This window comes from Actinoplanes sp. NPDC023936 (assembly GCF_040639325.1).
GTDB lineage: Bacteria > Actinomycetota > Actinomycetes > Mycobacteriales > Micromonosporaceae > Actinoplanes.
In genome coordinates this window covers 401,141-489,517 of the sequence record NZ_JBEZZR010000002.1, presented here as the reverse complement: position 1 = coordinate 489,517, position 88,377 = coordinate 401,141, and the positions used below count along the sequence as shown (strand labels likewise).

Genomic DNA, 88,377 nt, shown 5'->3' with positions numbered 1-88,377 from the left:
CCCGGGTGGACTGCTCGCCACGGGCGTGCTGGTAGTAGGCGGACCGGGAGACCTTCAACAGCTCGCACGCACGCTTGACGTTGTGCTTGCCGGCCTGCTCCGCCTCGATGAACGGGTACACGTTCACCGGGTCTCCCTGGCGAAGAAAGCCGTAGCTCGCTTGAGGATGTCGACGTCCTGCTGCAGCCGCCGGTTCTCCCGCCGCAGCTCGGCCAGCTCGGCCTGCTCATCGGAGGTCAGCCCGTCCGATCGCGTGCCGGCGTCGAGTTCGGCCTGCTTGACCCAGGACCGCACCGCGGTCTCGGTCAGATCGAAATCCCGCGCGACCTGCCCAATCGTGCGGTCATCACGCTGACACAACTCGACGATCTCAGCCTTGAACTCCGGCGTGAACGCCCGCCGCGGCCTCGACCGCTTCTTTCCCACGCTCTCCATAATGCTGGACATCCTCCCGGAGACCCCAGGTCCCCTGATCTTGGATGTCCGTCAAAACGGGGCAGGCTCGGGGTGGCTGGGCCGTAGCGGACGCAGGTCATGCGCTGTGGGGACATGTCTGAGCTACGGCTGGGGTGGCTCGGCCGTAGCACGCGCAGGTTATGCGCGGCGGTGAGCTGTCTGAGCTACGGCTCGGGTGGGCGGGCCGTAGTTGAGGCATGTGATCACGCGGCGGTGAGCTGTCTGCGCTACGGCTCGGGTGGCTGGGCCGTAGTTGAGGCATGTGATCAAGGCCGGTTGAGCGGTGTGGGCTACGGCCCGCGCCGAGGTCCGGCGCGGGCCGCTGTTCGGTGCGCTCGTCAGGCGGTGGTGGTGCCGCTCGCTGAGCCGGCGCTGGGCGTGGCCGGTGAGGGCAGGTCGTTGGCCGGTGAGGTCAGGTCGTAGACGGTGGTGCTGCCCACCGTCTTCGCTGTGAAGTTGGCGGCCACCCACTCGCTGATCTGCGAGCTGTAGTCGCTGCCGCCGTTGCCACCGCCCCGGCTGAAACCGCCGCCGCCGATGAAGTAGTGGATCTTGCCCTCGGACACGTACTGCTGGAACTGCTCCAGCGTGGGCGACGGGTCGGTGCCGTTGAAACCGCCGACCGCCATCACCGGTTTCTCGGTCGCCAACTGGTAGCCGGAGGCGCTCTGCGAGCCGATCGCCGCGGCCACCCAGGTGTACTGGTCGGCGTTCTCCTCGAGCAGCGCCTTCATCTCGTCGCTGACCTCGGCGGCGTCGAGGAGGCCGCCCATGCCGCCGCCCCCGCGCATGCCGCCGCCGGTCCGCCCGCCACCGTCCTGGGTCCCGCCGTTCCGCCCGCCGAGGCCGCCACCGGGAACACCGCCGTTCTGGGTGCCACCCTGCGTGCCGCCGCCCTGGGCGCCGCCCGGGACTCCGGCCCCACCGGGGAGTCCACCCTGGGCCGCGCCACCGGGGAGTCCACCCTGGCCCGCGCCGCCGGGGAATCCACCCTGACCGCCACCGGGGAAACCGCCACCCCCACGGTTGAACCGACCGCGACCACCCCCCGGCCCGCCACCGATCCCGCCGGAGACGGCCGGCCCGGCGGACGGGATGGAACCGGTGTGCGGCTCGGACGCGGTCTGCACCGCGTACGCCGCCGGTCCGGCCAGTCCGGCGACGGCCGCGACCGTCGCGGCCACCAGGGCCAGACGCTGGGCGAGCCGGAACGAGGCGACCACCGCGACCGCCGCCACCAGGCCCACGATCAGGACCGGCAGGCGCAGCCAGGGAAGGAAGTCGGCGCTGCGCGTCAGCAGCGTGTACGACCACCAGGCCGTCACCGCGACAGCCGCACCCAGCGTGAGCGCCGCGAAGATGTTGCGCCGCCGCTGGAAGAGCAGCGTGGCGCCCATCGCCACCACCGCGCCGGCCGCCGGTGCCAGCGCGACCGTGTAGTACGCGTGGAAGATGCCCTGCATGAGGCTGAACACCAGCCCGGTAATGAGCAGCCAGCCGCCCCAGACGATCAGCCCGGCCCGCTGCAGGTCGGTGCGAGCCCGGCGGGCCGTGATCACCAGGCCGGCGAGCAGGACGATCAGCGCGGCGGGCAGCAACCAGGAGATCTGGCCGCCCTGCGCGCTCTCGAAGAGCCGGCCGAGCCCGCTGGCGCCCCACATGCCGCCGCCGTTGCCACCTCCGCCGCCTCCGCCCCCGACGCTGCCGGTCTCGTCGCCGTTGAGCCGGCCGAGGCCGTTGTAGCCGAGGGTGAGTTCGAGGATGCTGTTGTTCTGCGAGCCGCCGATGTAGGGCCGCATCGACGCCGGGACGAGTTCGACGACGGCGATGTACCAGCCGGCCGACACGACCAGCGCGACGAGCGCGAGCACCAGCTGGACCAGGCGTTTGCCGAGCTTCGGCGGACCGGCGATCAGGTACGCGAGACCGAACGCCGGCACCACGAGCAGGGCCTGGAGCATCTTGGCGAGGAAGCCGAAGCCGACGAAGACACCGGTCAGCACGATCCACTTGGTGGAGCCGGTCTCGACGGCCCGCAGTGTCGCGTACGCGCCGGCGACCATCAGCAGGACGAGCAGCGCGTCCGGGTTGTTGAACCGGAACATCAGCACGGCTACCGGCGTGAGTGCCGAGACGGCGCCGGCGAGCAGACCGGCGGCCGGCCCGTACGCCCGGCGCACCGTGGCGTAGAGCAGTCCGGTGGTGGCGACGCCGAGCAGCGCCTGCGGGACGAGGATGCTCCACGAGCTCAGCCCGAAGATCCGTACCGAAATCGCCATGATCCACAAAGCGGCCGGCGTCTTGTCGACCGTGATCGCGTTCGCCGCGTCGGACGAGCCGTAGAAGAACGCCTTCCAGCTCTCCGATCCGGCCTGGACCGCGGCGGAGTAGAACGCGTTGCCCCAGCCGGACGCGCCGAGCCCCCAGATGTAGAGGACAGCGGTCAGCAGCAGGAGGGTGATCAGCGAGGGACGGATCCAGGCGGCGTCATCGCGGCCCAGGAGAAGACGGCTCGCACCGGTGCGATCACGTGGTGGAGCCGGCTCCGCGAGAACGGGAGCCGGCTCCTCAACAGCAGGCGGCGGCAACGTCGAGGTCATTCGGGTACTCCCCGGGGAGAGCTGGCGGATTCGTACCCGATGAACGATTGACGGATGTTCTGTCGCGCCCTTGTGTCGTTGCTGTGTGAAGCCTGAGAGTCCTAAGCAGAGAGCCGGCGCTTCGCGGATGCCGCGGCCAGCCGCTCCAGCACCGCCACGGTGGCGTCCCAGCCCATGCACGCGTCGGTGACCGACTGCCCGTACTTGAGGGAATCGCCCAGATCCTGGCGTCCCGGCTCGATGAAGCTCTCCAGCATCACGCCGCTGATCGCCGTCTGACCGGCCTCCATCTGCGCGGCGATGTCCTCGGCAACGAGCGGCTGGCGCAGGTGGTCCTTGTTGCTGTTGCCGTGCGAGCAGTCGATGACGAGACGCTCCGGCAGGCCGGCCTTGCGGAGCAGCTCGACCGAGGCCGCGACGTCCGCCGCGCTGTAGTTCGGCTTGCCGCCTCCGCCGCGCAGCACCAGGTGGCAGTCCGGGTTGCCGGTGGTGTGCAGGATCGCCGGGGTGCCGGAGTAGTCGATGCCGGGGAAGACGTGCTGCGCGGCAGCGGCCTGGATCGCGTCGACAGCGGTGGAGACGCTGCCGTCGGGGCGGTTCTTCATGCCGATCGGCATGGACAGCCCGGAGGAGAGCTGGCGGTGCACCTGCGACTCGACGGTACGCGCGCCGATCGCGCCCCAGGCCACGGTGTCCGCGATGTACTGCGGGGTGATCGGGTCGAGGAACTCCACGGCGACCGGCAGGCCCCGGCCGACGACCTCGAGCAGCAGCTTGCGGGCGACCCGCAGACCGGTGCCGACGTCGCCGCTGCCGTCCAGCGCCGGGTCCATGATCAGACCCTTCCAGCCGACCGTGGAGCGCGGCTTCTCGAAGTACACCCGCATCACGATCAGCAGGTCCTCGCTGAGACGCTCGGCTTCCTTGCGCAGCAGGTCGGCGTACTCGCCGGCGGCGATCGGGTCGTGCACCGAACACGGGCCGACCACGACCAGCAGCCGCTGATCTCGGCCGTTCAGCACGTCTTCGACCTGTTTGCGGCCTTCCAGCACGGTGTCGTGCAGCTCGGACGTGAGCGGCAGCTCGTGGTGCAGCAACGCCGGGCTCATCAGCGGTACGACCTTTTCGATGCGCTGGTCGCGGACTCGCTGCACCTCAGGGGCGGTCATGACTTCTCTCTTTCCTCGGCCGGCGTCGCCCGAGGCGAGAGCCGGCTTGCTTGACGCAAACAAAAAGGCAGCGACGTCGTGTCGCTGCCTCAGCCGGCTCTGGCGGGTGTCTCAGGTCATGCGGTCATGGCCGAGGCACCGGCTTGAGCCGGCCTCGTAAACCAATAGAACGACCACGTCTGAGACACGCCCGCCAGCATAGCCCTCTCATCGCACCGGGTGCAGCTCCTGCGGTTGTTGTTCAGCTGTTGGGACGACCGGTGGTGGGCCGAGTGGCAGCATCACGGTGAAGACGGTCTGCCCGGGCCCGCTCTGCACGCCGACCTTGCCGTGGTGCGAGGTGACCACCGCGTGCACGATCGACAGGCCGAGGCCGGTGCTGCCGGCGGCGCGCGAGCGGGAGCTGTCGCCACGGGTGAACCGCTCGAAGATCCGCGGTACGAGTTCCGGCTTGATGCCCGGACCGTTGTCGATCACCTGGAGCACGGCGGCGTTCGGCACCGCGCCCACCTTGACCGTCACGGTGGTGCCCTCCGGTGTGTGTGTCCGCGCGTTGGCGAGCAGGTTCGCCAGCACCTGGTGCAGGCGCGCCCCGTCGCCGATCACCGTGACCGGCTCCTCCGGCAGATCGAGCTGCCAGTAGTGGCGCGGCCCGGCGGCGTGCGCGTCGCTCGTCGCGTCGACGGCCAGCATGGTGAGGTCGACCGGGTCCTGGGCGAGCGGCCGGCCGGCGTCGAGCCGGGCGAGCAGCAGCAGGTCCTCGACGAGCGCGGTCATCCGCTTGGCCTCGGACTCGACCCGGGTCAGCACGTGCGCGATCTCGTCCGGGATCACCTGGCGGCTGCGGCGGCTGAGCTCGGCGTACCCGCGGATCGCGGCGAGCGGGGTGCGCAGCTCGTGGCTGGCGTCGGCGACGAACTGCCGCACCTGCATCTCGCTGGCGTGCCGCGCCTCCAGGGCGTTGCCGACGTGGTCGAGCATCCGGTTCAGGGCCGCGCCGACCTGCCCCACCTCGGTGCGGGGATCGGTGTCCTGCTCGGGCACTCGCTGCGCGAGTTGCACCTCGCCGCGGTCCAGCCTGAGCTCGGAGACGCGCGTCGCGGTCGCTGCCACACGATCAAGAGGCTTGAGGGTACGGCGGACGATGAGCGCCCCACCCCACCCGGCGATCAGCAGCGACCCGAGGACGACGCATCCGGTGAACATCGCGACGGTGACCAGGGTGTGGTTGACGTCGGCCAGCGGCAGCGCGGTGACCTGCATGACGGAGTCGTCGATGCGAAGTGTGGTGACCATGACGCGGTACTCGGCGGACTCGCCGTCGACGTCGATCGTGACGTCGCTCTTCCCGCCGTCCACCGGCAGCGTGCTCAGCGTCGCCAGGGCCGAGGAGGACAGGTCGTCGAAGCCGTTCTGGCCTCGCGAGCCGGAGGTGGTGGCCTCCTCGTATCGGACGATTCCGCCATGGCGGTAGGTCGTGGACCCGTCGGCGCCGATGTCGAAATACAGAATGATCGACTCTTGTTGCGCGGTGTCCGGGGGCGCCGCGATGATCTTGTCGATGTTGATGAGGAAGTCGACGGGCGGCCGGCTGCCGTCGCCGGGGCCGCGGTTCTGGCCGCCTTCGAAACCGGCCATCTTCTTGGCCTCGTCGAGCTTCTCGTCGAGTTGGCTGTAGAGAGACTTCTGCAGGTAGATCTCGGCGGTGCTGCCGACGACCAGGCCCAGGACCGCGAGCAGCCCGATCATGATGGCGACCAGCCGGGTGCGTAGCGGCCAGCCCGCGGGGCTGCGCCAGCGGGCGGGACGGGGCCGGGTGGCGGCGGACATGTCAGTCGGCCGGCTTGAGCACGTAACCGGCGCCGCGCATGGTGTGGATCATCGGGGCGCGGCCGGCGTCGATCTTCTTGCGCAGGTAGGAGATGTAGAGCTCCACGACGTTGGCCTGCCCGCCGAAGTCGTAGTTCCACACCCGGTCCAGGATCTGCGGCTTGCTGAGCACCCGGCGCGGGTTGCGCATCAGGTAGCGCAGCAGCTCGAACTCGGTCGCGGTCAGCGTGATCAGGTCACCGCCGCGGCGCACCTCGTGCGAGTCCTCGTCCAGCGTGAGGTCGCCGACGACCAGCTGCGATTCGGTACGCATCGGCGCGTGCCCCATCCGCCGCATCAGGCCGCGCAGCCGGGCCACGACCTCCTCCAGGCTGAACGGCTTGGTGACGTAGTCGTCGCCGCCGGCGGTCAGACCGGTGATCCGGTCCTCCACCGAGTCCTTGGCGGTCAGGAACAGCACCGGGACCTCGGGGGTCTCGCCGCGCAGCCGGCGCAGCACCTCCAGGCCGTCGATGTCCGGCAGCATCATGTCCAGGATGACGGCGTCGGGCCGGAAGTCCCGGGCGGTGCGTACGGCGGTCATGCCGTCGCCCGCGCTCCTGACCTCCCAGCCCTCGTAACGCAGCGCCATCGAGAGCAACTCGGCGAGAGTCGGCTCGTCGTCGACCACGAGGACGCGGACCGGGGTCCCGTCGGGCCGCCGGAGGTCGGTGCTGGAGTCTGCGTTCGCCATCGTCATGCCCCTACTGTGCTGGGCGACGCTCTGCGCCGGCTTTTCGTTTCCTGTGTAGCAGCTGTGCGGTGCGGACACGGTTCGGTCACGCATAAGGCACAGCGCCCCTACACCAGATGTCGTCACAGTCTTCGGCAGGGCGGCGCGCGGCGATGAGGCGCCGGCGGTTGCATGACGGTGTTTTCTCCAAGCGATGATCGCCAGCCGGCGACATCACGGTTACCGTCGGGGAAGGAACACTCGCTGGTGGCCCGTTGTTGTGTGAGCGTTGGCTGAATTCCGGCCACGCAAGCGGTGGGGAGCGTGACGTGAATCTTCTCGAGGAGTACCGCAGGGCAACCTTCTTCTTCGAGTCCGGCGATCCGCTCGGCGCGTCGAAGCTGCTCGAGCCGATAGTCGAGGCCGAGCCGCACAACGCAGCGGTCCGCCAGCTCCTGGCCCGGGCCTACTTCAACTCGGCCCAGCTGAACGGCGCGGAGACGCAGCTGCGGGCGCTGATCGACCACGATCCGTCCGACCACTACGCGCATCACGTGCTCGGCCGGACCCTGGAGCGGGCCGGTCGTTTCCGGGAGGCGCTGCCGCACCTGCGCCTGGCCGCGGCCATGAAGGCACAGCCCGACTATCAGGACGCGCTGCGCCGGGTCGAGACCTGGCTCGGCAAGAACGACGCCGCGTAGGGTTTCCGATCGTGAAGCTGAAGCTGGATCTGCACGACATCTTCAACAGGGGGCACGAGATCGACCGTGCCCTGCGGGGAATCATCGACGAGGCGATTCAGAAGAAGGCCTCGTCGGTCGAGATCATCCCGGGGAAGGGAAGCGGAGCGCTGAAGAAGAAGGTGCTCCGCTTCCTCGACCAGAAGGAGATCAAGCAGCTCTACCACCGGGTGGAGAAGGACGGCGACAACTGGGGACGGCTTTTCGTGCATTTCCGGCACGACGCGCCAACCGGTCGCCGCGGGCGCGGTCGGTGACCCGTACCCCTCACCGGGTGTCGGTGTCCTGCGACTCGGGGAGAGACCCGGCCCGCGCAGGGTATCGATCAGGTGGTCGTGAACCTTCTCGTTCGCCGGGCTGCCGGCCGGGTGCGGCGTCGCCGCGATCCGCCGCACCTGTTCGAAGGCGCGCTCCGCGCTGAAGTCACCGGCCGGGGCGGACGCCGGCCGGGCGGCCGGCGGTGTGATCGACCGGATCGCGAAGAGCCCGGCCAGAGCCAGGACGGCCGGCACCGCCGCGGCCGCGATCGGCCGGCTCGCCGGCCGGATGAGAGCGAGGCCACGCATGGCTCGCATCTAAGCGGCCGAGGTCACTGCCGGGTACCCCGAAGATCCATTGGCGCGTGCAATAGCGTGGTCCGGGTGACTACTCCGCTCGACCCGGCCGCTGTGATCGCGGAATTCATCGACGCGGTGGCGCCGTACAACCCGCAGCCGGACGCCGCGCCCGTCGCCGTCATCGGTGTGCGTACCGCGCTCGGCGAGGACGTCTTCACGCTGAGTGATCATGTGGTTCGCGCGCTGTGCAAGGCGCTGGTGTCCTATCGCGACCCGGAGGACCGTGGCTCGTGCTCCGGCTGTGGCGGCCGGCACCTCGACGAGAACCTGCACTGCCGGGACTGCGGGCAGCTGCACGGCATCCTCGGCCAGGTCATCGCCGAACACGCCCGGCGGGTCGCGGCCGAGAACGACGGCTCACAATGAGCGCAGGTCACGAGGTGATGACCGGAGTTGTGGTCCCGCCCCGAGTGGTACACGATTTGCGAGTCATCTGCGCGTCGAGTGGGGAATCGGAATGACGGAGCGGTCGCTCGCGCCCTCGCGGTACGCGGCGAACCAGCTGGAACGGTTGCGGATCCTGCTCGTCGAGGACGACGAGGGCGACGCCTTTCTCGTTCGTGAGCTGCTCGAGGAGGCGGAGGCGCCGTTCGAGCTGACCGTCGCCAGCACCCTGCGTGAGGCGCGGGAGCGGCTGGTCGGCGTGGAGTGCGTGCTGCTCGACCTGGGCCTGCCGGACGCCGAGGGCATCGACGGGCTGCGCAAGCTGCTCGCGGTCGCCGGCACCGCCGCGGTCTGCGTGCTCACCGGGCGCTCGGACGAGCACCTCGGCGTGCAGGCGGTCGCCGAGGGCGCCCAGGACTACCTGGTCAAGGGCCAGGTCGACGGGGTGTTGCTGATCCGCTCGCTGCGGTACGCGGTCGAGCGCAAGCGCGCCGACGAGAACGCCCGCCGGCTGCGCGAGGTGGAGCTGCTGCAGGCCGAGTCGGCCCGCCTGGAACGGGGTCTGCTGCCGCAGCCGCTGATGCAGACGTCCGAGGTGTCGGTGGAGACGTTCTACCGCTCCGGCCGGGCGCTGGGCCTGCTCGGCGGTGACTTCTTCGACGTGGTGCAGGTCGGCGAGGACCGGCTGCACGTGATCGTCGGCGACGTCTGCGGGCACGGCGTCGACGAGGCCGCGCTCGGCGTCGAGCTCCGGGTGGCCTGGCGGGCTCTGGTGCTCGCCGGCGTGCCCGAGGACCAGGTGCTGCCCTCGCTGGAGCAGGTGCTGATGAGCGAGCGGCGGGCCCGTGAGGTGTTCGCCACGGTGGCCGCCGCGGTCATCGACCTGCCGGCCAATCGGGCGTGGGTCCGGCTGGCCGGCCACCCGCCACCCGTCGTGCTCTCCGGTGGGCGGGCCCACCCGGTCGCCGCGCGTACCGGAATCGTGCTCGGGGTACGTCCCACGCCTACACCCGTGACGGAGTTGGAGTTCACCGACCATGACTGGTCACTGCTGATGTACACGGACGGACTCATCGAGGGGCACACCGGCGTGGGTAACGAGCGGCTCGACGTCGACGGGCTCTGCAAGCTGCTGGACGAGCCGGAGGCCCGGGGAGTGTCGCTCACCGGGCTTCCGTCGTGGCTGGTGGCCCGCGCCGACCAGGCCAACGGCGGACCGCTCACCGACGACGTCGCGATGCTGATGATCTCCCGGGGTGGTGGACGGTGAACCTGTTCAGGGCGAGCAGCTGGACGCTGCGCCAGCGGATCATCGCGCTCTGCATCGCTGTCGGTGTGGTGCTCGGCGGTCTCGGCGTGCTCGCGGCGATCACCGCGGCCGCGAACAACCGGCAGGTCGACGACGTGCTGAACCGGGCCAGCCCGATGCGGGCGGCCGGCGAGACGCTGAACACGGCGCTTGTCGACCAGGAGACCGGCGTCCGTGGGTTCGCGATCACCGGTGAACAGCGCAGCCTTCAGCCGTACGAGGTGGGCCTCGCCGACCAGCAGCGGCAGATCGCCCGGATCGAGTCCCTGCTCAAGCCGGACGACGACGACATCCGCAACTCGCTCGCGATGGTCAAGGCGCGTGCCGACACCTGGCGGACCGACGTGGCCGACCCGATCATCCGGACCGTGCGGGAGCAGGGCCCGGAAGCGGCGCAGGAGATAGTCGAGGCCTCCGACACCGCGGACTTCGACGCGGTGCGCGCGGCGGTCGCCGACATGCAGGCGCACATCCAGGTGCTGCGGACGATCTCGGCGGACGCGGCCCGTGACTCCAGCCGCACGCTCGTCGCGATCGAGATAGCCGCCGCGGTGATCATCGTGCTGACCGGCGCGTTCCTGCTCTATCTGCTGGACCGGGTGGTGACCCGGCCGGTCACCGACCTGGCCGACCAGGTGCGTCAGGTGGCGGCCGGCGACTACGACCGGCACATCGAGATCAAGCGGGGCTCCTCGGACCTGGCGGCGCTCGCCGACGACATCGATCGGATGCGCCAGCAGATCGCCAGCGAGCTGACCGAGGTGCGCGACGCCCGCAGTCACGTCGAGTGGGTGAACCAGCAGCTCAAGACGCAGACCGACGAGCTCACCCGATCGAACCGGGACCTGGAGCAGTTCGCCTACGTCGCCTCGCACGACCTGCAGGAGCCGCTGCGCAAGGTGGCCAGCTTCTGCCAGCTCCTGCAGCGGCGGTACGCCGGGCAGATGGACGAGCGCGCCGACCAGTACATCGCGTTCGCGGTGGACGGCGCCCAGCGCATGCAGCGACTGATCAACGACCTGCTGGCGTTCTCCCGGATCGGCCGGCTCACCGCCGGGTTCACCGAGGTCGACCTGAACAAGGTGCTCTCCGACGTGAAGTCGCAGCTGGACGCGCGGGCCGGTGAGGAAGCCGAGATCACCTGGACGCCGATGCCCACTGTGGAGGGCGAGGAACCGCTGCTCACCACGCTGTTCATGAACCTGATCGGCAACTCGCTGAAGTTCCGCCGGCCGGACGTCCCGCCGGTCGTGCGGATCACGGTGGAACGCGACGGCGGGGAGTGGCAGGTCAACGTCCGGGACAACGGCATCGGCATCGAGGCCGAGTTCGCCGACAAGGTGTTCGTGATCTTCCAGCGGCTGCACTCGCGGGACGCGTACGAGGGCACCGGCATCGGACTCGCGATCGTCAAGAAGATCGTCGAATACCATGGCGGGCGGATCTGGCTGGACGTCGACGTGCCGGAGGGGGCGTCGATTCACTTCACCCTGCCGGTGCTGCCCGGCACCGAGGACCCGCAGGAGCAGGCCGGCACGCGAGAGGTGGTGGGAGCATGACCGACGCCCGAGAGAGTGGCACCCCGATCGAGGTGCTGCTCGTCGAGGACGATCCCGGCGACGTCCTGATGACCCAGGAAGCGTTCGAGGAGCACAAGGTCCGCAACCGCCTCACCGTGGTCCAGGACGGCTCGGAGGCGCTCTCCTACCTGCGTCGCGAGGGCCAGTACGCGGGAGCGGTCCGCCCGGACCTGATCCTGCTCGACCTGAACCTGCCGAAGCGGGACGGCCGCGAGGTGCTCGAGGAGATCAAGAAGGACGACGAGCTGGGCCGGATCCCGGTCGTCGTGCTGACCACCTCCTCCGCCGACGAGGACATCCTGCGCAGCTACCAGCTGCACGCGAACGCGTACGTCACCAAGCCGGTGGACTTCGAGCGGTTCATCGCGGTGATCCGGCAGATCGACGAGTTCTTCGTCAGCGTCGTGAAGTTGCCGCCACGTGCTTGATCAGGTCGCCGAACTCATCCGCGAGGTCGCACACACGATCGTCCTGCCGCGCTGGAAGCACCTGGCCGAGGGCGAGGTGTCCCAGAAGGCGCCGGGTGACCTGGTCACCATCGCCGACCAGGAGTCCGAGCGGGCGCTGACCCGGGGACTGACCGCGCTGCTGCCCGGTTCCCTGGTGGTCGGCGAGGAAGCTGTCGCCGCCGATCCCGCGGTCCGGGACCGGCTCGGCTCGGACGGCGCCGTGTGGATCGTCGACCCGGTCGACGGGACGAACAACTTCGCCGCCGGCAAGACGCCGTTCTGCGTGATGGTCGCGCTGGTCCGCGACGGGGAGCCGCAGGCCGCCTGGATCCTCGACGTGGTCGGCGATCACCTGACGGTGGCCGAGGCGGGCTCCGGCGCGTACCGCGACGGCGTCCGGGTGAAGACGCGCACCGACGATCCGGGCGCGGCCGCGCTGCACGGCGTGATCTCGCACAAGTACTTCCCGGACGACCTGCGGGACTCGGTCCGGACGAACGCCGCCGGCTTGGGCGGGCACACCCCGGGACGGCACTGCGCGGGGTACGAGTACCCGGCCGTCGCCACCGACGAGCAGCAGTTCGCGATGTTCTGGCGGATCCTGCCCTGGGACCACGTGCCCGGCTCGCTGATCGTGCGCGAGGCCGGCGGCACGGTGCGGCACTGGGACGGCTCGGACTACCGGCCGACGAACCGCCGGCGCGGGCTGCTGGTCGCCGCGAACGACGAGATCTTCCAGACCGTCCACGGCACCCTCTTCCCGGACGGTCCGCCCGAGGTGCCGGAAGGCTAGGGTTCGCCTCGTGACGTCGTACCTTGATCGGCTCTTCGGTCTGAGCGGGCGCACCGCGGTCGTGACCGGCGGCAGTTCCGGGATCGGCAGAGAGATCGCCCTGGCTCTCGGCCGTTCCGGCGCGCGCGTGGTGCTGGTGGCGCGGCGCGCGGCGCCGATGGCCGAGGTGGTCGCCGAGCTGCGCGCGCACGGCGCGGAAGCCGGCGCGATCTCCGCGGATCTCTCGGTGCGCGAGGCGGTCAAGGCCGCCTCTTCGCAGATCATCGACGGGTACGGGGAACCGGACATCCTGGTCAACTCGGCAGCCGTGAACCTGCGGCCGCCGATGTCCTCGCTGACCGAGGACGTCTGGGATCTGACCCTCGAGGCGAACCTCACCGCGCCGTTCCTGCTCGGCCAGGCGTTCGGGCCGGCGATGGCCGAGCGCGGCTGGGGACGGATCATCAACGTGGTCTCGCAGCAGGCGTTCCGTGCCTACGGCAACAGCGGCGCCTACGGAGCCGCGAAAGCCGGCCTGGTCGGGCTGACCCGCTCGCAGGCCGAGGCGTGGTCGCGCCAAGGCGTCTGCTGCAACGCGATCGCGCCCGGTGTGGTGCACACGCCCCTCACCGAAGAGGTGTTCTCGGATCCCACGAAAGTGTCCGCCCATGCCGCCCGCAGCATGATCGGGCGCAACGGTCTGCCGGCGGATTTCGCCGGATGTGCCGTTTTCCTGGCAAGCGATGCTGGTCAGGCGGTCACCGGTCAGACACTCTTCGTCGACGGTGGATATTCGGCCACCTGATCGATCTCTCTTACTCCAGGTCCGGCACGGTAGAGTACCGGCGCTCACGACTTGGAGGTCATCTGTGGCGGCCAGACTCCCGCGCCGGTGCACTGCCCTGTTGGCTCTGCTCGTCGCCGCCGTCGCGGCGATCCTGGTGTTGCCGGCGTCCCCGGCCGCCGCCGACCCGGACGACGAGGGCGGCAGCAAGAAACTGCGCACCGCCCTGGAGACCGCCGCCAAGGGGTACGACCAGGCGAAGACCAAGCTCGCCAACTCCAAGAAGCGCCAGAAGCAGCTCACCGAGGGGCTCAAGAAGTCCGAGGCGACCGCGAAGGCGCTGACCGACCAGGTCAGCGAGGTGGCGAACCGGTCGTACCAGATGGGCCGGATCAGCACCGTCACGATGCTGCTGAACAGCACCTCGCCGGACGGCTTCATGGAACGGGCGCAGAGCCTCGACATGCTCGCCCAGCTCGACAGCGGCACGCTCGCCCAGTACCAGGAGGAGATCGCGACGGCGAAACGCGCCAAGGTCGCGCTGGACACCGAGGTCAAGGAGCAGAAGAAGCAGGTCACGCTGATGGCCCGCAAGAAGAAGGAGGCCGAGCTGGCGCTCGCCGAGGTCGGTGGCGGGGCGGCCGGCGGGTTCGTCGCCGCCAACTCCCCGGCGGCCCAGCCGGCGCCGCGCAACTCCGACGGCTCGTGGCCCAAGGAGTCCTGCACGGTCAAGGACCCGACCTCGGGCGGGTGCATCACGCCGCGCACGCTGCACGCGTACCAGGAGTCCCGCGCCGACGGGTTCAAGCGGTACACGGTCTGCTACAGCGCCCGGGCGTCCGGCGAACACCCGAAGGGCCGGGCCTGCGACTTCTCCGCGGCCGCGAGCGGCTTCCAGAACGTGGCGGCCAGTGGCGGGGACAAGAGCTACGGTGACCGGCTGGCCGCGTACTACGTGAAGAACGCGAGCAAGCTCGGCGTGATGTACGTGATCTGGTACCGGCAGATCTGGATGCCGAGCACCGGCTGGCGCGCGTACAGCGCGAGCGGCGGACCGGCCGCGGTGCACACCAACCACGTGCACCTGAGCATGCTCTGAGGTTTTCTTCGAGCCGGTTGTGCCAGGATTCGAAAGTGCGGCGTCAGCGTTCCGATGAGGTACGGGCCGTGACCCGTGACCGCAGACTGGAGCCGTATGGACCACCACCGGTGGATGAGCCGCGCCGTCGACCTGGCGCACCGCTGCCCCCGCTCGGAGACCGCGTTCGCGGTCGGGGCGGTCATCGTCGACGAGTCCGGCCGGGAGATCTCCTCGGGGTACTCCCGGGACGACGACCCGCGGGTGCACGCCGAGGAGTCGGCGCTGCTCAAGGCCGCCGGTGACGCGCGCCTGCGTGCCGCCACCATCTACAGCACGCTGGAGCCGTGCTCGGAGCGGGCCAGCCGGCCGCACGCCACCTGCACCAGCCTGATCATCGCGGCCGGGATCCCGCGCGTGGTGATCGCCTGGCGGGAGCCGGATGTCTTCGTGCACTGCGAGGGCGTGGCGCTGCTGCGCGCCGCCGGCATCGAGGTGCTGGAGCTCCCCTCCTTCGCCCCCGGCGCGCAGCAGCCGAACCTCCACCTGGCCGCCCTCCGCTAGCGAACTGGTTTCCCCGCGATCTTGGCGATTTCCCACTGGGACGGTGCGGCGGAAATCGCCAAGATCGAGGGGGATGGGTAGCATCCGCGCGGTGGAGAACCCGCCGCGCGCCCTGCCCTCGGCCCTCGCCTCGGCCCTCGCTTTTGGATCCAGTGGGGCCGTGCTGGTCCTGGAGATCGTCGCGCTTCGCCTCGTCGGGCCGTACGTCGGCGTCACCCTCCAGGTGAGCAGCTCGGTGATCGGTGTCGCGCTCGCCGCGATCGCCTACGGCGCCTGGCTCGGCGGCCGGCTCGCCGACCGGTACGACCCGCGTGCCCTGCTCGCACCGGCCCTGATCCTCGGCGCCATCGGCACCGCGCTCACCCTGCCGCTGGTCCGCTGGGGCGGTGAGCTGCTCCGCGGCGGCGCCGCCCCGGCCGTGCTGATGCTCGCCGCGCTGGCGATCTTCCTGCCCGCGTTCGTGCTCTCCACGATCGCGCCCATGGTGGTGAAACTTCAGCTCGGCGACCTGCGGCAGGCCGGCAGCGTGGTCGGGCGGCTCTCCAGCATCGGCACCCTCGGCGCGATCACCGCGACCCTGGTGACCGGGTTCGTCTTCGTGGCCGCCATGCCGAGCAGCGCGATCGTGCTCAGCCTCGCCGTGCTGCTCGCCGTCAGCGGCCTGGTCCTCGGCTGGTGGCTGCGGCGGGACATGCCCGGGTCGCCCCGGGTCCGTGCCGCCCTCGCGGCCGTCGGCCTGGTCGGCGCCGGGCTCGGGGCCACCTCGCCGACACCGTGCGACCTGGAGACCGCCTACCACTGTGCGCGGGTCGACGCGGATCCGGCCCGGGACGGCGGGCGGACGCTGATCCTCAACTCGGCGCGGCACTCCTACGTCGACCTGAACGACCCGCGGTACCTCGAATTCGAGTACGTCCAGTGGATCGGCGCGGTCCTCGACGGGCTGCGGCCCGGGCCCGTGGAGGCCCTGCACATCGGGGGCGGGGGATTCACCGTACCCAATTATCTGCGGACCACCAGGCCCGGCAGCGACCAGCTCGTGCTGGAGCTCGACGGTGGCCTGGTCGATCTCGACAAGCAGAAGCTCGGCCTCGTCACCGGGCCCGACCTGCGGGTTCAGGTGGGAGATGCGCGGGTCGGGGTGGCCGGGCAGGCGAGCTCGTCGTATGACTTCGTCGTCGGGGACGCTTTCGGTCATCTGGTGGTGCCGTGGCATCTGGCGACCCGGGAGATGGCCGTCGACGTGGCGCGCGTGCTGCGGGACGGTGGGATCTACGCGCAGAACGTCATCGACTACCCGCCGAACCGTTTCATCCGTGCCGAGGTGGCGACGGTGGCGGCGGCGTTCCCGCATGTCGCGTTGATCGCCCCGCCGGAGGCGATCGCGGGTGGGCAGGGGTCGAACTTCGTGATCCTGGCGTCGAAGAGCCCGCTGCCGCTGGAAACGGTGCGAACCGGCCTGTCCGGGGTGAAACAGCCAGTGACACTGCTGTCCGGGAAGGAACTGGATGACTTCGTCGCGGACGCCCGCGTCCTGACCGACGACTACGCCCCGGTGGACCAGTTGCTGGCCGGCTGATACCCACCCCCTCGTCCCCTCCCACTCGCCGCTCTTCCGCGATCTTGGCGATCTGCTCAATGGCGGCAACTCGCCAAGATCGCCCCCGTGGAGTTCGGCGGGAGGCGGCGGGCCGGAAATGGGGCGGTTGGTGGGTTTAGGGACGGGTTTTCGGGTGCGGGTCCGGAGGGCTCGCTGCTCGGGCGAGAATCGGCGCATGGCGCGAACGGAGCGAAACGGTCAGGGCGGATCGCTCCGTATCGCCGGGCGATACCGGCTCGTCGAGAAGCTCGGCACCGGTGGGATGTCGGTGGTCTGGCGTGGCTACGACGAGACGCTCGGGCGCGACGTCGCCGTGAAGGTCCTCTCGCCGCAGCTGGCCGAGGACCGTACCTTCCGGGATCGGCTGCGGCAGGAGGCGTTCGCCGCCGCCCGGCTCTGCCATCCGCACATCACCGGCATCCACGACTTCGGTGAGGCGCGGTTCTCCGACGAGCTGACCGTCCCGTTCGTGGTGATGGAGCTGAACGACGGGGAGTCGCTCGGGGCCCGGATCGCACGGCAGGGCTCGCTGCCCTGGCGGGAGGCCGTGATCATCGCGGTCGAGGTGGCGTCGGCGCTGGCCACCGCGCATGCCCGGGGCGTCGTGCACCGCGACGTCACGCCGGCGAACGTGATGCTCACCGGCGCCGGCGCGAAGGTGGTCGACTTCGGGATCTCCGCGGTCGTCGGGCAGCGGGACGCCGCCCCGGACGGCAGCCTGCTCGGCACGCCCGCGTACCTGGCGCCGGAACGGCTCGGCGGCGCGTCCGTCTCGCCCGCCACCGACGTGTACGCGCTCGGCCTGCTGCTCTACCGCGCGCTCACCGGCCGGATGCCGTGGCCCGCCGAGAACACCGCCGAGGCCCTCCGTGCCCACCTGTACTCCGACCCGGCGCCGCTGCCCGACGTGCCCGGGATGCCGGCCGCGGTGGCCGCCATGTGCCTCCGCTGCCTCGCCAAGGATCCGGCCGGCCGGCCCGGCGCGGCCGATGTGGCCCGGGCCCTCGCCGCGGCGGTCGGGGTGCGGCCGATCATCCCGCCGTTGCGGAGCGGCGAACGCCCGACCGTCCCGGCCGCCCGAGCCGTCGTGCCGATGCCGGCGACCCAGAGATTCCCCTGCCCTGCCCCGCAGGGATCCCCGGCCCGCGACGGCGAGCAACCCTCGGCGCCGGCCGGCAAACGGTCCTGGGGGCTGCCACGCCGGGACGCGGCCCAGGTGATGAAGCTGCGCCTGCGTGCCGGCCTGAAGATCGGTGCGGCGCTGCGGATCCGCCACGTGCGCCCGCTGGGCGGTGGTCTCTTCCTGGGCGGCCTCTTCCCGGGTGGCCGGAATTTCACCGCCCCCTTCGGCCGGCTGCGCGACACCGCCGATCGCCGGCGCAACCGGATGTCCGCGATCGCCGCGTTCGCCACGGTGCTGCTGCTCGGCTCGTCCGCGCTCAGCTGGTCGGCCCGCGAGGAGGCGGGCGAGACCGGCGCGACGCACACCGCCGCGGCGGGCTCGGCCGACGCGGCCGTCGGCAGCCTGGGCACCGCGAGCACCCCGCGCGGGCGGTGCGCGGTGACCTACGAGGTACGGCGCGACTCCGGCACCGACTTCGTGGCGCGGCTGACAGTGATGACGACTGCCGCGGCGAACGCCCGCTGGCGGGTGGAGTTCCGTTACCCCGGCACGCAGCGACTGGCACCGGCCTCGAAGGCGATCAGCCAGCAGGGCCGGCACGTCGCGGTGAGCGGCAAGGGACGATCGAAATCGGTCCTGCTGCACGGCGGATATCGCGACCGGAACCCGTTGCCGTTGTCCTTCTCGGTGGACGGCCTGCCGTGCCGCGCGGAGGTGCTGGGCAGCACCGGCCCGGGCGCCGTCAACAACAACTCGGTGCGGGCGGCGACCGGCGAGGAACCCCCGGCCAAGGTGGGGAAGCGCAAGCGTGTGCCGCCGCGCCGGGCCGGTGGGCAGCCCGATGGGGTACGCGAACCAGCCGTGCCGCAGACACCGCAGCGCGATCCGGCGCCCATCCCGAAGCGCGGCGCCGGCTTCTCGCTGGCGATGTGAGCACGCCGGCTCAAAACCGGTCGATAGGCTCGGACCATGACACGACTCGCAGTGGTCACCGGCGGTGGGACCGGCATCGGGAAGGCGACGGCGGGGATGCTCGCCGGCGAGGGTTTCGACGTCATCATCGTCGGGCGGCGCGCCGAGGTGCTCGCCGACGCGGTGAAGTGGATCGGCCCGCAGGCGAGCGCGGTGACCGCGGACGTCTCCGACCCGGCCCAGGTGGCGAGGGTCGTCGAGGCGGTCGGCGACCGGGACCTGGACGTGCTGGTGAACAACGCCGGGGCGTACGTCGCGCACGACGAGAGCACCCTGGAGGGGGTCGCCGAGCGCTGGCGGGCCAACCTCGACTCGAACGTGCTGACAGCGGTCCTGACCACCACGGCGCTGCTGCCGAGGCTGCGCCGCCCCGGCGGCAAAATCATCCTGACCAGTTCGATCGCGGCTCAGCGCGGCGGCGGCGGGCCGTACTCCGCAGCCAAGGCCGCACTGCACGGGTACGCGCTGGATCTCGCCACGAGTCTCGGCCAGGACGGGATCACCGCCAACGTGATCTCACCGGGATACGTCACGGACAGCGAGTTCTTCCTCGGCCGGATGACCCCGGAGGGACATCAGGCGCGGATCGACGCCACCCTGGTCAAGCGGGCCGGTGTGCCGGGCGACATCGCCGAGGCGGTGCGCTGGCTGGTCGGCCCGGGCGGCGGCTTCGTCACCGGGCAGATCATCAACGTGAACGGCGGGTCGGTGCTGGGCCGTTAGCCGGGCTGGTTGACCTCGCATCGCAGGGCCTGCCACCGCTCGTCGATCGCCACCTGGTCGCAGGCTCGCAGGTCGTAGTCGGCGACGATGGGCGAGAGGTCCAGGTCGGTGGAGTTCCCCGTCGGGTACGCGATCCAGAACGCCCCGGGCTTATCCAGATCCGCCCGATGCTCGGCCAGCTGCTCCCGCGCACCCGCCGCGTCCTCCACGAAGAGCACGGCGGTGCCGGCGGTGGCGAGCACGCCCGTCTCGCGGACGCCCTCGGGCATCGGGGTGAGCAGCGGCAGCCGGGACGGCTCGTTGAGCCAGACAGTCGAGTTCGACTTGATCATCAGCTTCTCGGCGATCGTCGTGGTCATGCGTCGAGACTTTCACCCCGGCCGCCGCGCTTCGCCACTTTCGGCGAAGCGGCCACCGTGCCGGTTAGGAGGGGTCACCGTGCCGGCCCCGGAGCGGAACCGTGCCGTCCACCGCCGGACGACCGTTCGAAGATCGACACGCCGGAAAATCTCTGACGAAAATCTGCGCAACTCAATACGCGAAGCCGCCACGGCCATCACGGACGGTAAGCAAGCCATGTCTAGAGTGTCGCTTAATCGCCAAATGCCCCATTGGCCCGTTAGGCCGGGATCGGACGTCGGAATTCCGGACCGGCGGTCGGTGAGGAATCCGGCCGACAATGGTGGTCGTGGCGGATCTGTCATAAACAACGCGCAGTGCGTCGGGGCCATCGCCATTCGGCACGCCGGATCGCAATGTAAATGGAAAGGGAATGCTCACAGTGAGTCTTTCTTGTTCCTTTGCTGTCGCCGTCCGGCATCCTCCGGAGAGTCTGATCGGCGGCACGATCGGATGATTCAAGTGATCTAATTGACCGGCCCGGACCCGGTCGCTGTGTAGATCAATTCTGATAGCCATTGTCGACGACTCGAAACCGTACGATCATTCCGTTTGGGAATCTCCTGGTGAAGGGCTTCGATCTGCGTTCTCGGTGGCGTGCCGGAGAGGTTCGCCGGTGCTGATCCGGGTTGCCGGAGAAGTCTTATCTCTCGCTTAACAGTGGTAACGATCTCGATGGCCCCGGGCGGTGGCGGGTAAGGTGGCGCCCGTGGGCGACGAAAGTGGTCCTGCCCGATGTTGTGTTCGGTTGGTCCCGGGCCACTTCGGCTGAGCAATATCAGGAAGCGGCTATGGTGGCGGTCTTCCTGGACGGTTGAGGGGCCGGTGTGCGATCAAGCGCGCACCTGGCCCCTCAATCCTTTTCCCGGCACCCTTTCCATGGAGACTCGTAAGATCTACGAGCCTGCCCACCGACCCGTTGTGTGCAACTTTCACGTTTCGCGGGCCTGTGGATCGTCCGGTCGGCGCCGAATTCCGGGTTGGTGCACCGGTGCGGGTGAGTGCAGAATGTGTATCCGGCGGTGCGGACTTGTCCACCATCAAGCCCGTTATCGCATATCTGATCTTCGGCTCGGGACCACCCAGACCAGCGCAATGAAGGGTTGGCAAGAATGTCGCCGTCCGCAAGTAATAGCGTTTCGGAGAAGCACTGTCCGGTCACTGTCGGTGATCGGGGCGTCCGGTGACCCGGTATCGTGACGACGCCGACGACGTGGGCAAGACGTTCCACTACGCGCCGGCCCCACGCCGCGGAGATCCCTACGCCGCCGGCCGTCACCGGGAGTCCGAGCCGGCCCCGATCGGCCAGCCCGGCGCGATGATCGGCGCCTCCGACCTGGTCCACGACCGGGAGTTCGCCCGGATGCGGGCGCGGTTCGTCGACGGCACGAGCGCCTGGACCGAGCTCGTCGACCAGCTCAACATCGCCCACCTGAGCGGCGGCAAGCCTTCGCTGGCCGTGCTGGCCGCGCGGGTGCGGTACAGCAAGGCCACGCTCAGCAAGGTCCTGGGCGGCAAGATGATGCCCTCCTGGAAACTGGTCGAGCTGCTCGGGGAGGCGCTGCGCGTTCCGTCCGAGGTGGTCGTGAACGAGTGGTTCCGGCTCTGGACGGCCGCGGAGATGCACCGGGCCAAGCGGTGGGGCGCGATCCGGGGCACGGCGAAGGTCCCGGCCCCCGGCGGGAGGGCGAAGCCGGACGGCACCGACACGGTGACCGGGACCGCGACCAGCCCGGCCGCCGCGATCGAGGACCCGGACGGCTACACCTGCCTGCGCTGTGGCAGCTGGGTGGTGGACACCACGGTCCACACCGACTGGCACATGCGCATGGAGCCGGCCGAGCCTGAGCCGCCGGCCGAACCGATCACCGGCGCGGCCATCGCGGAACGGGAGATCCGCCTGCTGCGCGCCGCGCTGGGCCAGGACGACGCCCCGCCCGACCCATCGGGCGGTCCTGGACGACGCCCCGCCTGACCCACCGGGCGGTCCTGGACGACGCCCTGCCTGACCCAGGGCCAGGACGACGCCCCGCCTGACCCGCCGGGCGGGCCTGGCCGGCCCGGCCGGCACAGACCCCCGGCGGGAAGCTGTGGATAACGGCCCGGCCTGTGGATGACGGCGGCCGCACCCCGCCGGGCTGATAGACATGCCGGGTGACTGATACGACGCAGGACCGAGCCGCTGTCCGTGAGCGCGCCGAAGCCGTGTTGCGCCGCCTCGCCGGGGACCACGCGGTTCTCCGCGAGGACCAGTGGCGCGCCATCGAGGCGCTCACCGTCGACCGCCGGCGGGTGCTCTGCGTGCAGCGCACCGGCTGGGGCAAGTCGGCGGTCTACTTCGTGGCGACGGCCCTGCTGCGAGCGGACGCCCGGACCGGTCCCACGGTGATCGTCTCGCCGCTGCTGGCGCTGATGCGCAACCAGGTGGAGGCCGCCGCCCGGGCCGGGATCCGGGCGCGGACCATCAACTCGGCGAACCTGGACGAGTGGTCGCTGATCGAGGCCGAGGTGCGGGCCGGCGAGGTCGACGTGCTGCTGATCAGCCCGGAGCGCCTCAACAACCCGGACTTCCGGGACAACGTGCTCCCCGGCCTCGCGTCCAGCACCGGCCTGCTCGTGGTGGACGAGGCGCACTGCGTCTCGGACTGGGGGCACGACTTCCGCCCCGACTACCGGCGGCTGCGGACGTTCCTGGCCGGGCTCCCCTCGCACACCCCGGTGCTGGCCACCACGGCGACCGCGAACGCGCGGGTCACCGCGGACGTCGCCGACCAGCTCGGCGAGGGCGACACGCTGGTGCTGCGCGGCCCGCTGGACCGTGACTCGCTGCGGCTCGCCGTGCTGCGGCTCGACGACCCGGCACACCGGCTGGCGTGGCTCGCCGACCATCTGGACCGGCTGCCGGGTTCCGGGATCGTCTACACGCTGACGGTGGCGGCGGCCACCGAGACCGCCGAGTTCCTCCGGTCGCGGGGGTTCGCGGTGGCGTCGTACACCGGGCAGGTCGAGGACACCGAGCGCCGCGCCGCCGAGCAGGACCTGCTGGACAACAAGATCAAGGCGCTGATCGCGACGTCCGCGCTCGGGATGGGCTTCGACAAGCCGGACCTCGGTTTCGTGGTGCACCTCGGCGCTCCGCCCTCGCCGATCGCCTACTACCAGCAGGTCGGCCGGGCCGGCCGAGCCGTCGAGCACGCCGAGGTGGTGCTGCTGCCGGGGCGGGAGGACGCGGCCATCTGGCGGTACTTCGCGTCGCTCGCCTTCCCGCCGGAGGACCAGGTGCGCTCGGTGCTGGCCCAGCTCTCCGCTGATCGGCCGCTCTCCACGCAGGCCCTCGAACCCCTCGTCGACCTGCGCCGCACCCGCCTGGAACTGATGCTCAAGGTCCTCGATGTGGACGGCGCGGTCCGTCGCACGCGCGGCGGCTGGCTCGCCACCGGCGAACCGTGGACCTACGACACCGTGCGACTGCGCCGGGTCGCCGAGGCGCGAGCCGCCGAGCAACAAACCATGATCGGGTACGCGGACACGCCCGACTGCCGGATGGAGTTCCTCCGCCGCTGCCTGGACGACCCGGAAGCCGTACCGTGCGGGCGCTGTGACAACTGTGCCGGACCCCTCTTCGACGCCGAGATCTCGTCGGCGTCGGTGGCCGCGGCGGACGCGTTCCTGGGCCGCCCCGGCGTGGTGATCGCGCCGAAGAAGATGTGGCCCACCGGCCTGGCCGCCGTCGGCGTCAGCCTGAAGGGCAAGATCCCGCCGTCCGAGCAGATCGAGCCGGGCCGGTCCGTCGGCCGCCTCTCCGATCTGGGCTGGGGCGGCCGGCTGCGCTCGGTGGTGAGCCCGGAGTCCGCGGACGCCCCGATCCCGGACGATCTCGCCGCCGCGGTGGTCGAGGTGCTCAAGACCTGGGCGCACGGCGAGGACGCCTGGCGGCAGCGCCCGGCGGCCGTCGTCGCGGTCGGCTCACAGCGTCGTCCACAACTTGTCCACAGCCTCGCCGAGCACATCGCGACGGTGGGGCGGCTGCCCTTCCTCGGCGTCCTGACCTCGGACGTGGCGGGGGAGACCTCCGCGCGGGGCAACAGCGCCCAGAGGGTACGGGCGTTGCACGACGCCTTCGCCGTTCCGGCCGACGTGTCCGCCGCCCTGGCCGGCGTGACCGGCCCGATCCTGCTCGTCGACGACCTGGTCGACTCCGGCTGGACGATGACCCTGGCCGGCCGCGCCCTACGCCGGGCGGGAGCCGACGCCGTTCTCCCGCTGTCCCTGGCCATCGCGGGGTGACTGGCCGTCGCGGGGTGACCGGCCATCGCCGGTTGACTGGCCGTCGCCCGCTGCGAGACCCAGGATCGCGTTGCGGGTGGGGCGGCGGTCGATCTCCATGAAGCGGTGCGCGCCGGCGAGCTGTTCGAAGCCCGACCGGCGGTACACCTCGTGCGCGTCCCGGGTGGCGAGCAGGAACCGCAGGATGCCCCGCTCGGTGAGACTCTCCAGGATGCTGTCGACGAGCCAGGTGCCGAGTCCGTGACCGCGGTGGGCCGGGTCGATGAAGACGTCGCAGATCCAGGCGAACGTCGCGCCGTCGGTCACCGCGCGGGCGAACCCGACCTGCTCGTCCCCGAGGAAGATCGAGTAGGGCAGCGACCCCTCGATCGAGCGGACGACGATGTCGCGTTCCCGGCCGGCGGCCCAGTACGACTCCTCGGAGAGCCACCGATGCACCCGGCCGAGGTCGACGCGTTCCCGGTCCTCGGTGAGGACGTACTGCCCGTGCTTGCGATCCGTCACGGGCGGCAATCTACCTATCCGCCGGAATTCGCGGCCGGCGGATTCCTGATCGCTGGGAACCCCGGGCGGACCGGGGACGACCAATTCACGGCGGCCGGGAGGCTGATACGGGTGGGGGGTATAGTCGGTATGTCCGTTGGGACGCGAGTCCAGGGAGGGGTTCGATCATGGCGGTGACCAGCACGTACCAGGTGACGGGCATGACCTGCGCGCACTGCGTCCAGGCCGTGACCAAGGAGATCTCGGCGCTGTCCGGGGTCGCCGGCGTCCAGGTCGACCTGACCTCCGGCACGGTGACCGTGACCAGCGACACGCCGCTCTCCGGCGACGCCGTTCGCGAGGCGGTCGACGAGGCCGGCTACGAGCTCGCGGATGCCTGACCCGGCCGCCGCGGCGCACCCGGCCCCCGAGCCACGCACCGGCGCCGACGACGCCCCGGCCGCGGCCGGCCCCGCCGTGCCCGAAACGGCGGGAACCGAGCGGACCGACGAGCCGCCGGTTCTGGGCTCCGCCGCGACGGCTCCCGCGATCCCGCCGAACGCCGGGTTCCGCCTGGCCGCCTTCGGCGCGCTGCTGATCGTCGTGCTCTTCGCCGGATACGGTCTGGGCCGCCTCAACAACGGCACCACCGCCACCCCGGCCCCGGCCTCGACCGGCGCCGCCCCGGCGGCCTCCTCGACGGTCGTGGACGAGAGCCAGCCGCACACCCACGGCGTGAGCGTCCCGGTGCCCGGCGCCAACGCGGCCGGCGCGGCAGTCGGCGGCCTGTCGCTCAGCTCCGGCGGACTGACCCTGACCCCGGTGACGACCACGTTCCCGGCCGGCCGCGCGCAGAGACTCGAGTTCACCATCCACGGGCCCGGCGGCGCGCCGGTCACCACGTACGCCGTGGTGCACGACAAGCCGCTGCACCTCATCGTGATCCGCCGCGACCTCACCGGCTTCCAGCACCTGCACCCGGCGATGGCGCCGGACGGCACCTGGAGCATCGACCTCACCCTCGCCGAGCCGGGCAGTTACCGCATGATCGCCGACTTCACGGCGCTCGTCGGCGGCACGCAGATCGCGACCACGCTGGGCAGCGACCTGACGGTCGCCGGGAACTACACGCCGGAGACGTTGCCCGATCCGGCGCGGGCCGCGACCACCCAGGGCTTCCAGGTGGGGTACGAGGGAGCGCCCGGCACCGAGTCCACCCAGCCGCTGCTGATGACCGTCAAGGACCCCGCCGGCAAGCCGGTGACGGTCGAGCCCTACCTGGGGGCGTTCGGCCACCTGGTCGTCCTGCGGGAGAACGACCTTGCCTACGTCCACGTGCACCCGGAGAGCCGGCTCATCGACGGCAAGGTCAAGTTCTGGCTGTCCGCGCCCAGCCCCGGCACCTACCGGATGTTCTTCGACTTCCAGGTCGCCGGGAAGGTCTCCACGGCGGCCTGGACCGTCGTGGTGAGCTAGGGCAGTTCGGCGGCGAGCATTTTCTCCAGCGCGGGCGTCACGCCCCACTGACCGGTCAGCGCGGAGTACTCCGCCTGCTGGTCGGCGGTCGGCGCGGCGCCCGTGCGGCGGGACCGGAGCAGCAGGTTCCGCGGGGTGTGCGCCGAGTCGACGAACTCCACCACGTCCACCCGGTACCCGTTGAGCCGCAGCAGGGCGGCGCGCAGCGAATCCGTCAGCACGTCGGCGAACCTCTCCCGGAGGATGGCGTGACGTGTCGTTTCCCCGTACGGGAAAGGGGTCTTGAGGGTCTTCAGTTGCGCGGCGATGTCGTGGTGGCAGCAGGGCGCCGCGAGGACCCACTTCGCCTCCCAGCGCACCGCCCGGGCCAGCGCCTGATCGGTGGCCGTGTCACAGGCGTGCAGCGCGAGAACCAGGTCCGGCGCGAACGGCAGCTGCGCGTCCTCGATCGTGCCGGCCACGAAGCTGACCTCGCTCGCGCAGCCCAGGCGCTCCGCGACGGCCGTGTTGCGCACCCGCTGGTCCTCGCGGACGTCGACACCCACCACCTCGACCCGCGCGCCACGCATGTGCAGGTAACGGTAGGCGGCGAAGGTCAGGTACGCGTTGCCGCAGCCCAGGTCGACCACCCGCAACGGCTGCGGCAGCTCGTCGGGGAGCGTGGCGGCCAGCGCGCGCAGGAACGCGTCGATCTGGCGGCGTTTCGCGGCGTTGCCCCCGATCACGTCGAAGAGCGGGTCACCCGGGTCGAGCAGCCACTGTTTCTCCCGGTCGTGAGCCTGCTCGGCGGGCTTGGCAGCGGCCGCGGCGGCCGCGGCGGCCCGGTGGACCTGGGCGTCGCCCTTCTTGGTCACCCGCACCTGGACGGTGGCCGTCTCGGTCTCCACGTGCCAGTTGCCGAACGGCTCGGCGAGCAGCTCGTCGAAGGCGGCGGCCGCCTCGGCGCCGGGCGCGACATTGCGGGTGAACGGACGGGCGCCGTCGTCGGTGACGATCTGCAGTCGCTGCCCGGACTTGAGCGTGACCGGCCGCACCTGCGCCCGTGTGACCGACGGCACATGGCCGCGGCGCCGGCCGGCCGCGACGGCCCGGGTCAGGCCCGGGGCGAGCAACAACTCCCGGACCTCGGCAAGTACTTGATCGAGCGGCTCTGGCATGTCTTCCATTCTGCCCACGGCCCGAGGGGCTGTGGATCTCGCGCGGCACGGTTAGGTTGATCAGCGGGCAAGGAGGTGTCGTTGATCGTCGGCCTGCTCTCCGACCGCTTGCGGGAGGTCACCCGGGAAGGGCGCGCCGTCGCGCAGCGGAGTCGGTTCGTCGACGGGCTCGCCACCGGGCGGCTGCCACTCGCCGCCTACGCGGAACTGGCCGCGCAGCACTGGTTCGTCTACGAGACGCTGGAGCTGGCCGCCGCCGCGATGACCGACGATCCGGTCGCCCGGCACTTCGTCTACCCGGAGCTGTTCCGGATCCCGGCGCTCGAAGCCGACCTGCGATTCCTGTTCGGCGCGCGCTGGCAGAGCCGGATCTCCGCGCTGCCGGCCACGACCACGTACTGCACCCGGATCCGGTCCGCCGCGTTCGACCATGCCACCGGGTACGTGGCGCATCACTGCACGCGGTACCTCGGTGACCTGTCCGGCGGGCAGTGGCTCGGGCAGCGGCTCGTCGAGGCGTACCGGCTGGACCGGCAGGGGTATCGGTTCTTCGTCTTCGAGGGCGTCGACCCGCCGCTGTTCCGGGCTCGGTACCGCGACCAGCTCAACGCCGTGCCCTGGTCACGCGGGGAGCGCAACGCCTTCCTCGACGAGGTGGCTGCGGCGTACCGGCTCAACATCGGGCTGCTCGGCGAGCTCGAGGAACGCTGGCGCTGAGCCGCACGGGACCATCCGTGGTCCCGTGCTTCTCACCATCGGCGATCAGGCCTCGGCGGCCTCGGTCGTCTCGGCGCGGGTGCGACGCCGACGGCGGCGCGGCGCTGCCGCCTCGCCCTCGGTGGCCTCCGCCGTCGCCTCCGCGGGAACCGCGACGACGGGCGCCTCGGCAACGGGTGCGGCGGATGCCTCGGCAGCAGGTGCCTCGGCAGCGGGCGCCTCGGCGGCGGTGCCGTCCGAGAACGCCACGGGAGCCGTGGCGGGCGTGCGGCGCCGCCGGGTCCGGGCACGCGGGGCGGCGGGCGCCTCCTCGGCGGCCGGTGCGTCCTCGGTCACCGGGGTGGCTTCTGTCACTGCGGTGGCTTCGGTCACCGGGGCGGCCGGCGTGGCCGTACCCTCGGCGTCCTCGGTCACCCGGCGGCGGCGCCGCTCGCGCTTGGGCCGCTCGGTCGTCTCAGCCTCGGAGCCGGAGTTGTCGGAGCGGGCGTTGTCGGACGGCCCGGTGGAGCCGCCGCGGGACCGGCCGCCGCGTCCGCGATCACGATCGCGGTCCCGGCCGCGCCCGCCCGGACGGCGGCTGGCGGTGCCCAGGTCCTCCTCGACCTCGGCCGACAGCCCGACGCGGCTGCGGTCGGCGGTCGGCAGGGTGCCCGAGACCTCGGCCGGGATGTCCAGGTCGGCGTAGAGCGCCGGGCTGGTGTGGTAGGTCTCCGGCGGCTGCGGCATGCCCAAGCCGAGCGACTTGTCGATCAGCACCCAGCGGGGCATGTCCTCCCAGTCCACGAACGTGATCGCGACACCGGTGGCGCCCGCCCGGCCGGTGCGGCCGATGCGGTGGGTGTAGGTCTCCGGGTCTTCCGGGCAGTCGTAGTTGATCACGTGGGTGACGCCCGACACGTCGAGGCCACGGGCGGCGACGTCGGTCGCGACCAGCACGTCGATCTTGCCGCTGCGGAACGCCCGCAGCGCCCGCTCCCGGGCGCCCTGGCCCAGGTCGCCGTGCACCGCCGCGACGGCGAAGCCACGGAAATCGAGGTCTTCGGCGACCCGGTCGGCGGCCCGCTTGGTGCGCGTGAAGATCATCGTGAGACCACGACCGCGGGCCTGCAGGATGCGGGCCACCATCTCCAGCTTGTTCATCGGGTGCGTGCGGTAGACGACCTGCTTGGTCAGCGGCGAGGCCGCGCTCTCCGCGGTGTGGCCGGCGTGGATCGTCACCGGGTTGCGCAGGAACCGGCGGGACAGCGCGACGATCGGGTCCGGCATGGTGGCCGAGAAGAGCATCGTCTGACGCTGGTCGGGCAGCATCGCGAGGATCTTCTCGACGTCCTCGAGGAAGCCGAGGTCGAGCATCCGGTCCGCCTCGTCCAGGACGAGCGCGCGGACCGAGCTGAGCTTCAGCTGCTTCTGCTTGGACAGGTCGAGCAGGCGGCCGGGCGTGCCGACCAGGATCTCGACGCCCTTCTTCAGGGCGTCCACCTGCGGTTCGTACGCCACGCCGCCGTAGATCGGCAGGACGCGGACGCCGCGGGTGCTGCCCGCCGCCGCGAGGTCGCGGGCGACCTGCAGGCCGAGCTCGCGGGTGGGCACGACGATCAGGGCCTGCGGCTTGCCGTCGGCGCCCTCCGACGGCGCGGTGACGCGCTCGAGCAGGGGCAGGCCGAAGCCGAGGGTCTTGCCGGTGCCGGTGGGCGCCTGGCCGATCAGGTCGGTGCCGCGCAGCGCGATGGGCAGCGCGTACTCCTGGATGGCGAACGCGTGGGTGATGCCCGCCTTGGACAGCGCCTCGACAGTCTCGGCGCGAACGCCCAGCTCGGCGAAGGTGGGGCTGTCCGGACGGACCGGTGCACGGCTGGTGACGGGTACTAGAGCTTGCTCATTGTCGGTCATGAAGTTTTACGGGTGCCCTCTCGTGGTGCGCCCGTCGAAGTCTGGGGCGCGGTCTTGTTTGGCGCGGGCCACACGCGGGTGTTGCGGGCCGCACGCGCGATCGCCGTGCTTCGCGGGCCCGGTTTGAACCGGACCCGGGGTCGATTTGACAAATCGACGAGGACGGCGACGGCGCAAGTCTACCCGACCTGGGGCCGGACGCACCCGAGAGCAAGTTACGGGAGGGAACCCTGCGATCAGGGCGCCCTCCCGTTGTATAGCTATGTGTCGATTAGCGCGTCGTGAAGCCGAACGGGCGGTGCGACGCCTCGGCGATCTCCACGTAGGCCACCTTGGCGACCGGGATGATCACCTTGCGGCCCTTCTCGTCCGTCAGCGTCAGCACGCCGTCCTTGGCCAGCGCCTCGGACACCGCCTGCTCGACCTCCGCCGGGGTCTGCGCGCTCTCCAGCACAAGCTCACGCGGCGAATGTTGCACGCCGATCTTGACCTCCACGGAGCCCTCCTCTGTCAACGTTCTCCGCTGATGAGGCTATCCGATTTCCGGCGGCGTTCCGGCTGATGAACCTCCCTGGAGCGGGAAGCTGGCGATCCCGCGCCAGATCAGCGCTGCTACGAGCGCTTCGGCTTCAGCTTTAGGCGTACGCCGGCCGTTGGCGAGCCAGAACTGCGCGGCCTGTCCGGCCGCTCCGGCCAGGCCGGACGCCAGAAGCTCGGCCTGATCCGGGCGGAGCCCGGTATCCGAGATGATGGTGTCGGTCACAGCCGCGATGCAGCCCTGCTCGACCCGCTCGACCCGCTGGCGCACCTGCGGGTCGTTGCGCAGATCCGACTCGAAGACCAGCCGGAACGCCTCACTCTCGTGATCCATGAAGTCGAAGTACGCGCGGACCGCGCCTTTGACGCGTTCCTTGTTGTCGGGAGTGGCCAGCATGGCGCTCCGCACCTTGGCGATTATCGCGTCGCAGTGCGTGTCCAGCAGGGCCAGGTAGAGCTCCAGCTTGCCGGGGAAGTGCTGGTAGAGAACGGGCTTGGAAACCCCCGCACGCTCCGCGATGTCGTCCATCGCCGCGGCGTGGTAGCCGTGCGCGACGAAGACCTGCTGCGCCGCGGCCAGCAGCTGCTTGCGGCGCGCGGAACGTGGCAGGCGGGTCGGTCGGGCGGTCTGTGCCCCGCCGGACGCAGCGGTCATTTCTTCAACCTCCAGGGGGTCGGTCCCCGCGGTTCGTCGTCGTGGATTGCCCGGATCGGCGCTTGTCGCGGTCGTGCGGGCAATTGTCGCGACGCTGCAACTTATCGCCACTGCAACCACACGGTAGCCTCAGCAGGGGCGAGCGAGGAGCACGCGGTGGATGAAACAGGGCATTCGGGAGACACCGGGGCCGCAGGGAGCGGTAACGGTGCCGACTCGCGTGACCGCAGTCGAGTGAACGGGTGGGCGAACGCCGACAGTCCGTGGTCGAACGCGGGCGCGGCAGTGGAGCAGGAGACGGACGTGCCGCCGTGGCGTCGCCCGTCGGATGGACGCCCGTTCGGGCGTCAGTCGTTCCCGTCGTCAGCCGTTCCGGCCCAGAACCAGGTGGAGAATCCCCCTTCCGTGACAGCCGACCCGCCCGCGCCGTGGCCCGGTGAGCGCAGCCGCCTCGCCGAGATCCTCGGCCACCGCCGCACGCCCGCCACCCCGACGCCGGTCAGCCCGACGCCGGTCAGCCCGGCCGCCGCGCCGCGGCCGAACAGCGCACCGCCGTACCCGTACGAGGGTGATCTCGACGACTCCTACCGGGACGGTCCGCCGCCACGCGCCACCATGCCGATGACCAGGCCCGACTGGGCGCCCGCCACCGAGCCCGCGGCGGCCGCGCCGACTGCCCCGGCCACTCCGGCCCCGGCCGAGCGGTCCCGGCACGCGCTCGTCACCGACACGCTGGCGCAGGGCCTGCCCCAGATCGACCCGGCAGCCGCGGGTGACCAGCGATCGGTGGACAACCCGGCCGCGCTGGCCCGCCCGGCGTACGATTCGGCCAGCTTCCCGCGCCGCTACGACCCGGCGCCGGTCGCGTTCCCCCCAGCCACCGACCCACTCACCGACGACGCCAGCCCGTACCCCGCGCCCGGTCGTGCCGAGGAGCCGGACAGCGCGCTCGCCGCGGCCGTGACCGAGCCCAGCGGCGCGCTGCCGCAGCGGGTGCCGGCCCAGCCTGACGTCCCCCGAGTTCCGGAGCCGCCCTCCGTGGAGCCATCGGCCGAGGCGCCTGCCCTGGCGCGCATCGCGACGCATCTGCGCCGCGGTGACGTCGTGCCGGTGCAGGAGCGGCAGGAGGGCTTCGACGTCCAGGACATCCTGGCCGCCGTGCGCGGCGTGGCAGGTGTCCGCGACGCGTCGCTGCGAGCCACCCCGGCCGGCGCGCACAGCCTCCGGCTGGACCTGTCCGACGGCGCCGACCCGGCCGAGGTGAGCCGCCGCGTGGCCCGGCTGCTCCAGGACCGGATGGGCCTGGACGCGGCGATGCCCACCGACGGCCCGGCTGCCCCGATCTCCGCGCCGCCCCGCGCGGCCGCCCCGATCTCGGCGCCGCCGCGCGCGGCCGCGCCGGTGTCCGCCCCGATCGTTCCCGGTCAGGCCCGCCCGGGCCGGGCCTCGGTGCCGGCCCCGGTCTCCGCGGCGCCCGTCTCCGCCGCTCCGGCCTCCGCCCCGCCGCGTGTCACCCCCGCGCCGGTGTCGTCCCCGCCCGTCTCGGCGCCCTCGTTCTCGGCGCCGCCCGTCTCGGCGTCTCCGTTCTCGCCGGCTCCGGTTTCGGCGGCTCCCGCTCAGCGGACCCCGGCCGTCGAGCGCGCCTCGCTCGTCCCGGTCGACGCGAGCCGGCCCCGCCCGCTCGACCCGGGTGAGAGCCCCGGCCCCCGCGTGGTCATCGAGAACGTGCACGTCAACACGTTCGGCGCGGACGCCAGCGTGGAGGTCCGGCTGCGCGCCGGCGAGCGCGCCGCGTCCGGCGTGGCGACCGGTCCGGCCGTCGACGGTTACCTTCTGCGCCTCTGCGCGACGGCCACCGCCGGAGCGGTCGACGAGCTGCTCGCCACGTCCCAGCACGAGCACGGCCCGGCCCGCTGCTTCGTGGAGCACGCCGCCGCTGTCTCGTTCGGCCAGATGCAGGTGGCGGTCGTCGTGCTGCTGCTCTCCTGCGACGGCGGCTGGGTGGAACAGCTGGCCGGTTCCGCCGTGGTGACCGGTGACGAACGGCATGCCATGGTCCGCGCCACACTGGCGGCGGTCAACCGGCGCCTTGAGGCACTGTTGGCTTGATGAAAGGCGCGGTGCTGGCCGACGACAGCGCGCTGTTGTCGGCGGATGAGATCCCCTCGCCCTGGCCCGCTCGCCGGGTCACGGTCGGCGGTTCGATGCTGCACGTCCGGGACACCCCGGGGCAGCCGGGCGCCGAGCCGGCCGTCTACGTGCACGGCCTCGGCGGCTCCTCGCAGAACTTCACGGACCTGGCCGGCCTGCTCGCCCACCGTCTCGACGGGCAGGCCGTCGACCTGCCCGGCTTCGGCTACAGCGACGCGATCCCGCGCTACTCCATCCCGGCCTTCGCGGCGACGCTCATCGATTACCTGGAGCACTCCGGCCGGGGGCCGGTCCACCTGATCGGCAACTCACTGGGCGGCTCGATCTCGGTCCGGGTCGCGGCTCTGCGCCCCGACCTGGTCCGCACGCTGACGCTTGTCTCGCCGGCTATGCCGTTCCTGAATCCGCGCCGCACCGCACAGGGTCCGGTGCTGCCGCTGCTCGCCCTGCCCGGCGCCGAGCGGCTGATGGCGTGGGCGCTGACCCGGGTGACCGCCGAGCAGATGGCCGAGCAGGTCCTCGCCGCCTGCTTCGGTGACACCACCAAGGTCCATCCGCAGCGCCGTGCCGAGGCGATGGAGGAGATCCAGCTGCGCTACACGGTGGCGCACTATCCGAAGGCGTACCTGGGCACCCTCCGGGGTCTGGTGGGGAGCTTCCTCCGGGCGTACCTCCCGGGGGTGAATTCGCAGTGGCGGCTCGCCGCCCGGGTCCAGGCGCCGACGCTGGTGATCGGCGGTCTCAACGACAAGCTGGTCGATCCGCGGGTGCCGGCCCAGGTGGCGCGGGCGATTCCGGACAGCCGGCTGCTGGTGCTTCCGGGCGTGGGCCACGTCGCCCAGATGGAGGTGCCGAGGCTGGTGGCCCGGGGCATCGTGGGCCTGCTCGACGACATCCGGCAAACCGCTCCACACTGAGTTCAAACCTTTCACCCGGTCCCTGTGTGCCACACCGCAGTTGATCAACTTTCGGTGGGCCGGATCGACAGCGTGTGCCAGGGTGAAAGACCCATGATCTCTTCAACACCGCCCGCCGAGCCGCCTGCCGGGCTCTTGTCTGCCGGGCTTTCTTCTGCCGGGCCGCAGTCTGCCGGGCTTTCTTCTGCCGGGCCGTACAGCTCTGACCGCGCCGATCGGTGGCGGCAGTCCTGGCTGGTGATCCTCGCGCTCACGCTCGTCGTGCTGATCGCGGTGGTGATCGGCAACCAGGTGACCGCCGACCCGGCGCCGGTGGCGGCCTCCTCGCCGTCGCCGTCGCCGTCCGCCGCGTCGCCGCTCGATCCTGCGGCGCCGCTAGACCCCCCGTCACAGCCGCTGTCCGGCTCCGTGCCGCCGGCCGCCGCGTCGCCGGGCGCCTCCACGCCACCGCTCTTCGGCATTCCCGGCGCGCCGGTCGGGGAAGCGGCCTCGGCTTCGCCCTCGTCCGCCATTCCCTTCCCGGCGGCGGGCCTGCTGCGACTTTCCGGCAAGGTGCCCACGCACGGTTCAGGCCAATTTGTGTACGGGTCCAAGCGCAGTCCCGTCCTCGGCCACAAGGGGCAGTTGCGCCGTTTCCGGGTAGCCGTGGAGAAGGGCAGCAACGAGGACGCCGACGCCTTCGCCGCACAGGTCGAGTCGGTCCTCGGCGACAAGCGGAGCTGGATCGGCAACGGCAACCTGCGCCTGCAGATGGTCACCGGCGCCGACAAGGCCGACTTCACGGTCTACCTGGCGACCCGGGACACGGCGGGTCAGATGTGTGCCCGGGGCGGCACCAACATCAGGGTGGGCGGTGTCCCGTACACCTCCTGCCGTACCCCCGGCAAAGCGATCATCAACCTGGACCGCTGGCACTTGTCGGCGACGCCCTATCTGAACGCCGAGGTGGAGCTGGCCACCTACCGGCGTTACGTGATCAACCATGAGGTGGGGCACGAGCTCGGCCACGGTCATCAGGGTTGCCCGAAGAAGGGCGGTCCCGCCCCGGTGATGGTCCAGCAGACACTGACGCTGCGCGGCTGCGTGCCGTACGCCTGGCCTCGCCGGGACAACCGCAGCTTCGCGGGCCCCGCGATCTGACGCTGGTCCCGGCTAGCTGATGGCGGCTTGCGCATGGGCCGCAGCCCGAGCCGTGGCGGGCGGGTGCGCCACCCTCACATGGGCGGCAGCCCGAGTCGCGCCGCCCTCGCGGGGCTGTGAGCACCGGAAATGCGGGAGTTGGCGCGCCGTGTCACGGTCGGTCACCGGCGTCGGCGGAACACTGCGGCATCGCGGAAGCCTGCGGGGCCCGGGGCGTCCCGAGTTTTCCGCGAAGCGCCGCCTTTACCTCGGATTCCGGCACACGGGGTGACTAGAGCGTGCCTGAACTCCACACGTCCGGAGTAACCGCGGTGCGGGGGTGCACTCGCCATCGGCGGTTGCGCCAAAGCATGCGCCGCCGGCCTCGCTGCCCCGTTACCCCCCCAGCGGCGTCAGGCGCTTCATTGAGAAGTCGGAACCGGCGATCAACTCAAGCTGAGTGACTCGCCGACGAGCCGTGCGGCGTCGCGGCTCGTCCACCAGGCAAGGTGACCGTCCCGGATCTTCCGGACGGAAACGCGAAAGTCCTGTGACAAGCGGCGAGTCGTGGCACGCTGGCGGTTGCTATGGCAAACGCGACAAATAGCCCCGCTGAGCCCGGTGCTTCCTTCGCCGGGCGTTCCGTCGAGCGTTCCCGAGCCGAGGCCGCGCTGATGGCCGGTCTGCCACCGGTGCGGGTAGGAGCACACCGCGCCGCCGACCCGGAACCAGACGAGACAACACCGCTGCACGCCGAGGCGAACGAGGCGTTTGGTCGTAGCCGAACGCTTGCTGCCACGTCAACATCCGGCCGGGCCGTGGTGACCGCGTCTGCCGAGCCCGCACGCCGGGGCGGGAAGCATGCTGCCGAGCAGGATCCGGAAGACGAGACGACAGAAGTCGCGAATCCTTCAAAGTCGACAGCCGCGAAGTCGACCACAAAGAAATCAACTGCAGTCAACTCGTCCACCACGACGTCTGTACCCGTCAAGTCAACTCAAGCCGACCCGTCGACAGCGAACTCAACACCCGTCAAGTCAACTGCAGTCAAGACGTCGGCGGTCAAGTCAGCCCCGGTCAAACCAGCCGCCCTCAAGTCCACCGCCCTCAAGTCCACCGCCGTCAAGTCGAGTGCCGCGAAATCGGCAACCGGCAAATCAACAGCGGCTAAGTCCCTGCCGGTCAAGTCGACGGCCGTCAAGGCGTCTGCTGCGGTGAAGTCGACTCCGGTCAAGGCGCGTGCTGCGGTCAAGGCTTCTGCTGCGGTGAAGGCGTCTGCTGCCGTCAAGTCGACGGCCGTCAAGGCGTCTTCTGCTGTCAGGTCGTCCGCCGTCAAATCGACGTCGAGCCGTCCGCCTGCTGACGAGCAGCCGACCGGCAAGACGTCCAGCCGGGCCGCGCGCAAGACCACCTCGGCGACTCAACCCGAACCCACGCCGCCACCCGCGAAGAGCATGCGGCGCACGTCCACGAACAGCGTCAAGAACAGCGCGTCGAGTGCCACCGCGGAACAGGCGGTCGCGGAGCCGAAGGCGACTTCGCGAGCGAAGAAGCAAGCCGACAGCACGAAAGCCGCAAACCGAGCAGCTCTCGCGGGCCGCGGTGCCGGACCGGCCAAAGCCGTTCCGGAGAACCGGGCCACACCGGCACGCGTGCGATCCGTAGAAGCTGCACTGGAAGCCCGGTCGGGCGCTTCCACAAAGACGAACCGGTCGACCCGCGCCGCCGCGAGTACTCGTGCGCTTCCTAACCGGAAGGACGCTGTCCTATCCGAGCACGCTCAACCGGAGCACACTCCATCCGAGCGCACCGGAGCTGAGCGCACCGGACCCGAGCACACCGGACCCGAGCGCACCGAGATGACGCGGGGAATCCTGGAGCTTGCGGCCGAGCGCTTGGCCGCCTCCCGCCCCAGCCAACCCGTCATCGCCCGCGCGCCCGAAGCGCCGGCATCTCCGCCCGCGCCGGCATCGGCCACGCGGACGTCCACTCCGTCGCGGACGCCTACGTCATCGCTGAAGACCACGTCTGTGCCCACGCCGTCTCTGGAGTCCACGCCCGCCTCGCTGACGCCCGCGTCCGCTGCGATGCCGGGGGCGGCCGACTCCGCTGTCGAGGCTCGGCCGGACGCACAACCGGAACAAGCCACCAACTGGGGGCATGAGACCCAGGCGGTCGAGGAGCACTACGAGCACAGCCGACCGGCGAGGGGTCTCCCGGCAAGCCTCCGGCTCCCAGCCGAGCTGCCCGCCAATCTGTACATTCCGCCCACCCGCGAGGAGACCGCCACCCGCGAGGAGACAGGCACCCTGGCGGAGACGCCCACCCTCCAGGAGACAGCCACCGGAGCGGAGACAGCCACCCGCGCCGAGGCGTCTGTGTGGGAAGGGACGCCCATCTGGGGAGAAGCGCCAACCCACAACCACCCCGATGCGGAAACCCTGCCCGAGGCAGCGACACGCCAAGCGACCCCCACCCACGTCGAGCCGCAGCAACACGACACCCCAGAAACCCACAGCACAGCGCCGGCCCACAGCATCGCCCCGGACGACGCCTGGGCCTACCCCCCGGAAACCCACGACTCAACCCCGGAGGACACGACAGCCGAGCGCTTGTACCTATCCGACCCGGACCAGCCACACCCCGGGCACCGCCCGGCCACAGACACCGACGACTACGACCGCCACCCCCACCATGACGACCACGACGACGGCTTCCTGCCAGCCGCCTTCGCCCGCGACGCCAACCGAACCGCCGCCAACCGAACCGCCGCCAACCAAACAGCCGCCAACCAAACAGCCGCCAACCGAACCGCCGACGGCGAACCCGCCGACTACGACCCCGACCCCGACGCGACGGCTCGGTACGGCGCGCCGGACGCCGGAACGCGACGGACCATTCGCCGACGACGGCGGACGGTGCTCCTCGCGTACCTCATGGTGGTTGCCGGGGTTTTGATCGTGGGTCATGAGCTCCGCAGTCAGGACAAGCCGCTCCCGCCCGAACCGGCAGGCCTCGGCGAAGGCGCAGGCGTGCAGACCCCGGCCCCGGCACCGACGCAGGGCATCGTGCCGAACGATGTGCGGGCGCAAGCGCCGGTCGAGGAGGAGGCGGCAGGCCAAGGAGCAGGGGAGTTCCGGTACGCGAAGTCGCGCGGCCCGATGCTCGGGACCGGCGGGAAGCTGCACCGTTTCCGGGTGGCCGTGGAGAAGACCGTGGACGGCACGGCGCCGGCCGCGTTCGCCGAGATGATCGATCGGACCCTCGGTGACGAGCGGAGCTGGGTCAACGACGGGCGGTTGCGGCTGCGGCGGGTGCCGAGCGCCGGCAACGCGGACTTCACGATCTATCTGGCGTCGGCGGGCACGTCGGAGAAGATGTGCGCCACCGGCGGCCTGCACACCGATGGTTTCACCTCGTGCCGGGTCCCCGGGCAGGTGATCATCAACGTCGACAGGTGGACGGACGCGATCCCGGAGTACGCGGAGCACGTCGACGAGTACCGGCGGTACGCGATCAACCACGAGGTCGGGCACGAACTGGGCCACGGGCACGAGGCGTGTCCGGGCGAGGGGGAGAAGGCGCCGGTGATGATGCCGCAGACGTACGGCCTGAAGGGTTGCACCCGCAACGCCTGGCCCTATCTCGACGGCAAACGGTACTCGGGTGAGCCGGCCGCCTGATTATTCCGCGATCCCGCATGTCGGGCCCGTGTCCCTCGTCATGGGCGTGTTGCGTCGCGACGAGCAACAATGGTCGGCGTTCCGTAACACCGAATCCACCGAACCCCGGGGAGTGAACTGTGGCTCTGCCCCCGCTCGTCGAGCCGGCCGCTGAGCTGAGCGTCGATGAGATCCGCCGCTATTCGCGACACCTGATCATCCCCGATGTCGGGATGGACGGGCAGAAGCGGCTGAAGAACGCGAAGGTCCTCGCGGTCGGCGCGGGTGGCCTCGGCTCGCCGGCGCTGCTCTACCTGGCCGCGGCCGGCGTGGGCACGCTCGGCATCATCGACTTCGACACGGTCGACGAGTCCAACCTCCAGCGTCAGGTGATCCACGGCGTCTCCGACGTCGGCACGCCCAAGGCGGAGTCGGCGGCGCGGAGCATCGCCGAGATCAACCCGCTGGTCAACGTGGTCATTCACAACACCGCGCTGGACCGGGACAACGTCAAAGAGATCTTCAGCCAGTACGACTTGATCGTCGACGGCACCGACAACTTCGCGACGCGTTACATGGTCAACGACGCCGCGGTGCTGCTCGGCAAGCCGTACGTCTGGGGTTCGATCTATCGCTTCGACGGCCAGGCCTCGGTCTTCTGGGAGGAGCACGGTCCCTGCTACCGCTGCCTCTACCCGGAGCCGCCGCCGCCCGGCATGGTTCCGAGCTGTGCCGAGGGCGGCGTCCTCGGTGTGCTCTGCGCGTCGATCGGCTCGATCCAGGTCAACGAGGCGATCAAGCTGATCACCGGCATCGGTGAGCCGCTGGTCGGCCGCCTGATGGTCTACGACGCCCTGGAGATGGAGTACCGCAAGATCAAGGTCCGGAAGGACCCGAACTGCGTGCTCTGCGGGGAGAACCCGACGCTCACCGACCTGATGGACGACTACGAGGACTTCTGCGGCGCGGTCTCGGTCGAGGCGCAGGAGGCCACCTTCAACGCGACCATCACGGCCCGTGAGCTCAAGGACTGGCAGGACTCCGGCAAGGACATCTTCCTGGTCGACGTCCGCGAGCCGGCCGAGTGGGAGATCAACCGGATCCCCGGCGCGGTCCTGATCCCCAAGGGCGAGATCCTTTCGGGTACGGCGTTGTCGCAGTTCCCGCAGGACAAGCAGATCGTGCTGCACTGCAAGTCCGGTGTCCGCTCGGCGGAGGCGCTGGCCGCGCTGAAGGCGGCCGGTTTCAAGGACGCGGTGCACGTGCAGGGCGGCATCGTGTCCTGGGTCAACACGGTCGACCCGTCGTTGCCGGCGTACTGATGACTGTCACTCTAGGGGGTTGGCGTGGCAACTCCCTAGAGTCACTCATACCGATCGGCACAGCGAAACTCAGGAGTGGACGGTAGCGTCACCACAGTGGTCGATATAGATGCCGCTATCGGGTACGTGGTCGCACACGGTGACCCGGTCGAGCGTGCCCGCCTGTCGTACCTCCGGACCGGTCAGCCGGCGCCGGAGGACGTCGTCGACCGCATCGCGGCGGGGCAGATGCCGGAGGGTGGCTGGTCCGCATCCGCCGAGGGCGGGGTCCCGTCGATCGACGCCACCTGTTTCCGCCTGGCCGAGCTGGACGACCTGGGCAGCCTGCGCGGCCCGGTGGTCGAGCGCGCGCTGAACTGGCTGGCCGTGGCCCAGCGCGGCGACGGCACCTGGCAGGAGCACGAGTCGCTGGCCGAGCAGGCCCCGCCGTGGGCGATGCCCGGTGACCCGGAGGCGACCCTCTACCTCACGTCGGTGGCCGGTTTCTGGCTGACCGCGGCCGCGGTGGAGGCCGACCCCTATCAGACCCGCTCGCCGTACGGTGACACGCTCGCCCGCGCCGCCGGCTGGGTGGTGTCGCAGCTGAACCCGGACGGCACCTGGCCGTCGTTCCTGGCGGTCGGCTGGCACGCCGCGGGTCTGCTGCACCAGCGCCAGTTCTACTACGAGTCGGCGCGGGTGCAGCAGGTGCTCGGCGAGCGGCTTCCGGACATGGCCCCGGCGGACGTGGCGGCGATGGCGGCCGCGCTGCGCCGGGTCAATCTCGGTGACGACTGGCTGCTCCAGAGCGCCCGCAAGCGACTGGCCGAGACCCAGCGCATCGACGGTGGCTGGGACAGCAACGAGGGCCCACTCTTCGACGTCAACATCACCCTGACGGCCCTGCGAGCCTGCCGCTAACCCTCGCTGCCTCCCGCAGCCCCCGCGGAGGCCGCGATCTCCCAACGCTGCTCGTCGGCGAATCGCCAAGATCGGAAATCTGGGGGCGGGGGCGGTCAGCGGGTGTGGCCGTTGCCGGTCACCACGTACTTCGTCGACGTCAGTTCCGGCAGCCCCATCGGCCCCCGGGCGTGCAGCTTCTGCGTGCTGATGCCGATCTCCGCCCCGAACCCGAACTCCCCGCCGTCGGTGAACCGGGTCGACGCGTTGACCATCACGGCCGCCGCGTCCACCCCGGCCACGAACCGCCGGGTGGCCGTGACGGACTCGCTCACGATCGCCTCGGTGTGGCCGGTGCCGTACTGGCGGATGTGGTCCAGCGCGTCCTCCAGGGAGTCGACGACCGCCACCGAGATGTCGGCGGAGAGGTACTCGGTGCCCCAGTCCTCCTGGGTCGCGGCGATCACGTCGTCGCTGTAGCCGGCGACCCGCGCGTCACCGTGCACTGTCACGCCCTTGAGCGCGAGCTCCTCCAGCACCAGCGGCAGGAACGAGTCGGCGATCTCGGCGTGCACGAGCAGGGACTCCGCGGTGTTGCAGGTGGAGAGTCGCTGGGTCTTCGAGTTCACGGTGACCGCGAGCGCCTTCTCCAGGTCGGCGGCGGCGTCCACGTAGACGTGGCAGTTGCCCACCCCGGTCTCGATCACCGGAACCGTGGACTGCTCGACCACCGTCTTGATCAGCGAGGCGCCACCGCGCGGGATCAGCACGTCGACCAGGCCACGAGCGCGCATCAGCTCTTTCACCGAGTCGCGGGTGGTGGCGTCCAGCAGCTGGATCGCGTTGGCCGGCAGGCCCGCGTCGGTGACCGCCTTGCGCAGCACGGAGACGATCGCGGCGTTCGAGGAGAAGGCCGAGCCGGAGCCGCGCAGCAGTGCCGCGTTGCCGGATTTGAGGCAGATGCCGGCGGCGTCGGCTGTCACGTTCGGCCGCCCCTCGTAGATCATCCCGACCACGCCGAACGGCACCCGGACCTGCCGCAGCTCCAGCCCGTTCGCCAGCGTGGAGCCGCGCACCACGTCACCGATCGGGTCGGGCAGCGCGGCGAGCTGGCGCAGCCCGTCGGCCATCGCGAGGACCCGCTCCGGCGTCAGCGTCAGCCGGTCGATCATCGCCTCGCCGATGCCGTTCTCCCGGCCGTTCGCGACGTCCACGGCGTTCGCCGCGACGATGTCGTCGGTGCGCTCCACCAGGCGGTCGGCCATCAGCAGCAGCGCCCGGTCCTTCTCGGCGCGGGTCGCCGCAGCGAGATCGATGGCCGCGACCCGGGCGGCAGCCGCCTGCTCCAGCACACTCATGGCAAACTCCTCAGAAAATCAACGATGGCTACAGCAGCACCAGGTCGTCGCGGTGCACGACCTCTCGTTCATAGCCCGGACCGAGTGCCGCGGCCAACTCCGGAGTGGACCGCCCGAGCAGCGCCGGCAGCTCCACCGCGTCGTAGTTGACGAGACCGCGGGCGACGGGCGTGCCGGACCCGGCGTCGACCAGGTCGACCGGGTCGCCGGCCGCGAACGACCCGTCCACCGCGGTGATGCCGGCCGGCAGCAGCGATTTGCGGCGGGCCACGACCGCGGCGACCGCCCCGGCGTCCAGGTGCAGCCGGCCGCGCGGGGTGGTGGCGTGTGCCAGCCAGAACAGCCGGGCCGCCGGCCGGGAGGGCGCCGCCTCGAACAGCGTGCCGACATCCTCGCCGGCCAGCGCCGGGCCGGCCAGGGGCGCGGCGGTGAGCACCACCGGGATGCCGAACCCGGTGGCGATCCGGGCCGCCTCCACCTTGGTCACCATGCCGCCGGTGCCGACGCCGGAGCGCCCCGGCGTCGCGATGTCGATGCCGGACAGGTGCGACTCGTCGGCGACCAGGCCGATGCGGCGCGAGGACGGATCGGACGGGTTGCCGGTGTAGAGGGCGTCCACATCGGAGAGCAGCACCAGCAGGTCGGCGTCGGCGAGCGCGGCGACAAGCGCGGCCAGCCGGTCGTTGTCACCGAACCGGATCTCCTCGGTGGCGACGGTGTCGTTCTCGTTGACGATCGGCAGCGCGCCCAGGTCGAGCAGTTTCCGCAGGGTCCGGTACGCGTTGCGGTAGTGCGCCCGCCGGGTCACGTCGTCGACGGTGAGCAGCACCTGCCCGACGGTCAGCCCGTGCCGCGCGAAACCAGCGGTGTACCGCCCGATCAGCAGGCCCTGGCCCACCGAGGCCGCGGCCTGCTGGGTGGCGAGGTCACGCGGTCGCCGGCTCAGCTGCAGCGGGGCCAGGCCGGCGGCGATCGCGCCGCTGGAGACCAGGACCACCTCACGGCCGGCCGTGGCCAGCCCGCCGAGGACGTCGACGAGGGCGTCCATCCGCTTGTCGTCGATGCCGCCCGCCGCGGTGGTCAGCGAGGACGACCCCACCTTCACCACGATCCGGCGCGCACCGGTCACCACATCCCGCACTCGGCCCATTCTGCAAGGCGGGCCGCTGTCGATCGCGGTCAGATCCCATATGGTGGCGATTGATGACACCCGAGGAGTACGTCGAACACGTCCTGACGATGGTGGAGGCCATCCCGGAGGGGCGGGTCATGTCGTACGGCGCGATCGCCGACGCCCTGGCCGAGCGCTCCGGCCGCAACTCGCCGCGCCAGGTCGGCACGATCATGGCCCGGCACGGTGGCGGCGTGCCGTGGCATCGGGTGGTGAGCAGCAGCGGCCGGCTCCCACCGGGGCACGAGCGGGAGGCGCGCGCCCGGCTGCTGGCGGAGGGCGTGCCGATGCGCGGCGAGCGGGTCCAGATGACAAAAGCAGGGTGGATGCCCTGATGAAGAGAAGCCGGGTGGACGCCCAGATGATGGAAGCCGGGTGGACGCTCTGATGCGCAACGGTGAGCCGAGCCGGACGGCGTGGAGCGCCGCGCGCTATCGAGCCGCGCACCAGCTGATCGAGGAGGGGTCGATCTTCCGGGACCCTCTCGCCGTACGAATCCTGAATGAACCGCGAGCGGATCTCCTGGCGGACGCACCGCGGGCGGCGATGCGGCTGTTCATCGCGGCGCGGACGCGTTTCGCCGAGGACGCGATCGGGGCGGCCGTCACGCGCGGGGTGCGCGAGCTGGTGATCCTCGGCGCGGGACTGGACACGTTCGCCTACCGCAACCCGCACCCGCAGTTGCGGGTGACCGAAGTCGATCACCCGGACACGCAGGCCTGGAAGCGTGAGCGGCTGGCCGAGACCGGCATCGCGGTGCCGGGGAACGTCCGCTACGCCGGCGTGGATTTCGAGCATGAGTCACTGAACGTGGCCCTCGACGGTCCGGCGTTCTTCCTCTGGCTGGGCGTGGTGCCGTACCTGACCGGCGAGGGCTTCGCCGAGACACTCTCCTTCGTGGCTGCGGCCGAGGGCAACGAGGTGGTCTTCGACTACGCGCAGTCGCCGGAGCGGATGTCACCTGACCGCCGGGCCGCCCTGGAGGCGCGGGCCGCGCGGGTGGCCAAGCTCGGCGAACCGTGGCTGACCTACTTCGAGCCCGACGAAATCGATGCTGAGCTGCGCGGACATGGCTTCACCGCGATCGAGGACCTGGGTCCGTCGGCGCTCGCGGCGCGTTATTTCGGCCGCCCGGACGTGCCACCGCAGACGCCCGGCGGGCACGTCCTGCACGCGCGGCGTCAGACCAGGCCGGCCAGCGACGCGGCTGACCGCATCTGATACTCGAAGAACCCGCGCCGGTCGTCGTCGATCGAGTTGTTGAGCTGGCCGAACAGCTCGGCGCTGATCGCGCCGCAGAGCTGGAAGAACGCGGAGAGGGTGTCGGCGACGACGCGCGGCGGCAGGCCCGGCATGAACGAGGCCGCGATCGGCTCCAGCTCGCGTGCGAAACCTCCGCTCAGCGGTTCCCGCTCGCGGACAAGACCGTTCCGGTACGCCTCGCCGAGCGTCGCACCGAGCAGGAGCAGGACCCGGGTCGCCGGCCCGACGGTGTCCTGCGGCGCCTGGTAGCCGGGGACCGGGCTGCCGTAGATCAGCGCCCACTGGTGCGGGTTGGCGAGAGCCCAGTCCCGCATCGCGTGGCAGGCCGCGAGCCACTTCTCCAGCGGCGTCGTCCCGGCCGCGGCGGCCCGCTCGGCGGCGTCGCCGACCTCGTTGTACGCGTCGATGATCAGCGCGGTCAGCAGGTCGTCACGGCTGGCGAAGTAGCGGTACACCGCTGACGAGGCCATCTGCAGGTCACGGGCGACCCCGCGCAGTGACAGGTTCGCGCCGTCGGTGGCGAGGTGGCGGCGGGCCACCGTCTTGATCTCTTCGGTCATCTCGGCCCGAACCCGGGCCCGCAGGTTCGCGGCACTCATGGGGAGTCAGTGTGCCACAACGAGAGCAGTGCTCTTGAATTTGAGCGATACTTGTGCGACTGTCGTTCTCGACAGAGAGCAGTGCTCACAAAGGAGATCGCCATGGCACAGCACGTCGTCGTCGGTTCGGGGCCGATCGGGTCGAAGGTCGCTTCTCTCCTCGCTGACCAGGGGGAAAGCGTCAGGGTCGTCACCCGGAGCGGCCGCGGCCCGGAGCACCCGCTGATCGAGCGGGTGGCCGCCGACGCCGCCGACGCCCGCCGCCTCACCGAGCTGACCGACGGCGCCGAGATCCTCTACAACTGTGCCAATCCGAAGTACACCGAGTGGGAGAAACTCTGGTTTCCGATGAACGACGCGATGCTCGCCGCGGCGAAGGCGGCCGGCGCGGTCTACGCGATCACCGGGAATCTGTACGGTTACGGCCCCCAGCCCGGCGGCCGGATGACCGAGAACACCCCGCCCGCCGCGACCGGCCGCAAGGGCCGCATCCGTAACCGGATGTGGCAGGACGCCCTGGACAGCGGGGTGCGCACGGTCGAGGTCCGGGGCTCGGACTACGTCGGCGCCGGTACGGCCGGGATCTTCTCCACCGTCCTGCTGCCGGCCATCCGGAAGGGCCGCGCGGCCTGGGGCCCGGCGAACGTGGACCTGCCGCACACCTTCACCTACACCGGCGACATGGCCCGTGCCCTGATCACTCTCGCCCGCGACGACCGGGCGTACGGGAAGGGCTGGCACGTCCCCTCGCCCGCTCCGATCACCATCCGTCAGATGGCCGCGCGCTACTGCGAGCTCACCGGCCAGCCGCAGCTGAAGATCCACAGCCTGCCGAGATTCGTGATGCGTACGGCCGGGCTGGTCGTCCCGATCGCCCGGGAGGTGGCCGAGATGGATTACCAGTTCTACGCGCCGTTCGTGATGGACAGCTCGCTGACCGAGCGCACCTTCGGTCTGAGCGCGACCGACCTGGACGTGGCGTTGCGGGAGACCGCGGATGCCGCTGAGGAAACCGCCGCCCGGACGATGTGACGCCCGTTTAGTCCCCGATTTGAGCATTTTTCAGGACAGCACTGGCTACGTTGTGGTTGACGACCATGCCCGGGGCGACGCCCCGGGCGTCGAACCACGGGGGTGGCAGCAGTGCGAACAGCGGGGCCGGGTCGCCGGCGAAGTCTTTCCAGATGGATGGTGGGGGCGGCGGCATCAATACTCGCCGTCGCGGCGGTGGTGACCGCACTCCCGGCGGCGGCCCTGGCGGTCCAGTTGAACCAGCCCACCAACGTGCAGGTGACGCCGGGACGGCGCGCCATCTCGGTCACCTGGGACGCGCCACCGGACGACCCGGAGACCGACGAGGACGTCGTTCACCACTACATCGCGACCACGACCCCGGGCAACGTGACGTGTGTGACCGCCGACGCTTCGCGGGCCTGCACGATCCAGGGCCTGGTGGCGAACACGCAGTACACGGTCGCGGTGGTGGCCTGTCCGACCGCCGACAACTACCTGGACTGTTCGGAGCCGAGCGACAGCTCCGCGACAGTGCTGACCGGCCCCCCGGCGGTGCCGACGTCACCGGCGGCCACCTTCACCGGCAACGGCCGTGAGGTGCAGATCTCCTGGACCCAGCCGGGCATCACCACCGGGATCGAGACGTTCCGGGTGACGCCGACACCGGCCGTCTCCGGCGCCACCGGCACCTGCGTCGCGGACCTGCCGGACTCCGCCACGAGCTGCACGCTCGGGAACCTGGTGACCGGCACGTCGTACACCTTCAAGGTCGCGGCCGTGGGCGTCGGCGCCACCGGCACCACCGCGCTGAGCGCGGCCACCAACGCGATCGTGCCCGGTCCGCCGGACGCGCCGCCGGCCGCGCCGACCGTGGCCTACCAGGCGGACGACACGGTCCGGCTCACCTGGAGCGCCCCGAGCGGCGGAACCCCGGTCGGCTCGTACACGGTGACGTCGACCCCGTCCGACACGTCCGCGAACTGCACCAACGTGAGTGCGACCACCTGCGACTTCGACGGCCTCGACCCGGCCACCGAGTACACGTTCACGGTCCGGGCCAACGGCGCCGGGGCGAACGGCGGCAGCGGTCCGTCGGCCGCGACGCCGGCCTCCGCGGCGATCACCCCGGGCGCGCCCGCGGCGATGCTGAAACCGGCTGTCTCGCTGACCGGCTCGGGTCAGGTCACCGTCGACTGGGAAGCCCCCGTCGGCGCCGCCACACCGATCGACTACACGGTGGTGTCCGACCCGGCCGAGCAGGCGCCGGCCGGCTGCGACGCCACCGCCAACACGGACTGCGTCTTCGACAACCTGGATCCCGCCACGGAGTACACCTTCACGGTGGTCGCCCGTGCCTCCGGCGCGTCGTCGACGTCACCGGTCAGCGACCCGGTGATTCCGGGACCTCCGGACGCTCCGGCGAAACCGAATGTCGTGATCACCGACGTCGGCGAGGTGACGGTCACCTGGTCCGCTCCGGGCGGCGGCACGGTCGACGGATACTCGGTCTCCTCGGACCAGGGCGGACCGGTCGGTGACTGCCAGGAAATCGACGCGCTGGAGTGCGTCGTGACCGGGCTGGACGACCAGACCACGTACACGTTCACGGTGACCGCGGCGAACGCCGCCGGGCCGAACGCCTCGGACCCGAGCGACCCGGTGATCCCGGGCGCCCCGCTCGCGCCGGCCGCACCCGCCGTCGAGGCCACCGGCATCGGCGAGCTGACGCTCACCTGGAGCGCCGGTGGCGGTGGCGCGGTGACCGGCTACACGGTCGCCTCCGACCAGGGTGTCGAGATCCCGGCCGAATGCGTCGACACCCTGAACACCACCTGTGTGGTCACCGGTCTCAACGAGGACCTGGCCCACACGTTCACGGTCACCGCCACGAACGTGCTCGATTCGGCGACCTCGTCCTCCAGCTCTCCGGTGATTCCCGGACCGCCGGACGCCCCGGGCGCGCCGACCGTCACCATCGACGGCCCCGGTGCGCTCACCCTCAACTGGGCCACGCCCGGCGGCGGCCCGGTCGACACCTACACGGTCACCTCGAACGCCGCGCCGATCCCGGCGGAGTGCGACGACGACCCGGTGACCACGTGCAGCTTCACCGGGCTGAGCGAGTCGACCGCCTACACCTTCACGGTCATCGCGAACGGCGATGTCGGCGCGCCCGCGGAATCGGCGGCGACCGACCCGGTGATCGCCGGTCCGCCGGCCGAGCCGGCGAAACCGACCGTCGAGGTGACCGCCGAGGGCCAGCTCACCATCCGCTGGGCCGAGCCCGGCGGCGGCGAGGTGCTCAGCTACACGGTCAACTCGGACGACGGCATCGACCCCGGCTGTACCGCGACTCAGGCACTCGAGTGCGTGGTCAGCGGCCTCGATCCGGGCACGGAGTACGACTTCACCGTGACGGCGACGGCCGCCTGGGGCGTCTCGCCGACCTCGCCGGCCACCGACCCAGTGACGCCCGGCGCGCCGGACGTCCCGCTGCCGCCGACCGTGGAGGTCACCGGCACCGGTGCGGTCGACGTCTCCTGGCTGCGGCCGGGCGGCGGCGCGGTGACCTCGTACCTGCTGATCGCCGACCCGGTCGTGGATCTGCCCGACTCGTGCATCGACACCACGAACCTGACCTGCTCCATCACCGGCCTGGACCCGGCGACTCCGATCGCCTTCCAGATCGCGGCGGAGAACCCGGTCGACACCTCGACGTCCATCCTCAGCGCGGAGGTCATCCCCGGACCGCCGGACACCCCGGCCGCTCCGAGCGTCCTGGTGAACGGTTCCGGCTCGGTGCAGGTGAGCTGGGCGACGCCCAGCGGCGCCGAGACCACGAGCTACACGGTCGCGTCCGACCCGGCGGTGGCCGCGCCGTTCGGTTGCACGGCCACCGCCAGCACGAACTGCACCTACACCGGTCTCGACCCGGCCGTCTCCTACACGTTCACCGTGACGGCGACCGGGCCCGGTGGAGGCTCCCAGGCGTCGGCGGCCAGCCCGGCCGTGATCCCCGGCCCGCCGTCCGCGCCGGACAAACCGGCCATCGCGGTCACCAACACCGGCACCGTCCGGCTGACCTGGACCGAACCGGGCGGCGGCGAGGTCACCGACTACACAGTGCTCTCCGACCAGGGCGTGTCCGTGCCGGCCGAGTGCGTCAACGACGACGTCCTCGAGTGCACGATCATCGGGCTCGATCCGGACACCGGCGTCTCGTTCAAGGTTCAGGCGAACGGCGTGGTCAGCTTCAGCACCTCGGTGTCGAGCGACCTGATCGTGCCGGGCCCGCCCGACCGGCCGGCGGCGCCGCGGGTCAGCCTCTCCACACCCGGCTCGGCCATCGTCTCCTGGGACGCGTCAGCGGGCGGCGGCCCACTCACCGGCTACACGGTCGCCTCCAACCCGGTGGTGTCCGCACCGCTCGGATGCGTGGAGACCAGCGACCTGCAGTGCACCTACACCGGGCTCGACCCGAACACCTCGTACACCTTCACGGTCACCGCCATCGGCCCCGGTGGCGGCGACGAGTCCGACCCGAGCGACGTCGCCATCCCCGGCCCGCCGAACACGCCGGGCACCCCGGTCGTGACGCTCGACAACCCGGGCGAGGCGATCATCGACTGGGACGCCCCGATCGGCGGCGGCTCGGTCGGCGGATACACCGTGACCGCGTCCCCGGCCGCGACCACACCGGCCGCGTGCCTGGACATCACGGCCACGACGTGCGTTTTCGACGGCCTGGACCAGGAGACCGAGTACACCTTCACGGTCACCGCCACCAACGCGATCGACAGCGCCACCTCGGCGGCCAGCAACGCTGTCATTCCCGGGCCGCCGACCGCGCCCGGCCGGCCGCAGATCACCGGCGGGGCGAGCGGCTCGGTGACCCTGAGCTGGACGCCGTCCGGTGGTGGTGAGCTGACCAGCTACTCGGTGACCTCCGACCCGGCCGTCACGCCGCCGGCCGGCTGCACCGCGATCACGGCGACCACCTGCGTCTTCGACGACCTGAGCCCGTACGACGCGTACACCTTCACGGTGACCGCAACGGGACCGCTGGGTGACAGCCCGTCGCAGCCGAGCGTCTCGGTCGTGCCCGGCATGCCGGACACGCCGCACACGCCGACGGCGGTCTCGCTCACGCCCACCAGCGTGCGGGTGACCTGGGAGGCAGGCGAGGAGGGCGCGCCGGAGACCGGTTTCCGGCTCGTCTCCGATCCGCCGGTCACCATCCCGCCCGGCTGCGTGAACGCGCTGGTCTTCACCTGCGACGTCACGGGTCTGACACCGGCGACGGCGTACCGCTTCCGGGTCTATGCCGTCAACAATGCCGGTGAGAGGGTGTCGGAGTTCTCGGAAGAGATCGTCCCGGGCCGTCCCGCCGAGCCCACCCTGGTCCAGCTGGCGCCCGGCGACCGGCAGTTCGCTGTCTCCTGGACCGCGCCTCCGCAGGCCGCCGAGCGGGTCGCCTACTACCGGGCGACGACGACGCCCGAGGGCGGCACCTGCCGTACCGCCGACGCCACCGAGACCGAATGCGTGATCACCGGTCTGCAGAACCTGCGGTGGTACTCCGTCGGGGTGGTGGCCGTCGGCCTCGGCGGTACCGGCGAGTCAACGGCCGGAGAGTCCATGTTCACCCGCCCGTCGGCGGGCACGCCGAGCGCGCCGAGCGGTGTGGGCACCGTCGGCCGGGACGCGAGCGCCCGGGTCACCTGGGCCGCTCCGACGTCCGTCGGCAACGGCATCGCCTTCTTCACGGCGACCGCCACGGCGGTCACCGACCCGGCCGACACGCACTCCTGCGTCACGCCGGACACCACGGCGCTGACCTGCATCATCACCGGCCTGACGAACCTGCGGGAGTACCGGGTCACGGTGGTCAGCGTCGGCAAGGCGGCGAGCGGCAACTCGGCGCCGAGCGCGCCGGTGACAGTGATTCCGAGCTTGGCGCCGGGTGCGCCGACGGACGTCCAGGTCACGCCCGGGGCGCGGAACCTCACGGTGTCGTTCACGCCGGCCGGTGGCGTCAGCGCTACCAGCTTCACCGCCACCGCCACCGGGGGCCCGTCGCCGCTCACCTGCAACGCGGCCGCCTCGGCCACGTCGTGTGTGATCACGGGGGTGACGCCCGGCACCAACTACACGGTGACGGTCTACGCGCACGGGTCGGTCCCCGGCTCGGTCTCCATGAACAGCACACCGGTGGGACCGGTCAAGGGCCTGGTGGCGGCGGCGCCCGCGTTGCCGACCACGCTGCCGACCCCGTACGGGGCGGCGATCAGCTCGGCCGGCACGGCGCTGCGGCTGCAGGGCACCACGACGATCTCCGGTACGGGATACGCCCCGCACACCGGGATCACGGTCGGCATCTACCCGGGCGCGCACCGGCTCGCGACCACGACCAGTGACGCGTCCGGCGCGTTCTCGGTCCCGGTCACGATCACCGGGGTGACAACCGGTACCGGCCGGACCATCCTGGCGGGTGGGCAGAGCTCCACCTCGACCAGCAACAAGTGGCGCACGGTCACCGTGTCGGTCGGCGCCGCGCTGACGCCGCAGGTCAGCCTGCAGCGTTCGGCCGGCCTGCCGGTTCTGACCGGCAAGCGCGACTGACGACAACAGAAAGCCGGCCGGTGGGGGAGACCCCGCCGGCCGGCTGCGTTCCCGAGAAGAACTCCCACGTTCTAAAGAAGAATTCCCACCCCGCCCCGGCGGGGATCGCCGGCCGCACCGGCCCGCCCCACCGCGGTCACCCCGCCGAAGTAGTGGTTCAGCTCCGGCCACTCGACCACCTGCCACCCCGCGTCCGCGAGCGCGGCCAGTTCCTCGGGCGGGCAGCCGGCCTCGGCGTGCACGGTCTCCTCCACCACGTGGTACCGCGGCCGGGCGATCGCCTCGGGCACTGTCAGATCGTCGACGAGCAGGCCGAGCAGCGTGTCCACCAGGGCGGTACGGATCCGCGACGCCCCCGCCGACCCGGCCGCCACGGCCAGCCCGCCATCCGGGGCGATCACCACGAGCGGGCACATGTACGACGCCATCCGCCGCCCCGGCACCAGCTCCTCGGTGAGCAGCTCGCCCTCGCCCAGCATCGAGTTCAGGTTGATGCCGAGCCCGGGCAGCCAGACCCCGGCGCCCAGCCCGAGCGTCGTGGTGACCACGCAGGCGTTCCCCTCGGTGTCCACCACCGACACGTTCGTGGTGTCGCCGAGCCGTTGCGCGCCCCGGTTGCGCAGCGCGGTGGCGACGGCCGCCGCCCGTTTCGGCCGGGACAGGTCGTCCGGCAGCGCCGCGATCGTGTCGATCGTCCGATTCAGGTCGTGCCGGGCGTAGACCCGGTGCCCGGCGAGCATGGCCCGGTCCACTCCGGTCGACACCACCCGGTAGTTCGCCAGGTCGGCCCGGCCGAGCGAGCCGCCGGCGTCCCGGACCGCGTCGACGAGCACGTCCGCGTACGCCCCGGTGTAGAAGACGTCCGGGCCCTGCTCGCCGAGGGTATCCATCGCGGTCGCCAGCCCGGGGTGGAAGAGCAGTTCGTCGCCCTGGAGCAGCCGCCCGCCCGGCTGGTAGAGCTCGGCGCCGGCGCCGTACGCCAGCGCCGGCGCGCACGTCTCCAGCGTGCGGGCGTGCGCGGCCGGGAGCAGCACCCCGGTCCGCGCCAGACCGGCGGCCGGCGCCACCACCTCCGCCCAGGGCAGCCGCCCCCAGCGCCGGTGCACCTCGCCGAGACCGGCCGGCACTCCGGGTACGGCGACGCTCGCCCCGCCGATCGAGTAGGTCTGTGGCAGGCCGCCGAAGAACACGTCGACCGAGACCATCGGCTCGGCCTTGCGGTCGCCGTCGAGGCCGGGCACCGCGACGAAGAAGTCGAGACAGGTGACCTCGCCGGTGTCCGCCTCGAAGTAGGTGGCGAACCCGCCGCCACCCAGTCCGGTGTAGACCGTCTCGGCGACGCAGCACGCCAGAACGGCCGCCACCGCGGCGTCCGCCGCACTGCCTCCGGCCTGCAGGACTCGCACCCCGGTGCGAGCGGTCGCCGGGTGGCTGGCGGCGACCCCGGCCGCAACGCTTGTCATGCGGCGAGCGTAGGCGGCGAGACCGGATCATGGTTACGATGCGCGTCGATGACGACACCCGGTCCCCCTCCCGTGTTACCCCGGACGGGCGTATTACCGCGTGGAGTTTTGGCTGGATATGCGCTGGGCTCGTTGGTCACCGGCGCGTTCGGCACGGTGCCCGGTTTGCTTCTTCTGCCTTATCTGACCGATACCCTGGGCGTGGCGGCCGGTGCGGCCGGCCTGCTCGTGCTGCTGCCGAAGGCGTGGGACGTGGTGGTCAACCCGGTGGCCGGGCGGATCTCCGACCGGCGCGGCTCCCGGCGACCGTTCCTGCTGGTCGCCGGCCTGCTCCTGGGCGTGCTCTTCGCGGCGATCTTCGGGGCGCCGTTCGCCGGCAGCGCGGCCTCCGGCGCCTACGTGGCGGTCGCGTTCCTGGCCGCCGCCACGGCCTACGCGTTCTTCCAGGTTCCCTACGTCGCCATGCCGGCCGAGCTGACCGACGGTTACGCCGAACGCACCCGCCTGATGACCTGGCGGGTCGCGGTCCTGGCGCTGGCGATCCTGGTCTCCGGGGCGCTCGCCCCACTGATCGTCGAGCTCACCGGCGGCGGCCGGGAAGGACACCGGTGGTCCGGCGCCTTCGTCGGCGCACTCATCATCGTCGGCACGCTTGCCACCTTCCTGGGTACGCGTGAAGCGGACTCCCACATCGCCGGTGAATCCGAGCCCAGCCTGCGAGCGCAACTGCGCGTGGCCTCCGGCAACCGGCCGTTCCGCGCGCTGCTGATCTGTTTCGTGGTCCAGGCCGCCGGCATCGGCACGATGCTGGCCGGCGTCAAGTACTTCGCCGACCACGTGCTCTTCCAGTCCTCCGGCGCGACGTTCCTGTTCGCCGCGTTCGTCGGGCCGGCGCTGCTCGTCATGCCGCTCTGGACCGCCGCCGGCCGTCGCTGGGGCAAGCTCCGCTCACTGATCGTGTCGTCGCTGCTGTTCACGGCCGGCGCCCTGCTGCTCCTCGCCGCCCCGGCGCTGCCGCCGGCCGTGGTCTACGGAATCGTCGCGGTGATCGGCGCCGGTTACGCGGGCCAGCAGGTCTTCGCCCTGGCGATGCTGCCGGACTGCATCGCGTACGACACCGAGCGCACCGGACGCCGCCAGGCCGGCGTCTTCACCGGCCTGTGGACCGCGGGGGAGACCTTCGGCCTGGCGCTCGGCCCCGGCATCTTCGCGGCCATGCTGCAGATCTTCGGGTACGCGTCCTCGGCCACCGGCGAGTCCGCGGACCAGAGCGACACGGCCCGCCTCGGCGTGCTGCTCGGTTTCACCGTCATCCCCGCGATCCTGGTCGGCGCCGCGCTGGTGGTGCTCCGCGGGTACCGCGAACTGACCCGAACGGAGGTCCCGTGATCGATGCGCTGCCGGAGAAGGGCGTGCCCGGCGAGCAGGTCCTGGCCGAACTGGAGGAGCTGCGCGGCGCCGATCTGCCGACGCACGGCGGGCGGCTCTTCGCGTACGTCTACGACCCGGACCTTCCCGGTCTGGACGACCTGGCCCGCGCCGCGCACGCGCTCTCGGCCCACGTGAACGGCCTCGACCCGACCGCGTTCCCGTCTCTGCTCGCCATGGAGAACGCGCTGGTCGGGGCGGCGGCCCGGCTGCTCGGCGGCGGTGCCGAGACGGTCGGCAGCGTGACGAGCGGCGGCACCGAGTCGCTGATCCTCGCGGTGAAGACGGCGCGCGACGCGCACCCCGAGATCGCGAAGCCGCGCCTGGTGATCCCGTCCACCGCACACGCGGCGTTCGCCAAGGCCGCGCACTACCTGCGGGTGGAGCTTGACGTCGTACCGGCGAAGGGGTTGGAGGCGGACCCGGAAGCGATGGCCGCGGCAATCGGCCCGGACACCGTCCTGGTCGCGGCCTCCGCGCCCAGTTACGCACATGGCGTCATCGACCCGATCCCGCAGCTCGCCGCGGCCGCTGCCGGGCGTGGTGTCCGGTTCCACGTGGACGCCTGCTTCGGCGGCTGGATCCTGCCGTACCTGCGGCGGCTCGGCGCCGACCTGCCGCCCTTCGACCTGTCCGTGCCCGGCGTCACCAGCATCTCGGTCGACCTGCACAAATACGCCTACGCCCCGAAGGGCGTCTCGGTGCTGCTGCACGCGTCGGAGGAGCTGCGCCGGCCGCAGTACTTCGCCTACGCGGACTGGCCCGGCTACACCATGATCAACCCGGTGATCTCGTCCACCCGGTCAGGTGGCCCGATCGCCGCGGCATTCGCCACTTTGCGCAGCATCGGCGACTCCGGCTATCTCGACCTGGCCGCGCGCACCCGTGAGGCGGTCGCCATCCTGGCCGGAGCCGTCACCGCCGCCGACGGCGTCCGGCTCTACGCGCCGGCCGGGACGAGCGTGGTCTGCCTGGCATCCGACGGCGTCGACCTGTTCGTGCTGGCCGACGAACTGGCCGCGCGAGGCTGGCACACCCAGCCCCAGATGGCGTACGCGGACTTCCCGCCGACCCTCCACCTGACCGTGACGGCCGCGGTCAGCCGGACCGCCGAGGCGTTCGGGCCGGACCTGGCGTCCGCGGTGGCGGCCGCGCAGGCCCAGGGCCCGGTTCAGGTCCCGGAGCTGCCTCCGCTGACCCCGCAGATGATCACCCCGGAGCTGATCGCCGGCTTGGCCGAGGGCCTGGGCCTCGGCGGCGGCGACTTCTCCCGGATGGCAGCGGTCAACACGGTCCTCAACGCGGCCCCGCCGGCCGTGCGGAAGGCCCTCCTGACCGGCTTCCTGAGCCACCTGCAGCGCCCGGGAGTTCAATGACGCAATCATTAATTGATTGCGTGTAGCGTGGAACGATGTTGTACCCATCGCCACGCCTGACGTCGATTGATCAAGACGTGCTGATCGGAATCGACGATATGCGCCAGCGGTTGCGGCACCAGATTCAGAAGAACCCCGCCAAATGGACGCTCGGGTTGCGGAAGTTTCTGACAGCTGATGCCGTGGCGGCATCCAACTCCATCGAGGGTTTCAAGGTTTCGACGGAAGACGTCCAGGACTTGATGGATGGCGAGCGGGATGTCGATGTCTCGGAGGAGAACCGCGAGGAGACCCTCGCCTACCAGCGAATGATGACCTACGTGCAGACCCTGCATGACGCACCCGACTTCACCTACAGCAAGGGTCTGTTGAACGGGCTGCACTGGATGCTGCAAGGGCATCGACATGCCCGCGGCAGATCAGCGGGACAATGGCGCAGGGGGCCGGTCTTCGTCACGAGTGTTCGAAACCCGCGACTGGTCGCCTACACGGCTCCCGAGGCCTCCGATGTGCCGGGGCTGATGAGCGAAGTGGTGGACTGGCTCAACGCCGAAGATGGTCATCATCCGCTGGTTCGGGCCGCCATGGCGCATCTGCACCTCGTCTCCATCCATCCATGGGCGGACGGGAACGGGCGAATGTCTCGCTCGCTCCAAACTTTGATGATCGCGCGTGAGGGCGTCCTCGCCCCGGAGTTCTCCTCGATCGAGGCCTGGCTGGGTGAACCGGGCAACACCTGGGATTACTATCGAGAACTACAACGCCGTGGCACCGTCTATCAGCCGGACCAGGATGTTTCGAGTTGGATCCGCTTCAACCTCACGGCATATCACCAACAGGCTCAAACCGTGCGTGCCCGGGCCGCCCAATCGACGGCCGTGTGGGAGTTGCTCCTGCCCTACGTTCGCGACGCGGGCTTGGACGAACGGATTGCCTCCGCCTTGCACGATGTCGCCATGATCGGGCGGATCCGCCGCGCTCGCTATGAACAGGCCGAAGGGCTGACTCTTCAGCAAGCCCAGCGTGACCTGCGAGACCTTGCTGCGGCTGAGCTCCTGGAGCCGGTCGGCCGGACCCGGGCTCGCTACTACAAGGAAGGCTCTCGCTTTCCTGCCAACGTGTTGGAGGTGGCTCGGGCGACGATGACGCTGACCGCGCCCTATCCGGATGAGTTAGGTTGACCGGATGGCGCTTCCTGGAGTTCTCGGTGAACCCATCCGGTTCGTGTTGAACTGGGGACGCCGCTATTCCCTGTGGGTGTTCAACTTCGGTCTGGCCTGCTGCGCCATCGAGTTCATCGCGTCCAGCATGAGCCGGCACGACTTCATGCGTCTCGGCGTCATCCCGTTCGCGCACGGGCCTCGCCAAGCTGACCTGATGGTCGTCTCCGGCACGGTCACCGACAAGATGGCACCGGCGATCAAGCGGCTCTACGACCAGATGCCCGAGCCGAAGTACGTGATCTCGTTCGGTGCCTGCTCGAACTGCGGCGGACCCTACTGGGACTCGTATTCGGTCACCAAGGGCGTCGACCAGATCATCCCGGTCGACGTTTACGTGCCCGGCTGCCCGCCCCGGCCGGAGGCGCTGCTGCACGGCATCCTGCGTCTCCAGGAGAAGATCGCCGCCGAGCAGTCCGGCGTGGGCGGCGTCTCCCGCCCGGACGCGCTGTCGCTGACGGCGCCCATCGTCCGCCCGCCGGACCGAGCCGGCTAGCGGGTGGCGTCGTCCAGGATCTCGCGGGCGCCCTGGCGTAACAGCGCCGCCGCCACCGAGGTGCCGAGGACGATCGGGTCGGTGGCCCACTCGTGCGCGTCCAGCACCGTCTTCCCGTCGATGCTGATCACCCGGGCGCGCAGCCCGATCCGCCCGTCCGGCTCGGTGCGCGCGTAACCGGCGATCGGCGAGTGGCAGCTTCCCTGCAGGATGTGCAGCATCCACCGCTCGGCCTCGGTCTCCTGCCGGGCCCGTCGGTCGCCGAGTGATTCGGCCAGCTCACGGGCGACGGTGTCGTCGTCGCGGCATTGCAGGACGAGCGTGCCGGAGCCGACCGCGGGCACGAACGTGTCGACGTCGATCGGGTGCGTCATCCGTTGTTCCTGGCCGATCCGGTGCAGGCCGGAGACGGCGAGCAGCAACGCGTCGTAATCCCCGGCGTCGAGTTTCGCGAGGCGGGAGTTGGCGTTGCCGCGAATCGGCACGGCCGTCAGGTGCGGGTGGTGCAGGGCGAGCTGAGCGATCCGCCGGACCGCCGACGTGCCCACCCGGGAGCCGGCCGGGAGCTGGTCGATCCGTGTGCCGCCCGGGTGGATCAGGCAGTCCCGCACGTCGTCGCGAGCCAGGTAGGCGGCGAGAACCGTGCCGGCCGGCGCGGGCCGGTCGCCCGGCACGTCCTTGACGCAGTGCACGGCGAGGTCGACCCGCCCGTCCAGCAACGCCTGGTCGACCTCCTTGGTGAAGGCGCCCTTGCCGCCGAGGTCGGCGAGCGAGCCCTGCCAGCGGTCGCCGCTGGTGGAGAGCGGCAGCACCTCGACCGTGACGTCGGGGTGGCGCTCGGCCAGCATCAGGCGGACCCGTTCCACCTGGGCGAGGGCCATCGGCGAGGATCGTGTTCCGATACGCAGCAGGCGTGAAGCGGACATAGCGGAAAGGGTAGCGGTTTCAATCCGCCTGGACGTGCCCCTCCCGGGCGACGGCTGAGTAGCGTGATCAACATGGGTTCCCTGTCTCGTGCCGACTTCATCGTCGACGTGCTGACGCGTGAGTTCGGCGCGCTGATGGCGATCGACCCGGCCGCGTTCCGCCGCAAGTTCCGGAAGATGGCGGCGTCACCGTTCGCGTTCTACCGGGGCAGCGCCGCCCTCTTCTACGCCGACCTCACCGGCGACCACCGCGACGACAGCTACCTCGACGAGCGGACCAGCCGGGTGTGGATCCACGGTGACCTGCACGCGGAGAACTTCGGCACCTACATGAACTCGTCGGGCCACCTGGTCTTCAACGTCAACGACTTCGACGAGGCGTACGTCGGGCCGTTCAGCTGGGACCTGAAGCGGTTCGCGGCGAGCGTCGCCCTGATCGGGTACTCGAAGGCGCTCTCCGACGACAACATCACCGAGCTCGTCACCCGGTTCGCCCGGTCGTACCTGACCGAGCTGCGGGCCATCGCGCACGGCGGCGACGACGCGATCGGCTCGATCACGCTGGAGAACGCGGACGGCGTGCTGCGCCGGGTGCTGCAGCAGGCCCGGCTCAACACCCGGGTGGACCTGCTCGCCGGGCAGACCGTGATCGACGACTACGAGCGGCGGTTCTCGATGGGCGACGGCGTCTACGACGTCGACGGCCCGACCGAGGTGGCGGTGCGCGCGGCCTTCGACAGCTACCTGAGGACGCTGCCGGAGCAGTCCCGGCCGGTCTCCACCAACATCAAGGACATCAAGCTGCGCAAGGGCGTCGGCATCGGCTCGGCCGGCCTCCCGTCGTACAACCTGCTGCTGGAGGGGCACACCGAGGCGCTGGAGAACGACGTCGTCATCTACATGAAGCAGGCACAGGTGCCGGCCGTCGCCCGCTGGATCGACGACGAGCGGGTCCGGTCGTACTTCACGCATCAGGGCCACCGGACCGCCGAGTCGCAGCGGGCCCTGCAGGCGCACGCCGACCCGTGGCTGGGCTTCACCGAGCTGGACGGGGTGGGTCAGCTGGTCGCCGAGGTCTCCCCGTACGCGGCGGACCTGGACTGGTCCGATGTGAACGAGCCGGAGGAGCTGACCGGTGTGATCGCCGACCTGGGCCGGGCGGTGGCCCGGATGCACTCGGTCGCCGACGACGAGTCCAGCCACGATCTGGTGGACTTCTCCACCGAGGAGGCGATCGTCGCGGTGGTCGACTCCGACGAGGCGGGTTTCGTCCGGCACCTGGTGGAGTTCGCCCACAGGTACGGTGACCAGGCCCGCGAGGACCATCAGGACTTCGTCGACGTCTTCCGCAACGGCCGCCTCCCCGGCCTCTAGAGCTTCTCCACCCGGATCGCCCCGGCGCTGCGGCCGTACGCGTCGGCGTCCGGTTCGAGCGCGGTGTACAGCCCGCGGGCCGGGAGGTCGTAGGTCAGCGAGGCCGTCGTTCCGCAGCGGATCTTCACGGTTTTCGGGTCCACCGGCACTGCGCCTTCGGGCGACCGGCCGACCGTGAGCGTCGCGCTGCCGTATCCGACACAGGCCGCCCGGATCCGGTACCGGCCGGGTTCCGCGGTCGAATCCTGGGCCGCCTCGCTGTGCGCGAGGTAGGAGGACATGGTGCTCAGCGCGCCGCTGTCCGGCAGCATGGCCACCGCCTCCTGCTGGTACCGGGCCTGGTCGCCGTCGGCGAGCACCGGAAGGTACCCGAAGACCGCCTGGTCCACCTGCGGGCTGATCGCGATCGTGACCGTCGCGCGCGGCTCGGCGACGGTCAGCGGCACGGTGAGCACCGTCGTCTGGGCGGTGTCACACCCGACGGTCGCCGGGGTCGACCCGATCGTGACGTTGATCGACCCGGTGCCGAAGCAGACCATCTTCACGTCGTATCGGCCGCCCAGCAGGTCCCGGGTGGTGCCGAGGCGGCCACCGCCGTCGAAGAAGGTGATCCCACCGGGCTCCGGCCGCTCCGGGTCACCGATCCCGAGGGCCATGGCCACCCGCTCGGTGGTCGCGGCGACCGGGAGCGGGGCCGGCGGGCCGGCGGGCGTCGCCACCGGCACCGAAGCGTCTGGCCGGACCACGGCGACCAGCCCGGTCACGGCGAGCACCGCGACCGCCGCGGCGGCGGCGAGAGTGGACCGGCGGCGCCGAGCGGCCCGCCGCAGCGGACCGGTACCCGGCGGCATGACCGTGGGCAGCGTCTCGGCGCGCAGGTCCGCGAAGAGTTCCTCGATCCGGTCGGGCATCACGCACCTCCAGCGCTGTCGGAAAGGTCGGAGACATCGAGCTGGGCGGCGAGTGCGGCCCGTCCCCGGTGCAGCCAGGACTTCACGGTTCCGATCGCCACCCGCTCCCGCTGGGCGATCTCGGACACCGGCATGTCGGCCAGGTAGTGCAGGACCAGGGCGCGGCGCTGGCTGTCCGGCAGCGTGGTGAGCGCGGCGACCAGCGCGACCCGCTCCGGGCCGGGACCCTCCGATCGGGGCTCGGCCCGCCGCTGCCGGCCGAGGAAGCTGAGCGCCGTCCGGGCCCGGCGCCAGCGGCTGACCGCAAGGTTCCAGGCGACCCGGCGGATCCAGGCGACCGGATCGTCGTACCCGGAAATGCTGTTCCACCGCAGGAGCGCGCGGTAGAACGCCTCCTGGACCACGTCCTGCGCTTCCTGGCGATCCCCGAAGTACGCGTACAGCTGCACGGTGAGATCGGCGTAGTGGGCGGCGTACACCTCGTCGAAGGATGGGCGCACGGCGATCCGCGTCTCCGATCCACGTGTGGCGATGGCTGTCACGGCGACTACACGCCGCGGCCTGGCGGCCGGTTGCACCCGGCCACCGGCAATCTTCAGCGGGGGTGCAGCGCCCATCCAGTCTCCGCCCGTTCCGAGGGCGCAGCCTGGTAAAGCGTCCAGAACTCGACGTTCTTACCGAGCGCTCCGGGCAGGTCGACGTCCTTGCGGATCGGTGGCCAGGAGCACGCGACCGTACGCGTACAACTGCACTGCCAGATCCGTGTAGTGGGCGGCGTACACCTCGTCGAAGGTCGGTGGGTCGTCTCGGGCGGCGATGGGTTTCTCCGGTTCGGCGATGGCGGTCACGAGGAATACACGCGCGTGCACGGGGGAACGTTGCGACGGCCTCCGGCGACCATAGGATGTGGCGCATGACGCCAGAAGAGGTCGGCGACCGCATGGTCACCCTGCTGGCGACCGACCAGCTCCCGCTCAACGCGACGGCGGGTGTCTCCGGCGGCGGTCCCGGGCACGCCCGCGCCGTGATCGACGTGCCGGTGGGCCGCTGGTGGTACGCCGCGGAGCTGGCCCGCGACCCCGGCGCGATCGGCTGTGACTTCTTCGACTGGCTCTCCGCCGTCGACGAGCTGGACGAGGGCTTCACGGTGATCGCCCACCTCTGGTCGGTGCGGCGCAAGCACGGCGTGCTGCTGCGGGCCCGGGTCCCGCGGGACGAGCCGGAGATCGAGTCGCTGGTGGACCTCTATCCGGGCGCGGACTGGCACGAGCGTGAGACGCACGAGATGTTCGGCATCGGGTTCGCCCGCCATCCCGGACTGCGCCCGCTGCTGCTGCCCCCGGAGTTCGAGGGGCATCCGCTGCGCAAGGAGTTCGTGCTGGCCGCGCGGGTGGCCAAGCCGTGGCCGGGCGCCAAGGAGCCGGGTGAGTCGGAGGGCGGCGGCGCGAAGCGTGCCCCGATGCGCCCGCCGGGCGTCCCCGACCCGAACGAGTGGGGCCCGATGAAGGGCAAGGTCGCCCCACCGGAACGCCCCGCGCGCGGCGAGCGCCCCGCCCGCCCCGCAGGTGAGCGCCCTGCTCGTCCCGCGGGTGAGCGCCCCGCCCGCCCGCCGCGTCCGGAGAGGCCGACCGGGGGGACCGAGAGGCCGACCGAGGGGACCGAGAGGCCGACCGAGGGGACCGACTGATGCCGCTCTGGCTGGACCTGCTGATCCGGGTGGTCGCCGTGATGGCGGCCTTCCTGGTTCTCCCGCTCGTGGTCGGTCAGGCCGAGCACAAGGTGATGGCGCACATGCAGGGCCGGCTCGGCCCGATGTACGCGGGCGCCTTCCACGGCTGGGCCCAACTGGTCGCCGACGGTGTGAAGTTCGTGCAGAAGGAGGACATCACACCCCGCGAGGCGGACCGTGCCGTCTTCCGGCTCGCCCCGATCGTGGCGCTCTTCCCGTACCTGATCGTGTTGCTGACCGTGCCCCTCGGACCCGGCGGCCTGGTCGCCCAGAGCTTGGACATCGGGTTGTTCCTGGTCCTGGCCGTGCTCGGGATCGGCGTGGTGGCCGTGCTGATGTCGGCGTGGAGCTCGGCGAACAAGTACAGCCTGCTCGGCGGCGTGCGGGGTGCCGCGCAGCTTCTCGGGTACGAGTTGCCGCTGGTCCTGGCCGCGGCGAGTGTCGCGATGGCGGCCGGCACGCTGAGCCTGCCCGGCATCGTCGAGGCGTGGCGTCCGTGGTGGCTGATCTGGCAGGCCCCGGCCGCGCTCGTCTTCTTCGTCGCCGGCCTCGCCGAGATCCGCCGCCCGCCGTTCGACATGCCGATCGCCGACTCCGAGCTGGTCTTCGGCTACATGACCGAGTACACCGGTCTGCGCTTCGCGTTCTTCCTGCTCGCGGAGTACGTCGGGATCGTCGTGATCGCGGCGCTGACCACTGTCCTGTTCCTGGGCGGCTGGCACGGCCCGAACCCGGATCAGCTCGGCTGGCTCTGGACCCTGCTGAAGATCTTCGCCCTGTCCTTCGTGATCATCTGGCTGCGGGTGAGTTATCCCCGGCTGCGCGAGGACCAGCTGCAACGCCTCTGCTGGCTGATCCTGGTCCCGACCGCCCTGGCCCAGTTAGTCCTGACCGTCGCCGTGAAATCCCTGACCTGAGGCCAGATGGCGGGGCGTCAGCCGCTTGACCGGGATGTCGATCGGCCACGGTTCCAGGGTGCGGATCCGGCCGTCGAAGATCTCGACCGGACGGTAGATCCCCGGCTCCGGGTCGAGTTTCTGCGCGTGCACGACGATGCCGTTGGTCGTCTCGATCCGCCAGTAGTAGGGGATCCCGGCCGAGGCGTAGAGCGCCGGCTTGGTGACCCGGTCCATGGCCAGCGACGTCGGCGACACGATCTCGACGGCGAGCACGACCTCTTTCGGCGTGTAGTAGCGCCCGCGGCGCTGCGCGGCCTCGTCCGTAGCGACCAGCACGTCCGGGATGAACGACCGGGTGGGACTGATCCTGATCTCCACGCCCTGCGTCACCTGAAGGTCGCTGGGGCAGCTCTCTTCGAGCGCCACCATCAAGCGGCCGACGATGATCTGGTGGATGTCCGTGGGGGAGGGTGACACGAGCAGCACTCCATCGAGCAACTCGCGGCGCAAGCCGTCATCGGGCAGATCTTCAAGATCTTCAGCGGTCCAGCCGCCAGCGCGCGGGAACTCGATCGCCGCGGTCATGTGAACCTCCGGGAGGGGGCCATGTCACCCGTACCGCCCACGTTACTCCGAAAACCGGCGAGCCCGAGGTCGCGTCACCCGTCCGGACCGGGCAGGATATGCCCTTGTGACGGATAACGGCGACCGCGACCTGCCCGGCAAGGGTCTGCTCGACGGGCTCGCGGTCACTTTCAAGACGATGACCAAGCGGTCCACCACCCAGCAGTACCCGGACGTCGAGCCCGATCTGCCCCCGCGCTCCCGCGGCGTGATCGCGCTGTCCGAGGAGAACTGCACGGTCTGCATGCTCTGCGCCCGCGAGTGCCCGGACTGGTGCATCTACATCGACTCGCACAAGGAGGAGGTCGTCGTCCCGGGCGCGGCCCGCGCCCGCCAGCGCAACGTGCTCGACAAGTTCGACATCGACTTCGCCCTCTGCATGTACTGCGGCATCTGCATCGAGGTCTGCCCGTTCGACGCGCTGCACTGGACGCCCGAGTTCGAATACGCCGAGACCGACATCCTCTCCCTGCTGCACGACAAGGACCGGCTGGGTGAGTGGATGCGCACCGTGCCGCCGCCGCCGGCACACGACGTGCTCGGCGAGCCGAGCAAGGAGGAGGCCACGGCGGCCCGCAAGGCCGCAGGCCCCGGCGCGGCAACTGCCGCCAAGACCGCAAGACCTTCTCCGGTACGCGCATCACCTCCCACAACCGCACCGAAAGCCGTCACCCGGGAACCCGGTGACGAAGCCGCCCCGGAGCAGGCGCAGTGACCGTTTCCGACGTGCTGCTGCTCGCGCTCGGCGCGCTCGCGGTCGGTTCCGGCGCGCTCGTCGTCACCAGCAAGCACCTGGTCCGATCCGGCCTCTACCTGGTGGTGAGCCTCGGCGCGATCGCCGGCCTCTACCTGGTCCTCGGCGCGGAGCTGGTCGCCTGGGTGCAGGTCCTGGTCTACGTCGGAGCGGTGGTCGTGCTGCTGCTGTTCGCGGTGATGCTGACCCGCGCGCCGATCGGTCCCTCGGCCGACCTGGACCGCCCGGCCTTCCCGGCGATCCTGATCGGCGGCGGCACCGGCCTGGGCCTGGCCGCGCTGTTCGCCGACGCGTTCCACTGGGTGCGCTATCCGGAACCCGAGCCGGGCACCGCCGAACGGGTCGGCGAGCAGATCTTCGGCGCCTGGGTGCTGCCGTTCGAGGTGCTCTCGATCCTGCTGCTCTCGGCGCTGGTCGGCGCGATCATCCTGTCCCGGCCGGACCTGGGCGCCCGGAAGGAGCCGGTCGACGAGGATCCGGTCGACGAGGGGGTGGACGCCTGATGCACGTCGTCATCCCGTACGTGGTGGGCGCCCTGCTCTTCGGCCTCGGTGTCTACGGCGTGCTGCGCCGGCGCAACGCGATCCTGGTCCTGATGGCGGTCGAGCTGATGCTCAACGCGGTGAACCTGATCCTGGTGACCGCCGACGTCTCGCTGCGGTCCGCGCTGACCGGTGTCGCGATCGAGTCGTGGGCCCGCCCGGGCGCGGCCGCCCCGGGCACCGGCGGTGTCTTCGCGCTGTTCGTGATCGTGCTGGCGGCCGCCGAGGTGGGCGTCGGCCTCGCGATCGTGCTGCAGTACTACCGGATGCGGAACGCCGTGATCACCGACGAGGTGCGGCTGGACGAGGACGAGGAACGGGTGGCCGGGTGAGCGTCGACGTCGCCGGGCCGCTGCTCCCCCTCGTACCCCTGCTCGCTGGTCTGCTCGGCCTCCTGCTCCCGCCGGGTGACGCTGCGGGGGCACGCCGGAGGATCGCCGCCGGTCTCGGCATCGCCGGGGCGGCGGCCGCCCTGCTCCTCGCGATCAGGCTGCTGGTGGCGGGCAGCGAACCGTTCGAGACCGGGCTGGAGATCGCGCGATTCGGCGACTTCGCTGTCGGCTTCGGCGTCGCGATCAGCCCGGCCGTGGTCTACGTGGCGCTGGCGGTGAGCCTGGTCGCGCTGCTCGTGCAGGTCTACTCGGTCACCTACCTGCACGACGACCCCCGGTACGCGCCCTACGCCGCCCAGGTCAGCCTCTTCACCGGCGCGATGCTGCTGGTCGTCACGTCACACGACCTGATCGTCCTGCTGGTCGGCTGGGAGGTGATGGGCGCCTGCTCCTACCTGCTGATCGGCCACGACCGGCGCCTGCCGGAGGCGCCCGCCGCCGCGGTGAAGGCGTTCCTGGTCACCCGGGTCGGTGACGTCGGGTTCCTGCTCGGCATCGCGGTGCTGATCACCCAAGCCGGCAGCACCCGGCTGAGCGACGTTCTGGGTACCGATTTTGACACCACCACCCTGACCGCCGCGCTGCTGCTGGTGCTCGCCGGGGTGGCCGGCAAGAGCGCCCAGTTCCCCCTGCACACCTGGCTGCCGGACGCGATGGCCGGCCCGACCCCGATCTCCGCGCTGATCCACGCCGCGACGATGGTCGCGGCCGGCGTCTACGTGGTGTTCCGGCTCTACCCGCTCTACGAGCAGTCCCCGGCCGCGCTGGCGACGCTCGGCGTGCTGGCCGCGATCACGATCCTGCTCGGCGCGCTCGCCGCCACCGCGCAGGACGACATGAAACGGGTGCTGGCCTGGTCGACGGTCTCCCAGATCGGTTACATGACCGCCGCCCTCGCGGTCGGCTCGCCCGCCGCCGCGCTGTTCCACCTGCTCACCCACGCCGCTTTCAAGGCGCTGCTCTTCCTCGCGGCCGGTGCGGTGATCCACGCGGCCGGCACGAACTACCTCTCCCGGATGGGTGGCCTGCGCACGCGGATGCCTGTGACGTTCTGGTCGTTCGTGATCGGCCTGGGCGCGCTGGCCGGGCTGCCGCCGCTGGCCGGCTTCTGGTCGAAGGAGACAGTGCTGACCGCGGCCGCGCACGCCACCGAGGGCACCGAGGCAGTCCCGGTCTGGGCCGGGTGGGTGGTCTGGCTGGCCGCGCTGCTCGCGGTCGGGATCACCGCCTGGTACGCGACGAGGCTGCTGCTCCGGGCGTTCTTCGGGGTGTCCCGGGAGCACGGTCCGGACGGGCCGGACTGGGAGGTCGGCTTCGACGACGCCCGCTACCAGGCGCCGCTCACCCCGCACGACCCGCCGTGGCCGATGCGCGGGCCGCTGCTGGTGCTGCTGGTGCCGTCCGCGCTGCTCGGGCTGGCCGCCTACGCACCCGGTTTCCGCACCTCGCTGGGGCTGGACGACCCGCACCTCGGCGTCGCTGTCGCGTTGCCGATGCTGCTGCTCGCCGCGGGCGCCGGCGTCGCGTGGTGGATCTGGTGGGCGGCGCCGGGCGTGGACCCGGCGCTCGCCCTCGGCCGGGCCCGCCCGCTGTTCGCCGACGGCTTCCACCTGGACGCCGTCCAGCACCGGTACGTCGTGGTCCCGGTGCGCTTCCTCGCCAAGTGGGTGACGACCGGTGACGAGAAGATCGTGGACGCCGCCGTGACGGGCGCCGGCGCCGGAACCCGGGGTCTCGGCGGCCTGTTCGCCGAGGGGCACCGGATCGCCCTGCCGGGGGCCGCGCTGCTGGTCCTGCTGGGCGGCCTGGTCCTCGGCATCGTCGCCTGGCTGGGGGCGCTCGCATGACGCTGACCACCGACTCCTGGTCGTTCCTGCTCGTCGCGATGCTCGCCGTCCCGGCCGCCGGCGCCGCAGTGGTCGCGCTGGTCCCGGCCGCTCACGACCGGCAGGCCCGGATCGTGGCGACAGCCTTCGCGGCCGTCACGTTCCTGCTCACGCTCGCCGTGCCGGTGGTCGTCCCGGACGAGTTCGGCTGGTTCTCCATCGACGGCGTGCCGGGTCTCGTGCCCTGGCTGAACCTCGAGCTGCCCTGGGTGCCGGCGCTCGGGCTGGAGTTCCATCTCGGCGTGGACGCGATCTCGTACCCGCTGGTGGTGCTCACCGGGTTGCTCACGCTGCTCTGTTGCGCGTACACCGTCAAGACCGGCGCCCGCGCCCTGGCCGCCCTCCTCCTGGTCCTGGAGGTGGGCATCCTCGGCACGTTCCTGGCCCTGGACCTGATCCTCTTCTTCATCTTCTTCGAAGTGGTCCTGCTGCCCATGTACGCGGTGATCGCGGGCTGGGGCGGGCCGGACCGGCGCCGGGCGGCCCGCAAGTTCGTCCTCTACACGCTGGCCGGGTCGGTGCTCCTGCTGATCGGCGTGGTGACGGTGGTGTCGCAGGCAGGCACCGGCGACCTGACCTTTTTGACCGATGCGTCGCCGCTGAGCCGGAACGTGCAGTGCCTGGTCTTCGCCCTGTTCGCGGTCGCCTTCGCGATCAAGGCGCCGCTCTGGCCGCTGCACACCTGGCTGCCCGACGCGCACACCGAGGCGCCCACTGCCGGTTCGGTGATCCTGGCCGGCGTGCTGCTGAAGATGGGCACGTATGGCCTGATCCGGGTCGGCGTCGGCGTGGCGCCGGACGGGGCGAGCTGGGCCGCGCCGGTGCTCGCGATCCTGGCCGTCGTGGCGATCCTCGCCGGCTCGCTGATCTGCCTGCGGCAACGTGAGCTGAAACGGCTGATCGCCTACTCCAGCGTCGGGCACATGGGTTTCGTGCTGCTCGGCATCGCCACCCTCACGGTCACCGGCATCCAGGCCGCGCTGATCGGCAACGTCGCGCACGGCCTGATCACCGGGCTGCTGTTCTTCCTGGTCGGGACGATCAAGGACCGTACCGGGACCGGCTCGCTCGACCAGCTCAGCGGCCTGCGCGAACATTCGCCCCGGCTGGCCGGCCTGCTCGGCTTCGCCGCGATCGCCTCGCTCGGCCTGCCGGGCCTGGCCGGCTTCTGGGGCGAGGCGTTCGCGGTGGTCGCGGCGGTGCAGCGGGACGACCCGTTCTGGGTGACCTGCGGTGTCTTCGCCGCCGTCGGCGGCGCGCTGACGGCCGCGTACTTCCTGCGCCTGCTGCGGCGGGTCACGCACGGTCCGGCAACCCCGGCGGTACGGTCGTCGCGCTCGGCGATCAGCGCGGGGGAGTGGGTCGCGTGGGCGCCCCTGGTCCTGCTCACCCTGGCCGTCGGCGTGGCCCCGGCCCTGATCCTCAGCGGAACCGACCTGCCGATCGTCTCTCTCCTCGGAGGTGGCCGCCCGTGATCAGCGCCGCCGTTCCCCGCGCCGCCCGCGTCTCGCGTGCCGCGGGCGTCGCTTGCCACGGAGTCCGCCCATGAGCAGTCAGTCTGTTGGACATTTCGCCCTTATCCCGTTATATGTAGCAGCGGGCACCGCGATCCTGGCGCTGCTCGCCGACCTCTTCACCGGCCGCCGCGCCGTGATCGCTGGCGTCACCCTGCTCGGCACGCTCGCCACTGCGAGCGGCGCTCTGCTGACAGCCGGAGCCGACCCCACGTTCTGCGCCGGCGGCGGCTGTTCCTGGACACCTTCCGGCGCCGCGGCCACCACCGCGGTGCTCTTCGCCGGGCTGACCGCCGGGGTGCTGGCGTTCTCGCTGCCGGCCCTGCGGCTCGGCATCGCGCCGGCCGGCGAGTTCTGCTTCCTGCTGGCCTGCTCGATGACCGGCGGCGTGACGGTCGCCTACGCCGGCGACCTGATCACCCTGATCGTCGGCCTGGAGACGCTGACCCTGCCGCTCTACGTGCTCGCCGGCCTGCGCCGCTTCGCACCCGGCGAACGCGCCACCGCCGCCCCGGCCGCCGCCTCGGTCACGTTCTTCCTGATCAGCGTCGTCTCCACGGCGATCGCGCTGCTCGGGGTGGCGCTCAACTACGCGGCGACCGGCGCCGTGCACCTGGCCCTGCTCGGTCCCGCCCCGGCCCCGTTCGCCCAGATCGCCGGGGTGGGCGCCGCCCTGCTGGTGATCGGCCTCGCCTTCAAGGTCGCCGCGGTCCCGCTGCACGCGTGGGCGCCGGCCACCTACGACGGCGCCCCGGTGCCGGTGGCCGCGTACCTCTCGACCGCCTCCAAACTCGGCGGCGTCCTCGCCCTGGCCGCCGTGGTCTCCCGCCTCGACACCCGCGCCGGGGTCATCGTGCTCGCCATCCTGACCATGACGATCGGCAACCTGGTCGCGCTGAGGCAGTCCCGCATGGTTCGTCTGCTCGCCTGGTCCTCGATCGCCCAGGCCGGCTACATCCTGGCCGCCCTGGCACTCGGCGAACCCGGTGTCGTGGCCGCCCTCGCCTACGCCGCCTTCTTCGTCATCCTCGAACTGATCGCCTTCGGCGTGGTCGTGGCCCTGCGCCACCCGGGCGCCGACGGCGGTGCGATCGACGACTACCGCGGCGCCGGTCGCCGCAGCCCTTGGCTGGGCGCCGCACTGGTCCTGGCCCTGGCCGGCCTAGCCGGTCTGCCACCCGGACTGGCAGGCTTGTTCGCGAAGCTGTCCGTGGTGGACGCCCTGGTCGACGCGAACTGGACCTGGCTGGCCGGCATCGTGGTGCTCAACGCCGTGATCGCCCTGGCGTACTACGTCCGCGTCGCCGCCGCCCTCTACACCCTCCCGGCCCGGGTGGGTCTGTCAGTGGCCGACCCGGTCCTCATGGACGCGGCCGTCCACCCCCGGCTACCTGTGGCCCGCCCGGTAGCGGTAACGCTGGTAGCGGCGGTCGCGGTCGCGGTGGCGCTGGGTTTCGCTCCCCAGCTCCTCTTCGACGCCCTGTCCTGACCGGCGTCCGCGCTCTGCACGCCGAATCCCTCGCTGGCGCTGATGTCGGGCGCGTGCGGCTTTCGGGCCGGCGCGCGAGAGCGGCCCGTCAGTCAGTGCCCATGACCGTCACCCGGTGTGTCGGCGAGCGGGGTAAAGACGGCGCTTTGTGGAAATCTGCGGACGGTCCAGGCCCCTCAGAATGACGCACAGCGCAAACGCTCCGCCCTTGCAGTGACCGATCGTGACACCGGGGCGGGCGCAGCGGGTCGTCGGAATCAAGAGTGCGGGTCGTCGGAATCAAGAGTGCGGCATTCGTGCATCGAGCGAGCCAGCCGGTATCCGTGCCGTCATGATAAATGCGATAAGTCGGGTATACGGCCGACCTGTGAGCGCATGCGCGAGGCCAGTCGCGTGAGCACATGCGAGAGCCAGTCGCGTGAGCTGGGCACCACCCCAGGCATGGCGAGCGGACACGAACAGCGAACGCGGGCGCTGACCGCCATCCGCAGAGATGCTGCGAGCCGTAGTCAGTGGCGGTTATTCGAGTGTGATGACCAGGCTGAGCTACGGCTGACTGCCGCGAGCCGTAGTTCAGGCAGGTCGCCGGGCTTGTTTAGGTGCGTGGGCGACGGCCGGGTGCCGTGAGCCGTAGTTCAGGCAGGTCGCCGGGCTTGTTTAGGTGCGTGGGCGACGGCTGACTGCCGCGAGCCGTAGTCCAGGCAGGTCACCGGGCGTGTTTACGTGCGTGGGCGACGGCTCGGTGCCGCGAGCCGTAGTGCACGCAGGTCACCGGCCTTGTTTACGTGCCTGCGCTACGGCCGGGTGCTGCGAGCCGTAGGTGGTGACGGTTATTCGGCGTGATCACATGGCTGGGCTACGGCTGGGCGCCACCCCGTGCCACTCAGCTCAAGTTGATCTTGGACAGTGCGCTGCGTGTCCCGGTCCCGCGAGATCGCGGCCTCGCATCACAGCGCCTCCCGCAGGATCCCCACCAAGCCACCAAGGGCGATCGACCCCAGGATGATCAGGGCGGATATCCGGAATACCCTCCGGCCGATCCGGGCCATCCGGCTCGTTCCGGTGCCCTCGACGATGCCGCCCATCATGTCGGTCTGCGACGCGATGGAGAACGGGTTGGCGTCCGTCTCGACGTAGGAGCGCTTCAGCCACTCACGGTCCCGGTCCGAGCCCGGATCCTGGATCGTTCCCATAGGGACAGTGTGCGCGGCGGCGCAAGAGCCCAGCCACGCACCGGTAGCGAAACCCGCCGGACGGCCTCGGGCCGGCAGACGGTCGCGCGGACTCTCGGGGACGTGTCGGCTGCGGTTGGGAACGGCTAGGACCGTACCCATTGCTCGGCTGTGACCCGGTCGGCGCGCGCCATCGAGCCCTCCGGCAGGGCGGCCACCGCCGCCGCGGCCAGGACCACCGCTCCGGCGAACGCGAAGGACCAGGGGAGGCCGCCGGGCTGGTCGACGATCACGCCGGCTATCGCTCCGCCGGCGGCGCTGCCGGAGACCGAGACGGTGACCATCCAGGTGTAGGCCTCGTTCAGCATTCCGGCCGGGGCGAGGCGGCCCACGAGGCTGTTCTCGACGGTGAGGGCGGGTGCGATGGTGGCGCCGCCGATCACCAGGGCCGCGCCGAGCCAGAGCGGGCTGGGCATGAGCGCCAGGATCAGGAAGCTGGCGCCGACCGCGGCGAGCAGCCAGGCGAACTGGCGGGTCAGCGCCATCGCGGGGCGGCGGGTGCCGAACCAGATGCCGCCGATCGCGCTGCCCACGCCCCAGAGGCCGAGGAGGACGCCGCCCAGACTCTCGCCGCCGCCGTGCTGGCCGGCGTAGGCGGGGACGATGACGCCGGCCGCGCCGAACGCCACGCCGAGGGCGGTGACGCAGACCAGCAGGTGGGGGAAGCCGCCGGCGCGAAGTGGGCCGAGGCCCTTCGCAGCGTGCTCGGCGCCGTGGTCGGCCCGGTGCCGCATCACCGGGAGACGGGCGACCCACAGGGTGCCGACGAGGGTGGCCACGGCCGCGCTGAGCAGAGCGGAAGCCGGCTCTCCGGTGATCACCATGAAGGCGGCCACCAGCATCGGGCCGAGGACGAAGACGAGTTCGAACAGGGACGTCTCGGCGGCCAGGGCGGCGGATCGCAGGCCCTGCCGGCCGGAGAGCGGTGACGTCATGTCGGTCCAGGCCCGGCGGATGGCCGCGGTCAGCGGAGGGTACGTGGCCCCGGCCACCGCCGTCGCCAGGAAGATCCATGGCAGATTGCCGGCGCCGCCGCGGCTGGCGAGGACCAGAGCGCCCAGCGCGAGCGGGTGCAGCACGGCCGTCGCCAGCAGGATGGGCGCCGCCCCGATCCGGTCGGCGAGGCGTCCCGCGATCGGGCTCAGCGCGGCGCCGGCCAGGGCGTAGACGCCACCGGCGAGACCGGCCGCCGCGTATCGCCCGGTGGCCTGCTCGACCAGGAGCAACAGGGCCAGCGGTGTCATGCCGATACCGAGCCGGGCGAGGATCCCGACCACCAGCAGAACCCGTCCGCCCGGTAGCTGCCACACGCCAAGGTACTGACGTAATGCGGTCACGGGCAGGCCTCCGGAATCAGCTTCGGTAACGGGTGAAACGCGTTCCGAGGCTAACGCCGGAGGCCTGATTAACAGAACTGAAATAACCGCGTGGTGCTCGAACTCACCAGTGCCGGCTGCTCGTGAGGGACGCCTGCTCGTGGAGGCGGCGGATCCGCTCCTCCATCGGCGGGTGCGTGGAGAACAGCGCCGACAGGCCGCCGCCCCGGAGCGGGTTGGCGATCATCAGGTGCGCGCTGGTGGTGAGCCGGCCGTCGGCCGGCAGCGGCATCCGCTGCGTGCCGTGATGGATCTTCTCCAGGGCGCTGGCCAGCGCGAGCGGGTCACGGGTCATCGTGGCGCCGGACGCGTCCGCCTGGAACTCCCGGTTCCGGCTGATCGCCAGCTGGATGATCGACGCGGCCAGCGGGCCGAGGATCATCATGAGCAGCAGGGCGGCCGGGTTCGGGCTGTCCTCGTCGTCGGAGCTGGTGAACGGCAGGAAGAACGCCAGCTGGGCGAGCATCGTGACGATGCCGGCGAGACCGGCCGCCACGCTGGAGATCAGGATGTCGCGGTTGTAGACGTGCGAGAGCTCGTGGCCGATGACACCACGCAGCTCGCGCACTGTCAGCAGGCGGGTGATGCCGACGGTCACCGCGACCGCCGCGTGCTGCGGGTCACGGCCGGTGGCGAACGCGTTCGGCTGCATCGCCGGGGACACGTAGAGCCGCGGCATCGGCTGACCCGCCTCGGTCGCGAGCTCGCGAACCATCGCGTAGAGCTCGGGGAACTCGGCCTCGCTCACCGGCCGCGCGCCCATCGACCGCAGAGCGATCTTGTCTGAGTAGAAGTAGCTGAAAGCGTTCATGGCCAGCGAAATGATCACGGCGACGACCAGGCCGCCGCTGCCACCCAGCCAGTAGCCCACGGTCAGGATGAGACCCGTGAGCACACCCAGCAGAGCCGCTGTCTTGAGGCCATTGTGATGGCTGGACAACATCCACTCCTTAGGCTTGCGGGCTTGTGGCCCGCACTCCAGAGAACATCGGTGACCTGCGGTTTCATCCTCGCCGAGCTGTGAGTTGGCTGGGTTTGCACTGAGTGCCGGCCGCGCTATGTTCGAGAGGTGCCAGAACGCCGCGTCCCGCTCTCCGTCCTCGACCTCGCCACCGTCCGTGAAGGGCACGGCAGCGCCGACGCTCTGCGCGGCACCATCGAGATCGCCAAAACCGCGGACGAACTGGGGTACGCCCGGTTCTGGGTCGCCGAGCACCACAACATGCCGGCCGTCGCGTCCACCGCGCCGCCGGTCCTGATCGGAGCCGTCGCCGCGAACACCCGCGACATCCGGGTCGGTTCCGGCGGCGTGATGCTGCCCAACCACATGCCGTTCGTGGTGGCCGAGCAGTTCGCCCTGCTGGAGGCGCTCTACCCGGACCGGATCGACCTGGGCATCGGCCGCGCGCCCGGCACCGACCAGGCCACCGCTGCCGCGCTGCGGGGCGTGTCGCCCTACCTGACCGTGGAGCAGTTCCCGGATCACCTGCAGACCGTGATGTCGCTGCTCGGTGACGCCCGGGCCACCGCGCCGGCCCGGCTGTCGGCGACCCCGGCGGCGGAGACCTACCCGGAGATCTGGGTGCTCGGCTCGTCGACGTACGGCGCGCAGCTCGCCGCCGCTCTCGGGTTGCCGTTCTGCTACGCGTACCACTTCGCGATGAGCTCCGACGTGGACACCGCCGCCCGGCTCTACCGGGAGGGGTTCCAGCCGTCGCCGCGATGGGCCGAACCGCACCTCATGGTCAGCGCCTCGGTGCTGGCCGCGGAGACCGCCGAGGAAGCCGACTACCTCGCCGGTCCCAGCCGGATCATGGCGTTGAGCCTGCGTACCGGCCGGCTCGGCCCGATGGTCTCGCCGGAGACCGCCGCCACCCGGGAGCTGACCGACCTGGACCGGGCGGTGCTCGGCTCGCTGCCCGGCACGCAGTACGCCGGAACCGCCGACGAGGTCGTCGCCGGCCTGGACGCCCTGGTCGAGCGGACCGGCGCGAGCGAGCTGATCCTGGCCGGCTCGGTCTACGACCCGGCGACCCGGCAGGACAGCTTGATCCGGATCGCGAAGGCGTGGGGCCTCTAGCTTGAGTTTTAACCCGTGCGGCGGGGCCGTGGCGTGGTCGAGGTCTTCTTTTTGGTTGCGCTGTTCGGTTGGTTTGTCCTGGTTGCGATGTGGACGTCGTGGCGGGTGGCTGGTCGGCTGTTGCGGTGGCCGGGTGGTCGTCCGGGTCCCGGTCGGGAGGGTTTCGGTGCGCTGGTGGGAGTGCCGGTCCGCGCGTGTAGGTGCCGAAACCCGCGCCGGACCCGTGCCGGGGTGAGCCGTTGCGGCGGCGCGGGGCGTTCCCAGGGCCTGCGTAGGTCGGTGACGAGGGTGCGGGCGATGCGTAGTTGGGTGTAGGCGGCCAGCAGGAGCCAGGTCCATCGGTCGGCGGCGGCTGGGTCGCGTAGTTTCGGGCTGGTCCAGCCGAGGGTCTGCTTGAGCATGCGGAAGGTGTGCTCGATGTCGAAACGGCGCAGGAAGGTCTGCCAGAGCAGGTTGACGGTGGTGTCGTCGGCGTCGGGGATCGATGACCACAGCCAGACTGGTTTCGCGGTCGCGCCCGACGGCAGTCGTTGCACGCGGAGCAGGATGACGGTGCCCTCGATGATCGGCAGGGCGCCGTCGTGGCCGGTCCAGGCGGTGCGGTGGGTGAGCCGGGGATGCAATCGGTTCCAGGCGAGAACGGTGGCGTCGCCGTAGAGCCTGGTCACGGTGGTGATGCTGGTGTCCGGGGTGCCCCAACTCGCGGGGTCACCGAAGCTGAACTCGCCGCCATGGCGTTTCGGCCGGCCGATCGTGTCGGGGTGCCGGGGTGGGGCCGGACGGCGCAGGACCCGGTCCGAACGCATCCGGACCAGCACTTTCACTGGTAGATCGGCGAGGAGCAGGGCCAGCCGGGGGCCGTCGTAGCCGGCATCGGCGACGATCCACATGTCCGGGTCGCCGGATTGCCACTGCCCGGCGCCGATCAGGCGTTGCACGACATCGCGCAACTGCTCGGCGGTGACCGTGGCGGCGTCGTCACCGGGCTTGAGCCGGCGGGCGTCCAGAGGCGCGGTCCACGAGTGGCGTCCCGATTCCAGGGCGACCACCATCGAGTAGGGCCAGCCCGGGACCCCGATGTGGGTGTTCTTGGTCCGGCCGTAGGTGTGACACAGCACCCGCTGCGGGCTGGTGTGTGCTTCCGGGCGCAGCCAGCACGTCACGTCCACCGCGAGCACGATCCTGCCGTCCGCGGCACGCGGCACCGGCACAGCGGCCAGGGCGGTGCGCAGCCGGTCGACGTCGATGCGGCCGCGGTTCAGCCCGGCATACAACGAGCCGTGACCCCGGCGATGCTGACCGGCCAGCGACAGCTCAGCCAGCGAACGCACCGCCGTGTCCCCGCACAACACGGCGTCCACCAGCTCGAACAACGCGTCCGCGCGAGCGGTCAGACAGCGATGGACCTCGGCCCGGAACCCGGCCAAGTGCCCGAGAGCATCAGCCGGATCCACGTCAGGCACACTGATCATCAGACAGCCCTTGATTCGGTTCTCTTCCCTAGACAAGAAGATCATCGATCAAGGGCTGTTCTCATGATCAGCCAGGGTCGATGCCACCCAGCCGTACGTTAAAACTCAAGCTAGCCGATCGGGAGGGTCCGGTCGAGCAGAGCGAACAGCGCCCGCCAGTGCCGCTGCTCCGCCGCCGCGTCGTGCATCGCCGTGTCCGCCATCGTGAAGCCGTGCGGCGCGCCCTCGTACAGCTCGGACGTGTACTTGACGCCCGCCTCGGCCAGAGCCGCCTCCAGCGCCGCGACATGCTCCGGCGTCATCGAGCCGTCGTTGTCCGCGTGTCCAAAATAGACCTCGCCGGTGAGCGCGCCGACAGCCCGGTGCGGGCTGTCCGGCTCGTCGGTGACGACCCGGCCGGCGTGGAAGCTGGCGAGTGCGGCGAACCGGTCCGGCAGCGCACTGGCCGCGATCAGCGCGTTCCGGCCGCCCATGCAGTACCCGACGATGCCGCCCGGTCCGGCCGCGACGTCCGGGCGCGCGGCGAGGAAGTCGGTGTACGCCCTGGCGTCGGCGACCACGCGCTCCGCGGTGAGCGCCCGCATCATCGGCATCAGCCGGCCGAACGCGGCGCCGCGTTTCTGCTCGTCGAGCAGTTCGTCCGGTTCGACGAGCGGGCTGCGCCGGCTGCGGTAGAAGAGGTTGGGCGCGAGCACCGCGTACCCATGTCCGGCGATCCGGCTGGCCATCTCCATGATCTGCGGCCGCAGGCCGAACGCGTCCATGAAGAGCAGGACGGGCGGGAACGGCCCGTCACCGTCGGGCGTGACGAGGTACGCGTCGGCGGTGCCGTCCGCTGTGGTGATATCGACCTGTTGCTGCATCTCGCAAACCTCCGGCGCCATCGGCGATGATCGTCCGGACCGTAACATCGGATCTCTGTCTTTCCCGGTGAACGTCGTATCCTCATGCCCATGGCCACCCGGCTGCGCGCGGATGCCCGAAGGAACCGAGCGGCCCTGCTCGCGGCCGCTCGGGAGGTTTTCGCCGAGCATGGCCTGGACGCGTCGCTCGACGAGATCGCGCGCCGGGCCGGTGTCGGCAACGCCACCCTCTATCGCCGCTTCCCCAGTCGGCGGCACCTGGTCGCCGAGGTCTTCGCGAGCCACATGACCGCCGCGGTACGCCTCGCCGAGCAGTCCCTGGAGCACCCCGACCCGTGGGCCGCGTTCGTCGGCTACCTGACCCGGGTCTGCGAGTTGCAGGCCACCGACCGCGGTCTCGCGGAACTGCTCGTCACGACCGCTTTCGACGACGATGAACGGCTCGCCGCGCTGCGCGCCACCGCACGGCGGCGGGCCGTCGACGTCCTGATCCGGGCGCAGCGGGCCGGTCGTCTGCGGCCGGACTTCACCCGGCAGGACCTGGAGTTGCTGATGATGGCGAACGCCGGGGTGGCCCAGCACTCGGCCGACCCGCAGGCCTGGCGCCGCCAGCTCGTGCTGCTTCTCGGTGGCCTGGCGACCCGGTGACGTGACCGGTCAGGCGAAGCCCCGGCCGGCCTCGGCGAGCGCCTCGGCCGCCACCTCCCAGTAGGTGGAGTCGGCCGGGTGCGCCAGCCAGGCCGTCAAGGACACCCGCAAGGCCGCGAGGAATGTCGCGGCGATCAGGTTCACCCGTACCCCCGAGGGGTCCGCAGCCGGACCCAGACGGACCGCGACCTCCGCGGCGACCTCGCGCTCCATCGCGGCGAAGGTCTGCATCTGCGCCGCGGCGAGTGAGGGGTGGCGCCGCATCAGGCGCGTCCGCGCGGTCCACTCCGGATCGAGGTCGCCCTGCGCGCTGTAGAACTGCTCGGCGGCGGCCGTGAGCGCCGCCCACGGTGACTCGTCGCGTGGGCGCGCCCGGAGCATCCCGGCCAGCTCACGCATCCGTTGATGCTGGCCGTAGAAGAGCGCCTCCTCCTTGTTCGCGAAGTAGTTGGAGAAGGTCCGCCGGGAGACCCCCGCCGCGTCCGCGATCGCCTCGACCGTGATCCGGTCCGGGCCGTGCTCCAGGGCGAGGCTCAGCGCCGCCTCGTGGAGGGCGAGACGAGTGGCCGCCTTCTTGCGCTCGCGAAGGCCCGGCTCGGTGGTCGGCACGCTCATCGGATGAGCATATCGGCGTGTGACTCAGTTCCCAATGGGAAAACTTGCGCACATGGCAACTTCGGCGCGATAGTTGTATGCAACAAGCATCACGGGAGGTGACATGGCCAGCGACACCCTGGTAGCGGCTCTGCATGAGCTGCTCAAAGCGGTTCGCCTGCTGAAGCAGAGCTCCGTCGCCCCGGTCGGCACCGTCGGCGTCCTGGCGGCGATCCGCCGTCGCGAACCCTCCGGCTGCCACATGAAGGACCTGGCCACCGAGCACGCGCTCGATCCGTCGACGATCAGTCGCACGATCGCCGCCCTGGTCCGCGACGGCCTGGTCGCCCGGGCCGCCGACCCGACCGACGGACGCGCCAGCACGCTTCGCCTCACCGATCGCGGCCAGGCTGAGCTCGACGACGTCTACGCGCATTACGACAGCCGGCTCGCCGACGCACTTTCCGAGTGGAGCCCCGAGGAGATCGCGACATTCGCCGCATCCCTGCAGCGGTTCGCCCACGACCTGATCAACCACACGCCCAGCTTGGAGGCAGCGCGATGAGCGCCCCAACCACAACTCGGGCCGACCACAGCGCGATGACGCACCGCGAGATCATGGAGGCCCTCTCCGGCCTGCTGCTCGTGCTCTTCGCCGCGATGGCCAGCTCCACCATCGTCTCGACCGCGCTGCCGAAGATCATCGGCGACCTCAACGGCAGCCAGACCCAGTACACCTGGGTCGTCACCGCGACGCTGCTCACCGCCACCGCGACCACCCCGATCTGGGGCAAGCTCTCCGACCTCTTCAGCAAGAAGCTGCTGGTCCAGCTCTCCATCGTGATCTTCGTGCTGGGCTCGCTGATCGCCGGCTTCACCCAGAACACCGAGCAGCTGATCGCCGCCCGCGCGTTCCAGGGCATCGGCATGGGTGGCGTGCAGGCGCTGGTCCAGGTCGCGATCGCCGCGATGATCCCGCCGCGGGAGCGCGGCCGGTACAACGGTTACCTGGGTGGCGTGATGGCGCTCGCCACGGTCGGCGGACCGCTGCTCGGCGGCCTGATCGTCGACTCCGACTGGCTCGGCTGGCGCTGGTGCTTCTTCATCGGCGCGCCGTTCGCGGTGATCGCCCTGATCGTCCTGCAGAAGACCCTGCACCTGCCGGTCATGCGCCGCGACAACGTGAAGATCGACTGGCTGGGCGCCACCCTGATCGCGGCCGGCGTCAGCGTGATCCTGGTCTGGGTCTCGTTCGTCGACGACTCGTTCGCCTGGGTCTCCTGGGAGACCTTCGCGATGGTGGGCGCCGGTGCGGTCCTGCTGGCCCTGGCCGTCTGGGTCGAATCCCGGGTCTCCGAGCCGGTGGTCCCGCTGCCGATCGTCCGCCAGCGCACCACGGCCCTGGCCATCCTCGGCAGCCTCGCGGTCGGCATGGCGATGTTCGGCGGTTCCGTCTTCCTCGGCCAGTACTTCCAGATCGGCCGTGGCTACAGCCCGACCGAGGCCGGCCTGATGATGATCCCCATGATGATCGGCATCCTGGTCTCCTCGACGATCGCCGGTCAGATGATCACGAAGTCCGGGAAGATCAAGCCGTACATCGTGGCCGGCACCATCGTGCTGGTCGCCGGCTTCGCCGGCCTGGCGACGCTCGACCACGACACCCCCCTCTGGTACGTCGGTATCGCGATGGCCCTGGTCGGCATCGGTGTCGGCATGTCCATGCAGAACCTGGTGCTCGCGGTCCAGAACACGGTGGCGCTCAAGGACATCGGCGCGGCGAGCTCGACGGTCGCGTTCTTCCGCTCGCTCGGCGGCACGATCGGCGTCTCGGTTCTCGGCGCGGTCCTCGCCCGCCAGGTGTCCGACTCGATGACCGAGCAGCTCACCGCGGCGGGCGCGTCCGCCGGCAGCACCTCCGGCGTCAGCGCCCTCAACCTGAGCAGCCTGCCCGAGGCGGTGCAGCACATGGTCCGGATCGCGTACGGCGACGCCACCGGCCACATCTTCATGATCTCGGCCGCGGTCGCGGTGATCGGCGTGGTGGCCGCCGTCGCGATGAAGCCGGCGATGCTGCGCAGCACTGTCGACGTCGGCACGGCCCCGGAGAAGGAGCCGGCGCTCGCCGCCAAGTAACAGCACCGCAGTTCCGATGCCCGCACCCACCCTGGGTGCGGGCATCGTCACATGTAGCAATTTGTCCGTTTACGCAGAGATACGCTCGACGAACGGAAAGTGATTTCCTTCAGTCCTGGAGCGGCGCGGTCGATCGGTGCGCGCGGCAGGGGCTGCGCATGGCAGGAGGGAGAACCGGGTGGATGAGCTCGCGACCAGCGCCGAGGATCTGTCGGCCGCCCTCCTGAAGATCGAGGACGAGCGATCCTGGAACGCGGACGTCGAGCTGAACCGCGCTCTCGCCATCGAACAGGCGGCGCTCGCCCTCGGCGACGATTCCCTGGTCGCGCGGGCCCAGCTCTGCCAGGCCAACATGCGGCTGCGCTCCGGTGACGTGTCCGGCGCCTCGGCACAGATCTGGCAGGTGCACGACTGGGCGGTCGCTCATGACGACCGGGTGCTGCTGGCCCGTACCCATCTGGTCTGGTCCTACATCCACCAGCATCTCAGCGACGCCGAGCAGGCTCTCGAGCACGCCGTGCTCGCGGTCGAGCTGCTCGACGACGACGCCACCCCGCACATGCAGGTCTGGCACCGGACGAAGCTCGCCGACGCGCTCTGGGCGGCCGGCTCGATGGACGCGGCCCGGATCCGTTACCAGCAGGCCGAGCAACTCGCCGTCGAGACCGACTCACCGGCGCTGCTCTGCCTGCTGAACAACTACGCGTTCACCGAGTTCGACACCGGCCACCAGGAGCGTGCCGAGGAGGTCGCCGAGCGGCTGCTGCGGCTCGCCGAGGAGCGCGGCGAGGAGCTCGAACCGGCGTACCTGGACACGGTCGGCTGGATCCAGATCGGCAACGGGCGGTTCGCCGAGGCCGAAGCCACCATGCGGCTGTGCATCGAGCGGCACGACGAGGGCTGTTACGACGCCGCCGACGCGCTCGCGATGTACCTTCTGACGCTCGCCCGGGCACAGCGCGGCCTCGGCGCGTACGAGCGCGCCCAGTCCACCCTGGACGCCTCCCTGGCGATGTGCCAGGAGCGCGACCTCGGGGACCTGCTGGTGCGCGTGCATCAGGAGCAGGCCGAACTGCACGCCGCCCGAGGGGAGTTCGCCGAGGCGTTCGCGGCGCACAAGACCTTCTTCACCGCGTACCAGGGTCGTCACTCGCTGCAGCAGGAGGCCCGGACCCGGACCCGGCAGGCGATGTTCGAGACGGCCGAGGCCCGCGCGGAGGCGGAGCGCTTCCGCGAGCAGGCCCGCCGTGACCCGCTGACCGGCCTGCACAACCGGCGCTACGTCGACGAGAGGCTGCCCTCGCTGATCCAGTACGACAGGGCGCTGACCGTCGCGCTCGTCGATCTCGATCACTTCAAGCAGGTCAACGACCGGCTCTCGCACAACGTCGGCGACCAGGTCCTGATCTCGGTGGCCGGCCTGCTGGCCGGCGGGCTCGCCGCCGCGTGCCCGGACGGATTCGTCGCCCGGATGGGCGGTGAGGAGTTCCTGATCGTGCTGCCCGGCATCGGTGTGCGGCGGGCCACCGCGGTCGTGGACGGCATCCGCCGGTCGATCCGCGCGCACGACTGGTTCCCACTGACCCACGGCGTGTCCGTCACGGTCAGCATCGGCGTCGCCACCTCGGACGAGGTCCCGGCCGTCACCCAGTCGGCCCTGCTGTCCACAGCGGACAGTCGCCTGTACGCTGCCAAGCACGCCGGACGTGATCGCGTCGTATCGGTCACCGACCGCTGGGAGCATGCCTCGGTGGCATGAAGATCCCGGCACTTTCGGTAGCCGGATTCGGTCTCCGGGGGTTAAGTCGGTCAATCATTGCCGCTACCCTGAACGGGCCGATTGATCGGCGACGGGGTCGTGGCGCGAGGAGGCGGTCGTGGACAAGGGCAGCAACGAGGTGGCTCCCCCCGGAGTCAACATCAACGTTCCCCATTCCGCACGCATCTACGACTACTGGCTCGGCGGCAAGGACAACTTCGCCGTCGACCGCGCCGTCGGCGAGGCCATGATGAAAGCCATCCCCGGTATGCGGTACATGGCCGGGGAGAACCGCAAGTTCGTGCACCGCGTCGCCCGCGACCTGGTGGCGAAAGAGGGCATCACCCAGTTCCTGGACATCGGCACCGGCATCCCGACCCGGCCGAACCTGCACGAGATCGCCCAGGGCCTCGAACCGTCGGCCCGCGTGGTCTATGTGGACAACGACCCGATCGTGCTGGTCCACGCCCGCGCGCTGATGATCAGCACGACGGAGGGCCGGAGTGAGTACATCTCGGCCGACGTGCGTGACCCGGGATCGATCCTCGACGACCAGGCGCTGAAAGACACCCTCGACCTCACCAAGCCAGTCGGCCTCACCCTGATCGCGATCCTGATGCTGCTCGCCGACGCCGACGACCCGTGGGCCAAGGTGGCCGCGCTGCGCGACGCCCTGCCGTCGGGCAGCCTGATCGCGATCACCCACCCGACCGCCGACTTCAACCCGGACGAGGTGAAGGCGGCCGTCGCGGCCGCCACCGGCGCCGGGATGACGCTCGTCGCGCGCACCCAGAGTGAGGTGCAGCGCTTCTTCGGTGACTGGGAGATGCTGGAGCCGGGCCTGGTCCCGGTGTCGAGCTGGCGGCCGGACAGCGAGGTCGCCGACCCCAAAGCCGCGTATTACTGGGCCGGCGTCGCGCGCAAGCCCTGAGGTCACGCCCACGTGTGAAAACCCCCGCCGGCTCGGCCCGGCGGGGGTTTTCCAGTAAAGCTCCCAAACCGGATGGGCGGTCCAGCACGGGGAACCGGACCGCCCACCCGGGGTCAGACGGGTGTACTGCGTAACACCCGCAAGCGCGGACGCTTGCACGCCGGCGGGACGGGCATCCGCCCCGCACGGATCAACATCTCCCGGACCTCGCCGGGGCGACCGGCCCGATCGATGACCACACCTCGCACGCCGAACCAGGTGTCACCGTCGTGCGGGATCGGCTTGGACAAGTCCGCACGCAGCACGCGCAGACGAATCGGCCCGATGCCGTAGCAGTAGTCCGCCTCGGCGAACTCGCAGACCGGCCAGACCGGCTCGCTCGGCCGCAACCGATCACCACGGATCCGCGGCGCTGACACACCCCACCCGCTCCGACCCGGCCGGCGCCGGGCTCGGCGTGGCTGAGCGCACCGCAAAAGGTCACTCGCGCGCGTCGGACTCACCTTCCTCGGCCGGAGCCCCGGCGACGGGGCGGTTCAACGCGTAGCGCACGCCACCGAACCGGTGCGTGACAGTGCTGGCCCGGGCCTCGGCGGCGACCACCTCATCGATCACCGGCTCGTCCCGGAAGAGCACGGACGGGTTACTCCGGCGGGACTGCTCAGAAGCCTCAGGAACGTTCGGATCGGGATGTTCGGGGCCGATGTTGGGTATCGACACACTCGTCACCTCTCGCTCAGAACGCCCCCACCAGGGGAGCCTCGCGCTGAGGCCGCAGATGTCGCTCCGCGACCGGCCCATCACCCAAAGATGTCACCCTGAGTGACAACCATTCGGTGTAGTACGTGCGTTATCATGCTCAAAATCACGTGACTACGCAAGGCCAGATGCACGTGCATCTGCATTCTCGGTCTGATTGGCACGTGACATCACCACCCCCGGGTCGATCGGCGGTCCGGGGCAGACCAAGGGAGCTTGGAATGACCTACGTGGTCAACGGCATGCCAGCCGGCCAACTGCAGGGCGCTGTCTGGCAGAAGAGCCGTCGCAGCAACCCGAGTGGCAACTGCGTGGAGTGCGCTGTCCTGCCCGGCGGTGACGTCGCCGTGCGCAACTCCCGGGACCCCGAAGGCGCCGCGCTGATCTACACGCGCGCCGAGATCGAGGCGTTCCTCGGCGGCGTTCGCGACGGAGACTTCGACAACCTCGTCGCCTGACGCACCAACGAAAACTGAACTGGGGCTGATCTTTCCGCGGTCCGGTCGCCGTGCGGCCGGGCCGTGCCATTTTCCGGCCGGGGGCGGCCGCTGCGTGCCGCTCTCTGCGTCACGGCCAGGCCCAGCGCTGCGGTGTGGCCGGCAGGCTGGGCGCGGTGTGGCCGGCAGGCTGGGCGCGTTGTGGCCGTCAAGCCGGGCGGCCTACCTCGTGCAGCAGCTTGCCGAGGATCTCCGGCGTGTGGTTCGGCGGCTCGGCGTCGATGCAGACGCGCTCCATCGCCATCGCGTACTGGTCGACGTCCTCGCGCTTGTCCAGGTAGATCGCGCTGGTCAGCTGCTCGACATAGACCACGTCCGGCAGCTCGGGCTCGGGGAACCGCAGGATCGCGAACGGACCGCCGGCGGCCGCGTGCCCGCCGGCGTGGAACGGGATGATCTGCAGCCGCACGTTCGGCATCTTCGACGCCTCGATCAGGGCCTCGATCTGCTGGCGCATCACCTCGACGCCGCCGATCGGCCGGCGCAGCACCGCCTCGTCGATCACCGCCCAGAGCTGCGGGCCGCCCGGCCGGGTGAGAATCTGCTGCCGATGCCGCCGGACCTCGACCCGCCGGTCGATCTCCTCGACGCTGGCGCCGGCATGGCCCAGCATGATCACGGCACGCGCGTACTCCGGCGTCTGCAGCAGGCCCGGCACGAATTGGATCTCATAGGTACGGATCAGAGACGCGGCCGCTTCCAATCCGAGGTAAGCCTGGAACCAGCCCGGAAGGATGTCGCTGAAGTGCTGCCACCAACCCGGGTTGTTCGCCTGACGGGCCAGCCCGATCAGCGCCTCGCGCTCGTTCGGGTCGACCACGCCGTACATGGTCAACAGGTCCGTGACGTCGCGTTCCTTGAAACTGACCCGGCCCAGCTCCATCCGGCTGATCTTCGAACCGGACGCGCGGATCTCGTAACCCGCCGCCTCCCGGCTGATGCCCTTGGACTCCCGCAGCTTGCGGAGCTGGGAGCCCAGCAGAATGCGGAGAACGGTGGGGCCACCGCCCGGCGCCTCCTCCTGCGAACCCGCGCTCACCTGACTCCTCGTCGCCGCGATGTGACTGCCCGGCACAGCCACATGCATCCTAAAGCGGAGATCGTCCGCTGCGAAACCACGCCCTGCCCTTGCACACCAGCATCTGCGCGATGCGGATGCACGTGCATCCGGCCTTGCGAACGCACTTGATGACGAGCATGATAGCTGACAGACACGTACCCGCTCGATAACACAGCGTGCCGAAAAGTCAGACTGCTCGGCCGATGTGGTCCCCGACACCCGCCTCGGCGAGAATGGTGGAGGCACACATGTCGAAGGCGCTGGCATCCACGCCGACCGTCGCCCCGCCGCAGCGCGATCCGGCGGATGTGGCCCCGGCCGAGAGCTACCGTCCCGCCGATCCGGTGTGGGTCTATCGCGACGGCTGGCGCGCCGGTGTCATCGAGGCGTCCTCCCGCCGAGCGGTCACCGTGACGTACCGGCCGGGCGGCAACCGGGGGACCGGGGTCGACACGTTCACAGCGCCCTATGTGACGTCCCGCTTCGACAGTGATCCCGGTCTCGACCACCGCGGCCTGCGCCTGGTGCGCCGCACCCCGCTGAACCGGGGACCGCTGGCATGACGGGCGCTGTGACGGTCTCCGCCATCGTCGGCCTGCTGAGCCTCTTCTCCGGCGTGGCCCTCGGGTGGTACCTGCGACGGACCAACGACTGGTGCCCGACCTGCGGGGAGCAGCTCACCTGCCACGGCGCCTGCCAGATCAGCAGCATCCGCGCCGAGCAGCCGGCCGGGTCACTGGGCCGCGCCGTGTAGCTTTGCGTCCATGACAGCGGCGGACGAAAAGCGCCTGACGTGCGTGAACAGAAACGCCGCTCTTTCCCGGGCCTTCGAGTTCCTCGGTCGCCGCTGGAACGGCGCGGTGCTCGGCAAACTCCGTGACGGGCCGCTCGGCTTCCGCGAGATCTCCCGTGAGATCGACGGCATCAGCGACTCGGTCCTGTCGAACCGACTGTCCTCTTTGGTCGCAGCGGGCCTGATCGTCCGTGTCGTCGACGCCGGCCCACCGGTGTCGGTCTCCTACAGCCTGACCGATTCGGGCCGCGCGCTGATGCCCGCTCTGGACGAGATCGCGATCTGGGCCGATCAGCATCTGACGCCGTAGTCGACCTGGTGATCATCTTCACCCGCCGAACTGTGGCTTTCTGTGCCACAGCTACTACTTTTTTAGAAGTGGATACTGTTTCTGAAGCGGGCTTGAGCCGCCCCCAGCTCGACGCCGCCGGGCGTGCCCTGCTGTTCACCGACGCGCGCACCGCCTCCTCATTCGCCCCGACCCCGGTCACCGACGCGGAGCTCACCGAACTCTGGGATCTGGCGAAGTGGCCGCCGACGGCCGCGAACACCCAGCCGTTGCGGGTGCTGTTCGTGCGTACCGAAGAAGGCAAGGCCCGCCTCATCCCGCACCTCGCCGAAGGCAATCGGCCGAAGTCGCAGAGCGCGCCGGTCGTCGCGGTGCTGGCACTCGACACGTCGTTCCACGAGCACGTGCCGCAGGTGTTCCCGCACAATCCGGGCCTCAAGGACGTGTACGAGGCGAACAAGGACCTGCGCATCACCAACGGCACGTTCAGTGCGGCGCTGCAGATCGGCTACTTCGTCCTGGCGGCCCGCGCGGTCGGCCTCGTCGCCGGCCCGATGACCGGTTTCGACAAGGCCGGCGTGGACGCCGAGTTCTTCCCGGACGGGCGCTTCGCGTCCCTCGCGGTGGTCAACCTCGGACACCCGGGCGAGAAGGCGTGGCGTGACCGGCTGCCTCGGCTGTCGCCGGAGACGACGCTCCAGTGGGCCTGAGCCCGTTGTAGAAGC

81 protein-coding genes and 1 pseudogene are annotated in these 88,377 nt (G+C 70.8%); 52 read left to right on the top strand and 30 right to left on the bottom strand.

The window, feature by feature from the left end; translation table 11 throughout:
• Positions 1-123: 123 nt before the first annotated feature.
• The 5 genes from AB0F72_RS04545 to AB0F72_RS04525 all read right to left on the bottom strand — a co-directional run bounded on the left by AB0F72_RS04545 (position 124) and on the right by AB0F72_RS04525 (position 6,794).
• On the bottom strand, positions 124-426 hold the full coding sequence (locus AB0F72_RS04545; RefSeq protein WP_360425022.1) for a transposase: 303 nt from the start codon (positions 424-426) through the stop codon (positions 124-126).
• A 368-nt stretch (positions 427-794) separates the two neighbouring features.
• Positions 795-3,056: a glycosyltransferase family 39 protein gene (locus AB0F72_RS04540; RefSeq protein ID WP_360425019.1), complete on the bottom strand. Its 2,262-nt coding sequence runs from the start codon at positions 3,054-3,056 to the stop codon at positions 795-797.
• Between the two features lie 101 nt (positions 3,057-3,157).
• Positions 3,158-4,225, bottom strand: coding sequence for a 3-deoxy-7-phosphoheptulonate synthase (locus AB0F72_RS04535; protein WP_360425016.1), 1,068 nt, complete (start codon positions 4,223-4,225; stop codon positions 3,158-3,160).
• Positions 4,226-4,432: 207 nt separating this feature from the next.
• Complete coding sequence (locus AB0F72_RS04530; RefSeq protein ID WP_360425013.1) at positions 4,433-6,055, bottom strand: ATP-binding protein; 1,623 nt, start codon at positions 6,053-6,055, stop codon at positions 4,433-4,435.
• A 1-nt stretch (position 6,056) separates the two neighbouring features.
• Complete coding sequence (locus tag AB0F72_RS04525; protein ID WP_360425010.1) at positions 6,057-6,794, bottom strand: response regulator transcription factor; 738 nt, start codon at positions 6,792-6,794, stop codon at positions 6,057-6,059.
• A 302-nt stretch (positions 6,795-7,096) separates the two neighbouring features.
• Between AB0F72_RS04525 and AB0F72_RS04520 the strand changes: the two genes are divergently transcribed.
• The 13 genes from AB0F72_RS04520 (at position 7,097) to AB0F72_RS04460 (ending at position 19,462) form a co-directional block, all read left to right on the top strand.
• Positions 7,097-7,468, top strand: coding sequence for a tetratricopeptide repeat protein (locus tag AB0F72_RS04520; protein WP_360425008.1), 372 nt, complete (start codon positions 7,097-7,099; stop codon positions 7,466-7,468).
• Positions 7,469-7,479: 11 nt separating this feature from the next.
• Positions 7,480-7,764 carry a Smr/MutS family protein gene (locus AB0F72_RS04515; RefSeq protein ID WP_360425005.1) on the top strand — a complete coding sequence of 95 codons (285 nt, stop codon included), beginning with the start codon at positions 7,480-7,482 and terminating at the stop codon, positions 7,762-7,764.
• A 384-nt stretch (positions 7,765-8,148) separates the two neighbouring features.
• Entirely contained in the window at positions 8,149-8,490 is a 342-nt protein-coding gene (locus AB0F72_RS04510) for a hypothetical protein (RefSeq protein ID WP_360425002.1), read from the top strand.
• A gap of 91 nt (positions 8,491-8,581) precedes the next feature.
• Complete coding sequence (locus AB0F72_RS04505; protein ID WP_360425000.1) at positions 8,582-9,778, top strand: fused response regulator/phosphatase; 1,197 nt, start codon at positions 8,582-8,584, stop codon at positions 9,776-9,778.
• Positions 9,775-11,376, top strand: a complete 1,602-nt coding sequence (locus tag AB0F72_RS04500; RefSeq protein WP_360424997.1) for a CHASE3 domain-containing protein — start codon at positions 9,775-9,777, stop codon at positions 11,374-11,376. The genes AB0F72_RS04505 and AB0F72_RS04500 overlap by 4 nt, the downstream gene beginning before the upstream one ends.
• On the top strand, positions 11,373-11,825 hold the full coding sequence (locus tag AB0F72_RS04495) for a response regulator (protein ID WP_014440640.1): 453 nt from the start codon (positions 11,373-11,375) through the stop codon (positions 11,823-11,825). Before AB0F72_RS04500 ends, AB0F72_RS04495 begins: the two co-directional genes overlap by 4 nt.
• Complete coding sequence (locus AB0F72_RS04490; protein WP_360424993.1) at positions 11,818-12,639, top strand: inositol monophosphatase family protein; 822 nt, start codon at positions 11,818-11,820, stop codon at positions 12,637-12,639. Before AB0F72_RS04495 ends, AB0F72_RS04490 begins: the two co-directional genes overlap by 8 nt.
• A gap of 10 nt (positions 12,640-12,649) precedes the next feature.
• Entirely contained in the window at positions 12,650-13,423 is a 774-nt protein-coding gene (locus AB0F72_RS04485) for an SDR family oxidoreductase (RefSeq protein ID WP_360424990.1), read from the top strand.
• A gap of 100 nt (positions 13,424-13,523) precedes the next feature.
• Positions 13,524-14,501: a hypothetical protein gene (locus tag AB0F72_RS04480; RefSeq protein ID WP_360424987.1), complete on the top strand. Its 978-nt coding sequence runs from the start codon at positions 13,524-13,526 to the stop codon at positions 14,499-14,501.
• A gap of 96 nt (positions 14,502-14,597) precedes the next feature.
• Complete coding sequence (locus AB0F72_RS04475; RefSeq protein WP_360424984.1) at positions 14,598-15,044, top strand: deaminase; 447 nt, start codon at positions 14,598-14,600, stop codon at positions 15,042-15,044.
• A gap of 73 nt (positions 15,045-15,117) precedes the next feature.
• Entirely contained in the window at positions 15,118-16,623 is a 1,506-nt protein-coding gene (locus tag AB0F72_RS04470; RefSeq protein WP_360424981.1) for a fused MFS/spermidine synthase, read from the top strand.
• A 196-nt stretch (positions 16,624-16,819) separates the two neighbouring features.
• Positions 16,820-18,700 (top strand): serine/threonine-protein kinase, encoded by a 1,881-nt coding sequence (locus AB0F72_RS04465; protein ID WP_360424978.1) that lies wholly within the window; start codon positions 16,820-16,822, stop codon positions 18,698-18,700.
• Between the two features lie 36 nt (positions 18,701-18,736).
• Positions 18,737-19,462 (top strand): SDR family oxidoreductase, encoded by a 726-nt coding sequence (locus AB0F72_RS04460; protein ID WP_360424975.1) that lies wholly within the window; start codon positions 18,737-18,739, stop codon positions 19,460-19,462.
• Here the strand turns inward: AB0F72_RS04460 and AB0F72_RS04455 are convergent.
• A complete protein-coding gene (locus AB0F72_RS04455) occupies positions 19,459-19,821 on the bottom strand; it encodes a hypothetical protein (protein ID WP_360424972.1) in 363 nt (120 codons plus the stop codon). The genes AB0F72_RS04460 and AB0F72_RS04455 overlap by 4 nt on opposite strands.
• Positions 19,822-21,044: 1,223 nt before the next feature.
• On the opposite strand from AB0F72_RS04455, the gene AB0F72_RS04450 reads away from it, so the two are divergent.
• Both AB0F72_RS04450 and AB0F72_RS04445 read left to right on the top strand, forming a co-directional pair.
• Positions 21,045-21,836, top strand: coding sequence for a helix-turn-helix transcriptional regulator (locus tag AB0F72_RS04450; RefSeq protein ID WP_360424969.1), 792 nt, complete (start codon positions 21,045-21,047; stop codon positions 21,834-21,836).
• Between the two features lie 179 nt (positions 21,837-22,015).
• Positions 22,016-24,148 (top strand): RecQ family ATP-dependent DNA helicase, encoded by a 2,133-nt coding sequence (locus AB0F72_RS04445; RefSeq protein WP_360424966.1) that lies wholly within the window; start codon positions 22,016-22,018, stop codon positions 24,146-24,148.
• An 81-nt stretch (positions 24,149-24,229) separates the two neighbouring features.
• Here the strand turns inward: AB0F72_RS04445 and AB0F72_RS04440 are convergent.
• A pseudogene (locus AB0F72_RS04440) lies at positions 24,230-24,652 on the bottom strand (GNAT family N-acetyltransferase); the annotation flags it as partial.
• 167 nt (positions 24,653-24,819) lie between these two features.
• Between AB0F72_RS04440 and AB0F72_RS04435 the strand changes: the two are divergent.
• Complete coding sequence (locus AB0F72_RS04435; RefSeq protein ID WP_360424963.1) at positions 24,820-25,032, top strand: copper ion binding protein; 213 nt, start codon at positions 24,820-24,822, stop codon at positions 25,030-25,032.
• Entirely contained in the window at positions 25,025-26,107 is a 1,083-nt protein-coding gene (locus AB0F72_RS04430) for a hypothetical protein (RefSeq protein ID WP_360424960.1), read from the top strand. The genes AB0F72_RS04435 and AB0F72_RS04430 overlap by 8 nt, the downstream gene beginning before the upstream one ends.
• Here the strand turns inward: AB0F72_RS04430 and AB0F72_RS04425 are convergent.
• Positions 26,104-27,264, bottom strand: coding sequence for an SAM-dependent methyltransferase (locus AB0F72_RS04425; protein WP_360424957.1), 1,161 nt, complete (start codon positions 27,262-27,264; stop codon positions 26,104-26,106). The genes AB0F72_RS04430 and AB0F72_RS04425 overlap by 4 nt on opposite strands.
• Positions 27,265-27,339: 75 nt before the next feature.
• Between AB0F72_RS04425 and AB0F72_RS04420 the strand changes: the two genes are divergently transcribed.
• On the top strand, positions 27,340-27,981 hold the full coding sequence (locus AB0F72_RS04420; protein ID WP_360424955.1) for a biliverdin-producing heme oxygenase: 642 nt from the start codon (positions 27,340-27,342) through the stop codon (positions 27,979-27,981).
• A gap of 45 nt (positions 27,982-28,026) precedes the next feature.
• Here the strand turns inward: AB0F72_RS04420 and AB0F72_RS04415 are convergent, their stop codons facing one another.
• From AB0F72_RS04415 to AB0F72_RS04405, 3 genes are all read right to left on the bottom strand, one after another.
• Positions 28,027-29,871, bottom strand: coding sequence for a DEAD/DEAH box helicase (locus AB0F72_RS04415; protein WP_360424952.1), 1,845 nt, complete (start codon positions 29,869-29,871; stop codon positions 28,027-28,029).
• Between the two features lie 271 nt (positions 29,872-30,142).
• Positions 30,143-30,367, bottom strand: a complete 225-nt coding sequence (locus tag AB0F72_RS04410; protein ID WP_360424949.1) for a DUF3107 domain-containing protein — start codon at positions 30,365-30,367, stop codon at positions 30,143-30,145.
• Positions 30,368-30,403: 36 nt separating this feature from the next.
• Positions 30,404-31,063 (bottom strand): TetR/AcrR family transcriptional regulator, encoded by a 660-nt coding sequence (locus AB0F72_RS04405; protein WP_014440658.1) that lies wholly within the window; start codon positions 31,061-31,063, stop codon positions 30,404-30,406.
• Between the two features lie 405 nt (positions 31,064-31,468).
• On the opposite strand from AB0F72_RS04405, the gene AB0F72_RS04400 reads away from it, so the two are divergent.
• The 3 genes from AB0F72_RS04400 to AB0F72_RS04390 all read left to right on the top strand — a co-directional run bounded on the left by AB0F72_RS04400 (position 31,469) and on the right by AB0F72_RS04390 (position 35,271).
• The gene (locus AB0F72_RS04400; protein WP_360424945.1) at positions 31,469-33,172 is read left to right on the top strand and encodes a Daple; all 1,704 of its coding nucleotides are present in this window, start codon (positions 31,469-31,471) and stop codon (positions 33,170-33,172) included.
• A complete protein-coding gene (locus tag AB0F72_RS04395) occupies positions 33,172-34,131 on the top strand; it encodes an alpha/beta hydrolase (protein ID WP_360424942.1) in 960 nt (319 codons plus the stop codon). Before AB0F72_RS04400 ends, AB0F72_RS04395 begins: the two co-directional genes overlap by 1 nt.
• A gap of 237 nt (positions 34,132-34,368) precedes the next feature.
• A complete protein-coding gene (locus tag AB0F72_RS04390) occupies positions 34,369-35,271 on the top strand; it encodes a DUF3152 domain-containing protein (protein WP_360424939.1) in 903 nt (300 codons plus the stop codon).
• 976 nt (positions 35,272-36,247) lie between these two features.
• Here the strand turns inward: AB0F72_RS04390 and AB0F72_RS04385 are convergent.
• Complete coding sequence (locus tag AB0F72_RS04385) at positions 36,248-36,661, bottom strand: hypothetical protein (RefSeq protein WP_360424936.1); 414 nt, start codon at positions 36,659-36,661, stop codon at positions 36,248-36,250.
• Between the two features lie 619 nt (positions 36,662-37,280).
• Here AB0F72_RS04385 and AB0F72_RS04380 point away from each other — a divergent pair.
• From AB0F72_RS04380 to AB0F72_RS04370, 3 genes are all read left to right on the top strand, one after another.
• A complete protein-coding gene (locus AB0F72_RS04380) occupies positions 37,281-38,933 on the top strand; it encodes a DUF3152 domain-containing protein (RefSeq protein WP_360424933.1) in 1,653 nt (550 codons plus the stop codon).
• 119 nt (positions 38,934-39,052) lie between these two features.
• Complete coding sequence (moeZ, locus tag AB0F72_RS04375) at positions 39,053-40,234, top strand: adenylyltransferase/sulfurtransferase MoeZ (protein WP_360424930.1); 1,182 nt, start codon at positions 39,053-39,055, stop codon at positions 40,232-40,234.
• 96 nt (positions 40,235-40,330) lie between these two features.
• On the top strand, positions 40,331-41,134 hold the full coding sequence (locus tag AB0F72_RS04370) for a squalene--hopene cyclase (RefSeq protein WP_360424927.1): 804 nt from the start codon (positions 40,331-40,333) through the stop codon (positions 41,132-41,134).
• Between the two features lie 95 nt (positions 41,135-41,229).
• On the opposite strand, the gene AB0F72_RS04365 is transcribed toward AB0F72_RS04370, so the two are convergent.
• Both AB0F72_RS04365 and proB read right to left on the bottom strand, forming a co-directional pair.
• A complete protein-coding gene (locus tag AB0F72_RS04365; RefSeq protein ID WP_360424924.1) occupies positions 41,230-42,471 on the bottom strand; it encodes a glutamate-5-semialdehyde dehydrogenase in 1,242 nt (413 codons plus the stop codon).
• Between the two features lie 28 nt (positions 42,472-42,499).
• Positions 42,500-43,612, bottom strand: a complete 1,113-nt coding sequence (gene proB / locus AB0F72_RS04360) for a glutamate 5-kinase (protein WP_360424921.1) — start codon at positions 43,610-43,612, stop codon at positions 42,500-42,502.
• Positions 43,613-43,674: 62 nt separating this feature from the next.
• Here proB and AB0F72_RS04355 point away from each other — a divergent pair, with 62 nt between their 5' ends.
• Both AB0F72_RS04355 and AB0F72_RS04350 read left to right on the top strand, forming a co-directional pair.
• Positions 43,675-43,977, top strand: a complete 303-nt coding sequence (locus AB0F72_RS04355; protein ID WP_360424918.1) for an MGMT family protein — start codon at positions 43,675-43,677, stop codon at positions 43,975-43,977.
• 40 nt (positions 43,978-44,017) lie between these two features.
• Positions 44,018-44,863 (top strand): SAM-dependent methyltransferase, encoded by an 846-nt coding sequence (locus AB0F72_RS04350; RefSeq protein WP_360424915.1) that lies wholly within the window; start codon positions 44,018-44,020, stop codon positions 44,861-44,863.
• Here AB0F72_RS04350 and AB0F72_RS04345 read toward each other — a convergent pair.
• Positions 44,824-45,504, bottom strand: coding sequence for a TetR/AcrR family transcriptional regulator (locus AB0F72_RS04345; protein ID WP_360424912.1), 681 nt, complete (start codon positions 45,502-45,504; stop codon positions 44,824-44,826). The two genes, AB0F72_RS04350 and AB0F72_RS04345, sit on opposite strands and share 40 nt — an antisense overlap.
• A 102-nt stretch (positions 45,505-45,606) precedes the next feature.
• Here AB0F72_RS04345 and AB0F72_RS04340 point away from each other — a divergent pair, with 102 nt between their 5' ends.
• Both AB0F72_RS04340 and AB0F72_RS04335 read left to right on the top strand, forming a co-directional pair.
• Entirely contained in the window at positions 45,607-46,536 is a 930-nt protein-coding gene (locus tag AB0F72_RS04340; protein WP_360424909.1) for an NAD-dependent epimerase/dehydratase family protein, read from the top strand.
• Positions 46,537-46,731: 195 nt separating this feature from the next.
• Positions 46,732-52,140 (top strand): fibronectin type III domain-containing protein, encoded by a 5,409-nt coding sequence (locus tag AB0F72_RS04335; RefSeq protein WP_360424906.1) that lies wholly within the window; start codon positions 46,732-46,734, stop codon positions 52,138-52,140.
• A gap of 71 nt (positions 52,141-52,211) precedes the next feature.
• Here the strand turns inward: AB0F72_RS04335 and AB0F72_RS04330 are convergent, their stop codons facing one another.
• Positions 52,212-53,603 (bottom strand): gamma-glutamyltransferase, encoded by a 1,392-nt coding sequence (locus tag AB0F72_RS04330; RefSeq protein WP_360424903.1) that lies wholly within the window; start codon positions 53,601-53,603, stop codon positions 52,212-52,214.
• A gap of 48 nt (positions 53,604-53,651) precedes the next feature.
• Between AB0F72_RS04330 and AB0F72_RS04325 the strand changes: the two genes are divergently transcribed.
• The 4 genes from AB0F72_RS04325 to AB0F72_RS04310 are packed head-to-tail and all read left to right on the top strand — an operon-like array spanning position 53,652 to position 58,123.
• Positions 53,652-54,992: an MFS transporter gene (locus tag AB0F72_RS04325; RefSeq protein WP_360424901.1), complete on the top strand. Its 1,341-nt coding sequence runs from the start codon at positions 53,652-53,654 to the stop codon at positions 54,990-54,992.
• Positions 54,989-56,407 carry an aminotransferase class V-fold PLP-dependent enzyme gene (locus tag AB0F72_RS04320; protein ID WP_360424899.1) on the top strand — a complete coding sequence of 473 codons (1,419 nt, stop codon included), beginning with the start codon at positions 54,989-54,991 and terminating at the stop codon, positions 56,405-56,407. Before AB0F72_RS04325 ends, AB0F72_RS04320 begins: the two co-directional genes overlap by 4 nt.
• A 35-nt stretch (positions 56,408-56,442) precedes the next feature.
• A complete protein-coding gene (locus tag AB0F72_RS04315; RefSeq protein WP_360424896.1) occupies positions 56,443-57,588 on the top strand; it encodes a Fic family protein in 1,146 nt (381 codons plus the stop codon).
• 4 nt (positions 57,589-57,592) lie between these two features.
• Positions 57,593-58,123: an NADH-quinone oxidoreductase subunit B family protein gene (locus AB0F72_RS04310; protein WP_360424893.1), complete on the top strand. Its 531-nt coding sequence runs from the start codon at positions 57,593-57,595 to the stop codon at positions 58,121-58,123.
• On the opposite strand, the gene hemC is transcribed toward AB0F72_RS04310, so the two are convergent.
• On the bottom strand, positions 58,120-59,049 hold the full coding sequence (hemC, locus tag AB0F72_RS04305; protein ID WP_360424890.1) for a hydroxymethylbilane synthase: 930 nt from the start codon (positions 59,047-59,049) through the stop codon (positions 58,120-58,122). The genes AB0F72_RS04310 and hemC overlap by 4 nt on opposite strands.
• 72 nt (positions 59,050-59,121) lie before the next feature.
• On the opposite strand from hemC, the gene AB0F72_RS04300 reads away from it, so the two are divergent.
• Positions 59,122-60,423, top strand: a complete 1,302-nt coding sequence (locus tag AB0F72_RS04300) for a DUF2252 domain-containing protein (protein WP_360424887.1) — start codon at positions 59,122-59,124, stop codon at positions 60,421-60,423.
• Here AB0F72_RS04300 and AB0F72_RS04295 read toward each other — a convergent pair.
• The 3 genes from AB0F72_RS04295 to AB0F72_RS04285 form a co-directional block, all read right to left on the bottom strand.
• On the bottom strand, positions 60,420-61,334 hold the full coding sequence (locus AB0F72_RS04295) for a hypothetical protein (protein WP_360424884.1): 915 nt from the start codon (positions 61,332-61,334) through the stop codon (positions 60,420-60,422). The genes AB0F72_RS04300 and AB0F72_RS04295 overlap by 4 nt on opposite strands.
• Positions 61,334-61,834, bottom strand: coding sequence for a SigE family RNA polymerase sigma factor (locus AB0F72_RS04290; RefSeq protein WP_360424881.1), 501 nt, complete (start codon positions 61,832-61,834; stop codon positions 61,334-61,336). Before AB0F72_RS04290 ends, AB0F72_RS04295 begins: the two co-directional genes overlap by 1 nt.
• A gap of 174 nt (positions 61,835-62,008) precedes the next feature.
• Entirely contained in the window at positions 62,009-62,203 is a 195-nt protein-coding gene (locus AB0F72_RS04285) for a hypothetical protein (protein ID WP_360424878.1), read from the bottom strand.
• A 44-nt stretch (positions 62,204-62,247) separates the two neighbouring features.
• Here AB0F72_RS04285 and AB0F72_RS04280 point away from each other — a divergent pair, with 44 nt between their 5' ends.
• Both AB0F72_RS04280 and AB0F72_RS04275 read left to right on the top strand, forming a co-directional pair.
• Positions 62,248-63,021: an NADH-quinone oxidoreductase subunit C gene (locus AB0F72_RS04280; protein WP_360424875.1), complete on the top strand. Its 774-nt coding sequence runs from the start codon at positions 62,248-62,250 to the stop codon at positions 63,019-63,021.
• Positions 63,021-63,980 carry a complex I subunit 1 family protein gene (locus AB0F72_RS04275; RefSeq protein ID WP_360424872.1) on the top strand — a complete coding sequence of 320 codons (960 nt, stop codon included), beginning with the start codon at positions 63,021-63,023 and terminating at the stop codon, positions 63,978-63,980. Before AB0F72_RS04280 ends, AB0F72_RS04275 begins: the two co-directional genes overlap by 1 nt.
• Here AB0F72_RS04275 and AB0F72_RS04270 read toward each other — a convergent pair.
• Entirely contained in the window at positions 63,945-64,547 is a 603-nt protein-coding gene (locus tag AB0F72_RS04270; RefSeq protein ID WP_360424869.1) for a Uma2 family endonuclease, read from the bottom strand. The genes AB0F72_RS04275 and AB0F72_RS04270 overlap by 36 nt on opposite strands.
• Positions 64,548-64,653: 106 nt before the next feature.
• Between AB0F72_RS04270 and AB0F72_RS04265 the strand changes: the two genes are divergently transcribed.
• The 6 genes from AB0F72_RS04265 (at position 64,654) to AB0F72_RS04240 (ending at position 71,163) form a co-directional block, all read left to right on the top strand.
• Positions 64,654-65,301, top strand: coding sequence for an NADH-quinone oxidoreductase subunit I (locus AB0F72_RS04265; protein WP_360424866.1), 648 nt, complete (start codon positions 64,654-64,656; stop codon positions 65,299-65,301).
• Positions 65,298-65,843: an NADH-quinone oxidoreductase subunit J gene (locus AB0F72_RS04260; RefSeq protein ID WP_360424863.1), complete on the top strand. Its 546-nt coding sequence runs from the start codon at positions 65,298-65,300 to the stop codon at positions 65,841-65,843. The genes AB0F72_RS04265 and AB0F72_RS04260 overlap by 4 nt, the downstream gene beginning before the upstream one ends.
• Positions 65,843-66,214 (top strand): NADH-quinone oxidoreductase subunit NuoK, encoded by a 372-nt coding sequence (gene nuoK, locus AB0F72_RS04255; protein WP_360424860.1) that lies wholly within the window; start codon positions 65,843-65,845, stop codon positions 66,212-66,214. The genes AB0F72_RS04260 and nuoK overlap by 1 nt, the downstream gene beginning before the upstream one ends.
• The gene (locus AB0F72_RS04250) at positions 66,211-68,121 is read left to right on the top strand and encodes an NADH-quinone oxidoreductase subunit L (protein WP_360424857.1); all 1,911 of its coding nucleotides are present in this window, start codon (positions 66,211-66,213) and stop codon (positions 68,119-68,121) included. The genes nuoK and AB0F72_RS04250 overlap by 4 nt, the downstream gene beginning before the upstream one ends.
• Positions 68,118-69,635: an NADH-quinone oxidoreductase subunit M gene (locus AB0F72_RS04245; protein ID WP_360424854.1), complete on the top strand. Its 1,518-nt coding sequence runs from the start codon at positions 68,118-68,120 to the stop codon at positions 69,633-69,635. Before AB0F72_RS04250 ends, AB0F72_RS04245 begins: the two co-directional genes overlap by 4 nt.
• A gap of 70 nt (positions 69,636-69,705) precedes the next feature.
• Positions 69,706-71,163, top strand: coding sequence for a proton-conducting transporter membrane subunit (locus tag AB0F72_RS04240; RefSeq protein WP_360424851.1), 1,458 nt, complete (start codon positions 69,706-69,708; stop codon positions 71,161-71,163).
• A 947-nt stretch (positions 71,164-72,110) separates the two neighbouring features.
• Here the strand turns inward: AB0F72_RS04240 and AB0F72_RS04235 are convergent.
• From AB0F72_RS04235 to htpX, 3 genes are all read right to left on the bottom strand, one after another.
• A complete protein-coding gene (locus tag AB0F72_RS04235; protein ID WP_360424848.1) occupies positions 72,111-72,356 on the bottom strand; it encodes a hypothetical protein in 246 nt (81 codons plus the stop codon).
• A gap of 125 nt (positions 72,357-72,481) precedes the next feature.
• Positions 72,482-73,732 carry an MFS transporter gene (locus tag AB0F72_RS04230; RefSeq protein WP_360424845.1) on the bottom strand — a complete coding sequence of 417 codons (1,251 nt, stop codon included), beginning with the start codon at positions 73,730-73,732 and terminating at the stop codon, positions 72,482-72,484.
• 103 nt (positions 73,733-73,835) lie between these two features.
• Positions 73,836-74,714: a zinc metalloprotease HtpX gene (gene htpX / locus AB0F72_RS04225; protein WP_360424842.1), complete on the bottom strand. Its 879-nt coding sequence runs from the start codon at positions 74,712-74,714 to the stop codon at positions 73,836-73,838.
• 126 nt (positions 74,715-74,840) lie between these two features.
• Here htpX and AB0F72_RS04220 point away from each other — a divergent pair, with 126 nt between their 5' ends.
• Positions 74,841-75,851: an LLM class flavin-dependent oxidoreductase gene (locus AB0F72_RS04220; RefSeq protein WP_360424839.1), complete on the top strand. Its 1,011-nt coding sequence runs from the start codon at positions 74,841-74,843 to the stop codon at positions 75,849-75,851.
• An 8-nt stretch (positions 75,852-75,859) separates the two neighbouring features.
• Here AB0F72_RS04220 and AB0F72_RS04215 read toward each other — a convergent pair whose 3' ends face one another.
• Entirely contained in the window at positions 75,860-77,323 is a 1,464-nt protein-coding gene (locus tag AB0F72_RS04215) for an NF041680 family putative transposase (RefSeq protein WP_360424836.1), read from the bottom strand.
• 110 nt (positions 77,324-77,433) lie between these two features.
• The gene (locus AB0F72_RS04210; RefSeq protein WP_360424833.1) at positions 77,434-78,186 is read right to left on the bottom strand and encodes a dienelactone hydrolase family protein; all 753 of its coding nucleotides are present in this window, start codon (positions 78,184-78,186) and stop codon (positions 77,434-77,436) included.
• Positions 78,187-78,276: 90 nt separating this feature from the next.
• On the opposite strand from AB0F72_RS04210, the gene AB0F72_RS04205 reads away from it, so the two are divergent.
• The gene (locus AB0F72_RS04205) at positions 78,277-78,834 is read left to right on the top strand and encodes a helix-turn-helix domain-containing protein (protein ID WP_360424830.1); all 558 of its coding nucleotides are present in this window, start codon (positions 78,277-78,279) and stop codon (positions 78,832-78,834) included.
• A 9-nt stretch (positions 78,835-78,843) separates the two neighbouring features.
• Here the strand turns inward: AB0F72_RS04205 and AB0F72_RS04200 are convergent, their stop codons facing one another.
• Complete coding sequence (locus AB0F72_RS04200) at positions 78,844-79,449, bottom strand: TetR family transcriptional regulator (RefSeq protein ID WP_360424827.1); 606 nt, start codon at positions 79,447-79,449, stop codon at positions 78,844-78,846.
• A 103-nt stretch (positions 79,450-79,552) separates the two neighbouring features.
• On the opposite strand from AB0F72_RS04200, the gene AB0F72_RS04195 reads away from it, so the two are divergent.
• The 4 genes from AB0F72_RS04195 (at position 79,553) to AB0F72_RS04180 (ending at position 84,254) form a co-directional block, all read left to right on the top strand.
• Complete coding sequence (locus tag AB0F72_RS04195; RefSeq protein WP_360424825.1) at positions 79,553-79,993, top strand: MarR family transcriptional regulator; 441 nt, start codon at positions 79,553-79,555, stop codon at positions 79,991-79,993.
• Positions 79,990-81,564, top strand: coding sequence for an MDR family MFS transporter (locus AB0F72_RS04190; protein WP_360424822.1), 1,575 nt, complete (start codon positions 79,990-79,992; stop codon positions 81,562-81,564). Before AB0F72_RS04195 ends, AB0F72_RS04190 begins: the two co-directional genes overlap by 4 nt.
• Before the next feature lie 178 nt (positions 81,565-81,742).
• Positions 81,743-83,323 carry a diguanylate cyclase gene (locus AB0F72_RS04185; RefSeq protein WP_360424819.1) on the top strand — a complete coding sequence of 527 codons (1,581 nt, stop codon included), beginning with the start codon at positions 81,743-81,745 and terminating at the stop codon, positions 83,321-83,323.
• A gap of 118 nt (positions 83,324-83,441) precedes the next feature.
• Positions 83,442-84,254: an SAM-dependent methyltransferase gene (locus AB0F72_RS04180; RefSeq protein ID WP_360424816.1), complete on the top strand. Its 813-nt coding sequence runs from the start codon at positions 83,442-83,444 to the stop codon at positions 84,252-84,254.
• Between the two features lie 113 nt (positions 84,255-84,367).
• Here the strand turns inward: AB0F72_RS04180 and AB0F72_RS04175 are convergent, their stop codons facing one another.
• Positions 84,368-84,643 carry a hypothetical protein gene (locus AB0F72_RS04175; protein ID WP_360424813.1) on the bottom strand — a complete coding sequence of 92 codons (276 nt, stop codon included), beginning with the start codon at positions 84,641-84,643 and terminating at the stop codon, positions 84,368-84,370.
• A gap of 91 nt (positions 84,644-84,734) precedes the next feature.
• Positions 84,735-84,974 (bottom strand): hypothetical protein, encoded by a 240-nt coding sequence (locus AB0F72_RS04170; protein ID WP_360424811.1) that lies wholly within the window; start codon positions 84,972-84,974, stop codon positions 84,735-84,737.
• Positions 84,975-85,234: 260 nt separating this feature from the next.
• Here AB0F72_RS04170 and AB0F72_RS04165 point away from each other — a divergent pair, with 260 nt between their 5' ends.
• Complete coding sequence (locus AB0F72_RS04165) at positions 85,235-85,471, top strand: DUF397 domain-containing protein (RefSeq protein WP_014447991.1); 237 nt, start codon at positions 85,235-85,237, stop codon at positions 85,469-85,471.
• A 187-nt stretch (positions 85,472-85,658) separates the two neighbouring features.
• Here the strand turns inward: AB0F72_RS04165 and AB0F72_RS04160 are convergent, their stop codons facing one another.
• A complete protein-coding gene (locus AB0F72_RS04160) occupies positions 85,659-86,549 on the bottom strand; it encodes a helix-turn-helix transcriptional regulator (RefSeq protein ID WP_360424807.1) in 891 nt (296 codons plus the stop codon).
• A 269-nt stretch (positions 86,550-86,818) separates the two neighbouring features.
• Here AB0F72_RS04160 and AB0F72_RS04155 point away from each other — a divergent pair, with 269 nt between their 5' ends.
• The 4 genes from AB0F72_RS04155 (at position 86,819) to AB0F72_RS04140 (ending at position 88,362) form a co-directional block, all read left to right on the top strand.
• Positions 86,819-87,133: a hypothetical protein gene (locus AB0F72_RS04155; protein ID WP_360424804.1), complete on the top strand. Its 315-nt coding sequence runs from the start codon at positions 86,819-86,821 to the stop codon at positions 87,131-87,133.
• On the top strand, positions 87,130-87,324 hold the full coding sequence (locus AB0F72_RS04150; RefSeq protein ID WP_360424801.1) for a hypothetical protein: 195 nt from the start codon (positions 87,130-87,132) through the stop codon (positions 87,322-87,324). Before AB0F72_RS04155 ends, AB0F72_RS04150 begins: the two co-directional genes overlap by 4 nt.
• Positions 87,325-87,334: 10 nt before the next feature.
• Entirely contained in the window at positions 87,335-87,673 is a 339-nt protein-coding gene (locus AB0F72_RS04145) for a helix-turn-helix domain-containing protein (RefSeq protein WP_360424798.1), read from the top strand.
• 68 nt (positions 87,674-87,741) lie between these two features.
• Positions 87,742-88,362, top strand: a complete 621-nt coding sequence (locus AB0F72_RS04140; protein ID WP_360424796.1) for a malonic semialdehyde reductase — start codon at positions 87,742-87,744, stop codon at positions 88,360-88,362.
• The last annotated feature ends 15 nt before the right edge of the window (positions 88,363-88,377 follow it).

Coding starts and splice junctions, on each gene's coding strand:
- AB0F72_RS04470 (WP_360424981.1), top strand. CDS start 15,118: ATGGGTAGCATCCGCGCGGTGGAGAACCCGCCGCGCGCCCTGCCCTCG.
- AB0F72_RS04240 (WP_360424851.1), top strand. CDS start 69,706: ATGAGCAGTCAGTCTGTTGGACATTTCGCCCTTATCCCGTTATATGTA.
- nuoK (WP_360424860.1), top strand. CDS start 65,843: ATGCACGTCGTCATCCCGTACGTGGTGGGCGCCCTGCTCTTCGGCCTC.
- AB0F72_RS04150 (WP_360424801.1), top strand. CDS start 87,130: ATGACGGGCGCTGTGACGGTCTCCGCCATCGTCGGCCTGCTGAGCCTC.
- AB0F72_RS04210 (WP_360424833.1), bottom strand. CDS start 78,186: ATGCAGCAACAGGTCGATATCACCACAGCGGACGGCACCGCCGACGCG.
- AB0F72_RS04280 (WP_360424875.1), top strand. CDS start 62,248: ATGACGCCAGAAGAGGTCGGCGACCGCATGGTCACCCTGCTGGCGACC.
- AB0F72_RS04200 (WP_360424827.1), bottom strand. CDS start 79,449: ATGAGCGTGCCGACCACCGAGCCGGGCCTTCGCGAGCGCAAGAAGGCG.
- AB0F72_RS04145 (WP_360424798.1), top strand. CDS start 87,335: ATGACAGCGGCGGACGAAAAGCGCCTGACGTGCGTGAACAGAAACGCC.
- AB0F72_RS04355 (WP_360424918.1), top strand. CDS start 43,675: ATGACACCCGAGGAGTACGTCGAACACGTCCTGACGATGGTGGAGGCC.
- AB0F72_RS04460 (WP_360424975.1), top strand. CDS start 18,737: ATGACACGACTCGCAGTGGTCACCGGCGGTGGGACCGGCATCGGGAAG.
- AB0F72_RS04455 (WP_360424972.1), bottom strand. CDS start 19,821: ATGACCACGACGATCGCCGAGAAGCTGATGATCAAGTCGAACTCGACT.
- AB0F72_RS04465 (WP_360424978.1), top strand. CDS start 16,820: ATGGCGCGAACGGAGCGAAACGGTCAGGGCGGATCGCTCCGTATCGCC.
- AB0F72_RS04475 (WP_360424984.1), top strand. CDS start 14,598: ATGGACCACCACCGGTGGATGAGCCGCGCCGTCGACCTGGCGCACCGC.
- AB0F72_RS04395 (WP_360424942.1), top strand. CDS start 33,172: ATGAAAGGCGCGGTGCTGGCCGACGACAGCGCGCTGTTGTCGGCGGAT.
- AB0F72_RS04415 (WP_360424952.1), bottom strand. CDS start 29,871: ATGACCGACAATGAGCAAGCTCTAGTACCCGTCACCAGCCGTGCACCG.
- AB0F72_RS04195 (WP_360424825.1), top strand. CDS start 79,553: ATGGCCAGCGACACCCTGGTAGCGGCTCTGCATGAGCTGCTCAAAGCG.
- AB0F72_RS04425 (WP_360424957.1), bottom strand. CDS start 27,264: ATGCCAGAGCCGCTCGATCAAGTACTTGCCGAGGTCCGGGAGTTGTTG.
- AB0F72_RS04300 (WP_360424887.1), top strand. CDS start 59,122: ATGGGTTCCCTGTCTCGTGCCGACTTCATCGTCGACGTGCTGACGCGT.
- AB0F72_RS04435 (WP_360424963.1), top strand. CDS start 24,820: ATGGCGGTGACCAGCACGTACCAGGTGACGGGCATGACCTGCGCGCAC.
- AB0F72_RS04245 (WP_360424854.1), top strand. CDS start 68,118: ATGACGCTGACCACCGACTCCTGGTCGTTCCTGCTCGTCGCGATGCTC.
- AB0F72_RS04365 (WP_360424924.1), bottom strand. CDS start 42,471: ATGAGTGTGCTGGAGCAGGCGGCTGCCGCCCGGGTCGCGGCCATCGAT.
- AB0F72_RS04215 (WP_360424836.1), bottom strand. CDS start 77,323: ATGATCAGTGTGCCTGACGTGGATCCGGCTGATGCTCTCGGGCACTTG.
- AB0F72_RS04165 (WP_014447991.1), top strand. CDS start 85,235: ATGACCTACGTGGTCAACGGCATGCCAGCCGGCCAACTGCAGGGCGCT.
- AB0F72_RS04325 (WP_360424901.1), top strand. CDS start 53,652: ATGACGACACCCGGTCCCCCTCCCGTGTTACCCCGGACGGGCGTATTA.
- AB0F72_RS04340 (WP_360424909.1), top strand. CDS start 45,607: ATGGCACAGCACGTCGTCGTCGGTTCGGGGCCGATCGGGTCGAAGGTC.
- AB0F72_RS04295 (WP_360424884.1), bottom strand. CDS start 61,334: ATGCCCGACCGGATCGAGGAACTCTTCGCGGACCTGCGCGCCGAGACG.
- AB0F72_RS04530 (WP_360425013.1), bottom strand. CDS start 6,055: ATGTCCGCCGCCACCCGGCCCCGTCCCGCCCGCTGGCGCAGCCCCGCG.
- AB0F72_RS04205 (WP_360424830.1), top strand. CDS start 78,277: ATGGCCACCCGGCTGCGCGCGGATGCCCGAAGGAACCGAGCGGCCCTG.
- AB0F72_RS04275 (WP_360424872.1), top strand. CDS start 63,021: ATGCCGCTCTGGCTGGACCTGCTGATCCGGGTGGTCGCCGTGATGGCG.
- AB0F72_RS04495 (WP_014440640.1), top strand. CDS start 11,373: ATGACCGACGCCCGAGAGAGTGGCACCCCGATCGAGGTGCTGCTCGTC.
- AB0F72_RS04540 (WP_360425019.1), bottom strand. CDS start 3,056: ATGACCTCGACGTTGCCGCCGCCTGCTGTTGAGGAGCCGGCTCCCGTT.
- AB0F72_RS04525 (WP_360425010.1), bottom strand. CDS start 6,794: ATGACGATGGCGAACGCAGACTCCAGCACCGACCTCCGGCGGCCCGAC.
- htpX (WP_360424842.1), bottom strand. CDS start 74,714: ATGTTGTCCAGCCATCACAATGGCCTCAAGACAGCGGCTCTGCTGGGT.
- AB0F72_RS04535 (WP_360425016.1), bottom strand. CDS start 4,225: ATGACCGCCCCTGAGGTGCAGCGAGTCCGCGACCAGCGCATCGAAAAG.
- AB0F72_RS04235 (WP_360424848.1), bottom strand. CDS start 72,356: ATGGGAACGATCCAGGATCCGGGCTCGGACCGGGACCGTGAGTGGCTG.
- AB0F72_RS04270 (WP_360424869.1), bottom strand. CDS start 64,547: ATGACCGCGGCGATCGAGTTCCCGCGCGCTGGCGGCTGGACCGCTGAA.
- AB0F72_RS04315 (WP_360424896.1), top strand. CDS start 56,443: ATGTTGTACCCATCGCCACGCCTGACGTCGATTGATCAAGACGTGCTG.
- AB0F72_RS04155 (WP_360424804.1), top strand. CDS start 86,819: ATGTCGAAGGCGCTGGCATCCACGCCGACCGTCGCCCCGCCGCAGCGC.
- AB0F72_RS04405 (WP_014440658.1), bottom strand. CDS start 31,063: ATGACCGCTGCGTCCGGCGGGGCACAGACCGCCCGACCGACCCGCCTG.
- AB0F72_RS04345 (WP_360424912.1), bottom strand. CDS start 45,504: ATGAGTGCCGCGAACCTGCGGGCCCGGGTTCGGGCCGAGATGACCGAA.
- hemC (WP_360424890.1), bottom strand. CDS start 59,049: ATGTCCGCTTCACGCCTGCTGCGTATCGGAACACGATCCTCGCCGATG.
- AB0F72_RS04330 (WP_360424903.1), bottom strand. CDS start 53,603: ATGACAAGCGTTGCGGCCGGGGTCGCCGCCAGCCACCCGGCGACCGCT.
- AB0F72_RS04190 (WP_360424822.1), top strand. CDS start 79,990: ATGAGCGCCCCAACCACAACTCGGGCCGACCACAGCGCGATGACGCAC.
- AB0F72_RS04505 (WP_360425000.1), top strand. CDS start 8,582: ATGACGGAGCGGTCGCTCGCGCCCTCGCGGTACGCGGCGAACCAGCTG.
- AB0F72_RS04310 (WP_360424893.1), top strand. CDS start 57,593: ATGGCGCTTCCTGGAGTTCTCGGTGAACCCATCCGGTTCGTGTTGAAC.
- AB0F72_RS04430 (WP_360424960.1), top strand. CDS start 25,025: ATGCCTGACCCGGCCGCCGCGGCGCACCCGGCCCCCGAGCCACGCACC.